We start from the raw sequence: 114327 nt of genomic DNA, 5'->3' as shown, positions 1-114327 counted from the left end.
AGCCGCCCTCAGGCTGGCGTTGCTGGTGCATATCATCACCGTGCGCTGGCTGATCCCGGCCTTGGCAAGCCGTTCAAGAGCAACTTCCCTGTAGGGGCAGGGTACCGGCAACACGGCCAATGGCAGCGGGTCCGGAAGATCCACGCCGGTATGATCCGCCCATGCCCAGACAAGAGGCTCGCGCCACAGGAGGCGCCCCATCTCCTCACCCTCACACTGGGATCCGAGCACCAGTTCGATGTTGCCCTCCTTCATCTTCGAGAGCAGCGCACCCGGAATCCCGACTTGCACCTCGACCTGCAATCCGGGGCGATCAGCGCCGAATGCCTGCAAGGCGCGAAGGATGGGGACCTGTGCGAAGTCTTCCGAGAGGCCGACGCGAACTCTGCCGTGAAAGGGTGCCTGCGCCAGGTCGGCCAAAGCATCCCGGTTAAGGGCGAGCATCGCCCTTGCATAGGCGAGCAGGCGCTCGCCATCTTGTGTTATCTCAAACGAGCGCGTCGTCCTTTTGAGTAACGGCTTTCCGACCTGCTCTTCGAGACGACGCAGGTGCCCACTGACGGCCGACTGCGTAAGGTTCAGTCGCGCCGCTGCCCGACTGAAGCCGCTTTCGTCGAACACGGCGACGAACGTCCTGAGCAGGACTAATTCCAGCATATATTCTGATCCATGATGAATACTGTCGATAATCTCAATTTTTATATCGAATTAAAATATGACGCAATACGGTTCGTCACAATGAGCAAGGATGATCCATGACCAAGGTGCTGCATATCGTTTCCTCGCCCCGTAAAGAGCGTTCCGCCTCGCGTGAGGTCGCCGAGGCCTTTGTTCAAAGCTGTCGTGCTCGGCGACCCGACCTGGCGATTTCAACGCTCGATCTATGGGATGTCGACCTCCCCGAATTCGGTGAGGACGCGATGTTGGCCAAATATGCCGGGCTCAGCGGCACGCCGCTTACCCCTTCTCAACAGCAGGCATGGGCCACATTGCAAGAATTGGCGCAACAACTGCACTGGGCGGATATTGTCCTGCTGTCGACGCCCCTGTGGAATTTCAGCATTCCCTACAAACTCAAGCACTTCATCGACCTGGTATCGCAGAAGGACATCCTTTTCTCGTTCGACCCTGAACACGGGTTCGCAGGACTGCTCCGGGATAAGACCGCCGTGGTCGTCCATGCGCGAGGTCTCGACTATGCGGCGCAATCCATCACGCCGGCGCAGCGCTTCGACTTTCAAAAACCCTATGTAGAAGCGTGGTTGCGCTTCATCGGTATCGAAGATGTCCGCAGTCTAATCATCCAGAAAACCCTCTTTGGACCCGATATTGACCATGCGGCTCGCCAAGATGCACGGGCGGCCGCGTTACAGCTGGCGGAAGACCTGCTGTCGCAGACAACAGAGGCGATTGCATGATTACGAAGCGCTTGCTGCGGACAAGAAGGGCGGCTCTGGAGACTCGCCGGGAAGGTCGCCTTATGGTGCGACGGAGCACCCTCGGTTCGAGCCCGAGGGCATGTTTTCGCGCGACATGCACTAGAACCACATATCGCGCACGCAGCGACCATCGCCAGGCAGGTCCTCGAACGTGTGGAGACCATCGAAATGGTCGATTGGCAAGTCGGCGACGGTGTCAGGCGGCGCAAGCCTCACATTGACGGCGATCCGAGTGCGACCGGCGGCACTGGCGCGCAAACCACGCCAGGCCAGCACACAGGCGCATGTCGGACAGAACAGGATCTCGAGCGACGGGGCATCCTTTCCGGAGCGCGTATAAGCACTTGTCGGTCCCGCAAGGCGGATGCGTTCGTCGACATAATCGTAAGCCCACAGCGCGCCATAGCGGCGGCAAAGCGTGCAGTTGCAGGCTGTGATCGAGCCGGGATCGCCTTCCAAAATCCAGTGGGCCGCGCCACAATGGCAGGTTCCGGTCAGCATTCGTCCTCCTCACCTTCTGGCAGCAACACGAGCATTGTTCCCAACATTGTGCCGGACCCAGTGCGATATTCAACAGTTTGTGGCGCGGCCTGATGCGCTCGCCGCTTTGGCAAGATGTTCATTGTCTTCCCCAATATCCTTGCCTTCGTGACAGGCTTTCGCCATGAAGGCCGATGAACTCCCGTTTGCCAGCCAGCACACGCCAGCGGCTCGACGAACTCCTCGTCGCGCGCGGCCTGTTTCCCAGCCGCTCTCGCGCCCGCGACGCGATCGAGCGCGGCACCGTGATGGTTGACGGCGTCATCGCCCGCAAGCCCGGCCAAACCGTCCGGGCTGATTGCCTCATAGAAGTCGATGATCCGGCGCAGGGCTATGTGTCGCGTGCTGCGCTGAAGCTGATCGCCGGGCTCGACTATTTCGGCCTCGATCCAGCCGGCAGCGAAGCGCTCGACGTCGGCGCCTCGACCGGAGGCTTCACTCAAGTGCTGCTCGGACGTGGCGCGGCGCATGTCACGGCGATCGATGTTGGGCATGGCCAGATACATCCGGATATCGCCGGCGATCCGCGTGTGACTGTTATCGAGGGATTGAACGCCCGTGATCTTTCGACCGCCGATCTTGCCGATCGAATTCCAGATTTTATCGTCTCCGACGTCAGCTTCATCTCGTTGAAACTGGCGCTGCCGCCGGCGCTAGCCATTGCCAGGAGCGGCGCCAAAGCAATATTTCTGGTCAAGCCGCAATTCGAGGCGGGCCGCGAGGCGATCGGCAAGGGCGGCTTGCTGAAAGACCCATACGATGCCGCGCGGGTTGCCGGCCTGCTGCAGGATTGGCTGGACGGCGTCCCCGGCTGGCGCTCGCTCGGACTGCATCTGTCGCCGATCGAAGGCGGCGACGGCAACCGCGAGTTCCTGCTCGCCGGGATCAAGGACGCCGAGGTCGAGAACAGGGGGATCGGAGGCCGATGAACGCGCGCTTCACGATCACACGGCTGGGCTCCCAGGGCGACGGCGTCGCCGAAACCGAAACCGGCGAGCTTTTCATTCCGTTCACGCTGCCCGGTGAAACCGTCACCGCCGCGCGCGAAAAGGACCGTGCCACGCTGATGTCGGTGCTGGAGGCTTCGCCGCTTCGCATCGACCCTGCCTGTCGGCATTTCACCGAATGCGGCGGCTGCGCCATCCAGCATCTCGAGGCCGAAGCCTATCATCGGTGGAAGCGTGACAAGGTTGCGCATGCGCTCAACAGCAAGGGCATCAGTTGCGACATTGACGCGCTGGTGCCGTGCGCGCCGCAGACGCGCCGGCGCGTCGTGTTCACCGCCCGGCGCAGCGAGACCGGCATGCTGCTCGGCTTCGTTCGGGCGCTGTCGTCCGAAATCATTTCCATTGAGGAATGCCCGATCTCGCTGCCCGAGATCGTCGCAAAGCTCGATCGTCTGAGAGCACTTGCCGAACTGGTTTGCGCCACGACGAAATCGTTCCGCATGACGGTCACGGCGACCGGTTCCGGCCTCGATGTCGCGGTTCACGAGTCCGGCAAGCTCGGCGAGAACCAGCGCCGCGTCGCCTCCAATTTCGTCATCGCCCAGGGGCTGGCCAGGCTTTCGATCGATGGCGAGATCATCATCGAGCCCAAAAAGCCGGTTGTCACGTTCGGCAGCGTCGCCGTCGCGGTGCCGCCGGGCGCCTTCCTGCAGGCGACCGAGGCCGCCGAGCAGGCGATGGCCGACATCGTCGGCCGGCACCTCGCGCGCGCCAAAAAGGTCGCCGACCTCTTCGCCGGCTGCGGCAGCTTCGCGCTGCGCCTCGCCGCCAGGTCGGAGGTCCATGCGGTGGAGGGGGATGCGGCAGCGCTTTCGGCGCTCGACCGGGCATTCCGTTTCGCCAGCGGTCTGAAGCGGGTGACCAGCGAACGCCGCGACCTGTTCCGGCGGCCGCTCACTTCGAAGGAACTGAATGCCTTCGACGGCGTCATCTTCGATCCGCCCCGCGCCGGCGCCGAAGACCAGTCGAAGCAGATTGCCCGTTCCGACGTGCCGCTGGTCGCCGCGGTTTCCTGCAATCCGGTTACGCTGGCGCGCGACTTGCGCATCCTCGTCGACGGCGGCTACGCCCTGAAAAGCGTGACGCCGATCGACCAGTTCCTGTGGTCGCCGCATGTCGAGGCCGTCGCGCTTCTGGAGAAGCCGAAGCGAAGGCGGATCCGCATTTGTTGAGCTTGAATTTCGCGTAAAATGAGCATACTTTGAGTGTGTTCTGTTCAAAACACGCTAGGATCTGTTATGAATACCGCAGCTCTCGATATCAGGGCATCGCGCTTTGGCGACGAGCGGACGCCATTTCTTTCGGCAAGACGGGTGGCTGAACTGCTGGGCGTCAATCTGACCGAACTGGCGGGCCTGATCGGCGTCGCGCGCAATACGCTTGCCGCCAAGACCGGCGCGCGCAAGGTCGACGCCGCATTGAGTCCGATTGTCCGTATCCTTGCGATGGCAGGCGAGATGGCCGGCGATGAACAGCGTGCGGCGATCTGGTTCAAGCATCAGCCGATCCCCGGCTGGGCGGGAAAGACCGCCTACGATCTCGTTCGAGAGGGCAAGACGGACAAGGTGCTTGCCTATCTGGAGGCAGTCCGCTCCGGCATCTATGCCTGAAAACAGACTGAGCCTATGGCGCGCCTTCGTGCCGCGTTGGGCGCATCTGCCGCTTTCCGGCGAAGGAGCAGCCCGCTTTGGCGGTCGCTGGAATCCAGTGGGCGCCACGACGATCTATGCCGCGGGCGAATTGTCCACTGCTTGGGCGGAGTACAATCAGGGCTTTGTCCAGCATCCGGCGCTGATTGCGCAACTCGCACTTTCAGGCGCGCGACTGGCAGACCTTACGGACGCTGATGAGTTGACCAGGCTCGGCGTGACGGCAGACATCAACCGATGTGAATGGCGCGATGTCATGGATCAAGGCCTGGTGCCTGAGACGCACACGCTGAGAGATCGCCTGATTGCCGACGGGCAACATGGCGTGATCTACCCCTCCTTCATGTCGCCCGGCGGCACATGCGTCGCGCTGTGGCGATGGAACGAGAGCAACACACCCCGTCTGAAGGTCATCGATCCCGACCATCGCTTGCCGAAAACGGCGGCTTCATGGCTGTAATGCGTGTCGCGCAAAAGTGTGCAGCGGTTTTGCGATAACGACATGCGTAAAACAACACCCCAAAGCGCGTCGCATGAGGCCGGTCAAACGCGACGCGCTTTAGGGCAGTTCGAGCCGGCCGCGCCGCCGCGCTTCGGCCAGCACACCCGCGTCCATTTCTTCCAACGTCTTCGGCCTGTCTCTATGGGGCAGGGATCCAAACACGTCTTCTGGCCGTGTCTCGGCGAAGACTGGCGCAGGCTTCAGTAGCACGCCCTCCGGAGTATCCTCGACCAGAAGACCGTGTGCCGGCGTCCCATTCCCTCCGCTTGCGGATCGCGCTGGGCAGGGTGACCTGCCCCTTGGTCGAGACAGTGGTTACGAGTCTTTCCGGGTTGGCCGTCGCGGCGCATCCTCTGAATGTAAGACAAAAACCGCAGCTTCTATCAAACCCGCGTTCCGCCAACCGTCATCTGGTTCATCCTGAGGTGCGGCTGGCCGACGCCGACAGGCACGCCCTGGCCGGCCTTGCCGCACATGCCGATGCCGGTGTCGAGCTTCATGTCGTTGCCGATCATCGAAACCCGATGCATGGCATCCGGCCCATTGCCGATCAGCATGGCGCCCTTGATCGGCTGCGTCACCTTGCCGTTCTCGATCATGTAGGCCTCGGTGCAGCCGAACACGAATTTTCCCGAGGTGATGTCGACTTGGCCGCCGCCGAAGGAGACGGCATAGATGCCGTTCTTGACCGAGGCGATGATTTCGTCCGGCTCCATGTCTCCTGAAGTCATATAGGTGTTGGTCATGCGCGGCATCGGCTGGTGCGCGTAGCCTTCGCGCCGTCCGTTGCCGGTGGCGTTCATGCCCATCAGCCGGGCGTTCTGGCGATCCTGCATATAGCCGACAAGCTTGCCGTCGTCGATCAGCACATTGCGGGCCGACGGCGTGCCTTCATCGTCGACGGTCAGCGAGCCGCGCCGCTCGGCCATGGTGCCGTCGTCGACGACGGTGACGCCCTTGGCCGCCACCTGCTGGCCCATCAGCCCAGCGAAGGCCGATGTCTTCTTGCGGTTGAAGTCGCCTTCCAGCCCGTGGCCGACGGCCTCGTGCAGCATGACGCCCGGCCAGCCGCTGGACAGCACGATGTCGAAGGTGCCGGCCGGCGCCGGGATGGCCTCGAGGTTGACCAGCGCTTGCCGCAGCGCTTCCTTGGCGGCGTGTTTCCAGCTCTCCTCGACCAGGAATTCGCCAAAGCCTTTGCGTCCACCCATGCCGAAGGAGCCGCTCTCCTGGCGGTCGCCGTTGCCGACCACCACCGACACGTTGATCCTGACCAGCGGGCGGATGTCGCGCACCATCTGGCCGTCGGCACGCACGATCTCGACATGCTGCCAGGAGGCGGCGAGCGACGCCGTCACCTGCCGCACGCGCGGATCCTCGGCTCGCAGCCACGCATCGATTTCCTGAAGGAGCTTGGCCTTGGCCTCGAAGGAGGGCGAGGGGATCGGGTTGTCGTCGCCATAGAGATGGCGGTTGGTACGGGCCGGAGCCGCAGCAAGCGTGCCGGAGTAGCCGCTCTTGACCGTCGAGACGGCGTCGGCCGCGCGCAGCAGCGACGCTTCCGAAAGATCGCTGGAATGCGCGTAGCCACTCGCTTCGCCGGCGACCGCCCGCAGGCCAAAGCCTTGGTCTGTGTTGAAATTGGCGGTCTTCAGCCGGCCATTGTCGAACATCAGCGCTTCGCTCTCGCTGTATTCGAGGAACAACTCGCCGTCGTCGGCGCCGTTGATGGTTTCGGCGACGATCTGCTTGATGCGATCGTCGGAAATGTCGAATTGGCCGATCAGGCTGTTCATGGCGCGGTCCGTCCGTGGAAAGAGATTGTCCTCACGATGTAGGCGCGAAGGTGCGCCCAGACAATCGGCAATGACCATTGTCTGTACATGGCCCCGAAAATCGGAATCGATTTTCGGAAAGGATCATGCGCAAAATCGAAGCGCTACAGCGTTCTTTGCGCGTCCTTGGATGCGCGGCGCTGTAGCCAAAGGCGGTCACAATCTCATTTTCGTCAGCAGGGTTTTGGGCCTCTTGCCCCGTCTCAAGGCAGCGCGGCGAAACCGTCGGCGAAACCCTTGAGCTCGACCGGGATGCCAATGCCTTCCTCCGGCGTCTGGAAGACGATGAAGGTGGCTGACGTTCCGGTCTTCAGCGTGTCGAGCAGTGGCTTTTCGAGAATGACCTCGGCATAGCAGCCGTCCTGGAAGCAGCGCACGAAATAGGCCCGGCCGATGTCCTTGCCGTCGACATTGAGGCCGAGCCCGTTGGGCAGCAGCACGCCGAGCGGCGCCAGCACGCGCAGGATTTCGGCCTTGTTGTCGGCGGTGCGCAGCACGACGACGGAAAGCCCCATCTCGGGACGGTCTTCGGCGACGACATTCTGCATCATCACGCATTGTTCCGAGGTGGCGCCAGCCGGCGTGTCGCAGATGATCGACCATGCGCCATGCGTCGCCCGCACCTTGCCGCTTGGCTGCGCGGCATTGGCCTGGCTGACGCCAAACGAGCCAACATAGGACAGGCCGATCCCGGACAGACCAACGCCAGATAGGCCAACGCTACACACGGCAGCGAGAAGGATGGCCTTTGCCAAGCTTCTAGAAAGCCCAAGTCCCCAAAGCCAAGAGTTCATGACGGCTCCATTGCGAATCACGGCACTTTAAGCCGCGCCAAGGGCAAGTAAAGGATGAGACCACTGCCGGCCTGCCTCGACCAAGGCGATTGTGCGCTTTTCCGTGCCAAATTCGCCCGAATTGCGACGGCCCGGCGCATTTTGCCGGGACACTCCGCCGCTCGGGCGTTCGCGGGTCCGACACCGCCCCGGCCGCCGCCACAAGGCGCAGCCGCGCTTGCGCGCAAAAATGCCGCACGGTTTCCCCCGCTCCTTTCTTGCAGAGGCAAATAGAGTATGGTTTGAACCAGCCTCGGGACTATCCGGGATTCCCGTCCCGGCGTTGTTCGATATTCTTGCGGTCCGATCGCGAGGAACTGGGAGATAATGACGGCAATGAGAAAATTCCTAGCAGGCGCCAAACTCCTGGCAAGCGCTGCCGCCACACTGTTCACCGGTGCATCCGCCCATGCGGCCCAGCCTGCGCCGTGGGAGATGACCTTCCAGCCCGCAGCCACCGACATGATGCGGCAGATCGCCTGGTTCGAGGGCTATACGCTGTGGTTCATCGTGCCGATCACCCTCTTCGTGCTCTTTCTCATCGCCTATTGCATCCTGAAGTTTCGCGCGAGCGTCAACCCGACCCCGTCGCGCACCAGCCACAACACTCTGATTGAGGTGATCTGGACGGTCGGGCCGGTCGTCGTCCTGCTCTTGCTCGCCATCCCCTCGTTCCAGCTCTTGACTGCGCAATACACGCCGCCGGAGGAAGCCAAGCTGACCGTCAAGGCGACGGGAAACCAGTGGAACTGGGATTACGAATACCAGACCGAAAACACGCTTTCCTTCAACTCGGCGATCCTGGCGGATTCTGACCGCGCCGCGGCCGGCAAGGAGGACCGCGGCGCTTATCCGCGCCTGCTCGCCGTCGACAACGAGATGGTGGTGCCGGTCAACACCATGACCCGGGTGCTGGTGACGGCGGCAGACGTGATCCACGCCTTTGCCATGCCGTCCTTCGGCATCAAGACCGACGCGGTTCCGGGTCGCATCAACGAGGTCTGGTTCAAGGCGGAAAAGGAAGGCCTCTATTACGGCCAGTGCTCGGAGCTCTGCGGCAAGGACCACGCCTTCATGCCGATCGCGATCCGCGTCGTCTCCGACGCCCAGTACAAGACCTGGCTGGCAGCAGCCGGCACCGACCTTCCCGGCGCCAACAAGGCGCTGATGGCCGAGGTCGACGGCAAAGACAAGGTAGCGGCCGCCGGCAACTGATGCCGCGACCAGAAAAGATCAGGGAACGGAGCCGAACATGGCAGACGCTGCAGTTCACGACCACGACCACAAGCCGTATCATGGCTGGGTGCGGTGGGTGTATTCGACCAACCACAAGGATATCGGCACACTCTATCTGATCTTCGCGATCATGGCGGGCTGCGTCGGCGGTGCCCTTTCGGTCGTCATGCGTATGGAACTGCAGGAGCCTGGGATCCAGATTTTCACCGGCCTGGCCCAGATGGTCTACGGCTTGAACGCCGACGCTGCGCTCGACGGCGGCAAGAACATGTACAATGCCTTCACCACCGCCCATGCGCTGATCATGATCTTCTTCATGGTCATGCCGGCGCTGATCGGCGGCTTCGCCAACTGGATGGTGCCGATCATGATCGGCGCGCCCGACATGGCTTTCCCGCGCATGAACAACGTCTCGTTCTGGTTGCTGCCACCGGCTTTCATCCTGCTGATCATCTCGGCCTTCATGCCGAGCGCGCCTGGCGCCTACGGCGTCGGCGGCGGCTGGACGATCTATCCGCCGCTATCGACCTCGGGCCAGCCCGGACCGGCGATGGATCTTGCGATCCTGTCGCTGCACATCGCCGGCGCCTCATCGATCCTCGGCGCCATCAATTTCATCACCACCATCTTCAACATGCGCGCGCCTGGCATGACGCTGCACAAGATGCCGCTGTTCGCCTGGTCGGTGCTGATCACCGCTTTCCTGCTGCTGCTGTCGCTTCCGGTTCTTGCCGGCGGCATCACCATGCTTTTGACCGATCGCAATTTTGGCACCACCTTCTTCGCGCCCGACGGCGGCGGCGACCCGATCCTGTTCCAGCACCTGTTCTGGTTCTTCGGCCACCCTGAAGTCTACATCCTGATCCTGCCGGGCTTCGGCATCGTCAGCCACATCGTCTCGACCTTCTCCAGGAAGCCTATCTTCGGCTATCTCGGCATGGCCTATGCCATGGTCGCGATCGGTGCGGTCGGCTTCATCGTCTGGGCGCACCACATGTACACGACCGGCCTGTCGCTCGACACACAGCGCTATTTCGTCTTCGCCACGATGGTTATCGCGGTGCCGACGGGCGTGAAGATATTCTCGTGGATCGCCACCATGTGGGGCGGGTCGATTTCGCTCAAGACCCCGATGCTGTGGGCGATTGGCTTCATCTTCCTGTTCACCGTCGGCGGCGTTACCGGCGTCCAGCTTGCCAATGCCGGTCTCGACCGTCCGCTGCACGACACCTATTACGTGGTCGCGCATTTCCATTATGTGCTGTCGCTGGGCGCGGTCTTTGCCATCTTCGCCGGCTGGTACTACTGGTTCCCGAAGATGACCGGCTACATGTATTCGCCTGTCATCGCCAACACCCACTTCTGGGTCACCTTCGTCGGCGTCAACCTCGTCTTCTTCCCGCAGCATTTCCTCGGTCTTTCAGGCATGCCGCGCCGCTACATCGACTATCCGGATGCGTTTGCCGGCTGGAACATGGTGTCGTCCTACGGCTCGTATATTTCGGGCGTCGGCGTGGTCATCTTCCTCTATGGCGTGTTCGAGGCCTTCCAGAAGAAGCGGGTGGCTGGCGCCAACCCATGGGGCGAGGGTGCGACGACGCTCGAATGGCAGTTGCCTTCGCCGCCGCCCTTCCACCAGTGGGAGCAGCTGCCGAAAATCAAATAGGCTCTGCCTGGGGGAAATACGGGACCGCCGGTTCGCCGGCGGTTTTGGCCAACGGAATGATGGACTTTAAGTACGCATGGCCCTTGTCGACGACACATTGACTGACGAACCGGGCTTTCGCATGTCGGAAGCGACGGCGGGCGATTTCTTCGCCCTGTTGAAGCCGCGCGTCATGTCGCTGGTGGTGTTCACCGCCTTTGTCGGCCTGGTCGCAGCACCCGTGACCATCAATCCGCTTCTGGCGGTGATCGCGATCCTGGCCATTGCCATCGGGGCTGGCGCGTCCGGCGCGCTCAACATGTGGTACGACGCCGATATCGACGCGGTGATGACCAGGACCGCCGGCCGTCCGGTGCCGGCCGGCCGCATCCGGCCCGGCGAGGCACTGAGTTTCGGCCTGGTGCTGTCGGTGCTGTCGGTGATGACGCTCGGCGTGCTGGTCAATTGGCTGTCGGCCACACTCCTGGCCTTCACCATCTTCTTCTATGCCGTCGTCTACACGATGTGGCTGAAGCGCTGGACGCCGCAGAACATTGTCATCGGCGGTGCTGCCGGCGCCATTCCGCCGGTGATCGGCTGGGCCGCGGTGACCGGAACGGTCAGCCTGGAAAGCGTCGTCCTGTTCCTGATCATCTTCCTGTGGACGCCGCCGCATTTCTGGGCGCTCGCCCTCTTCAAGTCCGAGGACTATGCCAGGGCCGGCATCCCGATGATGCCGAATGTCGCCGGCCAGGCTTCGACCCGACGCCAGATCTTTGCCTACGCGCTGATCCTTGCGCCGGTTGGCGTGCTGCCATGGGCGCTCGGCTTCACCACACCCGTCTATGGCGTCCTTGCGGTGCTGCTTGGCGCCGGCTTCGTCTGGTATGCGTGGCAGGTGCTGCGGATGACGGATGACGACCATGTCATGAAGCCGGCCAAGGCATTGTTCGGCTATTCGCTGCTCTACCTCTTCGCCATCTTCGCCATCTACCTTGCCGACTGCGTTGTCGGGCGCGCGCTGGCCACGGGCGGAGCATGACCATGGCCGACAAGAAGCTTGAACTCGTCACGCTGACGGAGCGCCAGCAGAAGGCCCGGCGCAACCGCTCGGTGGCCATCGGCCTGGCGCTGGCGGTGCTTGTCGTCATCTTCTACATCGCGACCGTCGTGAAATTCGGTCACAACCTCACCGGAACGATGTGAGGCTCAGATGAACCGTCAAACGGTGACCCATCCTCAAAACAGGAACACCAACCGCATCGTCGCCGGGGTCTGCATCGCCTTTTTCGGCGGCATGATCGGCATGGCCTATGCTGCGGTGCCGCTCTACGCGATGTTCTGCCAGGCGACCGGTTACGGCGGCACCGTGAAACGCGCAACGCAGCAATATGCCGACCGGGTGCTCGACCGCGATATCACCATCCGTTTCGACGCCAACACGGCCGGCGTGCCCTGGCAGTTCGAGCCGGTCGCCCGCTCCGTCACCATCAAGATAGGCGAGACGGCGCAGGCGCATTATAGCGCCACCAACAAGTTCGTCCGCGCCACCACGGCCCGCGCGACCTTTAATGTGCAGCCGGAATTTGCGGGATCCTACTTCAACAAGGTCGAGTGTTTCTGCTTTACCGATACGACGCTGAAGCCTGGCGAGACGCTGGACATGCCGGTCGTGTTCTATGTAGATCCCGACATCGTCAATGCGCCGGAATTGAAGGACCTGAAGACGATTACCCTGTCCTACACGATGTTCCCGGTCGAGAAGAACGAGAAGACCAAGCCGGTCGTGTCGTCAGTGCCGGCCGAAGGCACAAGCAACAAAGTTTCACATACCGAACGAAGCCTCGGGGGTTGATATGGCAGACGCGCACGCAAAACCACAACATGACTACCATCTCGTCGACCCGAGCCCGTGGCCATTCCTCGGCTCGGTCGGCGCGTTGGTCACCGCGATCGGCGGCGTCTGTTACATGCAGTATCTCAAGGGCGGCGATTTCCCGATCTTCGGCTTCAACATCGCCAATCCGTGGCTGTTCTTCATCGGCCTCTTGATCGTCATCTACACCATGTACGCCTGGTGGTCGGATACCATCAGGGAAGCGCATGAAGGCCACCACACGCGTGTTGTGTCGCTGCATCTGCGCTACGGCATGATCATGTTCATCGCTTCCGAGGTGATGTTCTTCGTCGCCTGGTTCTGGGCTTTCTTCGACGCCAGCCTGTTTCCCGGCGAGGCACAGCAATATGCCCGCGCCACCTTCACCGGCGGTGTCTGGCCGCCGAAGGGCGTTGAGGTCCTCGACCCCTTCCACCTGCCGCTCTACAACACCGTCATCCTGCTTCTGTCGGGCACTACGGTGACCTGGGCGCACCACGCGCTGCTTCATGGCGACCGCAAGGGGCTGATCAACGGCCTGGTGCTGACCGTCGGTCTCGGCATCCTGTTCACCATGGTGCAGGCTTACGAATACATGCACGCGCCGTTTGGCTTCAGGGATTCGATCTACGGCGCCACTTTCTTCATGGCGACCGGCTTCCACGGCTTCCACGTCATCATCGGCACCATCTTCCTGCTGGTCTGCCTGGTCCGCGCGATGAAGGGCGACTTCACGCCCAAGCACCATTTCGGCTTCGAGGCCGCCGCCTGGTACTGGCACTTCGTCGACGTAGTCTGGCTGTTCCTGTTCGCGTCGATCTATGTCTGGGCCTCGAGCGGCGCGGTCATCGAAGGCCACTGAAATCTTCCTGAGGAAATCGATGAGGCGGCTGCGGCGACGTGGCCGCCTTACCTTTTGGAGTGAAGGGCATTAAAGCGCGTCACGGCTGAATGGATTCATGCGACGCGCTTTAAGTTCTTGTTTTTATGCATGTCGTTATCGCAAAACCGCTGCGCACTTTTGCGCGACATGCATTAAGGTATCGGAATGAGCGACGACAAGGCGATCTGGCCAGCAATCGATCCGATTTCGGCTGGCCTGCACGGCCGCTGCCCGCGCTGCGGCGAGGGCCGGCTGTTTTCCGGCTTCCTCACCGTCGGCGAACGCTGCGCCAATTGCGGCCTCGACTATTCCTACGCCGATGCCGGCGACGGTCCGGCGGTGTTCGTCATCCTGATCATCGGCTTCATCGTCGTCGGGCTGGCGCTGTGGATGGAGGTGACGCTCAGCCCGCCGCTCTGGCTGCATTTCCTGCTGTGGATACCGCTGACGCTGGTGCTTTGCCTGGGCGCGCTCAGGCTGATCAAGGGTGTGCTCCTGACGCTGCAATACCGCAACAAGGCGGCAGAGGGCAGGTTGGACCTCGGCGAATGAGCACGACATCGGCTTCGATTGCAGGCCGTTCGCGGCCGAAGACGGCATTGCTGCTTGGGCTTGGCCTCGTGCTGTTCTTCATCCTGCTGGCGCTCGGCACCTGGCAGGTCCAGCGCCTGTACTGGAAAGAGGGTCTTCTCCAGACCATCGACCGGCGCACGCACTCAGCGCCCTTGCCGTTGGCCGAGGTCGAAAAGCGGTTTGCCGCCAGCGGCGATGTGGATTACACGCCGGTGACGGCATCAGGCACGTTCCTGCATCAAGGCGAGCGACATTTCTTCGCGACCTGGGAAGGCCAGTCCGGTTTCGATGTCTTCACGCCATTGCATCTGGAGGACGGCCGCTTCGTCCTGATCAATCGCGGCTTCGTGCCGTACGATCTCAAGGACGCTGCCAAGCGCCCGCAAAGCCATGGTGCGGGCCAGGCAACGGTGACGGGGCTCGCCCGCAATCCGCTGCCGGCAAAGCCCTCGATGATGCTTCCCGACAATGATCCGCAGAAAAACATCTTCTACTGGAAGGATCGCGACGCCATGGCGGCCAGCGCCGGTCTGCCGGCCGGCGCGGGGCTGGTGCCATTCTTTATCGACGCGGACGCCACGCCGAACCCGGGTGGGCTGCCGGTCGGCGGCGTGACAATCATCGACCTGCCGAACAGCCATTTGCAATATGCCGTAACCTGGTACGGCCTTGCCGCTGCCCTTGCCGGCGTCCTCATCTTTAGGCTTCGCCGCCCGGCGAAAGACGCATCGGCCCGAAAATCGGAATCGATTTTCGGAAAGCACGATGCGTAGATTGAAAGTGTCAGAGCAATTCCAGGAAAAGTGTGAAACGGTTTTCCGTCCGGAATTGCGTTAAAACCAAGAGGTAGAGCCGTTCCACGAACGGCTCTACAGCGTACTTTGTGCGTCCAAATGGACGCACGTCGCTCTATGATCGGCCCTTGACAGGGCAGGGGTGCGCGCCTCATTTCGCGCCTTGAGTTCAAGACTTGAGTTCACGCTACGACCAACCGGCCGGGAATCATGCTTCACACGACCACAAAGCCACCGCTGACGATAAGGCTCTGCCAGCCGCGCGGCTTCTGCGCCGGCGTCGACCGCGCCATCCAGATCGTCGTGCTGGCGCTGAAGAAATATGGCGCGCCGGTCTATGTTCGCCACGAGATCGTCCATAATCGCTACGTCGTCGAGGGGCTGCAAAGCCTCGGTGCGGTGTTCATCGAGGAGCTCTCCGAGATACCGGCTGAGCATCGTCAGAGCCCGGTCGTCTTTTCGGCGCATGGCGTGCCGAAGTCGGTGCCGGCGGACGCCCAGGCGCGCAACCTCTTCTATCTCGACGCCACCTGCCCGCTGGTGTCGAAGGTCCACAAGCAGGCAATGCGCCATCAGCGGCTCGGCCGTCATGTGCTTCTGATCGGCCATGCCGGCCACCCGGAAGTGATCGGCACGATGGGGCAGTTGCCGGACGGCGCCGTCACCTTGATCGAGACCGAAGCCGACGCCGCGAATTTGGTGCCCGCCGACCCGCAGGCGCTCGGGTTCGTCACCCAGACGACGCTGTCGGTCGAGGACACCGCCGGCATCATTCGGGTGCTTAAGGATCGTTTTCCCGATTTGCATGCGGCGGCAGCGGAATCGATCTGCTACGCCACCACCAATCGCCAGGAAGCGGTCAAGGAGACCGCCGCGGGTGCCGATCTCTTCCTGATCGTCGGCGCTCCCAACTCCTCAAATTCGCGGCGTCTCGTCGAAGTGGCCGAACGCGCCGGCGCCTCGATGTCGATTCTGGTGCAGCGCGCCTCCGAAATTCCATGGACCGAGATCGCCGGCATCTCGACGCTCGGTCTTTCGGCAGGTGCCTCGGCACCGGAAATCATCGTCGACGAGATCATCGATGCGTTCCGGCAGCGCTTCGAAGTAACCATCGAGCTGGCGGTGACGGCGACGGAAACCGAGGATTTTCCGGTGATGCGGGTGCTGCGCGACGTCGAGCTGACGGCCGCCGACATGGCTTTCGTCAACGGGGCCGCGTAAGGTTCATGGCGGTCTACACCGACGTCAACGAAGGCGAGCTCGGCGCGTTCCTCAAGGCCTATCCAGTCGGCGATCTCCTGTCCTACAAGGGCATAGCCGAAGGCACCGAGAACTCGAACTTCCTGCTGCACACGACCAGCGGCTCCTACATCCTGACGCTCTACGAAAAGCGCGTCGACAAGGCCGACCTGCCGTTCTTCCTCGGCCTCATGAGCCATCTCGCCAGGAAGGGCATTTCCTGCCCGCTTCCGGTGACCGCGCATGATGGCGACGTCATCGGAACGCTTGCCGGCCGGCCGGCGGTCATCATCACCTTCCTCGAAGGCGTTTCGCTGCGGCGGCCGACATCAGCGCACTGCGGCGAGGTCGGCAAGGCGCTGGCGGCGCTGCATCTGGCCGGCGCCGACTTTCCGATGACCCGTCCGAATGCCCTTGCCATCGATGGCTGGCGCAAGCTGTGGAGCGCCTCTCGCCCTCGCGCCGACGAGGTCGAGCCGGGACTGGCGGCCGAGGTCGATGCCGACTTCGCCGATTTCGAGAGGAACTGGCCGAACGGCCTGCCGGAAGGCATCATCCATGCCGATCTTTTCCCCGACAACGTCTTCTTCCTCGGTGAGAAACTGTCGGGGCTGATCGACTTCTATTTCGCCTGCAACGATCTCTACGCCTATGATGTCGCTACCTGCCTCAATGCCTGGTGCTTCGAGAAGGATTTTTCCTTCAACCTGACCAAGGGCACGGCGCTGCTTGCCGGCTACCAAAGCGTGCGGCCCTTGAGCGGCGAAGAGAAAGCTGCGCTGCCGATGCTGGCGCGCGGCTCGGCACTGCGCTTCATGCTGACCCGGCTTTACGACTGGCTGATCATTGCCAATGGCGGGCTGGTCGTGAAACGCGATCCGACCGAATATATCAGGCGTATGCGTTTCCACCGGGCGATCAAATCTCCTTCCGAATACGGACTGACATGACCAAGCGCGTTGAAATCTTCACCGATGGTGCCTGTTCGGGCAATCCGGGGCCTGGCGGCTGGGGGGCTGTCCTGCGCTTCAAGGGCGTCACGAAGGAACTGTCGGGCGGCGAGGCTGCTACCACCAACAACCGCATGGAACTTTTGGCCGCCATCTCGGCGCTCAATGCGCTGAAAGAACCCTGTGCGGTCGATCTTTATACCGACAGCAACTATGTCAAGGACGGCATTTTCAGCTGGATCGACGGCTGGAAGCGCAACGGCTGGAAGACCGCTGCCAGGCAACCGGTGAAGAACGCCGAACTGTGGCAGGCGCTCGACGAGGCGCGCAACCGTCATCAGGTGATCTGGCATTGGGTCAAGGGCCATGCCGGCCATCCGGAGAACGAGCGTGCCGACGAATTGGCGCGGCTCGGCATGGCGCCGTTCAAGAACAAGACGGCCAGGCCCGCGCCCGTTTCGGCTGGGGAAAACACCCAAGCCAAACAACCGGCAGCCAGGAAACTGCGCCGCTCGACCCAAAGCTACTGACCAGTCTGGGCTACTGACCAGTCTGGTCCGCCATATTCAGCGGATCAGCAGCGCTGTGCCGAAAAGTCCGAGCGCGAACACAGTATGCGACACGAGGTTGAGGGCGCGGATCTGCATCGGGTTGGGGCGCTTTGACGCGGCCCAGCCGGCGCCCATGCCGGGCGCCAGCAGGAACCAGCCGGCGCCTACGGTGACGATGCCGAGGATGAAGGCCGGCAGGAAGGTCGGCGCGGCCAGCCACGCCGCTCCCGCCAAAACGGCCAGAACGATGCCGTAGACGATGCCGACAAAATAGTGGAAGGCCCAGCCCAGCGCCGATTCATGCGCATAGGGTGCTGCCTCGCCGATATCGTCATGGAAGACCTTGCCGTCCCTCAGGTGCCAGACCCAGCGACCAACCAGTCCCCAGTTCGGCCGTGGCTGAGCAAACACCGTGTTCATGAAAATCGCCCAGAGGTCCATGAGTGCCGTGGCGCCGATGCCGATCGCCACAGCGCGCCAGAAGTGGTCATACATCATTGAGGTCCCCTAAAAGCAGGCAATTCCTGAACAGCGTTCTTTGCACGCCCAATTGGACGCGCCGCGGCCGAAACGAGCGCGATAGTCAGGCCAAAGGACCGCGGCAACCTCGGCCTATGCTGTCGCCAAAACGGAAAGCTGTCCGAGAATGTGAGCAGCACCGGATTCATCAACGCCAGGCTTTGTCTCGACATTGAGCGCGGCGACCTTGCCGTCGTCGACGATCATCGAAAACCGCTTCGAGCGCAGCCCCATGCCACCGCCGGAAAGGTCGGCGTCGAGACCGATCGACTTGACGAAATCGCCATTGCCGTCGGCAAGATAGAGGATCTTGCCTTCACCGCCGCTGAAGCGGGCCCAGGCGCCCATCACGTGGACATCGTTGACGGCGACGACGGCGATGGTGTCGACGCCGCGCGCCAGGATGGCGTCGTAATTATCCAGAAAGCCGGGCAGATGGTTGTTGGAGCAGGTCGGCGTGAAGGCGCCGGGAACAGCGAACAGCACCACCTTCTTTCCCGAGAAAATCTCGGCCGTCGTGATCGCTTTTGCGCCGTCGGCAGTCATCGTCTTGAAGGTCGCTTGGGGCAGCTTGTCGCGAACGGCAATCATCATCGTGGTCCTCGTTTGACAAATGGAAGGGAGTGTCCTTGCGATAGCGAATTCAGCCGTTTCCCGCAACTGTCGGGGTGGCCGGAGCAAGGGATGTTCGATCTGAACATCCTTTGCTGGGGATCAAGGGAACGGCAGCAGGCCTTCGACGGCGCCGGCCGCAGTTGTCAGCGTGTAGTAAAGTCCGCCATCCGTCGGCGTCGTCGTCGGTCTGTCGAGGATCGGCACGGTAAACACCAGCTTGCCGTCCTTTTCGCTGCGGGCCGGCACGCCGAACATGTAGTCCCGCTCGCCGGCGACGAAGAAATCCGCTGCTTTGGGATTGCCCGGAAAGCTCGCCTCGACAATCAGTGTCTCGCGGTCGCCCGGCAGGATCTTGACGCCGAAATCGGGTCTTGCGGGAGCAGGCAGCGTTGCAAGCGCCGACTTCACCAAAGCGGCGTCTTCGACATTGTCCGGATCGGAGCCCGGATCGATGGTCAGCTTTGTTTGCACCGGGATGCAGATCGTCTCACAAATTCCGAGAAAGATATCGGCAACGATGACGGCCGGCTCGTTCGGCGCCGACAGCGTGAACGTTACCGGCAGCGAAACCGGATGGTCGTAGCCGGCCCATTTGCCGGAGCCGTCGTCGTGGCGCTGGGGTGGTGGAAACGAAAACGTCGCGTTGGCAATGTTGGTGCTGGCCGAAATATCGATTTGCGGCGGCACGCCCGCGTCGCCCGGATCGCGCCAGTAGGTTTTCCAGCCAGGCTTGAGCGAAATATCGAGGACGCCATGAATGCGTCCGGCTGTGTCGGGCTTGCCGCTGGTCACAAGGCGTACTTTGCCGCCTTCGCTTTCGTACCAGATCGACGAGGAGGCTGCGGCGGGAAGACCGGTTCCACATCCGACAGCGGCGCTGAGCAACAGGACCTTCAAGCTTTGCATGGCGGTGATTTGAGCGTCGGTTCATGGCTGCGCAATGACTTCATGGCGCCGCTGCTATCATATTTGCGTGACCTCGGGCACAGCTTTGCGTGCCTTGGATGCACATCTGCGACCAAATCGCCCGCGGCGCATCTTTTCGGCGCTCCAGAAACGCGTTACGCTCCCCTCATGGACTTGTTGCGCCACAAGAAGATGGCTGCGGGACGCGGCTTTCTCGACGACCAGTTCCTGATTGCCATGCCCGGCATGAAGGACGACCGCTTCACGCGCTCCGTCATCTATATTTGCGCGCACAGCGACGAAGGCGCGATGGGCCTGGTCATCAACCAGACACAGCAGATGCTGTTTCCGGATCTGCTCGTGCAACTCGGCATAATGAACGAACAGGAGGCGATCCGCTTGCCCGCGCAGGCCCGCGACTTCGTCGTCCGCAACGGCGGACCGGTGGACCGCAGCCGCGGCTTCGTCCTGCATTCGGGCGACTACCGGGTTGAATCGTCGCTGGCCGTCTCCGACGACATTTGCCTCACCGCGACCGTCGACATATTGCGCGCCATTTCGTCGGGCCGCGGGCCTCGGCACGCACTGATGGCGCTCGGCTATTCGGGCTGGGGCGCCGGTCAGCTGGAAAGCGAAATCGCCGAGAACGGTTGGCTGACCTGCCCGGCAAATGCGGAGCTTCTGTTCGATACCGACATCGAACGCAAATACGACCGGATACTCGCGTCGATCGGTATCGACCTCGCGCATCTCAGCCTGGCCGCCGGTCACGCCTAATGCATGTCGCGCAAAAGCATGCCCTCGGGCTTGACCCGTGGGTGTGCAGCGGTTTTGCGATAGCGACATGCATAGAACAACAACCTAAAGCGCGTCGCGTGAGGCCGATCAAACGCGACGCGCTTTAGAGGTTAAAACCCGATACCTGGCTGGTTACCGCCGCATTGCCATCGCCAGCCGTTTGCCCAGATCGTAGACGAGATTCTCGAAACCCGACGTCCAGGACAGGTCAGCCTGTTTCACGCGCGTTTCGACATCGCTGTATTTGCCGATGCGGGCTTCCAGGAAGGAGCGCAGGCGCTGGTGAAACTGGCCGACGGTGAGCTGTTTTCCCTCGGCCTTGAAGATCGCAATATTGAAGCGTGCCGCCTTGGGGAAGATTGTGCTGGCCGTGGCATTGGGCTTCTCATCGGCATTCGACAGGAGCGCTGCTGCCCCGTTGGTGCCAAGGAAATGGGGGAGGTAGAGATCCCTTTCATCCATGGCCTTCTCAAGACGAGCTTCGATGCGTTGCTTGGCCGCGAGAAGGTTCTTGGCCGCAAGTGCCGCCGACAGATAGGGATCGCGCCTGAATTCAAGGATGCGCTGTTCTTCGGCCTTGTCCTCGACGAAATGGTATTCGCGCTTGCCCTCGGGGCGGGTCCGGATCAGTTCCGCTTCGTCGCCCAGGCCGAATTCTGCACCGTACCTCTTCACCGCCTCGAGCCATGTCTGGTCGAGGAATTGCATAAGACCAAGCGCCGACCCTTTAGACGGGCGATTGTTGATGTCGAAGGAGGATTCCTTCTCGGCGATCGCAAAAAGCGTGTCGGCAGGAAATTGGGTGTCCTTGGCTGCACGAAGGATTTCGCTGGCGATGTGCTGCGACACCTTGTACTCGCCGAACTCGTGCATCGACATGCCGAGGACGATCTGTTCCGCGCCTTGGGAAAGGATGGAGACGGTGCCCTTCAATGCCTGGGCCAGCGTGCGTTCTCCCTCGCGTCCAGAGGTCGATATGGTGTCTGGATCGATGATGTCGAACTCGGGCGCGGCCGAGGGAAAACTCAGAGCCGAGAACGGAACAGCAGTGGCAACCGCGGCTTCGGTCACGCCGTTGACCAGGACTCCCGAATAGACCGGCCATGGCATGGCTGCCACGGTCGCCGCCAGGCCAAGCCCCGCCATCCTTTTCGACAAAGGCCGTCCGCCCGAAAGGACGAAGGCTCCGCAAGCAAAGAATTCAAATGTTCTTTGGAGTGACGCCAGGTCCCCCTCCGTTCCTTGTCTAGCCGCCCAGATATTTTGGGACAGGTCTATTTCCAACGTTGAGCCGTCAACGTCGAAAAAGACAAGAAGAACGGTCAGTGCTTCATTCAACTAGTCATGGATAATGGCGGCACAATGGCCACAGTGCGGCAAAATAATTCGAAATGTAAAACAAGCTGGTTTTAATCGAGGGCTGCGTAGCCGATGCGTTGCTTGTGAAGCCTCTCGATTGGCGAGCAGAAATTTCCCTGAGGTGGTCTGCCTTCGACCGCAGCCGGGCAATCCTTTCGGTTCTCGAACGGCAGATTGTGAATGAGCAGCCATTCTCGGCACAATACTCGATCGAACGAGTCCGCAGCTGGTGAGAGATCATTTAGCCTTTGGCTGTCGCCAGATTGGTGCTGAGCTCGAAGGCCAGTCCCGACCCGATGGTGTATGGCTGCAGCACGGGCGCACTCCCGCTCACGATTGCCTCCACGACGCGCTTGCGTTCCTGATCACCCAATTCCTTGGCTGACGAACTCATCCCGACCAGCGCCATCGTATTCAATTGCAGGAAAGGTACGCCTTCCCCGAAATGGATGGTGCGCGAAACAATCCTCGATCGGACCTCGTGGAAGCCGGCGTCTCGCAGCAGCGCCTCAAGCGGAGCCGCTTCCCCGAAGCTGTACCGCTGATCGGCGATGGCGCCCAGATGGCGCTCCGCGACGCGGCGCAGGTCGCGAAAGAACGGGATTTCGTCGTCCGGGCGCCACGTGGCGATTGCCAACCTGCCACCCTTCGTCAGCGCGCGACGCATCTGCGCCGCCGCCGCGGGTTTGTCAGGAAAGAACTGCAGTCCTTGCTGGCAGACGACCACGTCGAACATCTCACCACTACGCAGAGGCAACTCGCCGGCATTGCCCTGGCGCCAGTCGACGGCTGGTTCTACAGCCCGCGCCACGGCAAGCATGTCCGCGCTGACGTCGACACCGACGATAAATCCGGCTCCACCGAGCCGCTCTCTTGCAACGCGCGCCACTATTCCTGTTCCACAAGCGATATCGAGTACGCGATCGCCCGAAGACAATTCCAACTCGTCAAGAGCCATCTCGGCCCATGGACGGAAGAGAGGGCCGACGAGCCACCGCTCGTACATCTCCGGGAAACTTACCTGGTTCATTGCGTAGCTGGGCAAGGTCATGATCGTCCTCCCTCAGGGCGCATGACTATGGCGGATCTACTCCACCGGCACCAGCAGGTGCTCGCAAGGCGCGTCGGGCCACATCTGGCGCCATTGAATGACGTTCTGCGTCGACGAGAAGCGAAAACCCTTCAGCGGGCTTTGGACCTTCAGCCAGAGCGCTCCGTCGGTAATGGCAACACTCTTCGCATCACGCGGCTTCGCCGCGTGCAAGGGCCGCCGCCTGCTCCAGACTCACGCCCTTGACCAGGGGGTCAGCGTGCCGATGCACCAGGCGCCATTCCGCCTCTTCGCGGCGATAGACCAAGGTAACCCGCAGCGGCCAATCCTGTGCTGGCAGACCGCCGACCTCGACATGCGGGCGTTCAATGATCGCGAGGACCACCATGTCGGCGGAACCATAGGCTTGAAGGAGTTCGTGCTCGAAGGTCCCGTTCTTGAAAAAGCGGCCCATCGCTTCGATCCGCTCCGCAGTCAGTTCAGAAGCCCGCGTGGGCTTTCCGCCGAATGGAGACATCAGCAGGAAGTCCCCGGTATGTGGGATCACCTCGTAGTACTTCGTTATCTCCCCGCGCATCAGCGCCGAATTTGCTTCCGCAGACCGCTCGACGAGATCGGCAACCGTCTGGTCCATGGCAGGCTCCGCAAGAGCCTGTGCCGAGGCGTTCGTTAATCTTGCAGTTTCTGACAATGCCACACCAGCGCTTGCTGCGGCGAGAAGGGAACGTCGTGATACTGGCATGCGGGTGCTCCTGCATCTGTTTCCGATGCGAAGCGCGCCTTGCGCCTGCTCCGCTTGCTCAGGAGATCGCACTTCGGTGATGCTGAATCCAATGATATGATTTCATCGACATGCTGAACAGGATTGATCTCAACCTCCTCGTTCTGTTTGCGATCGTGCACGACGAGTGCCACGTGGGCCGAGCGGCCGAGAAGTTGAATCTGACGCATCTCAAATCAGCAAAGCTCAAGCCTCAGCGCTAAACGCCTAGCCTGGCCAATCGAACGTCTGGGCAGCTCGGACCATTGCCGCCGTCGCCGGGCTATAGGGCCGGCCCGGAATGCTAGCCAGGGACACCGTGCGTGCCACCGCGGGTTCGATCAGCGGACGCTGCAAAAGTTCAGGCGATGTCACCGAATATTCAGGCATGAAGGCGAAGCCGATCCGCGCCAGCACCATTGATTGGATCCAATCCTCGCGCTCGGAACGAAAGCGGGCATAAAGGCTGACGTTTCTTTCCCGGCACACACCCATCACCAGGTCCCGCATTTCACAGGACAGACGATCGACGTAGGGTTCTTGAGAGAGATCGACCAACTTGATTGCATTGAGGCTCGCAAGCCGGTGATCCGGCGCGAATACGACGACGTAACGCTCACTGTAGAGATCATGGACACGGAACGCCGCTCCCAACCCCTCCAGCGGATTGAGAACGGCAAGATCGAGATCGCCTTGCTCAAGCCTGTTTTTCAATTCCTGAACGCTCGCCTCGCTAACTTCAAGCTCGACGCCATGATAGTCGCGCTGGAACTTTGCGAGGAACCGGGCGAGTTTCACATGTCCGATGGTCGACATGACGCCGAGGCGGATCGGCACCTGGTTGAGCAGCCTGAAATTGTCGGCAAGCGTTCTGGTTGCGTGGGCCTCCTGCATGATCTGCTGAAGATGCGGCAGAATGGAGCGCCCGAACTCACTCAGGAGGACGCGCTTTCCCTCGCGGTGGAACAAGGGCGCGCCAAGCTCATCCTCGAGCGTCTTGACCGCTTTGGTGAGCGCCGGCTGAGACACGTTGCAATCGGAGGCGGCTTTGGTGAAGTTCAGCATCTTCGCGGCGGCAAGCACGTAGCGGACCTGAAACATCTCCATGGCGAGCCCTCCCGAGGCGGTTCCACGAAACGACATTGTAATCCTTTCATCGATAACTGTCGGCTATCGATCGATAGAAAAAATGTCGTTCTCTTTCGCCCGCAGCTGCGTTCAACTCCTGTGGTCACTTTTCACAGGAGGAGATCTGGAAATGACTGTCTACATGGTGGAACGCGACCTCAAGGGCATCAGCATGGAAGTTCTGGGAGATGCGCAGAAGGCGGCGATCAGCAAAGCCGCCGAGATGACCTCCAACGGCACCGACATCAGCTATCTGCGCTCGACCTTCGCACCGGAGGACGGGCGCTGCATGTGCCTGTTTGACGCTGCCTCCGATGTCGACGTGAAGCGTCTAAACGACGATGCGGGGCTGCCCTATCACAGAATCGTGCCGGCGCTCGATCTTACCCCATAGGGCCGGCGCGACCGGGCTCGTGATGGCTATCCGGGCCCGGTGTTCTTGCGGAGTTATGCAGCGCGCCAGTTTGAATCTTTGGAACGACGGAAGGGCCAAGACGTTCGTGCTGCATCCGCCAGCCACACGCGTTGCCAGGAGAGTCGGAGCATGTTTGGCAATTCGGGCACCCTTCCTCTGCCTCGCCCGCTTGGGCGTCGTGTGGATAATCTTGCGCAGTCGTTCATGCGCCAGCGGCTCGGATCGCAGATGGACTTCTCGACCCCGCGGGGCGAGCCGGCGCTGTTGCCGCCAAACTCGGTGTCGTGGCGTATTTTCAAGAACCCGGTTGCGCTGTTCATCGGCGGGGTTACGGCGGTGCTGCTCGAATTGGCAGAGCCGCGGGTTCGCGACGCCATTTGGCAGCACAGCACATTCCGCTCCGACGCGCTCCGACGATTACGGCGCACTGGCCTCGCCGCCTTGGTCACGGTCTACGGTCCCCGGACCAAGGCCAAGGCCATGATTGAAGGTGTGGTCAGGATGCATGAGCGCGTTTCAGGCCGAACCAGCGAAGGTGAGCCATACGACGCCACCGACCCGGAGTTGCTGGACTGGGTGCAAGCGACGGCCGGGTTTGGTTTCATGGAGGCCTATCACATCTATGTGCATCGACTGCATTTTTTCGAACGGGATGCGATGTTCGCCGAGGCTCGCCCCGTCGCGCTTCTCTATGGTGCGGTTGACGCGCCCACGTCGCAGGCCGAGCTTTACGCGCTGTTCGACGTGATGAGGCAAAGACTCGTCGCATCGCCGATCGTCCTGGAATTCCTGCAGATCATGGAAGACGTTCCCGTCTTGCCGGGGGTGGCTCAACCGCTTCAGCGGCCATTTCTGAAGGCAGCTGTCGAGATCCTGCCCCGCTGGGTCCGCAAGCGGTTGGCACTCGGCGACCACTGGACGTTGAAGCCGTGGGAGCGTGCTTTTGTGAAGACGACGGCTGCAATCTGCGAGCGCATCGTGCTCCCTTCATCTCCGGCCGTCCAGTCGTGCCGTCGCCTCGGTCTTCCCGAGAACTATCTCTATCGCCGACAGAAGGCACCTAGACACGAGCAGCACGGTCGCGATCATGCGGGATCTGATGCCCGCATAAGGGAAAGCGACGGGTTAAAAGTGCGGCAATGGCCGCCCTAAGGGCGCGTATCTCGCGTTGGGGAATGTCCAGCAAAGGGCCCGAAAGCGACGATCAGCGGAGCCGGAACTTCCCTATCATTTCGACCTGGCAGGCTGTCGGACATGCTCCGCTGGTAGCCGCCCAGCAAGTTCCCTCGCGATCCTGTTCAGGGCGTCGCGAGGCCGGTCCCGCGACGGGCCGCATCGACGCTCCACGCGCCGCCTCCCGCGAAAAAGAAGTACAGGAAAATGAAGCAGTAGAGGATCGACGAGTCGCCCTCGTTGACAACGGGAAAGAAGTTTTGCGGCGCATGCGCCATGAAATAGGCGACCGCCATGTTGCCGGACAGAATGAACGCGACGGGCCGGGTGAAGAGTCCGAGGGCAAGCAGCGCGCCTCCGATCAGCTCGATCAATGCCTGGATCACAATAAGCCCCGACAGTTGCATCGGCTCGGGAGCGGGCGGAAAATTGAAGAGCTTTTGAGTTCCGTGCTCCAGAAACAGCAGCGCCGACATGATCCTCACGACGCTTAACCACACCGGAGCCCAGGCAGAAATCTTGTCGAAATTCATCAGTTGGGCCTCCATCATGACCGGTGATTCCGGCCAGCAGGCTGAATATCAGCGGGTCAGCTCTTCGCACCGATTTCGCGAAGTGGGTATGATGCACAGCGCGAGCCGTAAACCAATACTCCCAGTTCACAGTCGCGTGACCGCCGGTCGTACTTTTGATGGAGTGCCGAGCCGCGGGAGCTGAGACCTTGCCGATGCGCTCCAGCGGGTGCCAATCGCCAGGCTCATGCCGCCCAAAAAGGGCAGCGGTTTTGGGACAACGACATGAACAAGATCAAGCCCGGGTCAGCGGATACTGTTCCTTCAGCGTCCTCAGCACCTGATCGCCGGGCATCGGCGCGCCGAACATGAAGCTCTGCACATATTCGCAGCCCATCTGGCGCAGTTCGAGCGCATCGCTTTCGTCCGAAATGCCCTCGGCCACGACCGAAAGGCCGAGTTCATGCGCCATGTTGACCATCGATTTGAGCAGCACCGCGCGCTTCGGTGTGGTGTCGTCGACAAAGCTCTTGTCGATCTTGATCGTGTCGAAGGGAAAGCGCGTCAGATAGGCCAGCGATGAGTAGCCGGTGCCGAAATCGTCCAGCGACAGGCCGATGCCAAGCTTCTTCAGCTTGTTCAGCACATGGGCTGTCTGCTCGGGATTGTCCATCACCAGCGATTCGGTGAGCTCGAGTCGGAAACAGCGCGGCTTCAGATTGGCCCGCGCGATCACCGAGCGAACGTCGCTGACCAGATCGCGGCGGATGAGCTGTCGGCTGGACAGGTTGACCGAAACCGACAGCGGCGCGTCGCCGATCTGCTTTTGCCATCCCGCCAGATCTTCGGCGGCCTGCTGCATGGCAAACAAGCCAAGTTGCACGATCAGGCCGCAGCTCTCGGCGACCGGGATGAAATCGCCTGGCGGGATCATGCCGCGACGCGGATGATCCCAGCGCAAAAGCGCCTCGAAGCCGGCAACACTGCCGTCTTCCAGCCGCACGATGGGCTGGTAGGCGAGTGTGAATTCGCGCCGTTCGATGGCGCGGCGCAGGTCGGACTCGAACTGCAGCCGGTCGGTGCCGACGGTCCGAAAGGCGGGTCGGAACGGTTCGATCCTGTCGCCGCCAAAACGCTTGGCCTGGTGCATGGCAAGCTCGGCGTCCTTGACCATGTCCTCGGCCGAACTCTGCGCCGAGGTCCAGGTGACCAGACCGATCGAGGCGGTCAGCACGATCTCGCGTTTGGCAAAGGTAATCGGATTGTTGATCGCATGCTTGATGGCATCGGCAACGGCTGCGATGCGGGCCGGGTCCTGCTCGGAAAGCAGCATCAGCGCGAACTGGTCGCCGGCAAAGCGCGACAGCGAATCCTTCGGCTTGAGCAGCCGGTGCAGCCGGCGCGCAACAGTGAGCAGGATGGTATCGCCGGCCGAGATGCCGAGCCCGTCATTGACCTGCTTGAACCGGTCGATGTCGATGACGAAGACGGTGGGACGGACCTTCTCTTCCGTGCGCGCGATCGAGATGATCGCCTCCAGCCGGTTCATAAGCAATTCCCGGTTCGGCAGGCCAGTCAGATTGTCGTGCACGGCATCGTGCAACAGCCTCTCCTCGGACTTCTTCTGCTCCGTCACGTCGACCATGGTGCCGACGCAGCGGATGACCTCGCCGTCCGATCCGATCACCGGCCGGGCGCGCAGCGAAAACCAGTGATAGTGCCCGTCGGCGCCGCGCAGGCGGAAATTCTGCGACACCCGGCCGCGCCGGTGTTCAAGCACCACGTCGAGCGTCGTACGGAAGGTGTCGCGGTCGTCGGCATGGAGTACCGGCAGCCAGTTGCGGGCAGCGCCGCCTAGGCTGTCGGGCGCAAGGCCCAGCTGGATGCTGACATCCGGCCTGGTGACGACGCGGTCGCGCATCACGTCCCAGTCCCACACCGTGTCGCCCGATCCGGCCACGGCCAGCGCCTGGCGTTCGAGATCGGAGAACAGGCCCTGATGCAGCGCACCGCCGGCAAAGGCGTGCTGCATGACGGTGAAGCCAATAAGCAGTATGATGAGGATCAGACCGCCGCCCAGTGCCGGCTGGGCGATGTCGTTGTCGAGCATGCCGGTGATCGCCATCCACGACCCGCATAGCCACAACAGCACCATGACCCAACTGGGCACCAGCATGATGGCACGGTCGTAGCCGCGTATGCCGAGGAAGATGATCAGGCCGAGGCCGGTCAGCGCGGTGGCGGCGAAGGACAGCCTGGCGATGCCGGCGGCGACCGCCGGGTCGACGATTGCAACGCCGGCGATCAGCAGCAGCCCCAGAATCCAGACCAGAGCGCCGTAGCTGAAATGGCCGTGCCATCGGTTAAGGTTGAGATAGGCGAACAGGAACACCACGAAGGTCGCTGCAAGCGCCACCTCCGTTCCGGCCCGCCACATCTGCTCGTTGCCGGGCGATATTTCCAGGACCTTGTTGAGAAAGCCGAAATCGATGCAGATATAGGCGAGCACCGCCCAGGCGAGCGCTGCGGTTGCCGGGAACATCGAGGTCCCCTTGACGACGAAAAGGATGGTCAGGAACAGCGCCAGGAGGCCGGCGATGCCGATGACGATGCCGCGAAACAGCGTGTAGGAATTGACCGAATCCTTGTAGGATTCCGGCTCCCAAAGATAGACCTGCGGCAGTTTGGGCGACGCCAGTTCGGCAATGAAGGTGATCACCGTTCCGGGGTTCAGCGTCACCCGGAACACATCAGCGTCGGGGCTGCTCTGGCGGTCGAGCGCGAAGCCCTCGCTGGGCGTGATCGCGGCAATGCGGGTCGAGCCGAGATCCGGCCAGAAGATACCGGAATTCACCAGCCGGAAATGCGGTGCGACGATCAGCCTGTCGAGCTGCTGGTCGGTGGTGTTGGCAAGCGCGAACACCGCCCAGTCGCCGGTCGAGCGCGCATCATTGGCCTCGACCTCGATGCGCCGCACGATGCCGTCCGGTCCCGGAGCAGTCGACACCTGAAAATTCTCGCCCTGGTTGCGGTAGATTTCGACGGCGCCCGAAAGGTCGAGCGCCACATCGTCGCGGGCAATCTTGATCGGTTCGACGGCGAAGGCCGAAGACGCCCCGCAGAGCACGACGATTGCCGTCAGCACAAAGGCGAACAACGACCCGATTCGCAGGAAATTCGTCAAAATCAGTCCTTCGTTTCCGCGCCCGGCGGATCGTCCTCGATCCGGGCGTAGAGGTAGTGGTCCTGCCAGATGCCGTTGATCCTGAGATAGGATCGGAGAAGTCCTTCGCGCCGGAATCCGGCTTTTTCAAGCACGCGGATCGACCGGGCGTTGTCGGGAATACAGGCAGCTTCGATCCGGTGCAACCTCAGCGTATCGAAGGCGAAGCGCGTCACCACCTTGACCGCGTCGGTCATCAGGCCACGGCCGCTGTAGCGCTCGCCGATCCAGTAGCCGATATGGCCGCTTTGCGCGACGCCGTGGCGGATATTGCCGAGGGTGATTCCACCGACAAGCTTGGCGTTGCCTTTGTCGAAGATGAAGAAGGCTATGGCCGTTCCCTGCGCATAGTCTTCGCGATAGCGGCTGAGGCGATGCCGCCAGGCCGTGCGGTCGAGCTCGTCGGGGTTCCAGCGCGGCTCCCACGGCTCCAGGAATGCGCGGCTTTCCCCGCGCAGCACCGACCATTCCCGATAGTCGTTGGTCAGCGGCACGCGCAGCGTGACCCGGTCACCCTTCAGTGCCGGCAGGTCACGGCGAAAGAAAGGGAGCGCGAACATGACGCTTTGATGGACTTAGCCGGCGAGCTTTCGGGCCGTGGTCTGCGTGCCCGAAAGCGACTCGAGGACCGCCTCATAGGGAGCGAGCGTGCCCACCGGTCCGACGGCAGTCAGCGTCGGCTTGGTCGAAAACAGCCGTGACGAAAGGTCCGTCAACCGCTCGACCGTCAACGCCGACAGCCGTTCCATCAGCTCTTCCTTGGCGATCGGCCGGCCGAACAGAAGCATTTGCCGGGCGATCTGCGAGGCGCGGCTGGCTGGGCTTTCGGCCGACATGATCAGGCCTGCACGGTACTGGGCGCGTGCCCGGTCGAGTTCTTCCTGCAGGATGGTCTCGCCGACCTTCTGCAACTCGCCGATGACCACCGGCACCAATTCGGCGATGTCGCTCTGCCCGGTCGCGGCATGGACGCCGAATATGCCGGTATCGGAAAAACCCCAGTGGAAGGCATAGACCGAATAGCACAGCCCGCGCTTTTCGCGGACCTCCTGGAAAAGACGCGACGACATGCCGCCGCCAAGGATCATCGACAGAACCTGCGAGGCGTAGAAGTCGCGTACATGATAGGCGCGGCCCTCGAACCCCAGCACGATCTGCGCGTCCATCAGGTCGCGGTCCTCGCGGAAATCGCCGCCGACATATTGCGCATATTGCGGCATGGTGTTGTCGGACTTGCTGCGGAAACCGCCGAGATGCTTCTCGACCTCGCGCACGAAGTTGTCGTGCTTGATGTCGCCGGCGGCAACGATCACCATGCGCTCGGCGCCATATTGCCGTTCGATGAATTTGCGCAATTGCTTCGAGGTGAAGGATTTGACGGTTTCCGGCGTGCCGAGGATGGAGCGGCCGATCGTCTGGTGGCGGAAGGCCGTCTCGGTGAAGTGGTCGAAGACGACGTCGTCGGGCGTATCGTGTGCGGCGCCGATCTCCTGCAGGATCACATGCTGCTCGCGCTCCAGTTCCTGCGGGTCGAACTCGGATTCCTGCAGGATGTCGGACAGGATATCGACGGCCAGGGGCACGTCGTCGCTCAGCACCCTGGCATAATAGGAGGTGGTCTCGACACTGGTGGCGGCATTGATCTCGCCGCCGACATCCTCGATTTCGGAGGCGATCTCGAAGGCGCTGCGCCTTCTGGTTCCCTTGAACGCCATGTGTTCAAGCAGGTGGGCCATCCCGTGCTCTTCGCTACGCTCATTGCGGGCGCCTGATTTGATCCAGGCGCCAAGAGCGACGGATTCGAGGCTTGGAAGGGTTTCGGTGGCGACTGTCAGGCCGTTCGACAGACGGCTTACCTCAACACCCATATAGCTGATACTCCCTAATTTGCCGCCCGCGTGTGGCGGCTAACATAATCTTCCACCATTTTCAGGTCGGATGGAAGTACCGTGTATTTTTCCTCTGAAGTCATCAACCCGCCTAGCCATGCGGGCAGGGCAGGCGACACGCCGCTGGACGCTTCGACGGCGGCCGGGAACTTTGCCGGATGGGCGGTGCCCAGCACCACCATCGGCACGGCATTGGTGGCTCTTGCAACCGCAACGTGCATGGCCGCGGCCGTGTGCGGGTCGAGCAGATAGTTGCTGGCTGCGAGCGTCGAGCGGATCGTGGCGGCGACTTCGTCCATGGTCGAACGGCCGGCGTCGAATTCGGAGCGGATCCTGGCAATCTCGCCGGCTTCGATGGTGAAGGCGCCGGACTGCTTGAGGCCGCTCATGTAGCGCCGCACGGTAGAGGCGTCGCGGCCGGCCGCCTCGAACAGCAAGCGCTCGAAATTCGAAGAGACCTGGATGTCCATCGACGGCGACGTGGTCGAAAAGACGCCTTTCGTGCGGTACTCGCCGCTCGACAGCGTGCGCGCCAGAATGTCGTTGTCGTTGGTTGCGATGATCAGCCGCTCGATCGGCAGCCCCATCTTCTTGGCGGCGTAGCCGGCGAAGATGTCGCCGAAATTGCCGGTCGGCACCGTGAACGAAATCGGCCGGTCGGGCGCGCCGAGCGACAGCGCCGATGAGAAGTAATAGGCGATCTGGGCCATGATGCGGGCCCAGTTGATCGAATTGACGCCGGACAGCGATACCCGGTCGCGAAAACCGTGATCGTTGAACATGTCCTTCACCAGGCCCTGACAATCGTCGAAATTGCCTTCGACCGCCAGCGCATGGACATTTGCGGCGATGGACGTCGTCATCTGCCGCTGCTGCACCGGCGAGACCCGGCCGTGCGGGAAAAGAACGAAGATGTCGGTGCGGTTGCGCCCGGCGAAGGCATCGATGGCGGCCCCGCCGGTATCGCCGGAGGTGGCGCCGACAATGCTGGCGCGCTGGTCGCGTTCGGCAAGCACATGGTCCATCAGCCGGGCGAGAAGCTGCATGGCGACGTCCTTGAAGGCAAGCGTCGGGCCATGGAAGAGTTCCAGAACGAACATGTTCGAGCCGGTCTGCACCAGCGGGCAGACCGCCTCGTGACGGAACGTCGCATAGGCTTCGCGCACCAGGCGTTCGAACACCGGCATCGCGATCTCGCCGCCGAGAAACGGCGACAGCACGCGGACGGCGAGGTCGGGATAGGCAAGGCCGCGCATCGCGCGGATCTCAGTTGCCGAAAACTGCGGCCAGGTTTCAGGGACATAAAGTCCGCCATCGCGCGCCAAACCAGCCAGCACAGCGTCGGAAAATCCAAGCACGGGCGCTTCCCCGCGGGTACTCACATAGCGCATCGTCATGTTCCATTGCTGCCGGGCGGTATTGTCCGTGGCAAAGTGGTTAATTTCCGTACTTGCTCAGTCGCATTTTTGCCGCGCGGTTGATATACGTCACCCGCTTTGCGAGAGGGAAGTGCAGTTCATGGCGTTTAATACGTTTAACGGTCGTTTTGTCGCGGGTCTGGCGCTCGCCGGCTTTATGCTTACCGCCGCCGGCTGCCAATCAGGCGGCAGCAGCATGCTGGGCTTCGGAAAGAAGGACACGACACCGCCACCACCGCCGGACCCCAAGGTTCTCGCCAGCCAATTGCTGGCCTATTGTCCGAAAGTGACGCTGCGCGACGGCACCGCCTTCTTCAACACCTATGCCAAGGGCAGTCAAAAGCCCAAGAAAAAAGCCGCCGCCCTGGATGCAGAGGCTGCCGCGCTTGACGCGAGCAGCGGCCAGCAGGATGGTTCCGCCAAGATCGTCTATCAGGCTTCGATCACCGATGTGACCCGCGACTGCATCCGCGCCAACGGCTCGCTGACGATGAAGATCGCCGTCGCCGGCAAGGTCGTTCCGGGACCGATGTTCAGCCCTGGCACCATCACCATGCCGATCCGTATCGCTGTGATGCATGGCAAGGAGGTCCTTTACTCGCAGCTTCACCAACATCAGGTCCAGGTTACCAATCCCTCGAGTGCCACCCAGTTCGTCTTCACCGATTCGAACGTTGTCGTTCCCGAGCCCACCGCGCGGGACTATCAGGTGTTCGCCGGCTATGACGAAGGCCCGCCGAAGAAGACCGACAAGAAGGTTGCCGCGGCCGAATAGCCGCGGCTTGGATCAGCGCGTCCATTTGGACGCCTGCTTCACGCATCCGCCGACCACTCCGACAGGGCGGAGATCACGCTTTTCAGTTCCGCCCAGCGGCGGATGACCGTTTCGGCGCCGGCCTCGGTCAGCGCGTCGGCATGCCCGGGATAGCTGTGCGCTGCTCCGGTGAAGCCGATCACACGCATGCCGGCTGTCCTGGCGCCGGTCACGCCATGCACGGAATCCTCGATGACGAAGGTGTTCGCCGGATCGGCCTGGAGCGTTGCCGCGGCAAAGAGAAACACGTCGGGCGCCGGCTTGGATTTCCCGCTTGGTGTTTCCAGCGAGGAAAAAATCCGGCCGCTGAAAAACGGCAGCAAATGCACCTTCTCCAGCATGAATTCGATCCGCTCGGTGCGCGAATTCGAGCAGATGCAGCGCGGCGCCGTCACCGCGGCGACCGCCTCGTGCACCCCGTCGACGGCGCGCACGTCGCTGCGCAGGCGGCGGTCGACCAGGTCTTCGGCGCGATCGATCAGCGAGGCCTGGAATGGGACGCGGGATTTTTCCTCGACCCGCATCATGATGTCCTTGAAGGTCAGCCCGGCATAGGTTTCGGAAATCTCCTCGGCCGATATCTCGTAGCCGGCCGACGTCAACAGCTCGGCTTCGATGCGCGCGGCGATGATCTCGGAATCGACGAGCACGCCGTCGCAATCGAAGATGACAAGGTCTGGCTGGGGCATAGCGATCCGAAAAGCGGGAGGGAGGAGGCTGGGACGGTTCAGGCGGCGCGGCATACACCAACAGGCCGATCTTCGCAAATTACCCGGGGTCCGCACCCCAGGCCTTCACCGAATATTTACGCTGATCGGTAACCATAACAGGGAGTAAACAGTAACGCGTGCTTTGGGTGTAACAATGTCTGCCGTGCGTCTTCTCGACGAGCTTTCCCATGCTCCCCAGCAATCCGAATGGCTCGATACGATCCTGAAGGGCGATTGCGTCGCCGCGCTCGACCGGCTGCCCGAAAAATCCATCGACGTGATCTTTGCCGATCCGCCCTACAATCTGCAGCTCGACGGCGATCTGCACCGGCCCGACCAGTCCAAGGTCGATGCCGTCGACGACGACTGGGACCAGTTCGCAAGTTTTGAGGTCTACGACGCCTTCACCCGGGCCTGGCTGCTGGCGGCGCGCCGCGTGTTGAAGCCCAACGGCACCATCTGGGTCATTGGCTCCTACCACAACATTTTCAGGGTCGGCGCCAAGATGCAGGATCTGGGGTACTGGATCCTCAACGATGTCGTCTGGCGCAAGACCAATCCGATGCCGAATTTCCGCGGCCGCCGCTTCCAGAACGCCCATGAGACGATGATCTGGGCCTCGCGCGATCAGAAGGGGAAGGGTTACACCTTCAACTACGAAGCGCTGAAGGCGTCGAACGACGACATCCAGATGCGGTCCGACTGGCTGTTTCCGATCTGCACCGGCGCTGAGCGCCTCAAGAACGAAAATGGCGACAAGCTGCATCCGACGCAGAAGCCCGAAGCGCTGCTCGCCCGCATCATGATGGCCTCGACGAAGCCCGGCGATATCGTGCTCGATCCCTTTTTCGGCTCCGGCACCACCGGCGCGGTGGCCAAGCGCCTCGGCCGCCATTTCGTCGGCATCGAGCGCGAGCAGGCCTATATCGACGCCGCCAACGAGCGCATCGATGCAGTCCGGCCGCTGGACGGCGCTGCGCTTACCGTGCTTACCGGCAAGCGCGCCGAGCCGCGCGTCGCTTTCGTCAGCCTCATCGACACCGGGCTGATGCTGCCGGGCGCCACGCTCTACGACGCCAAGAAGCGCTGGGCGGCCAGGGTGCGCGCCGACGGCACTGTGGCGGTCGGCGGCAGCGCCGGATCGATCCACAAGATCGGCGCGGAAGTGCAGGGGCTGGATGCCTGCAACGGCTGGACCTTCTGGCACTATGAGCGCAGTGGCGGCCTGACCCCGATCGACGAGCTTCGCCGCATCGCCCGCCTCGGCATGGAGCGGGCAGGGGCCTGACGATAACCGCTACAGAGGTCTCGTTGCACATCGTTCTCATGCGGCGCGCAGGCCGAGGTAACGAACCATCGGGTCGAAGTCTCGGTCATCATGCAACAGCGCGTGTCCGCCCAGGATGCAGAATGTGCCGATAATCATATCGACTGTCTTGCGGATGGTGATGCCCCGCTGCCGGAGCATGCGGTAGTTTCGGGCAGCTTCGACTGCCGTCGCCGGATCCAGCATCGGCACGATGGCGAATTGTCGGAGGTTCCGCTCGATCAGTTGGGCATGCGGTTCGTTGAGCGCGCCTTGCAGCACTTCCAGCAGGATCAAGTCTCCGACCAGAATCTCCTGTGTGTCATCGAGATGCCTGAGCTTGCCGACCGAGACGCTGTCCGTATTGCGGAGATGGGCGATCCACACGGAACTGTCGACGACGATCATCGCTGCCGATCGGGCGAACGGCCTTCCCGCATGGCGTCGAGATCGCCCTCCCAGCCGGCGCCAGCAAGGGCGGCGATAGCCATATCCTGCCTGTGCCGGCGCACCAGACTGCGCAGCGCCGCCTCAATCGTCGCTTTCTTGGTCTTGAGGCCGGAGGCGGCCATGGCCTCCGCGATCAATTCGTCGTCGAGTTCGATGTTGGTTCGCATGGTGCTTCTCGATGTGTATAGATTGGACTAAATATACACATTCTGCTCCTGACCAACAAGCCGTCACGACGAAAGAGAGGACATCTTCGACACCTAGTGGTCAGAATCTGACACTTGGTACCCGGTTGGGAGGTCGGTTCAGGGGTTCAGGGCGGTTAGCGAATCCTGAGTGGAGCGCGGAGCAACGCGACTTCGCGACGGAGTGCGGAGCTAACCGAAGTGGACCCTGCCCGGAACGGGTCTTCGGCTTACGCGTTGCAACGTGGAGGTGACGGCAGGCGTGCATCACGACGCGCTGTTGGGTTTCCATCCAATTGTTGCCGCGACCGGACATGCGAAGCGCGCCGCAGTCATCGAAGAAAACGCCCATACATTCGTCATGTCCGCGGCGATGGAGTGCTGGCACGACGTCGATCCAAAGGAAAGTAGATGAGTGCGTTCACTCTTTCATCGGACGGGAAACTTGCGATAACGGCGAGCGAGACGTCGTCCAAAGATGATTTCGACTATTTGGTGGGCAACTGGAACATCAGGAATCGTACGTTGAAGGAACCACTGGCCGGCAGCGACGAGTGGGAGGAATTCGACGCGACCCAGGAGTTCCGCCAAATCCTAGTGGGTTTGGGCAACTTCGACATTTTTCATACGGAGTTGGGAGGACAGCCGTTCGAGGGCCTCACCGTGCGATTGTTCGATCCAAGGACGCGTCTCTGGACGATCTACTGGGCCGACAGCAACGCGGGCAAACTCGACGACGGAAAGGTGGGCTCGTTCAATGGCGACGAAGGCGAATTCTTCGGCCGTGAGGTTGTGGCCGGCAAGGACGTTATCGTGAAATTCCACTGGGATAAGCGCAACCCGAAAACCCCGATTTACAGCCGTGCGTTCTCCGCTGATGCAGGCAGAACGTGGGAATGGAATTGGTACTCGAAGTTTTCACGACGGTGACTGACTGAGTTGGCCCAAACTAAATGTCGCTCCTTCGCGTGCAGCCAAGAGGAATCCCGAGCCGGACTCTTATGTCAGGTGGGTACCACTAGCGCGGGTAGCCGGTTCGGGTTTTCGGCGCCGCCGGAGGATCACGGTGAGCGATTCCCGAGGAAGAGTTATTGACCTTTGCCCACCGTTTCTCGAATGCTCGATTCTCTTATCCATCGGAGACCAGATCCATGAAAGCTCTTGCCTCGCCGTTTGTCGCCGCCCTCGTCATGGGTTTGTTGGCCTCTCCGGCGATTGCGCAGAACACCGGCGCAGAAAACCAGCTTGATGCGGTTATCAAGAACGGCAAGCTGCGCGTCTGTACGACCGGCGACTACAAGCCCTTCACCTTTCATGACAAGCCCGCGAACAACTACCAGGGCATCGATATCGATCTCGCAAAATCTCTGGCAAGTTCACTAGGGGTCGAGGCGGACTTCGTGGCGACTACCTGGAAAAAATTGCTTGCCGATTTTACAACCGGCAGGTGTGACATCGCGATGGGCGGTATTTCGGTGACCCTGGAACGCCAGAAGCAGGTGTTCTTCAGCGAGCCCTATCTCGTCAACGGCAAGGCACCGATTGCGCGCTGCGAGGACGAGGCGAAATTCCAATCGATTGCCGACATCAACAAGCCGGATGTGACTGTGATTGTTAATCCCGGCGGGACCAATGAGAAATTCGTGCGTGAAAAACTCAGTGACGCTAAAATTGAGATCTACCCGGACAACGTCACGATCTTCCGCCAAATCCTTGACGGCAAAGCCGATATCATGATCGCCGAATCGGTCGAAACCGAGTTGCAGGAGAAACTTCACCCCGGCCTTTGCGCGATCAACCCCGAGAAGCCGCTCCAATATGGCGAAATGGGTTATATGCTTCCTGAGGGTGCCGTTGTCTTCAAGGCCTATGTCGACCAATGGTTGCATCTTGCCAAGGCGACGGGTGAGTTCGATCGCATCTACGCCTCACACGTCAAGTAGCGCGCGAGACGGATCCAATGGCAGCGCCGTGGACCGCGCGTCTCAGCGACTGCGGTCAGGCCGTCACAGTGATCACACTCTGACCCCCAGGCGATCGAGGTCCGCCTCGAGCGTCTTTGCGTCGGTGAACAGCACCGACTGCCAGCCGGCCGCCTTGGCGCCGTCGACATTCTTTTGGCTGTCGTCGATAAACAGCGTGGCCGCGGGCTCGAGGCCGAACGCGGCGACGTGATGGTCGTAAATGCCGCGATCCGGCTTGATCATGCCGATCTCGCCCGAAATGGTCACACCGCGCGGGCGGTTGAGAAAGTCGAAACGCTGCCGGGCTTCGGCAAGCGTGTCTGACGCAAAATTGGTCAGCATGGTGACGTCGTGGCCGCTCTCGATCAGCTTGTCCATGAGCTGGACGCTGTCGTCGTAAGCGTGCGGCACCATCTCGTGCCAGAGGCGGCGGAAGTTGCGGATGTTTTCGGCGTGGTCCGGGTGTTCGGCGATCAGCAACGCCTCGGCCTCTTCCCAGGTGCGGCCGCGGTCCTGCTCGATGTTCCAGTCATGCGTGCAGACATTGTCGAAAAACCACTTTCTCTCCTCGGCATCCGGAATGATACGGCTGAACGGCAGGTTCGGATCGTAGTGGATCAGCACTCTGCCGATGTCGAAAACGATGTGGCGGATTTCGGTCATTCTTGTCCTCGTTCAACGCAGTTCAAATGGGGCGACGTGGGCGATTCAATGTGCGCGCTGCTTCTTCGTCGCGCCCGGTATCGCTGCTTCGATTACCTTTTTCATGACGGTGGGCAGTGCTTCGCCGGAAATTTCGTCGGCCAGCGACCAGAAATGACCCGCTGGGGCGGCGACATCGGCCATCGCTTTGAAGATTTCGAGTTCGAGCGCAAAATGGGTGAAGACATGGCCAATCTTCCCGGCTGGCCGCCAGTTGCCGGGGAAGGGCGCCGCCGCCGCTGTGGTGCCGCCGTCGATCCGCGCGGTCCAGCCGGTCGTTGGCACTTCGGTCATGCCGCCGAGCAGGCCCTTATCCCCACGTTTGCGCAAAAGGATGGCGCCATCGCCGCGTACGGCAACGAAAGCAGCCCCGCGCCGCAATGGTTTCTCGCCCTTCGGCAGGCGGACAGGGAAGCGTTCGGCATCGCCGGAAATAATGGCGCTGCAATCCTCACGCAGCGGGCAGAGCCCGCAGCGCGGCCGCCGCGGCGTGCAGATCGTCGCGCCGAGATCCATCATCGCCTGGGCGAAATCGCCCGGTCTGGTCGCTGGAACCATGCGCTCGACATAGGTGCGTATGTCGCTCTTGGCCTCGCTCAGCGGCGTGACGATCGAAAACAGCCGGGAAACCACCCGCTCGACATTGCCGTCGACGACCGCGGCGGGCTGGTCGAAGGCGATCGCGGCGATCGCCGCCGCCGTGTAGGCGCCGATGCCGGGCAGCTCTCTCAAGCCAGCTTGCGTATCCGGAAACCTGCCGCCTTGCCGCGCGACGAGGTCGGCGCAGGCCTTGAGATTGCGCGCGCGGGAATAATAGCCGAGTCCGGCCCAGGCCTTCATGACGTCTTCTGTCGGTGAAGCGGCCAACGCCTCGATATCGGGCCATTTCTCGACAAAGGCCCGGAAATAGGATTTTACGGCTTCGACCGTGGTCTGCTGCAGCATGACTTCGGAAAGCCAGACCCGGTAGGGATCGGGTCGTATGCCGCGTGCCAACTCGCGCGGCGCAATGCGCCACGGCAAGTCGCGGTGATGCCCGTCGTACCAAGCGAGCAGGCGGGACGCGATCTCGCCGCTGTCTCCGGATGCGGCTTTGCCGCTGTCGCAGGATGCGGTCTTGCGGGTCTGGTCGTGCAGTGCCATTGATCGAGGACTGGCCTAACGGATGTATGGTGAAGGTCGTGACTGGAGAACGCACATGGCAGGGAAAAGGCCCTTCGGCAATCCCGTTCCGGTGAGTGATCTCGCAACCCAGATCCTCGATCCGGTGCTGCGCAAGCGAGCCGGCATGTCGATCGGGCTCGTCCAGTCATGGGAGGAGATTGCCGGGCCGCGGCTTGCCAGCCGTTCGCGCCCTGAAAAGATCCAGTGGCCGCGCCGCATGCATGAAGATGATCCGTTCGAGCCGGCGGTGCTGATCATCGCCTGCGAAGGCATGGCGGCGCTCCATTTGCAGCACGAGACCGGCGAGATCATCAACCGGGTCAACGCCTTCCTCGGCTTCAACGCTATCGGCCGGATCAGAATCGTGCAAAAGCCGGTCACGGTTGACAAAGGCCGGCGTAAACCAAGCATCCGGCCGCTGACCGCGGCCGAGAAGGTGAAGCTGTCGGGCACTGTCGGAATGATCGAGGATGATGGGCTGCGCGCCTCGCTGGAGCGGCTCGGCGCCACCATTCTCGGTCAAAAGAAAATATAATCTCGCGCTTTCGTGATCGCGTACCCAGGATTTGGCGATTGGAATGGGGACGGCGATGCCTTAATTCGCGCCAACTCTCGCCTTTTCTAGCCTTTGCATTGCAAAATCCAACCATTGTCAGGTGATTCGTATGCCCCGTCTTTTGTCCCGCAGAAACCTCCTGTCGTCACTGGCCGCCATTCCGGCGGTGGCTCTGCTCGCCGCCTGCAGCGACTCGGGCGAGAAAGCCGTGGCGGAGGATGTGAAGCCTGCGGCCCCCGCCGATGCGATGAAGCCGGCCGATCCGGCAAAGCCGGCCGCTCCGGCCGCGGCCAAGGCGCCTGAGGCCCAGGGCACGGTGGACATGGCTGCCTTGCTGAAGCCCGGCGCACTGCCCGACATGCAGCTCGGCAAGGACGACGCGAAGGTCGCCATCGTCGAATATGCCTCGATGACCTGCCCGCACTGCGCGCATTTCCATGAAACCACCCTCCCGGCGCTGAAGACGAAATACATCGATACCGGCAAGGCCCGCCTTATCCTGCGCGAGTTCCCCTTCGATCCCAGCGCCGAGGCCGGTTTCATGCTGGCGCGTTGCTCCAAGGACAATTATTTCCCAATGGTGGACGTTCTGTTCAAGCAGCAGGCGAACTGGGCAGGTGTCGCCAATACCAAAGACGCCCTGCTGCAAATCTCCAAGATGGCCGGTTTTACACAGGAGTCGTTCGAGGCCTGCTTGACGGACCAGAAACTTCTGGACGATGTGAGGTCGGTCCAGAAGCGCGGCGCCGATGAATTCAAGGTCGACTCGACGCCGACCTTCTTTATCAACGGGAAGACCTACAAGGGGGCGCTGTCGATTGAGGAAATCTCGGCCATTATCGACCCTCTGCTCTGACGTCTCGGCAGCGCCGAAGCGGCAGCGCTTCGGCGTGCGCAACTTTTTGTTGCGCCGCGAGTTCTTGTCGCCAAACCGCGGAACACTTTTGCAGAACCCGCTTTTGGGGCGGCGCGAATGAAATTCTCGCGCCTTCGCCTGCTCGGTTTCAAGTCGTTCGTCGAACCCGGTGAGTTCGTCATCGAACGCGGCCTGACCGGCATCGTCGGCCCCAACGGCTGCGGCAAGTCGAACCTTGTCGAGGCGCTGCGCTGGGTGATGGGCGAAAGCTCGTACAAGAACATGCGCGCGTCCGGCATGGACGACGTCATCTTTTCCGGTTCCGGAACGCGTCCGGCCCGCAACACCGCCGAAGTCACGCTTTTCCTCGACAACAGCGACCGTAGCGCGCCCTCGGCCTTCAACGACGCGGACGAGTTGCAGGTTTCGCGTCGCATCGAGCGCGAGGCGGGTTCGCTCTACCGCATCAACGGCAAGGAAGCCCGCGCCAAGGACGTGCAGCTGCTTTTCGCCGACCAGTCGACCGGTGCCCGTTCGCCCTCGATGGTCGGGCAGGGCCGCATCGGCGAGCTGATCCAGGCCAAGCCGCAGGCGCGTCGCGCGCTGCTGGAAGAGGCGGCCGGCATTTCGGGCCTGCACACACGTCGCCACGAGGCCGAACTGCGTCTGAAAGCGGCCGAACAGAATCTGGAACGGCTGGACGATGTCGTCGGCGAGCTGGAAAGCCAGATCGAAAGCCTGAAGCGCCAGGCCCGCCAGGCCTCGCGCTTCAAGAACCTGTCGGCCGATATCCGCAAGGCTGAAGCGACGCTGCTGCATCTGCGCTGGACGCTGGCCAAGACGCAGGAAGGCGAGGCGCGCTCGGCGCTGGCGATCGCCACGGCACTGGTCGGCGACCGCGCCGCCGCCCAGATGGCTGCCGCCAGGGAGCAAGGGATCGGCGCCCATCGGTTGCCGGACCTGCGCGACGCGGAAGCCGCCGCGGCCGCCGCCTTCCAGCGCCTGTCGATCGCCAAGACGCAGATCGAGGAAGAAGCGGGCCGCATCCGCGCCCGCCAACTGGAGCTCGACCGCCGGCTCCAGCAGCTCGACGGCGACATCGTCCGCGAGGAGCGGATGGTCCGCGACAATGCGGATATTCTTGAGCGTCTCGCCGCCGAAGAAACTGCGCTCAACACCGAGAACGCCGGCGCCGCCGACCGCGATGCCAGCACCCGCGCGGCGGTCGAACAGGCGGCTTCGACGCTTGCCGCCAGTGAAGCCAAACTCGCCGAGTTGACCGCCGAACGGGCGGAGGCCGCCGCCTCCCGCAACCAAATCGAACGAACGCTGCGCGACACCGCAGAGCGCCGCGACCGTTTCGCCCGCCAGCTCGCCGATGTCGACCGGGAATTGTCCGATATCGCCTTCAGGGTCGCCGGCCTGGCCGATCCCGCCGAGAAGCAACTTCTGGTTGAACAGGCGCTGGCGCTGCTCGAGGAAACCGAAGCCGCGGCGATTGCCGCCGAACAGGCTGTCGCCGAGGCGCGCGCGGCGGAGAGCGCCGCCCGCCCGCCGGTTCAGGATGCAAAGGCCGAGCTGGCGCGAATCGAAACCGAGGCCCGCACGCTGGCCAAGATCCTGAATGCCGCGAGCGGCGACCTCTTCCCGTCCGTGCTGGAGCAGATCAGCGTCGAGCGCGGCTACGAGACGGCGCTGGGCGCCGCCCTTGGCGAAGATCTCGACGTGCCGCTCGACCGCAGCGCGCCGGTGCATTGGGGCCAAAGCGAGGTCCAGCCCGGCGACGCCGCTCTGCCCGAAGGCATCAAGAGCCTTGCCAGCGTCGTCCGCGCGCCGGCGCAACTCGCCCGCCGATTGGCGCAGATCGGCATCGTCGACGCCGGCGACGGAAAGCGGTTGCAGGCGCAGCTTGCTCCCGGGCAGCGGCTGGTCAGCCGCGAAGGGGCGCTCTGGCGTTGGGACGGATTCACCGCCAGCGCCGACGCGCCGACCGCCGCCGCGCAGCGGCTGGCGCAGAAAAACCGGCTGTCCGAGCTCGACGCCGAGGCGGTCCACGCGAACCGCATCCTGCGCCAGGCCGAAGAGGCCCTTGCCGATGCCGAGCAGGCGCTTGCCCAGGCGAGCGAGGCCGAGCGCAACGCCCGTCAGGCCGGGCGTGATGCCCAGCATGGGCTGGACGCCGCCCGCAACGCACTGGCCGAGGCCGAGAAGGCCGGCGGCGAGCTGTCGAGCCGGCGCGCCGCACTTGACGAGGCGCGCGCGCGCGTCGTCGACAGCCATGAAGAGACTGCCGCGGCTTTCGTCGAGGCCGAGATGCTGCTGCAAAGCGCTCCCGATCTCGGTGATCTGCAGTTGCAGCTCGAACAGTCGGCCGCCAACGTCGCTCGCGACCGCGCCACCCTTGCCGATGCCCGCGCCGTCCATGAAGGCTTGAGGCGGGAAGCCGAAGCGCGTTCGCGCCGCCTCGACGCCATCGGCGCGGAACGCCGCAACTGGCTGGAGCGCGCCGAAAACGCCTCGACGCAGATCGCCGCACTCGGCGAACGCAAGGCCGAGGCCGAGGCCGAACGCGAAAGGCTGGCCGACGCCCCCGACGAGATCGACGCCAAGCGGCGCGCCTTGCTGTCGCAGCTTGCCGAAGCCGAAAGCCTGCGCCAGGCCGCCGGCGACCGGTTGCAGGAAGCGGAAAACAAGCAGTCCGAACTGGACAAGGCCGCGACATCAGCGATCCAGTCGCTGGCCGAGGCGCGCGAAACCCGAGTTCGCGCCGAAGAGCGGCTGACCGCTGCCGATGAAAGACGGCTGGAGGTCGAGGCGCGCATCCAGGAAACGCTGAACACCCCGCCGCATCTGGTCATCCGCCACACCGGCCTGGAGGCCGACAGCCCGATGCCGGAGATGACTGAGATCGAGCGTCAGCTCGACCGGCTGAAGATCGAGCGCGAGCGGCTCGGCGCCGTCAATCTGCGCGCCGAGGAAGAGCAGAAGGAACTGTCCGACCGGCTGGAGACCATCGTTTCCGAACGTGAGGACATCATCGAGGCCATCCGCAAGCTGCGGCAGGCGATCCAGAGCCTGAACCGCGAAGGCCGCGAACGGCTTCTGGCTGCCTTCGACGTGGTCAACGGCCATTTCCAGCGGCTGTTTTCGCATCTGTTCGGCGGCGGCACGGCGGAACTGCAACTGATCGAGTCCGACGATCCGCTCGAGGCCGGTCTCGAAATCCTTGCGCGGCCACCCGGCAAGAAGCCGCAGACGATGACGCTGCTTTCCGGCGGCGAGCAGGCGTTGACGGCGATGTCGCTGATCTTTGCCGTGTTCCTGACCAATCCCGCGCCGATCTGCGTGCTCGATGAGGTCGACGCACCGCTCGACGATCACAATGTCGAGCGTTTCTGCAATCTGATGGACGAAATGGCGGCCACCACCGAGACGCGCTTCGTCATCATCACGCACAACCCGATCACCATGGCCCGCATGAACCGGCTGTTCGGGGTGACCATGGCCGAGCAGGGCGTCAGCCAACTCGTGTCGGTCGACCTGCAGGCGGCCGAGGCCCTGCGCGAGGCGAGCTGACGCGTCGACGGCACAGCTTGTCGGTAGCGCCTATTGGGGCTTTCGGCTAAAACACGAATTGGACTGGGTCGGTTCCGTTCATTCTGATGAGCGTTTTGATGTTGCGCATGATCCTCTCCGAAATCGATCTCGATTTCGCGATCATGTGCCAGCATATGCGTGGAGAACTTCGTTGCCTGTACTTGTCACGGGAGCCGCAGGATTCATCGGCAGCCATGTTTGCCATCATCTCCTGAGCAGGGGGGAAGCGGTCGTCGGCGTCGACAACATGAACGACTACTACGACCTGGCGCTCAAAAAGGGGCGCCTCGCCCGCTTGCAGCCTTACAAGGATTTTTCATTTCACCAGATCGACATCGCCGAACAGGGCGCTCTTGCCGACGCTTTGGCCGGGCAAGGCATAGTCAGGATCGTCCATCTCGCCGCTCAGGCGGGTGTGCGCTATTCACTCGACAATCCGAGGCTCTATGTCCGTTCCAATGTTGTCGGCCATCTCGAAGTGCTCGAATTCTGTCGCGCGCAGCCCGCATTCGAGCATCTGGTCTATGCCTCGTCGAGCTCGGTCTATGGCGGCAACCGCAAGGTGCCGTTCAGCGAGACCGATCAGGTCGACAAGCCCGTCTCGCTTTACGCCGCCACCAAGAAGTCCGATGAATTGATGAGCCACACCTATGCCCATCTCTTCGGGGTGCCGCAGACCGGTTTGCGATTTTTCACCGTCTACGGTCCCTGGGGCCGGCCCGACATGGCCTATTGGATATTCACCAAGGCAATGCTCGAAGGCAAGCCGATCCGGGTGTTCAACAATGGCGAGATGTGGCGCGATTTCACTTATGTCGAGGATGTGGTGAGAGCTGTCGTTGCCGTGCTCGACAAGCCGCCATCGGCTGAAGTTCCGCCGAGCAGGCTCTACAATGTCGGCAACAACCGGCCGGTGCGGCTTGGCGATTTCATCGACGCTCTGGAAAAACTGCTCGGCGTAAAAGCGATCCGCCACAGCGAGCCGATGCAAAGCAGCGATGTCGAGCGGACCTATGCCGACATGACTGCGCTGGAGCGCGATTTCGGCTTCAAGCCGAGCGTTTCAATCGAAGACGGGCTGAAGAAATTCGTCGACTGGTACCGGTCTGAATGGGCTGCAGGATCAACGACAAGGTGACTGCGGCCCGCGGGTCGTCGCCTGCGGTCTCCGCGTTTGCGGCCCGAGGGGCGCGACTTCGCTCCAGTCGCCGCTCGATCATCGCCTCAGCCCACTCATGAAGGTCTTTACTCGGGCAGGGTCGACCTGGTTCCACCAGACGCCGTCATGCTTCAGCGCACTGGCGATGACGATCCCATCGACGATGCCAAGGATATCGTTCGCATTGTCGGGCGTCACGCCGCTGCCGACCAGCGTCGGCAGGCCGGCGGCCTCTTTGATCATGCTGATATAGCTCAGATCCGCAGTGTGCCCGGTGCGTTGACCGGTCGCAATGATGGCGTCGGCGTCGAAGAAGACCAGATCCTTGACCAGTTCCTCCACCGGGCGGTCGGCAACGATCGCGTGCGCGCCGTGCTTGACATGAGCATCGGCGAAAACGCGGATGCCATTGGCGCGCAGCCTGGCGCGGTAGCGTGCTGCGCGACCCGACTCGCCCTCGACAAAACCCTCATTGGCGACATAGGCATTCGCCCATTGATTGACGCGGATAAAGCCCGCGCCGGAGGCGCTGGCGATCGCAAGGGCAGGGATCGCGGCGTTAGCGAGCACATTGATGCCGACCGGCTTGCCGAATTCGCGGCGGATACGGTCGGAAATGACACCCATATAGGCCGCTGTCTCCGGTCCGATATCGTCAGGTTTGGCAAACGGGATGTCGCCATGATTCTCGACGATCACGCCGTCGCATCCGCCATCGAGATAAGATCTCGCATCGTCCAGACCCCGCTGATAGATCGCCTCGACCGCCTCGCCGTCATAGCGCGGCGCGCCGGGAAGCGGCGACAGGTGAACGACGCCGATCACCACCTTGGTGCGGCCGAAAAGGTCTACGAGCGCGTCGCCGCCTGATTGACCGAGTTGGGTCATGAGAGCTCCGTTTGATCGATGAGCGCCGCCATTTCAGACGCGGACGGACAGGATATCAATGTGCCCGGGCGAGTCACCGCAATTGCGGCAGCCGCGAGCGCGAACTTCAGCGCTGGGGCAACCGACATTCCCTTGGCAAACCCGCCGGCCAGACAGCCGCAAAAGACATCGCCGGCGCCGCTGGTGTCGAGCGCCTCGACGTGTGGTGCCGGCAAACGAAGCGATCCTCCCTGGTCCGGGCCAAGAACGAGACAACCTTCCGCTCCAAGTGTGATCACCACTGTGCCGGCGCCTTTAGCCGCCAGCGCGTCGGCGGCGGCTGCCATGTCATCCTTGCCGGTCAGCGCTTGCGCCTCGGATTGATTCACCACCAACACCTGCGCCAGGCCGAAGTCAGGCAGAGCCGCCGCATCGATAGGGCTGGCATTCAAGACGGTGCGCGCGCCATTTTCCTGTGCTGCCCGCAGGCAGGCATCTATCGCGGCGCCTCGCAGGTTTCCTTGGCAGACAACGATGTCGCCAGACGCGATTCGGCGCGCAAGTGCGGTTTGTGCGATCGGATCGAACGCCTCGCTGCAGGCGACGCCGCTGACGATGAAGTTCTCGCCACCGGCCCCAATGACGATGGTCGAGCGGTCGCTTGGCAGGTCGAATTCAATCGCCTCGAGGTCAGACAACTCCCTGTCGAGGCGGCTCCTGATCCATGCGCCTGCGCGGTCCTTGCCGAGCGCCGTCCAAAACGTTACCGCAGCACCCGTGCGCGCGGCCGCAACCGCCTGGTTTGCTCCCTTGCCGCCGAGGCCGTCGGCGTAGCTGCTGGCGTTCAAAGTCTCGCCGGCGGCAGGGAAGCGGCCGACGCGAAAAATCGTGTCGACGCAGGCATTGCCGACGACATGGACATGCATCGCTCAGCTCTCACCGATCGCCCAGCTCAGCATCTGCTCGAACAGGGTTTTGTAGCCGTTCCAGGCGGTGAACTCCGGTGGCAGCCAATGCGGCCCGACATCGGACGTCCACGCCACAGTGCGGCCCTTGCCATAGTGGCCGGTGACGAGCAGCGGCAGCGAGCCATAATCCGACGACACGGTTGCCAGGACTTCCGCCCCGTCTTTCGGCGTCACCTCGTTGAAGCCGAGCAGGACTGGCCAATCCGAAACGAGACCCCTGAGGATCGGATGGTCCGAGGAGCCTTTCAGGACAGGCGAAAACCCTTCCGGCACCTCGACGCGGTCGTCGAAGGCGAGGCAGCTCACCGGCAGCACCTCCTCGACCGGCGTCTTGCGGTAGCGCGCGCCGCCATTGATGCCCTGGAAACTGTAGTAGCCGCCGAACATCAAAAGCCCGCCGCCGTCGCGCACATAATCGCGCAGCAGCCGCAGGCGGTTCGGCGTCGGCTTCGAGTGCACCCAGGTGTCGGGATGCAGAAGCAGCGTGTTGGCGCCGATGTCGGAGAGCACCACCGCGTCATAGGCCGAAAGCGCCTCCATTGTTTGCGGAAAGCTGCGCTGTGCCTCATGCGCCGGCATGAAGGTCACGTCGAAGTCGGTCGCCTTCAGCGCCGTCAGCAATTCGTCGGCGCCGGTGTGATAGGTGACCGTCGGAAACTGGTCGAAGCCCTTGATATGGGTCGCGGTCGACACCCAGGATTCACCGGCAAGCAGGATTTTTTTCTTGGACATTTGAACTCCGTCGTAAGTCTCAGCCGTAAGTCTGGGCTTGATTCTGCCGCGAGAACACGGCTTTCGGATTGGCGATCAGCATGCGGTCGATGGCTGGCTGCTCGACGCCATGCCGTTTCAGGCGCGGTATGAAATGCTTGAGGATGTAGCCGTAGCCGAAACCGCCGAAGCGGGTCAGCATGATCTTGAGGAACACATCCTGCGACAAGAGCAGGCGATCGCCGAAGCCGGCCTCGACAAGTACCGCGATTGCCCGCGCATTCTCTTCGTCGGAAGGCGATTGCGCGTCCTGATCGGCATAATAATAGTCCATGCCGATCATGTCGTATTCGAGGAAAGCGCCGCGCCGGGCGAGGCTTGTCTGGTAGTCGAGATCGCTGTGGCTGGGGTTCATGTGGCAGAGCACGGTGTGGCGAAGATCGGCGCCCTCGGCCTCCACGACATCGAGCACATCGTGCGCCAGCCGCTCCCAGCCGGGCAAATGGATCGACAGCGGCACGCCGGTGATGCGCGAGGCCCGCGCCGAAGCTCGCAGCGACTTTCGTTCCTCCGAAGTAAAATCCTTGCTGACGCCGATCTCGCCGATCAGGCCGGCCAGGATCGGCGGCTGCGTCTCGCCGCCGCCGACGTCGTTGACGATGAACTCGGTCACCGCGTCGACATCCATCGCCTTCAGCCATTCGGGATGGGTGTGCTCCAGATAGAAGCCGGTGCCCATGACGATCTTCAGGCCGGACATGCGGCTGATGCGAGCGAGCTTTTCCGGCTCGCGGCCGATGCCGATATTGGTCGCGTCGACGACGGTGTGGCCGCCCAGCGCGCGATAGCGTTGCAGCTCAGACAGCGCCAGGTCACTGTCATCGAGCGAAACATTGTCGCGGTTGACGTAAGGGTTCATGCGCAATTCGCCGATGATCTCGATGTTCACCGGCTGCTCGGCGAGCGCCATGTCGTCGGGATGACAGGGACATTTCCAGCTGCGCGCACCGTCGAGCAAGATGTGCTCGTGCATCAGCGTGACGCCCATTTCTTCGACCGGAACGGGGCCGAGCACGGTCATCACATGACCGGTTTCGACTCCGATCGCCAGCCTCTGCCTAGGATCCGCGTCATCGAAAAGATCACTCATGGGCTCAACGGCTCCGCACGGCGCCGCGGAACAGGCGGAAGTTCAGCCAGATGGCGATCAGGATGATCGTTCCGGTGACGATCGGCGTCAGGAAAGGCGACAGATGTGCCAGGATCAGGCCATTGCCGATGACGGCCACGGTAAGCGCGCCGAGAACGGTGCCGACGATCGTTCCGCGGCCGCCGAACAGGCTGGTGCCGCCAAGCACGACGGCGGCGATCACTTCGAGCTCAAAGCCTTGCCCGGCATTCGAGGATCCGGATCCAAGCCGGGCGGCAATGATGATCCCCGCAAGTGCTGCCGCGGCGGCGGAAATCACGTAAACGAAAAGCGTCGTCAGCCGCGTGTTCACGCCGGCGCGCCTGACCGCTTCGGCGTTGGCGCCGATGCCGGTCACGTAGCGGCCGAACGGCGTCTCGTTGAACGCGATATAGGCGATCGCCAGGATCGCCAGCGCGATCAGCGCCGGCGCCGGCACGCCAAGCAGCCAGGCGCGGCCCAGCACCGTGAAAGGGCTGCCCGGCTCGATGGGGATGGAGTAGCCGCCGGTGATCAGCAGCGCCACGCCACGGATCACCGAAAGCCCGGCAAGCGTGACGATGAAGGCCGGGATGCCCTCATAAGCGACGAAATAGCCCTGCACTGCGCCAAGCAAGGCGCCCAGCGCAAGCATGGCGAGGATGACCAGCGGCCATGGCAGGCCCAACTGCAGCAATGTCGCCGACAACGTTGCCACCAGCGCCAGCACGGAGCCGACCGAAAGGTCGATGCCGCCGGTGGTGATGACGAAGGTCATCGCCGCGGCGACGATCAGCAGCGGTGCCGACTGCCGCAGGATGTTCAGCAGGTTGGGCGACGTCAGAAAGGCGTCCGTCGCCACCGAGAAGATGACGCTAACGATAAGAAAGAACAGCGCGATCGACACGACACTGCCGTTGGCGAGCACCGCATCTCGCCATGTGGATTCGCGGACCCTTCGAGACTGCGCGGAGCGGGTCGAAGTCGCTTCGCTCATGCTGGCGCTCCATCGCGATGGGCGTTGGTGGCCGAACGAGCGTTGAACTTGCGGCCCACGATCAGGTTGACGACATCTTCGATATTGGTTTCGCCGATCAGCCGCTCGGCGACGTTGCGTCCTTCGTACATGACCTGAATGCGGTCGCATACGAGGAACAGATCCTGAAGCCGATGGGTGATCAGGATGACACTGACGCCGCGGGCGCTGACGGCGCGGATCAGGTCCAGCACAGCCTCGACCTCGGCGACGGCGAGCGCCGCCGTCGGCTCATCCATGATCAGCACGGACGGCTCGAACGAGGCGGCGCGGCCGATCGCGATCGACTGTCGCTGTCCGCCGGACAGGTTTTCGACCTTGAGCCGCGTGTCTGATATAACGATGCCGAGACGGTCGAGCATCTGGCGCGTTTGCTCGTGCATGCGCTTCTTGTCGAGAAAGGAAATGCCGGCGATGCGGCGGCGCGGCTCGCGGCCGAGAAAAAGATTGCCGGCGACGTCGACCGTGTCGCAGAGCGACAGATCCTGATAGACCATCTCGACGCGCGCCGCACGCGCGTCCGCCGGCGAAGTGAAGGTCACCGGCGTTCCATCGATCTCGATCGAGCCGGCATCGGGAACCACGGCTCCCGACAGCACCTTGCTCAACGTCGACTTCCCGGCGCCATTGTCGCCGACAAGCCCCAGGACCTCGCCCGGCCTCAGCACCAGCGACACGTCATCGAGCGTCTGAATGGCATTGTAGCGCTTTGAGATGCCGCTCATCCGCACCCGATAGGTCTCGCCACTGCTCATCTTGGATCCCACGGGATTGCAAAGCGTCCGCGGCGCAGCCCTTCGCGGCGCCGCAGACGGGTCATCGATGCAGTCTACTGGAACATCGCGCGGTATTGTTCGACATTGTCCTTGGTCACGATCGTCACCGGAATATTGATGATCGGCTCGACCGTTTCGCCCTTCTTGAGCTTGACCAATGCTTCGACAGCGGCCTTGCCTTCGCCGGCCGGGTCCTGCTGGACGACTGCCACCACCCAACCATCGTCAATGCCCTGAATGACCTGCTTGGTCAGGTCCCAGCCGAACACCTTGACGTCGCCGGTGCGGCCTTGGCTGGTTACGGCCGAAACTGCGCCGAGCAACGCCGGCTCGCCGGTCGCATAGAGCGTCGTTATGTCCGGATTGGCGGTCATCAAATTCTCCGAGGCGCTCATTGCGGTCTCCTGGACATTCTGGCCGTCGACCGTGTCGAGGAAGGTGATCGCCAGGCCGCTGTCGGTGACCGCCTTCTTGAAGCCGTCGAGCCGCTGGTTCTGGATGAACGAATTGAGCGCGCCGACAATGCCGATCTTGGCGGTGCCGCCCATCTCCGACCTGACATAATCGGCATAGAATTTGCCGATATCCTCGCCGGCCTTGGCGTTGTCGACGCCAATGAACGCAACGTTGTCGCCGTCGGGGATCTGCGCGTCGATGGCGATCACCGGGATGCCGGCCGCCTTCGCGGCGGTGATTGCAGGCTTGACGCCGTTGACGTCGATGGCGACCAGAATGATGCCGTCGACCTTTTGTGTGATGTAGTTCTCGATCGCGTCATTTTGCGCGCTCGGCACGTTGTTGGCATTGAAGATGACCAGCTTGGCGCCGGCGGCGTCGGCCGCCTTCTGCGCGCCCTCGTTGATCTGGTTGAAGAACAGGGCCTGCTGGTTGATGTTGACCAGAGCGAACGTATCGGCGAACGCCGATCCCATCGCCGTCGAGCAAATGGCCAAGATGGCGGCGCAACGGAAGAGAAGCTTGAACGGACGCATTTTCGGTTCCCCTTGCTTGCGGGCCAATCCTGTTAGGCTGGCCCATTGGTGCTACAGGCACAAGGCAAACATTCAAGAGACTTGAATATTTGTCAACGAATTTGATCTCACAGCAGCCGTCAGAAGGTCGCTGGTGTGTTGACCCAAAAAATGCTGGCTCTCTCCTTGCCGATGTTGCGGTAATGGTGCGGCAGCTCCGACCTGAATACGAACGCATCGCCGGTGGCGAGATCATGGCTCTTGCCATCGACGATCAGCTTGATCCGGCCGGCAAGCACGTAGCCGACTTCCTCGCCGACATGCTGGATGGGACCTTCGCTCTCGCCGTCTGCCTCGATATGATGGATGTTGCACTGCAACAGGTGTCCGGGCGAATATGGAATGATGCGTTCGAGCGAGATGCCCTCGCCGCGCCTCAGCGCGTCGAGCGAGATCAATGGCCGCGCGCCTGCGCGGAACACGATCGCCTCGTCATCGTCGACCTGTTCGAACATCCAGCCGATATTGGTCTCCAGAGCTTCGACCAGGCGGTGAAGCATGGGCAGGGATGGCGAAGCCTTGCCGTTCTCGATCTTGGACAGAAGGCTTTCAGAGCAGTGCGCAGCTGTCGCCAGCGTCTTCAGCGTCATGCCCCGCGTCTGGCGGGCGAGGCGCAACCGCGTTCCAAGCCGCGCGGCATTTACGGTGGCGTCCGTTTCGGACTCCGGCCGTCGCCGATCGATTTTGTTCATCCGTTCGCCAACCATTCAACAGTCATGGGACAACTGTCGCGCGAGCAAAAGACAGCCGCGACCGATTTGCAAGTGGTGATCTGTCAATTTCGACCTGGCCGGGCCTCGACCGAACCCAGCGCCGACTGAAACAAAAAAACGGTCCTGCATTGTTCTCCAACCGTCTTTTCCTCGACGGTAAGGATGCCCGAGGCCGTCGAGGGGGACATATTGGATCCGTCCTCGATCGAAGGCGGTGTACAGGCGTTGGCCCGTCTACATCAAGCGGCAGGCTGTCACGTCGGGGAGGCGGATCGCAGTGTCACCGACTCTCGACCCAGGCCCCGCCCTGCCATTGCCACTCGTGGTACCCGTCCGCTTCCGGCGTAAGGTTCTGGATGCGGGCGCCTGGAAAGCCCTTGAATGTCGGGCGGCTAGTCCCTTCCGAAGCAGAGAGGGGTCTGGTGGTCGAATTTTCGGAGCGCACGTTGATCAGCGATCCGACAAAGCGCCTTGTGTCAAGCGTGGTGCCCTCCCTTTGGCCGGCGATCGTCAGGCCGTCGACGATCATAGCGCCGGCGCCGTAGCAGCGGAACGCGCTGTAGCCCTCCGTTCCGCCATCCGACAGCACCAGCCGCATGCCCTTGATCGTCATCTGCCCCCCGAATTGGTAAGCTTGGAACGGCGTCCCGCGTGCAGTGCAGGTCACGTTGCTGAAACTCCAGTTCGCAGCCGGCGTGGGCGATGCCGAAACTTCCACTGCGGTAATGTAGCGGGTGGCGAACTCGCAGTCGGAAATTCTGACTTCGTTGACGTAGTGGATCTCGTCATTCGGCGAATACAGTGCCCGCGCCGTCTCACCAGCATTGACCCGCGCTCCGGTGATTGTTGCACCACCGACATTGGCGGCCGATCCCTGCAGCCAGATGCCTGCCCTGGACGCGCCGTTGCATTCGACGCCCTCGACGCTGACATTGGCCGCGGCGCCGCGAATGCCGAGATAGAGATCGGTGACGTTGTTGCTGAAAGTGCCGCCGGAGACCATGGCATCCCGGACGCTGTTGATGGAAATTCCGGCCTTCGGCAAAGTCCGGTCCGAGTTGCTGGTCTGTCCGCGCACCGTTGCGTTCGTGATGGCCAGGCCTGACCCGTTGACTGCATAGATCCCGTTGTCGCGCGGTGAAATCAGAACGGGATCCGTGATGCGGATGTTGCGGTTGTTCGCGCCATAGACCATCAGCGCGTAGCAGCCTGTGTCGTCTTTGCCCCCCACAAGACCGGCATTGTGGACTACGGCGCCGCGGATCTCGCTGTCGCGGACATTGCTTTCAAAGTTGATGCCCTGCTTGATGTGTGTGGCTTCAGCATAGAAGCCGGTCACAATCACGTCGCGGACTATCGCCCGGGCGGCGTCATCGGGTTCCCACGCTGCGCTGTTGATGCCAATGACGGCAGCGTGTGCGCCGAGATCCTCCGGGTCCAGCGAATTGCCAGGCCGGGAAATGCCGCGCAGGCCGTTGATGCGTATGTGCTGGATCTCGAGGTTCGAGCGGCTCTCGTTATAGACTAATATCCACCACGGCGCCTTGAAGTTCTGGAGTTCGACGGTGTCCAGCTTGAAAGAATCGATGCCGGCGGTTGCGGTCGGGCCGAGGGCGAACTTCATGAATGCACCGCCGTTGTAGCCGGTCGATACGCTATTCCCGATGACCTTCAGATCGCCAACGGCGACCCTGGAGACGTCGGTGGCGGTGAAGACATAGTAGATCTGGTCCGACCCGGTGATGTTGATGACCGATCCGTTGCCGTCGATGGTGCAGTTGGCCGGAACCGTTATCCCGGGATGGCCCAAGGCCTTCAGGTCCGTCGACGACCAGTTGTAGACCCCGCGCCGGAACATCAGTGTCCCACCTCCCGTGGCCGCGATCCGGGCCATGGCATTGACAAAAGCGGCTACGTCCGTTCCATCGTCGCCGAAGACGACAAGGCCGCCTGGCGCGTGCGGGTATCCGGGTTGGGGGCGCTCGAGTTGACCGACGGGCGAGGTGGCGGCAGATCCGGCCGCCAAGGCCGCCACGGCTCCAAGCGCTCCTGTCAGCAGGTGGCGGCGGGTGGGGGAGAATTTGTCATCCGGTGGCATGCGGGGCTCGCGCTTTCTGCAATCGCACCGCATTCGGCGCCTGCGGTCACCGGTCGGATATCCACCGGTCGAGATGACGGCCGAACCGAGCGTTCGTTGCCAGCCTGACGGCAAATAGGTGGCAGTGCTCACGGCAAACGAAACACCGACATCAAGAAGCACAGATTGCGGCGAGGTGAAGGCCTTTTGGAGAGCCTGACCATCGATACAGAAAGCTCAGTGCTGCGAGGCCAGCGCCGCGCTGAAGATGGCGCGGAAGCGGAACAATTCCGCTTTTGCGATGTGGCTCGCGTCAGCGAACATGGATCGCCCGTCCAGGACATAGTTGCATCGGCTTGAATCGCACAGCGCGGTGTCGGGCCGCGCGAAGCCGATGTCGCCCCGGCTCTCGAAGTGCCGGATGATTGCCCCGTATTGCCGTTGGAATTCCCCGGCCGGCAGAGAGGCCGGTTTTTCCAGCGGCCGGCCGAAGGCGAGCTCGCGGCTCATTTCGGAAGGAAGATCCCAGCCTGGATAGGCGATCGGGCCGATCAGGACGACTTTCTTGCCAAACCCACGCAGGCGGTCGATCAGGTCGTCGAGCCCGCCGACGAGTGCCCGGTCATTGCTGTTGTCGACAGTCTTGCCGTCCGCATCGACCAGCGCGTCCGCGGCATGTTCCCACGTCAAGCCTAGGATGACGGTCTCGGTGTTTGCCAGTTTGCCGAGTTCGGCCAGGTTGCCGGCGGCGACAGCGATGCACTCGCGCGAGATATTGACGGACACCGTCGGCAGGCAGCCATTGGCCGGAACCAGCAGGCCGGGCAGGCCCGCCTCGATGAAGATGGAGTCCCAGACGGGCGCATACATCTGAGCATGCGAATTTCCGAGCAGGACAATTTTCGCATCGGCGGGATTGCGCGACGGCAGGTTGAGCACGCAGGCGCGCGACTGGCCCAGGCGCAGGAAATTCGAGACCGGGCAGCGATAATTGGTGCCGACGGCAGCATTGATGGCGGCTGCCTCGCCGCTCATGCGGCCGGGCAGCCCGTTCGACCAGATCAGCACCGACGCCGCCACCGCGAGCGCCGCGGCCCCGCCGGCGGCGGCGAGGAACACGGTTCGTGCCGCGATGGTTTTGCTGCGGAAGGGACGCTCAACAAATCGCCAGGAGAGGATGGCGCAGATCGTCATGCCGGCGACGGCAACCGCCATCTCGCCGAGATTGAGATCACGGACCAGGTAGTATTGCGAGAAGACGATGAACGGCCAGTGCCAGAGATAGAGCGAGTAGGAGATCAAACCGACAAAGGTGAGCGGACCGAACGCCAGCAATCGGCTGATGGGCGATTGCTTGCCTTGGCCGGCGGCAATCACCAATGCCGTGCCGATCACCACCGGCAGGGCGACGGGAATGGCACCGTATTTCTGCAGGGGGCTGACAACGCCGATGACAATTGCGGCCGCTCCGATGGATCCGAGCAGGCCGGCAACGGCTCCTAGCGGCATCAGGCGGAGCGGCAGAAGTGCGGCCATGGCGCCGGCCCCAAGCTCCCAGGCCCGGGTCGGCAGCAGGAAAAACGCCGGCGATGCGCCGCCGACTTTGAGGGCCAGGATATTGGCCGCCAGGGACAGAAGCGTGAGCATGGCGATTGCGGGAAAGGTGGCGCGCGGCCAGAACCGGGCTAATGCTGCAATCAACAGGGGAAAGATGATATAAAACTGTTCCTCGACGCCCAATGACCAGACGTGCAGCAGCGGCTTCGCCTCGGCGGCCCTCGAAAAATAATCCGTATCGCGCCAGAAATGGATGTTGGCCACAAAGCCGAGCGTGGCGAGCATGCTCTTGCCGTAGCCGATCAGGTCGGCAGGCAGCAATAGGGCAATGGCGGCCAAGGTGGTGAAGAACAGCAGCAGCACGAGGGCCGGCATGATCCTGCGGACGCGACGTTCATAAAAGCGAATAATCGAGAACTGCCCTTTGAGCGCCTCGCGCCACAAGATCAGCGTGATCAGATACCCCGAGAGCACGAAAAAGATATCGACGCCCAGATATCCTCCCGGCAGCCATGACCTCGACAGGTGAAATGCAATCACTGATATGACGGCGACGGCGCGCAGCCCGTCGACGTCCGCCCGATAGCCAATGAGGTGCGAATCCGCGCTTCCGACTCTGGTGTGCATGTTGAAGGTTCAGGGTCCCCGGGGCTGGTCCCCGTCTATAAAAGAACCAGAGCCGGGGCGCTACTCCAAGCTGCTGCGATAATTGTCATCTGCGGACGGGACCGCTGGGAGCGAGAGAAACTCAATGCAGGTAAGGGGTGCAAGGGCGTTTTGCGCGGACGAAATTCGCGCGATTCGAATTCTCGTGATCTGAACTTGACGAGGCAACAGACGGTAGCGTAGCTGTTCGCCAGAACAACGTCCTGGCCAAAGTGTGATCGACGATGTGCCGCTTTGAGGCGATGGGCAGCGTATTACCTCTCACGAGCGCCGGAAACAACCTGCCTTGAATGACGGACGGGAAAGCATGCAAGCCTGTGACGCGAAAGCGTTGTCGCGCTCGTCGAGCTGAGCATTGATGGCGGCTGTTGTGGGCGTTTTCGAGAAATCGACGGGAGAGCGAGATCGTCGTGACCAAGAACGTGCCGCCTCACGCAGTTGTTGCCGGAAAACCACGGGGATTGATCCAGCATATGGTTTCTCTCGATGCCTGAAGCGGCCATGACTTGGGAAGACGCCGTCCGCTGGTGCATGAGCGAGCCTTCGATGAAAGAGCTCGCCCGCGCCGCCTATTTCGACGATCCGGTCGTGGCCGCGCAGCGCTATCATGAAAGCGCAGAGTTCGATGCGGTTCGCAGCATGATCCCGCGCAAGGTCGGCCGTGCTCTCGACCTTGGCGCCGGCAATGGCATCCTCTCCTATGCCCTGGCGCGCGAGGGCTGGTCGGTAACCGCCGTCGAGCCCGATCCCAGCGCCCTTGTCGGTGCCGCCGCAATCCGGACGCTTGCCGACAAAACAGGCACGCGCATCGATGTGATCGAAGCGTTCGGCGAGGCTATCCCGTTGACCGCCGCCGGCTATGACCTGGTCGTCGCCAGGCAAGTGCTGCATCACGCGCATGATCTTCCGGCGTTCTGCGGTGAGGTTGCGCGCCTCTCTCGCGAGGGCGCGACGTTCCTGTCATTGCGCGACCATGTGATATCCGGGCCGCAGCAGCTGGAACCGTTTCTGCGCTCTCATCCGCTGCATCACCTCTACGGCGGGGAGAACGCTTTCACGCTGGCGGCCTACCGCGCTGCGTTGCAGGGGGCGGGGCTTACGATCGATCGCGAAATAAACTCTTTCCAATCGGTTGTGAACTATGACCCGATGACGGCCTCCGAAATTCGCGAAAGGCTCGCGGCAGTCTTCGGCCCAGTGTCGGGGCTGGTCCGCGCGGCCCTGTTCCCACTGCCTTTCGGTGCCGTTGCCCGAGCAGCGGCATTGCTGGACCGCCGGCCTGGGCGCCTGGTCTCTTTCCTTTGCTACAAGCAAGGGAAGGGCTGATCTGGTGGCGCAGCTGAAAGAGGCGAGGCCTGTTTGGGTGACTGGAGCCGGCGGCTTCATTGGCCTGCATTTATCGCGATTTCTTGCCGGAGAAGGCCATCATGTCCTCGGCTTCGGCCGAAGCGAAGCCCCTGGGTTCGCGGCGACGACCGGCGGCGGCGCATTCTTTTCCGGCGGAGTGACCGCGCAAACGATGGACGCGGCTCTCGCCGTACACGGCCGCCCGGCAGCCGTTTACCATCTGGCAGGCGGCGCTACCGTCGGGCAGTCGATTGCCGATCCGCTGAAGGATTTTGAACAAAGCGTCGTTTCCGCGGCTTGTGTCCTCGATTTCCTGCGTCGCCACGCACCCGATGCCTCAGTCGTTCTGGCGTCCTCCGCCGCCGTCTATGGCGGCGGCCACTTCGGCCCCATCAGCGTCGATGCCGCACTCGAGCCGTACTCACCTTATGGTCATCACAAGCGAATGGTTGAGGAGCTTGGCCGGTCGTATTGTGCCGCATACGGCCAGCCGGTCTCGGTGGCTCGCCTCTTTTCGGTCTATGGAGAAGGATTGCGCAAGCAACTGCTCTGGGATCTCTGCGGCAGGCTCGCGGCAGGCGAAACCGACATTGTGCTTGGCGGCACGGGTACGGAAATGAGGGATTGGCACCATATCTCGGACGTTGTGCGGTTGATCCATCACATTTTGCCTGCCGGCGAACCGCGCTTCGCCATCTATAACGGCGGTGCGGGCGCTGCTGCACCCGTCAGCACGATTTCCAGCATGGTTCTGGAGGCCTGGGGAGGGAACCATCGCCTCTCGTTTTCTGGAAAGTCCCGTCGGGGCGACCCTGTCAATCTGATCTCGGATCCATCCGGCGTCCCGGAGGGGCTTCAGTTGCGGGTGCCGCTCAGCAGGGGCATTGCTGGCTACGTCGATTGGTATCGCGCTGAAATTCTCGCCGAGCCGGTCGGCCATTTGCGACGCTCCGCGCCTTGATTACCGTCGGCTTCACTCTCATCGGCCGCGGAGCGTGGTCAGGCGGCGAGTCCTATCTACGCAACATGCTGAGCGTCATCGCCTCCGAGCTGCGTGGCAAGGTGCAGGCGAAACTGTTTCTCACACCCGAGCAGCATTCAAGCATTGGCGCGTCCTTCGATCATATGTTGGCCGCACCCGCTCTCGTTGATAACCGGGTCACGGGCGCCGGCCTCGGCAGGCGAGGGCTGATCGCACTCGCTGGCGGAAGTGACCGTGCCTTCGCGGACCTTGTCGCTGTGCAAGGTATCGATGTTGTCTTTGAAGTCGCCCAGTGGTTCGGCAACCGGTTTCCAATACCGGTCGTTTCCTGGATTCCGGATTTCCAGCACCGTCGCCTGCCGCACCTCTTTCCGCGTAGCGCCTGGTGGCGCAGGGATCTCGGCTACCGCCTGCAGACGTCGGGAAATCGCACCATAATGCTCTCGAGTGGGGATGCGCTGGCGGACTGCGAAACATTCTATCCAGCCTCGCGCAACAAGACCGCCGTCGTACGCTTCGCTATCGATCTCGATCCAGGCGCCATTTTGGCGCGTGCCGATGAGGCGCGCCAGGCGCATGGGCTGCCCGAGCGTTTCTTCTTTCTCCCCAATCAGTTCTGGGTCCACAAGAACCACAGGCTGGTCATAGAGGCATTGAAGCATATAAACCAGATCGGAGCGCTGGCCTCCTTGCCGCCGGTAATCCTCTCCGGCCGCACCACGGATCCCCGCGATCCGACGTTTTTCAAGCGTCTGATGGGCCTTGCTGAAACAGATGGACTCGGAAGCCATTTTCGACATCTTGGCTTGATTCCCTATGACGATGTCGTCGCCCTGATCGGTGTCGCGGACTATCTCCTGAACCCTTCGCACTTCGAGGGGTGGTCGACCACGGTCGAGGAGGCGAAGTCGCTGGGCACGCCGATGCTGCTGTCCGACATTCCACTGCATCGCGAGCAGGCGCCGGAATCGCTCTTCTTCGCACCCGATAGCGCGAAAGCGCTGGCACAGCGTCTCCTCGAAGCTGGGCGGCGCCCCCGCTTGGCCCGCGACAGTGTCGCCGTGCTGCAAAGTCGGCAACAAATGCGCCGCCGAGACTATGCCGCAGCGCTCCTTGCTTTGTTCGAAAATGCCGGAGGTGTTACCCCATGACCGAGCGGATCGTCAGTTTTGTCATGAGCGGCGGTATTGGCTCACGGCTGTGGCCGCTGTCGCGCGAGGACAATCCCAAGCAGTTCCATGATTTTTCCGGCGATGGCTCGATGCTGGTCAAGACGTTGCGGCGGCTTACGGCGCGGCCGGACGGCGAAACGCCGGTCTTCCTGATTGCCTCGGAGCGGCATGCCGATCGCGTCCACGCCGATCTCGCCGGCATCGACCTTTCCGGCGGCGGCCCCTTGTTCGAGCCGACCGGACGCAACACCGCCGCCGCCGTCGCCTTGGCGACCCTGCGAACCCTCTCCGAATTTGGCGACAGCCTGGTGCTGGTGGTGCCGTCCGATCATGAGATCACGACCGCGCGACAATTCTGGCAGAGCGTGGAAAACGGCACCGCGGCGGCGCGTGCCGGCCGGCTGGTGGTATTCGGCATCAAGCCCGGCCACCCCGAAACCGGTTACGGCTATATCGAGATCGCCGGCGAGAAGGATGGCATCTGCGATGTCTCGCGTTTCGTCGAGAAACCGGACCTCGCGACCGCGCGGAGCTATCTGGCGGCCGGCAACTTCTACTGGAACACCGGCATCTTCCTGTTTCGCGCCAGCGCCATGCGCGACGCCTTCACGGCTTTCGAGCCCGAAATCTGGAAGGCCACCGAAAATGCCTATCAGGCAGCGACGTCAGATCTTTCCGGTCTCTATATGCCTCTGGAACTCTACGCCGCCATTCCGTCGACGTCGATCGACTATGCGATCATGGAGCGCGCCAGCCATATCGCCATGGTGCCGGCCGGCTTCCGCTGGAACGATCTCGGTTCCTGGCAATCGCTGCTCGATGTCGGCCCCTCCGACAATGACGGCAATGTCATCGTCGGCGATGTCGTCGCCATCGACTGCGAGAACTCCTACATCCGCAGCGACAGTCGCCTGCTCTCGGCCATTGGCTTGAAGGACGTTGCCATCGTTTCGACCGCCGATGCCACCTTCGTCGCCCCGGTCAGCCGCAGCCAGAACGTCAAGAAGATCGTCGAGCAGCTCGAAAAGAGCGGCCGGCTGGAAACCAGGTTCACGCCCGCTGACGACCGCGTCATCGAAAGCGGCGCCTGGCGCCGTCGTGTGCACCACTGGCTGTTTGAAGAGACGGTGCCGCTATGGTCGACGGTCGGGGTCGATGAGCGCCATGGCGGTTTTCACGAGGCGCTCGGCTTTGACGCCACACCGCTGAAGAAGCCCAAGCGCATGCGCACCATGGCCAGGCAAGTCTACGCCTTCGCTGTCGCCAGGGCGCGCGGCTGGGACGGGCCCGCCGATCGGTTGATCGGCCACGGCCTCGAATTCATGGCCAGGAACGGCCGCACCGACAATGGCGGCTGGGTGCGCACGCTCAATGTCGACGGCACGGTGGCCGACGCAGCCGAGGATGCCTATGATCATTCCTGCGTGCTGCTGGCGCTGGCGCATGCCCATATGGTCGGCAATCCTGATGCATTGCGGCTTGCCGAAGAAACGTTTTCGTTCCTCGACGCGCATCTCGAGGATCACCGCATGACCGGCTTTCTCGAAACGTCGAGCGGCGTGGGCGAACGCCGTTCCAACCCGCACATGCATCTGCTCGAGGCTTTCCTGGCCTGGCATCAGGCGACCGGCGAACTCGCCTATCTTCGTCGCGCCGCGCGCATCGTCGATCTGTTTCGCAGCCATTTCTTCGATCCGGAAAGCTGGACGCTGGGCGAGTATTTCGATGCCGAGTGGAGGCCGGCGGAGGGCGAGAAAGGTGCCTGGACGGAACCCGGCCACCATTTCGAATGGGCCTCGCTGCTGGTCGACTTCACCGGGCGCAGCGGCCAGAGTGACCTGGCCGGCTTTGCCAGAAAGCTCTATGCGTCGGCCATCGCCAACGGCCTCAATCGCGCCACCGGCCTCGCCTATGGCGCCGTCTCGCGGCAAGGCTTGCCGCTCGACCTTGTCTCGCGCAGTTGGCCGCAGGCGGAAGCAATCAAGGCGGCGATTGCATTGGACGGTTCGGGCGGCCCCGACCTCAAGCCCGAGATCGAAGCGCGTGTCGGCCGCCTGTTCCGCTGGCACATCAATCCGGCGCCGCTCGGCCTGTGGATAGACCGGATCGACGAGCGAGGCCGCTCGCTGGCGACCGATGTGCCGGCAAGCATCTTTTATCATCTGGTTTGCGCGCTGACCCAATATCTTGACAGCACCGCCAGCGAAGCACGATAGGGCAGTTGACGGAATTTCTTCGATTGAAATGGATGCCAGGCGACGATAAGTCGTCCGGACGTCTCCGCCAGAAGTGATAGAGACATGCTTGGCAGCGGCGGGAGTGAGGATTTTTGTCGTTCAAGAAATTAAGCTTTTTGGCACTCCTTGCCCTGGCGTTTGCGGTTGGCTTCTTTGCCATCATCGTGGAAAAAGGGGCGCCTCGTCGTCCCCCACCCCCAAAGCCACAAGCCGCGATAGAGCCGTTTGATGGCAAGCTTTTCATCCAGGCGGTCGATGATCTTCGCGTCGGCAACCGCAAAATTGTGCTATGCGGCGTGGCGTTTACCAAGCCTCAATCTCTGCGTGCCATCGTAACGGACGCGGCGCGGCGGGACTACCAGGGGCTCGCCCTGACTTGCAAGCCGGTCGGCATGGGGACGCCTTGCGACGGCAATGTCGCCTCAAAGTTTGGTGATGCCGTCGTTGTGCAATGCCTCACGTCCGATGGCGCGGATTTGGCCGCCAAACTTGCCGAGAATGGCATCTTGTGCGGACAGCCGGCGCAGGCAGGTTCGACCTACAAATCGTGCTTGTCGGGTTCGTAGTTCTCGCCATCTGCGTGTCATAAAACGAAAGACAGAATGTGCGATAACACCCCACGTCAAACAGAGTCGACCATAATCCCTGTACCAAAGCATCGGCGCGATGACGGTCAAACGCCACGAAATAAACTTGCCTTGCCAACAATTTTCGCAGGGGGCCGGCACGAAAAATGGTAGATTCAAATCCGGCAAGCGAGTGTGTCCAATGAAACACATGAGAAACCAAAAAATCATCTCGCATAAGCGAAGCGGGTTGGAATCAAAGCGAAAAGCTGTTACGCGCTTGTTCAATACCTTCGCCCTGGGGAGGGGCCGAGGTGCGGCGGGACAAAAAGGATCGAAACGAATGAACCTCACTGTAAAAGTTGCGTTGGCCGGATTTGTCGCCTCGATCGGTTTCGGCCCGGTTTCGTCTTTCGCTCAGGATGCGTCCGCTCAGGATGCATCTTGCACCTGTACGACACCCTATCAGGGAGCGGCGAGTTCGATTGGTTCCATAGGGCACGCCAATGGCGACGTAATGGTTTCGCAAGCCGCCGGCTATGGCCCGGCAAAAGCGGGAAATGCGCTGGATTTCGGCAGCCGCATAGTGGTCGGTGCCAAGGGGGCTGCCTCCGTTAATGTCGGTGGCTGCAACCTGGAGGTGCCTGCGAATTCAAGTCTCGACATTTCCCGTGTCGAGAACAATATCTGCCTGAAAGTTGTGGGCTCCGAGCAGACGGCTGCCGCCGTGAGTTCCGAGCATACGGGTCAGATTGGCGCGGGCGGAAACCAGTCCTGGGTGCCGCTCGGTATCTTTGTGGGCATGGCTGGTACGGCTGGTATCCTTGCTGCAACGCAGGGTGACGGCGACGACGCCGGCCCGGTCAGCCCTTAAGGCGCCCAGTAGGCAATATAGCAGAACCCATGTGACTACCTCTGCTATATTGTATGGCCGGTGCCTCTGTGTAGCTTTTGCGCGGCGGCTCGAGTCGGGATATTGATGGAATCCGTCAACCATACCGCTCTATCACCTGAGTCGAACCTGAATGCGCTCCGTCGTGGGCGGATTCGTCTCGCCGGGAGGCACTGTGACGGGTGGTGCGGCAGTGCTGATAATTGGTTTGCACGCTGTCAGCGAATAGCTTGAATCCTTCCGTATTGCACGACCTTGACAAATGCGTCATTCGCTCAGGTGCGGGTGGCGCTTTTGCCTTTCGGTTGGGAGAAGTCGTCAGTTTGCTTCAGCGCGGCCACCCATGATCGACCTGCATTCCCATATCTTGCCCGGTCTTGACGACGGCTCGCCCAGTCTTGCTGAATCGCTGGAAATGGCGCGGCTGGCGGTGGCCGATGGAACGACGCATATGGCATGTACGCCGCATATCGTGCCAGGCATGTACGAAAACGGATCGGCAAATATCGCCCGCGCAGTTCAAGAATTGGAACAGGCGCTGCGCAGTGCCGCAATACCGCTTGCGCTTTACGTTGGCGCCGACGTGCATATAGCTCCGGATCTGCCGGAGCAATTGGCGCTGGGCAGCGTGCCGACCTTGAACAGATCTCGCTATTTTTTATTCGAGCCGCCGCACCACGTTCTGCCGCCAAGGCTGGAAGATTTCGCTCTGCGCCTCATAAACGCCGGGTTCGTTCCGATTCTTACCCATCCTGAGCGGCTGACATGGATCAAGGCAAATTACGAAACTGTTGAGAACTTGAATGCAGTGGGTTGCCTAATTCAACTTACCGCAGACTCGATTGTTGGTGCTTTTGGACGCACGGCGCTTTACTATTCGGAAAAGCTGATTGACGAGGGTAGGGTAGATATTATCGCTTCGGACGCCCACGGCGCCACCCGCCGTCGCCCTGGGCTTTCGCAGGCGGTTGCCGTTGCCGCGAAGCGATGTGGGGAAGATGAGGCCCGCAATATGGTGTTGAAACGCCCAGGCGAAATATTGGCGAACCGGCCCCTCGAGCCGGTCGGAAAGGCACGCTCGAAAAAGCCAAGCCCCGGCAACGTCGGTCGCTTTGCAGGATTGGGTCGCCTGTTGAAGGGTGGGGCAGCGTAATGGGTGTGTTTCATTTCGCAAAAAATTATACAGGCGCGATATGTGCCTTGCTCGCTTCGCTCTCGATGTCTGCCTGCACGAGCACCTCGTCAACGACATCATCGTCTTCGCCGACATCGGTCGATGCGCTGCAACTGACGTCATCGTCGGCGCCGCTTTCCAGCGGCGGCGCCCTGCAGGTCGTAAAGGAGCTGCCTGCGCAAAACAGCCAGAACGGCAACGAGCAGCCTTTGTCGCCTAACGATGTGCTGGATGTGAATGTGTTCCAGGTCGACAATCTGAACAGAACCGTTCAAGTCGACGCTGGCGGACAAATTTCGCTTCCACTTATCGGAACCGTCACCGCGGCTGGGAAGACCGTCCGTCAGCTGGAGCAGGAAATCGAAACGGCCTACGGCGCCAACTATCTGCAGTCGCCCGATGTGTCGGTCTTCGTCAAGGAATCGATCGGACAGCGCATTACCGTCGACGGCGAAGTCACCAAGGCTGGTATTTTTCCGGTGTCGAGCAATTCGTCTCTCATCGATGCGATCGCCCTTGCCGGAGGGTTCAATGCTGTTGGCGATGCGAAAAAGGTCTTTGTCTATCGCAATGTCGGCCAAAATACTCTGGTCGCAAATTACAATGTGGAGCAGATTCGCGCCGGCAAGAGCCGCAACCCACGCATCTATGGTGGCGACAAGATTGTCGTCTTCGCCTCGAAATCGAAAATTGCCATGAACAACCTCAAGGACGCCCTCGGCGTCGCCTCGAGTGCAGCCAGAATTGCGGTCGTCCCGGGATTGTAAATCACGGCCGGTTAAAATTAAGCCCAGAGACAAACCCAAGGTTGTCACGCAATGCTCGATCGCAATCGACAGCATCAAATTGCAGGCCCCGGACATGGCCAAGCCTTGTCTGCCGACCTGTATTATGACGGTGCGCAAAACTATAACCCCTATGGTCGCGATCACTCCGAGCAGGACGAGCGCTTCAATCCACTCAAACTGTTGTTTTACGCTGTCCAGTATCGGTGGCTGATACTGATGATGGTAGCGGGCGGACTTGTTGCTGGCGTCGTCGTAACCATGATGCAGACGCCAAAATATCGGGCGACAACGCAATTGGAAGTGCTGGTTCCGTCCGCCAAGGTGTTTCAGGACATTGAGGTGGTTTCTGAAACCAGCGACATGCGCGCCTTTCAAACCGCTCGGGAAAAGCTGAAGAGCCGGGCTTTGGCGCAGCGCGTGGTGTTCCAACTGGGGCTTAGCGAAAAGCCGGACTTCCTGTTCCCGACCCCGAATTTCTCGCCTAGCAACATTTTCTATCGTGCGTTCGGAATTTCCAAATCGCCTTCCATAGAGGAGAAAACGCCGGAGGAACGTGAGGAAATTGCGATAGGTCGGGTTATGAATGACCTCACGGTCACTCTTGTCACGAACACAAGCCTGCTGTCGATTGCGTTTGTCGACCAGAACCCGAAATATGCAAGTGATATAGCCAATCAAGTTGCGCAAAGTTTTATCGACCAGCGCCTCGATCAAACCAGCGAAACGTCCGACCTGGCGCGGCAATTCATCCAAGAACAGGTCTTGCAGGTAAAGCAAAAGCTTCAGAAGTCCGAAGAGGAACTCGTCGCCTATGCAAAGGATGCGGGCATCACGATAACCGGCGAAGAAAAATCGCTGATAGGGTCGAACATTGAGACTCTCAACACCGCGCTCGCGACAGCAATCCAGGAACGTCTCGATGCCGGACGGATGGTGGACCAGATAGACAAGGGCCGCGGATCGAGTCTCGGCCCAGTTCTGGAGAGCGAAGGTCTGCAGAAAATCACCGAGAAGCTGTCGGATTTGACCAGCCAATACCAGCAGAAGTTGGGTATATTGAAGCCCGGTTTTCCAGAGATGCAGCAGCTTCAGGCGCAGATCAAGGAACTGCAGCGGCTTTATAACAACGGCGTTTTGACGATAACCGATTCACTGCGGCAGAAATACCAGGAGGCTCAGAACAAGGAAGCCGACCTTAAGGCAAAACTTGCCGAGATGGAGATGCAGCAAGTCATCTTCAACGATAAAAACATTAAATACACAATCTTGAAGCGAGAAGTCGATTCGAACCGCTCGCAATATGACAATTTGATTGCCAAGTTGAACGAGGTCGGCGTGAGCTCGGAGCTCAAGACACAAAGTGCCGCAATCGTCGATTTCGCGACGCTGCCCAATCGCCCTTATTCTCCACGATTGACTATCAATCTTGCGGTCGCTCTGGCTCTTTTCCTGGCGCTCAGCGCGTCAATTATTTACATCATCGAGTTGTTGAACAACACCTTCACCAATCCTGAGCAGATCGAAAAGGAACTGGGATTGGCGATGCTCGGCATCCTGCCGCTTGTCGATGACCGGGAACTCATGGCCAGCATCGCCGACCCAAAATCAGGACTGTCCGAGGCCTACCGTTCGCTTCGAACATCGCTTCAGTTTTCCGGGGCCGAAGGCGCGCCGCGATCGTTGCTGGTCACGAGTTCGGAACCCTCCGAGGGCAAGTCGACCACCTCGTTCAAGCTTGGACAGGATTTTGCCGCGCTCGGTGCCAGGGTTCTCATTGTCGACGGCGATCTTCGAAAACCCAACCTTCACCGGCTGTTTGGACTCGACAACACGATTGGCCTGAGCAATCTCTTGACGAACACCGTCCGCAAGGAGGATCTGGCAAGCATTTTCAGGGCGACGAAATATCCCAATGTGACCGTCCTGACTTCCGGAACGATCCCGCCGAACCCCGCGGACCTTCTCTCTTCACCAAAGATGGCGCTGATCATCACCAATCTCGGCAAGCGCTTCGACCTTGTCATAATCGATGCCCCGCCGGTCGTCGGCCTTTCAGATGCGCCCATCCTCAGCCGGCTTGCCGAGGGCACATTGATGGTCATTTCTACCAACCAGGTCACGCGCAAGTCGGCGAAGACAGCGTTGAAGCGCTTGCGGGCCGCCGGCGCGAATGTGGTCGGAGCCGCGATGTCGAAGTTTGCAGTGAACAAGTTCGATTACAACTACGCCTACAAATACATGAACTACCAGTATTACGACTATGGCACCCCGAAGCTTGAGGGCAAAGTCGATGACGGAGCAGACCAGCCCGCTTATGCAAAATCTCCGGCGTTCAGGCGTTTGGTTCGCCGCATCCGTTCTAGTATTGGCGGCTTCGTCGATCGGGCTAAGTCGGTTTCTTGAAACCGAAACGCCAACCGTTTCCCTCGCGCTGGACCCGTTGAACGTCAATGCCTTGATAGGCGAGATTACTCACGACCTGAACGATACAAGCAATGCTCCCGATCTCGACGCCATGCTTGCCAAGCTCGAAAGCGCGCTTCGCTTTGACCTTGCGGACGCACGTCTCTACAGCCTGATCGGCGAGATCAAGTACCGGAAGGGTGAAAAAGATCAGGCCTATGAGTTTTTCGATCAAGCTCGAAATTTATCCAAGACCGAAATCCTCGCGCTCCAGAGGTCAATAGGCCGCTCCATCGAAATAGGCGATCTGTCCGGGGCCGTCCGCGAGATCGATATTTTGCTGCGGCGATGGCCAGATCAATTTGCGGCGATCGCCGAGGGGCTGCCGACAATCCTCTCGAATCCCGATGGATATCAGGCTGTGCTGGCAGCCATCAGGGCCGCGGCGCCCTGGAGGTCCAATCTGTTGGTCACGCTGGGGAAAACCCCCGACGGGCTCGATTTCGCAAATCGGTTGCTGCTCGATTTGACTGGGTCAAGTGCGCCACCAAACTCGAGCGAGGTGTCCTATCTGATCCACAGCTATTTTGGTCAGAAAAAATATGAACAAGCGTATCGGTTGTTTCTTTTCAGTCTGTCCGATCAAGAACGGAAATTGGGCGGATACATTTTCAACAGCGCATTTGAGCCTCTATCCAGCGGCAAACCTTTTGATTGGCAGGTCGGCGATCAGTCGGGTCTCGAAGTTACGCTTGCAACGGCTCAAAATGCGGTTGAAGGTGAGGGGGGGGCGACGGTCCGCTTCCTGAATACGCCGGTCAAGAACGCAGCGCTTCAGCAGTATATCCAACTGCCTCCTGGCTCCTACAAGGTTTCTCTGGTTGCGTCTGCAAGAAACCTGAAGCTTCCAAAGGAGTTGTTCTGGTCGATCAGGTGTGTGGGGCCTGCTGGCGAAATAGCGCGGTTCCATATACCGGACGGTACATACAATCGTCAGGCGCTCAGTCAGGAGTTTTCGGTTGGGCCGACTGGGTGCCCCATGCAATTATTGAAGCTGGAAACTGCCGCCATTGCCGAGAGCTGGCGCTTTCGCTATGTCGGCACATTGGTAATGCACAAATTGAGCATCGAGAGACTTTCATCTTGAGCGACCGGCCATCGGAATGGGATAAATATCTCCTCGGATCGGTTCTGTTTATAGCGCTGCTGATCGGCGGCGGCACTGCAAGCGGGCTTTACACGGACACGCTGATCGAGGTTGCGGCAATTGTCTCGGCAGCGGCGGTCTTTTCACAGGCCTCTGGCCAAAGGACGCCCCATTCCGTTCTGTGGCTGCTTATCTTCGTTGTGGCGCTGGCCGTTCTGCAGATCATTCCGTTGCCTGCGGCGATATTCAGCGGATTGCGACCGGAACTGCTGCTCGCAGACTCCGAGCTTGTAGGGGAATCCGAATTTCGTTTCGTCAGTGTCGGCGTTGGACGGACGATCGAATGTCTGTTGTATCTGGTGGCGTTGGCGGCGTTTTTTTTGAGCGTTTTGCGTTTGCGTGCCGAGCAAGTCCCTGCGCTTCTGCCGTTCTTTTTTATGGGTGTTATCTGTAACGGCTTGGCAGGCGCGATTCAATATTCGCTCTCGGACGACATTGCCATAAAGGGATTGTTGCCGTTCACGATAAACGCCGGGCTTTTTGCCAACGAGAATCATTTTGCAGCATTGCTTTTCGTGTCTATCCCCTTCGTCGTTTATTATGGTCTGTTCCGAGGACATCTTTTGTCGGGATCGCTCGGGCTGGCCACGCTTTTGCTGCTCCTTTTGGCTGTCGGTTCGCGTGCCGGCGTTCTGATCGGATTAGCGATCACCGTGCTGTCCATAGTCTTTCTTTCAACGCGTTCCAGGGTGAGTGGACTCAGCATTGTTGCCGTTTTCATAGCACTTTCAGTGTTTACGATAGGCGCATGGACGAAGATCGAGGCCGAAGCGATTGACCCGGATTTCGGGCGAGGAGAGATTGCTCGCACCACCATTGAGGGGATCAAAGAGAATTGGGCAGCCGGCGTTGGGTTTGGAAATTTTCAAAAGGCCTACCAGATATATGAAAAGGAAGGGATGATTTTCAGGCAATATGTAAATCATGCTCACAACGAGTATCTTGAAATCGCTTTCGAAGGCGGAGTTCTTGCTGTTCTATTGATGGCGCTTTATTTCGTGATTCTTTTCATGGCGCTTGCTAGAGTTCGTCGCGATCCCCTTCAAAAGGCGGCGTTTCTCTCCGTGTTTTTTCTTCTCATTCATTCACTCGTCGATTATCCGTTGCGGACCGAGGCGCTTGCAATGACGTTTGCCTTCATGAACGCCATTATCTTCCACAAAGGATTTGCAGCCCGCCAGAAGAGTGAATTGATCGAGATCGACCACAACGGTGAAAAGTTACTTGTTCCCATTGGAACGCCGTCCTAGCGCCATCCTGGCGATGGCCCTGCGATCTGGGCAGGAATTTCCGGGTTCTGGTCCCTGCGTGGAAAATTCATTCTCGAACCACTCCAGCGCAGGTCTGTCTTGCATTGTTATAGATAATGGCGATCTGCTAGAACGCCTGCACGAAAACCAGAAGTGAAGCTTGATCCGGGCCGCTGAAAAATTGCGCCTGATGCATCGATGCAAGATCCGGCCGGCACGAGAGAACGCTTAAAGTCCATGAACATCGCGCTTACGCATCTGCAGCGGCTTGAAGCCGAATCCATCCATATCTTTCGCGAGGTTGCGGCGACCTTCGCCAAGCCGGTCATGCTCTATTCGGTCGGCAAGGATTCCTCGGTGCTGATGCATCTTGCGATGAAGGCGTTTTATCCGGCCAAGCCGCCCTTTCCCTTTCTCCACGTCGACACGACCTGGAAATTCCGCGAGATGATCGCCTTTCGCGATCAGATGGCGCAAAAGCTCGGCTTCGATCTCCTGGTCCATGTCAACGGCGATGGTGTGCGCAATAATATCAATCCCTTCGACCATGGCTCCAACACCCATACGCATGTGATGAAGACCGTGGCGCTGCGCCAGGCGCTCGACAAATACGGCTTCGATGCAGCCTTCGGCGGGGCGCGACGCGACGAGGAGAAATCGCGCGCCAAGGAGCGGATCTTCTCTTTCCGCAATGCCCAGCACGTCTGGGATCCGAAGAACCAGCGGCCGGAGATGTGGAAGATATTCAACACCCGCATCGCGACCGGTGAATCGATCCGGGTCTTTCCGTTGTCGAACTGGACCGAACTCGACATCTGGCAGTACATTCTCCAGGAAGACATCCCGATCGTGCCGCTCTATTTCGCCAAGCAGCGGCCGGTCGTCGAACGTGACGGCATGCTCATTCTGAGGGATGACGAACGCATGCAGTTGCGTCCCGGCGAGACGGTGGAGAACCGGCTGGTGCGATTCCGCACGCTCGGCTGCTATCCGCTGACCGGTGCGATCGAATCGGCCGCCGACACGCTGGAGGCCATTGTCGGCGAAATGCTTACGGCGCGCACCTCCGAACGGCAGGGCCGCCTGATCGACCGTGATGAAGCCGGCTCGATGGAAAAGAAAAAGCGCGAGGGGTATTTCTGAGCATGCGCCACATCACGGCCGAGAGCCTCGCCCCCACCGACGGCATTCGCGACTATCTGGCGGTGCAAGAACAAAAATCGCTGCTGCGCTTCCTGACCTGCGGTTCCGTGGACGACGGCAAGTCGACGTTGATCGGGCGCCTGCTTTCGGACACCAAGCAGATTTTCGAGGACCAGCTTGCCGCGCTCGAGCGTGATTCGCGCAAGCACGGGACGACGGGCGACGACGTCGATTTCGCGCTGCTGGTCGATGGCCTCGAGGCCGAGCGCGAGCAGGGCATCACCATCGATGTCGCCTATCGCTTTTTCGCCACGCCAAAGCGCAAGTTCATCGTTGCCGACACACCCGGCCACGAACAATACACCCGCAACATGGCGACGGGCGCGTCGACCGCCGATCTGGCCATCGTCCTGATCGACGCCCGGCAGGGCGTGCTGCGCCAGACAAGGCGCCACTCGATCATCGCCTCGCTGCTTGGCATCCGGCACATCGTGCTCGCCGTCAACAAGATCGATCTCGTCGGCTTCGACAAGGTGGTGTTCGAACGGATTGTCGCAGACTACGCGCAGTTCTCACGTGAACTCGGTTTCCAGTCGATCGTGTCCATTCCGATGTCGGCCCGCTATGGCGACAACGTTACGGGCCGTTCCGATAAAACAGAATGGTATTCCGGCCCGACGCTGATCGAACATCTGGAAACCGTGTCAGTCGATGAAGCCGTTGTCGAACTGCCGTTCCGTTTTCCGGTGCAGTATGTGAACCGCCCCAATCTCGATTTCCGCGGTTTTGCCGGCACGATCGCCTCCGGCTCGGTCGCACCGGGCGACGAGGTCGTTGTCGCCAAATCCGGCAAGTCCGCTCATGTCAGGCGGATCGTCTCGCATGGCGGCGATCTGAGCCAGGCGGTGGCGGGCCAGGCCATCACCCTTGTTCTCGACGACGAGGTCGAGGTCTCGCGCGGTAACATGCTGGTGTCGCCGGCGGCGCGGCCGCAGGTCGCCGACCAGTTCGCCGCCAACATCGTCTGGTTCGACGAGCACGCGCTGCTGCCGGGCCGCTCCTATATCCTGCGGACCGAGACCGATCAGACCAGCGCCACCGTCACCGACCTGAAATACCGCGTCAACGTCAACGATTTTGCCCATGAGGCGGCCAAGTCGCTGGAAATGAACGAGGTCGGCATTTGCAACATCTCGACGCGGGCACCGATCGCCTTCGATATTTTCGCCGAGAACCGCACGACCGGCGCCTTCATCCTGATCGACCGCATCACCAACGCCACGGTCGGCGCCGGCATGATCCTGCATTCGCTGCGCCGCGCCGAGAACATCCACTGGCAATCGCTCGATGTCGGCAAGCACGGCCGCGCCGATCTGAAGAACCAGCGGCCCGCAGTGTTCTGGTTCACCGGGCTCTCTGGCTCGGGCAAGTCGACCATCGCCAACCTTTTCGAGAAGAAGCTGTTCGCCACCGGCCGCCACACCTACATTTTGGATGGCGACAATGTCCGCCACGGGCTCAATCGCGATCTTGGCTTCACTGACGCCGATCGCGTCGAAAACATTCGCCGGGTGGCCGAAGTGGCGCGCCTGATGGCCGATGCCGGGCTGATCGTCATTGTTTCCTTCATTTCGCCATTCAGCGCCGAGCGGCGCATGGCCAGGGAATTGATGGCCAGCGGTGAATTCGTAGAGGTGTTTGTCGACACACCCTTTGAGGAATGCGCCAGACGCGATCCGAAGGGCCTCTATGCGCGGGCGTTGAATGGCGAAATCAAGAATTTCACCGGCGTCGATTCACCGTATGAAGCCCCGGAAAATCCCGAAATCCATCTCAAGACACTCGGCAAGTCGGCCGAGGAGATGGTAGAGGCCCTGGAACTCTGGCTGAACGAGCGCGACATTGCCGAAAACCAATACGATAGCGGCGGCGGCATCTGACGACGAAGCGATGCTCGGGGTGTTCGAGCGCCTTGCCCTGGCGGCGGGGCGAGAGGTGATGCGTGTTTTTGATGCCGGCTGCGCGGTCGATCAGAAATCAGACGCCTCGCCGGTGACCGAAGCCGATCGCGAGAGCGAAAAGATCATTCTCGCCGGGCTGCGCGCCGCCTTCCCCGATATCCCTTGCGTGGCTGAGGAAGAGGCATCGGCCGGCATCGTGCCGCCCGACCTCGATGATGCCTTCTTCCTGGTGGACCCACTCGACGGCACCAAGGAATTCGTCAACCGCAGGACCGACTTCACCGTCAACATCGCGCTCGTTCGCCACGGCGTGCCGGAGATCGGTGTGGTCTTTGCGCCATGCACCGGACGCTTCTTTTCCGGCCGGCCGGGCAGGGCGGAAGCAATCGATGTCAATGGCGATTACCAGATCATCGGCCGTCGGCCGATTTCGGCCAGAACGGGCGTGGCGCCACTGACCGTCGTCGCCAGCCGGTCCCACAATACGCCCGAGACCGAGGCCTATATCCGCACGGTGGGCGCTGCCGAGATCGTCTCGGTCGGCTCGTCGCTGAAATTCTGTCTTGTCGCCAGCGCCGAGGCCGACGTCTATCCGCGCTTCGGCCGCACCATGGAATGGGACACCGCGGCGGGTGACGCGGTGCTGCGCGCCGCAGGCGGGATGACGCGCTCGCTCGATGGTCAGCCGCTGGCCTACGGCAAGCGCAACCAGAGCGATGACGTGGATTTTGCCAATCCGCATTTCATCGCCAGCGGGAAGAGCGCGGGCCAACCTGACGCCGTGCGAGCGCGTCCTCGAAATTGACGGAAGCGCTCCCACAAAACCTTATGCTCTCCTGATGGACGGTTGCCATCGCGTGTTGGCGTTTTTATATTTACGTCTACACGGGGAAATTGGCTAATGCCGCTCAACATTCGCAGTGAAGAGGTAAACGTGCTTGCCGAAAAACTGGCAGCACGCACGCGCTTGAACAAGACGGCTGCCGTGAAGCTGGCCCTGGAGAACGAATTGCGCCGCGCCGAAGAGGCGATCCCACTGTGGGAGCGGCTGAAGCCTTTGCGCGCGAAGATTGCGGCCTATCCGGACACCGGCCTTGCGGCGGACAGGGCGTTTTTCGATGACCTCAGCGGCGACTACTGATGTTCGTCGAGGCGTCTGCAATCATCGCCATTATGACGGAAGAGCCTGAGGCCGAGAACCTAGCGGCCGCGCTGGATGCCGCACGCTCTCCACGGCCGATCACATCAGTCGTGGCTGCATGGGAGGCGACAGTTGGGCTGTTTCGCAAAAAGCGCATTCCCATGGCAGAAGCTGAAGCGCGCGTGCAGGAGTTCCTTGAAGCGGCCGGGGTCCAGCTTATGGCGATATCGAGCCGTGAGTTGACCGTCGCGCTGCAAGCCTTCGATCGCTATGGACGGCACCGCTATCCGGACGCTGAACGGAATAGTGCGCTCAATCTTGCCGACTGCTTCCATTATGCCACGGCGAAATCCTACCAGGCGCCGATCCTGACCATCGATGCGGGATTTGCGCTTACCGATGTCACGACTGTGGGTATCAAAACCTGATATTTACGCGGGAGCGCTACCGGCTAGATCGTAGTCGTGCGCGTGAGACTCTACGCGGCGGCGATTTGCGCCGAATTCGAGCCGATATAATTGCGGATCGTCTCGATGATCCGGTCCTGGTCGGCTTCGCTCAGATAGGGATGCATGGGCAGGCACAGGATACGCTTCGGCAGCTCCTCAGAAACGGCAAGACCTGTCGGCGTGCGCGGATAGTCGCGGTAGGCGATCTGGCTGTGCAGCGGCTTCACATAATAGATCACCGACGGGATATTTTTTTCCCCGAGATGCGCCTTCAGCCCGTCGCGCTTCGGCGTCTCGATGGCATATTGCGCCCAGGCCGAACGGCCGCCGTCCAGGTTGCGCGCTGCCTTGACGATGTCGCCGAGGCCTTCGGCATACCGTTTGGCGACCGCTTGCCGGGCAACCATTTCGTCTTCAAGAATGGCCAGCTTCTCGACCAGGATCGCCGCCTGCAGAGTGTCGAGCCGCGAATTGATGCCGACGCGGACATTGTCATATTGGGTTTCGCCTTTGCCGTGGAAGGCGAACGAGCGAAGTTGCTCGGCCAGCGCATCGTCATTGGTGAACATCGCGCCGCCGTCGCCATAGCAGCCGAGCGGTTTTGCCGGGTAGAAGCTGGTCGAGCCGACCGCGCCGAACGAACCCAGCATCTTGCCGTCGCTCGAGCCGCCGATCGCCTGGGCGGCATCTTCGATCACCATCAGCCCTTCGCGGTTGGCGATGGCTATGATCGCCTCGTAATCGGCGGCGAGCCCGAACAGGTCGACGGGGATGATCGCCCTTGGCCTCAGCCGGCCTTCCGCCTTGATCATGGCGATGGCCGCTTCGAGGCTGGCGATGTCGATATTGTAGGTCTGCGGATCGACATCGATGAAAACCGGCTCGGCCTTGGCCAGCGCCACCACTTCCGCCGTGGCGGCAAAGGTGAAGCTCGGCACGAACACCGCGTCACCTGGACCGATGCCGGCCGCAAACAGCGGCAGCAGCAGCGCGTCGGTCCCGTTGGCGCAGGCTACGACATGCTTGGTGCCGACATAGGCAGCGAGCTTGTTTTCGAATTCGGTGACCTCAGGTCCGAGAATGTAGCGACCCTCGTCGACGACGCGGTCGATGGCGGCTTTCAGCCTGTCGCGGATTCGTTCGCGCTGCGCGCCTAGATCGATGAACTGCATGTCGGCCTCAAAACGGGGACTAGCCAGATAACCGGCCGCTGGTATCAGACTTGGCGCGGCCGAGAAAGCTGCACGGACCAAACCACAATTGCTCAAATGTCGCAGCCTGTTACCTCTCAGTCCGACAGGTCCGCATCAGACGCCGGAAATCCGGGGCTTTGTAGCGCGCGACACGGCCTTCGTGTCGCACGCGCTCGGCTGGGCGAAACATAAAGTGATCGACGTCCTGCGCATCCTCAGCGCATCGCCGTCCAATCAGGCGATTTCATGCCGCCAGGGCGGATTGGCGCCGGCCCGCGACACGGTTACCGCCGCAGCCTTGGCGCCGAGCGCCAGCGCCTTGTGGATGGCGTCGTCCGACAGGTTGGCGATCGCCTCCTTTGACAGCAGGCCTTGCTCGTGCAGCGAGGCCAGGATGCCGGCGTTGAACGTGTCGCCGGCGCCGACCGTATCGACCACCTCGACCTTGTCCGGCACGACCGTGACCTTGTGATCCCTGGTGTAGCCGATGGCGCCTTCGCTGCCATGGGTGACGACGATCAGCATCGGGCCGCGCTCCAGCCAGTTGCGGACGACGTCCTCGTGCGAGCCGGCTTCGCCGAACCAGTTGAGGTCCTCGTCCGACAGTTTCACGATGTCGGCCATGGCCATCATCGAGCGGATGCGCCTGAGATGCTTGGCCTTGTCCGCTATGAAATTCGGCCGGATGTTGGGGTCGAGCATGATGACGCGGCGGCTGTGCTCGCGCCGCATGAATTCCTCGTAGGCGGATCCGGCCGGCTCCGAGATCAGGCTGATGGCGCCGAACAGCATGGCTTCGATCTCGCTGCCGAGTTTCGGCAGATCGTCGATGGTCAGCATCCGTCCGGCTGTGTTTTCATCGTAGAATGTGTAGGTCGCCTGGCCGTTGTCCAGCCGCACGAAGGCGAGCGTGGTCGGCCGGGGCGATGTGTGCGCATAGGTGGAACTGACTTGGCTTGCGTCAAGCGCGTCCTTGAACTGGCTGCCGAACAGATCCGTCGACAGGCCGGAAAAGAAACCGGCGGGCGCTCCCAGCCGGCCGAGCGCTATTGCCGTGTTGAACACCGCGCCGCCGACATAAGGGGCAAAGGCCGGCTCGCCCTCAGTCGTGGTGCGTGGCAGCATGTCGATCAGGGCTTCGCCGCAACAGAGGATCATGATTTCCTGGTCCCCGGCGGATAGATCACACCCTTGCGGATGATGATGTTGGCGTAGAGCCGCGGCTCGCTTGTCGCGACGATCGCGTGTGCGGACCTGACCCGTTGATAGAAGTCGGCGCCGGCGAGCGCAACCACCTTGCGGCCCGGAGCACGCTCGGCGCAGATCGCCTCCATCTCGTGATGAACGGGATCGGCAAGCAGGGGATCACCTTTGACCGAGGCGCGAAACAGCGCCTCCGGCACCGCGTCATCGACAGGCAATACGCTGAGGATGGCGTCGAGCATCGGAGCAAGATGATGACCGTCGGCGCGGATGAGCCGGTGTGCCTGCTCCTTCGCCGGGTAGTTTCCGTCGACAAGGGCGATCTCGTCGCCATGACCCATGGCACGCAGCGTCGCCAGCAGCTGTGGACCGAGCAGCACCGGGATTCCGATCAGCATCGCTCAGGCACTCCTGGAAATCGTGGTCGAGCCGATGAGGAAGCGCTCGGAAAGCGGCAGGCTGGCACCGCCCAGGGCACGTGCATGAATGCCGACAGTCCCCTCGCGCACGGCCGGAAGCTTCAGGCCTTCACCGTCGATCTTGCCGATAGCATCGATAACGGCATCGACGAGCCGGCGCCGCACGGCCTTCGGCATCCATCCGTCGACCACCGCCGCCTCGAAATCGATAACCGATGACGCCGCCACAATGGCATAGGCGAGCGCCTGCGAGGCGCAAACGATCCAATCGTCGAGCTCGACGCCGATTTCGCCCCAATCCTCCGGTGACGTCCACAGATGTGAGGCTTCGACGCCGCGCGCGTTGAGTGCCTTTTCCAGCATGGCGATCGACGCCACGCCGATCAATTGGGTCGGCTTGCCGTCCGGTCCAGGCACAGGCATCGAACCCAGCGCGCCGGCATTGCCGGTCGGTCCGCCGAAAAGGTGACCGTTCAGCACGATGCCGCCGCCGGCGAAGGCACCGATATAGAAATAGACGAAGTCGCGTGCCGTGCCCGCTTTGCCGAACACCAGTTCGGCGCCGCAGGCAGAGGTGGCGTCATTTTGCAGGTAGACGGGGAATTCGCACTGTGCCTGGATGTCGGCGCGGATGTCTCGGTGGCGCCATTCGTCCATGACGTCGCGCGGCGCACCTGCCGTATCGGCCCAGCTCCACAATTCGAACGGCATGGCAATGCCAAGTCCGGCAATGCGCTTGTCCTGCGCCGGGGTGAGTTCGCCGCGCATCGTCTTCATGCCGGAGGTGACGAACTCGACCGTCTCGCGCGGTGCCGGATAGCGGTAGGAATGCTGCAGCATCGAACGCACATTGCCGAGAAAATCGATCAGCACGAGTTCGGCGCTACGACGGCCGATCTTCAGGCCGATGAAATAGGCGCCATCGGGATTGAGCGCCATCGGAATGGAAGGTTGGCCGATCTTGCCGCGCAGCGGCGCCTGGCGGACAAGAAGGTTGTCCTCCTCGAGCTCGCGCATGATGACCGAAACGGTCTGGGCCGAAAGTCCGGTCATGCGCGCAATGTCGGACTTCGCCAGGCTGCCGTGCTGACGCACCAGCGACAGCACCAGCCGCTCATTGTGGTCCCGCATGCCGCTCTGGTTGGTGCCGCGGTGAATGCGGCTTTTGGCTGCCTCGGGCGAACCGTGCCTTGGTATGCCGGTCTCCACCCCTTCTCCTCCCGTCGTTTCCCTTAATGCTTTTGGCCAGAATGAGTGACCGACGCCACGCTGTCAATAATAAATAAGAGTGATTTAATTATTGACAGGACCCTCAGTCTGGTATTCTCTTGGGGCAAGCGTCCACGCTGGGAGAAGTCGCTGGATGCTCATGCGATGCCGGTTGGCCGGCATCCGAACTGGTCCCACTGGGAGGAAAATCGTGACCAAGACAGCACTGCTAAGATCCACCGTTTTTGCCGCGGCCGGACTGGGTCTGATGGCATTCACCTCGGCTGCGTCCGCCGCCGATGTCGGCGCCTGCCTGATCACCAAGACCGACACCAACCCGTTCTTCGTCAAGATGAAGGAAGGCGCGAGCGCCAAGGCCAAGGAACTCGGCGTCGAACTCAAAGCCTACGCCGGCAAGATCGATGGCGACAGCGAGAGCCAGGTGGCGGCGATCGAAAGCTGCATCGCCGACGGCGCCAAGGGCATCCTGATCACCGCGTCGGATACCAAGGGCATCGTCCCGGCGGTGAAGAAGGCACGTGACGCCGGCCTGCTGGTGATCGCGCTGGACACGCCGCTTGATCCGCTCGACGCCGCCGACGCGACCTTTGCGACCGACAATCTGGAGGCCGGCAAGCTGATTGGTGCCTGGGCCGCAGCGACGCTCGGCGACAAGGCGAAGGATGCCAGGATCGGCTTCCTCGACCTGACGCCCTCGCAGCCGACGGTCGACGTCCTGCGCGACCAGGGCTTCATGATGGGCTACGGTATCGACGTGAAGGACTCCAACAAGATCGGCGATGAGGATGATCCGCGTATCGTCGGCCACGACGTCACCAACGGCAACGAGGAAGGCGGCCGCAAGGCGATGGAGAACCTCCTCCAGAAGGATCCTGGCATCAACGTCATCCACACCATCAACGAGCCGGCAGCCGTCGGCGCCTACCAGGCGCTCAAGGCCGTGGGTCTCGAAGGCAATGTGCTGATCGTGTCGGTCGATGGCGGCTGCCCCGGCGTGAAGTCGGTCGCCGAGGGCGTGATCGGTGCGACCTCACAGCAATATCCGCTGCAGATGGCGGCACTCGGCATCGAAGCGATCGCCGCTTACGCCAAGGACGGGACGAAGCCCAAGCCGACCGAAGGCAAGGATTTCTTCGACACCGGCGTCAACCTCGTGACCGACAAGCCCGCGGAGGGCGTGAAGTCCATCGACACCAAGGAGGGCCTCGCCAAGTGCTGGGGCTGATGCCGGTCTGACAGGCAACAGACCGAAGCGGCCAGGGGCTTGATCCCCGGCCGCTTCGGGTGGACGATGCGGAAATCGCAAGCGCGAACAATTCCGGCGGCAGATCGGGAACGGTTGGACGGGCGTCGGCGCGTAGCTGGAGCCTCATGGGAGGAAACATGTCTCAGGTTCAGGAATTCGAAAAGGCTCTCGCGAACAGCGAGACAAGCGTTGCTGCTTTTGACGAGCATGGCACGTCGCTCGTCAAGCGCATCCAGCATTTCCTGCATTCCACTCCGGCTGCGGTGCCGCTGATCGTGCTGGTCCTGTCGATCGCTGTCTTTGGCGTCACGATCGGAGGACGGTTCTTTTCGTCCTACACGCTGACGCTGATCCTGCAGCAGATCGCCATCGTCGGTATTCTCGGCGCCGCGCAGACGCTGGTCATCCTGACAGCCGGCATCGACCTGTCAATCGGCGTGATCATGGTGATTTCGGCCGTGATCATGGGCAATTGCGCGGTCACCTATGGCCTGCCGACCTTGCTTGCCGTGGTGATCGGGCTTGCCGCCGGCGCGGCCTGCGGGCTGCTCAACGGGCTGCTGGTCGCCTACATGAAGCTGCCGCCCTTCATCGTCACGCTCGGCACCTGGAACATCGTCATGGCCACGAACTTCATCTATTCGGCCAATGAGACGATCCGTGACGCCGACGTCGACGTCCAAGCCCCGCTGCTGCATCTGTTTGGCCTGAACTTCAAGGTCGGCACGGCGGTGCTGACGTTCGGCGTCATTGCCATGGTCGTGCTGGTGCTGTTCTTGTGGTACGTGCTCAATCACACGGCATGGGGCCGTCATGTCTACGCTGTCGGCGACGATCCGGAGGCAGCGAAGCTGTCGGGCATCCAGACCAAGAAGGTGCTGATCTCGGTCTACACGCTTGCCGGGCTGATCGCCGCTTTCGCTGCCTGGGTCTCCATCGGCCGCAACGGCTCGATCTCGCCGTCCGCTGCCGTCACCGACTACAATTTGCAGGCGATCACCGCGACGGTGATCGGCGGCATTTCCCTCTTCGGCGGGCGCGGCTCTATTCTGGGCACGCTGTTCGGCGCGATGATCGTCGGCGTCGTTTCGATGGGCCTCAACATGCTGGGCGCCGATCCGCAATGGAAAGTGCTGCTCACCGGTGTGCTGATCATCGGCGCCGTGGCGATCGACCAGTGGATCAGAAAGGTTTCGGTGTAACCATGACCCAGGAGCCCATCCTCACCGCGCGCGGCCTCGTCAAGCGCTACGGCCGCGTCACCGCACTGAACAGCTGCGACTTCGATCTCTATCCGGGAGAGATCCTGGCCGTGATCGGCGACAATGGAGCCGGCAAGTCGACGCTGATCAAGGCGATCTCGGGCGCCGTTGTCCCGGACGAGGGGATCATCGAGTTGGACGGCAAGCAGGTGCTCTTCAAGTCGCCCATCGAAGCCCGCGAAGCCGGCATCGAAACCGTCTACCAGAACCTGGCGCTGTCGCCGGCGCTGTCGATCGCCGACAACATGTTCCTCGGTCGCGAGATCCGCAAACCGGGTTTTCTGGGCGACTGGCTGCGCATGCTCGACCGCCCGGCAATGGAAAAGCGCGCCCGCGACAAGCTCACCGAACTTGGCCTGATGACCATCCAGAACATCAGCCAGGCCGTGGAGACGCTCTCGGGCGGCCAACGCCAGGGCGTGGCGGTGGCGCGCGCCGCCGCCTTCGGCTCGAAGATGGTCATCATGGATGAGCCGACGGCGGCGTTAGGCGTCAAGGAGAGCCGCCGCGTGCTCGAACTGATCCTCGACGTGAAGAAGCGCGGCCTGCCGATCGTGCTGATCTCCCACAACATGCCGCATGTCTTCGAGGTGGCCGACCGCATTCACATCCATCGGCTGGGCCGTCGCCTCTGTGTCATCGATCCCAAGCAATATACGATGTCGGACGCCGTCGCCTTCATGACCGGAGCGAAGCTTCCGCCGGAGGCGGCACTGGCGGCCTGATCCATGTCGCCCAAAAGCATGCCCTCGGGCGCGAACCGAGGGTGCGCTGCGGTTTTGGGATGACGACTTGCATCGAACAAGAAATGCATGTCGCCCAAAAGCATGCCCTCGGGCGCGAACCGAGGGTGCACAGCGGTTTTGGGACGATATGCACATAACTAAGACTCTAAGATGCGTCGCAGACGCCGCCCAAACGCGACGCACTTCAAGTTGCTAAAACTGCCGCTGGGTAAGCTTCCCCGCGGCAATCTAACTCGATTGAACGCATAACAATATGCGCTAGCATGGGCTGGGAGGAATGGTGAAAGCCGGTATGATCATGGCAACCGCACGAGAGGCAGCATGACGCGCGCGATGACATCCAAAACTCCCATTCTCGAAAACTCCGATCCCAAGGCGCTTGCCGACGAAGTCTTGAAGGCCCTCAAATACAGGCTCGGCAAGGGGACCAGTGTCGCGACGCAATACGACTGGCTCACCGCCTCGATAAAGGTCGTGCGCGACCATATCGTCGATCATTGGATGCAGGCAACGCAAGAGGCCTACGCCCATCAGGAAAAGCGCGTCTATTACCTGTCACTGGAATTCCTCATCGGTCGCCTGATGCGCGACGCCTTCTCCAATCTCGGCCTGATGGACAATATGCGCGAAGCGCTGCGGTCTCTCGGCGTCGACCTCGACCTCATCGCGGCCCTCGAACCAGATGCAGCGCTTGGCAATGGCGGTCTCGGCCGGCTCGCCGCCTGCTTCATGGAAAGCATGGCAACCGTCGACATTCCCGCGCATGGCTATGGCATTCGCTACGCCAATGGCATGTTCCGGCAGGAAATCCATGGCGGCTGGCAGGTTGAGCTGCCCGAGACCTGGCTCGATCACGGCAACCCCTGGGAGTTCGAGCGGCGCGAACGCTCATTCGAGGTCGGTTTCGGCGGCTCGGTGGAATCGATCACCTCGAAGGACGGCAGGCTTGAGCGCCACGTCTGGAAGCCGATCGAACATGTTCTGGCGGTTGCCTACGATACGCCGGTGGTTGGCTGGCGGGCCAACCGCGTCAACACGCTGCGGCTCTGGTCCGGCATGCCGATCGATCCGATCCTGCTCGACAAGTTCAACGCCGGCGACCACATCGGTGCGCTCGCCGAAAGCAACAAGGCCGATGCCTTGTCGCGCGTCCTTTACCCTGCCGATTCCCACAAGGCCGGTCAGGAGCTGCGCCTCAGGCAAGAGTATTTCTTTTCCACCGCATCGTTGCAGGATATCATTCAGCGTCATCTCAGCCAGTATGGCGACCTGCAGTCGCTGCCCGACAAGGCGGCGATCCATCTGAACGACACCCATCCGGCCATCGCCGTGCCCGAGCTGATGCGCCTGTTGATGGATGTCCACGGCATGGATTTCGATCAGGCCTGGAGCATCACCAAGCGCACTTTCGGCTACACCAACCACACACTGCTTCCAGAGGCGCTCGAAAGCTGGCCGGTGCCGCTGTTCGAGCGGCTGTTGCCGCGCCATATGCAGATCGTCTACGCCATCAACGCCGAAGTGCTGTTGGAGGCGCGCGCCTCCGATCAGTTTTCTGACGAGCAGATCAGCCAGATCTCGCTGATACAGGAAAACGGCGAGCGCCGGGTGCGCATGGGCAATCTGGCGTTTGTCGGCTCGCACTCGATCAACGGCGTCTCTGCCCTTCACACCGAGCTGATGAAGGAAACGGTGTTTGCCGAGCTCCACCGACTCTACCCCGACCGCATCAACAACAAGACCAACGGCATCACGCCGCGGCGCTGGCTGATCCAGTGCAATCCCGGTCTCACCGCGCTCACCCGCGAGGCGATCGGCGACCGCTTCCTCGACAATATAGACGCGATCAAGGAGCTCGATGCCTTTGCCGACGACGCCGCCTTCCGCGACAAGTTCGCGGCAGTCAAGCGGGCGAACAAGGCCAAGCTCGCCAATCTCGTCGCCGACCGCCTCGGCATCAGGATCGATCCCTCGGCGCTGTTCGACATCCAGATCAAGCGCATCCACGAATACAAACGCCAGCTCCTGAACATCCTCGAAACAGTCGCGCTCTACGACCAGATCCGCTCCCATCCCGAGCGCAACTGGATCCCACGCGTCAAGTTCTTCGGCGGCAAGGCGGCGCCCAGCTATCACAATGCCAAGCTGATCATCAAACTCGCCAACGACGTCGCCAAAGTCATCAACCGCGACCCCGCCGTTCGCGGCTTGCTCAAAGTGGTGTTCGTGCCGAACTACAATGTCAGCCTGGCCGAGATCATGATGCCGGCCGCCGATCTTTCGGAGCAGATATCGACCGCCGGGATGGAAGCCTCCGGCACCGGCAACATGAAATTTGCGCTGAACGGTGCGCTGACCATCGGCACGCTCGACGGCGCCAATGTCGAGATCAAGGAATGCGTCGGCGACGACAACATCTTCATTTTCGGCCTGACCACCGAAGAGGTCGCCGAGCGGCGCAGCAACGGCTACGATCCGCGATCGGTGATCGAAGCCTCTCCCGAACTGGCGCAGGCCGTGGCTGCCGTTTCGACGGGCGTCTTTTCGCCTGACGATCCGGAACGCTATCGCGACCTGATGAACGGCCTCTATCAGAGCGACTGGTTCATGGTCGCCGCGGATTTCGATGCCTACGCCTCAACCCAGCGCGATGTCGACGCCGTCTGGCGCGACAGCCCGGATTGGTACGCCAGGGCAATTCGCAATGTCGCCCGCGTCGGCTGGTTCTCGTCCGATCGCACGATCCGCCAATATGCGAAAGAAATCTGGAACGTGCCCGTTTGATATGATTGCATGAGGCCACGAACAACGTGGTCCGGGTGCCGGGGAGGGTCACTGCCTGATGAGGAAGCCGCGCGCGACCGCTGCGACAAGCGGGCCGGATGGACTGGCGTCAGCCGGTGATGTCGCGGCAATTGTCGCCGGCACGCATGGTGATCCTTTCGCTGTCCTCGGTGTGCACGAGGTCGACAAGGGCTTTGTCGCCCGCTGCTTCGTCCCTCATGCCGAGTTCGTCACTGCCTATACGCTGACCGGCAAGAATGCCGGCGAACTCTCCAGGCGCGACGAAGGCGGCTTCTTCGAGGGCAGCCTGTCGCTCAGAAAGCGTCAGCCGCTGCGCTATCACGCGCGCAATGCCGGCGGTGACTGGTGGCTGACCGATCCCTATTCGTTCGGTCCGGTACTGGGTCCGCTGGACGACTATTACATCGCCGAAGGTTCGCACCTCAGGCTGTTCGACAAGCTCGGGGCGCATCTCATCGATCACGAGGGTGCATCCGGCGTGCATTTCGCCGTCTGGGCGCCCAATGCAAGGCGCGTTTCGGTGGTCGGCGACTTCAACGAATGGGACGGCCGCAGGCATACGATGCGCGTCCGCCGCGACACCGGCATCTGGGAGTTGTTCATCCCCGACATCGGCGCCGGACGGCCATACAAATACGAGATCATCGGGCCCGATGGCGTGAGGCTGCCGCTGAAGGCCGATCCGTTCGCTTTCAAGTCCGAACTGCGACCGGCCACCGCTTCGGTGACGGCGCTTCCGCCGGCGCATCAATGGGGTGACGAGGCGCACCGCGATTTCTGGCGCAACGCCGACGCCCGCCGCGAGGCGGTGTCGATCTATGAGGTCCATGCCGGCTCCTGGCAGCTTCACGACGACGGCAGCTTCCTGTCATGGGACGAGCTTGCCGATCGGCTGATCCCGTATGTCGTCGACACGGGTTTCACCCATATCGAATTCATGCCGATCTCCGAACATCCCTATGATCCGTCCTGGGGCTATCAGACGACGGGCCTCTACGCGCCGTCGGCCCGCTTCGGCGATCCGGACGGTTTTGCCCGGTTCGTCGACGGCGCCCACCGCGCCGGCATCGGCGTCATCCTGGACTGGGTGCCGGCGCATTTTCCGGTGGACGCGCATGGCCTGGCCAATTTCGACGGCACCGCGCTCTATGAGCATGCCGACCCGCGCAAGGGCTTCCATCCCGACTGGAACACCGCGATCTACAATTTCGGCCGGCGCGAGGTGGTCTCGTTCCTGGTCAACAATGCGCTGTTCTGGGCCGAAAAATACCATGTCGACGGTTTGCGCGTCGATGCCGTCGCCTCGATGCTCTACCTCGACTATTCGCGCAAGGCCGGCGAATGGATTCCCAACGAAAAAGGCGGGCGCGAAAACCTCGAGGCGGTCAGCTTCCTCCAGAGGATGAACAAGGAAGTCTATGGTCATCATCCGGGTGTGATGACGATCGCCGAGGAATCGACCTCATGGCCAAAAGTTTCGCAGCCGGTACATGAGGGCGGGCTGGGTTTCGGCTTCAAGTGGAACATGGGCTTCATGCACGACACGCTGGAGTATTTCTCCAAAGAGCCGATTTTCCGCAAGCATCACCACGGCGACATCACCTTCGGTCTGGTCTACGCCTTCTCAGAGAATTTCGTGCTGCCGCTCTCCCATGACGAGGTCGTGCACGGCAAGGGGACGCTGCTTGGCAAGATGGCCGGCGACGACTGGCAGAAATTCGCGACGCTGCGCGCCTACTACGCCTTTATGTGGGGCTACCCCGGCAAGAAGCTGTTGTTCATGGGGCAGGAATTCGCCCAGCGCCGCGAGTGGAGCGAGGCGCGCGCACTCGACTGGAACCTGCTCGATTTCCAGGCCCACCGCGGCGTCTGGCAGACGGTGCGCGATCTCAACTATCTCTACCGCTCACGGCCGGCGTTGCATGCGCGCGATTGCGAACCGGAGGGCTTTTCCTGGCTGATCGTCGACGACAGCGCCAACTCGGTCTTTGCCTGGCTGCGCAGCGCGCCGGGCGGAAACCCGGTCGCCGTCATCTCCAATTTTACGCCGGTGCCGCGCGACAATTACCGCGTGCCGTTGCCAATGGCTGGAAGATGGCGCGAGATCATCAACACGGACGCCTCCGACTATGGCGGTTCCGGCAAGGGCAATGACGGTGCCGTCGAGGCTCGGAAGGAAGCAGGAGGCATCTCGGCGACGATGCTGTTGCCGCCGCTGTCGACGATCATGCTCGAATTTGCTCCGGACTAGGCGATGTCTCGCAGCGCGTAACTTGGGAGGATAAGAATGGCAGAGATAAAACGGACCCAGCCGCTGGCGCGCGATGCCATGGCCTATGTTCTGGCCGGCGGCCGTGGCAGCCGCCTCAAGGAATTGACCGACCGGCGCGCCAAACCGGCGGTCTATTTCGGCGGCAAGACGCGCATCATCGATTTTGCGCTCTCCAATGCGCTCAATTCCGGTATTCGCCGCCTCGGCGTGGCCACCCAGTATAAGGCGCACTCGCTGATCCGCCACCTGCAGCGCGGCTGGAACTTCCTGCGGCCCGAGCGCAACGAGAGCTTCGACATCCTGCCGGCCAGTCAGCGCGTATCGGAAACGCAATGGTATGAGGGCACGGCCGATGCCGTCTACCAGAACATCGACATCATCGAGGCCTACGGGCCCGAATACATGGTCATCCTGGCCGGCGATCACGTCTACAAGATGGACTATGAGCTGATGCTTCGCCAGCATGTCGACGCCGGCGCCGACGTCACCGTCGGCTGCCTCGAAGTGCCGCGCATGGAGGCGACCGGCTTCGGCGTCATGCATGTCGACAAGAAGGACACCATCATCTCCTTCATCGAGAAGCCCGCCGATCCGCCCGGCATTCCCGACAAGCCGGATTTTGCCCTGGCCTCGATGGGCATCTACGTGTTCAAGACCAAGTTCCTGATGGAGCAACTGCGCCGCGACGCGGCCGAACCGGGCTCAAGCCGTGACTTCGGCAAGGACATCATCCCCTATGTCGTCGAGCACGGCAAGGCAATCGCCCATCGCTTCGCCAAATCCTGCGTGCGCTCGACCGCCGAGAACGAAGCCTACTGGCGCGATGTCGGGACCGTCGACGCCTATTGGGAAGCCAATATCGACCTCACCGACATCACGCCGGAGCTCGACCTCTACGACCGCGACTGGCCGATCTGGACCTATGCCGAGCTGAAGCCGCCGGCAAAGTTCGTGCATGACGAGGATGGTCGCCGTGGCTCAGCGGTATCCTCGCTGGTCTCGGGCGATTGCATCGTCTCAGGCGCGTCGCTGAAGCGAAGCCTGATCTTCACCGGCGCGCGCATCAACTCCTATTCGACGCTCGAGGACGTCGTCATGCTGCCCGACTGCCAGGTCGGCCGCAGCGCGAGATTGAAGCGCGTGGTGATCGATCATGGCGTCAGGATTCCCGAAGGGCTCGTGGTCGGCGAGGATCCCGTCCTCGACGCCAAGCGCTTCCGCGTTTCCGAAAAGGGCATCTGCCTCGTCACGCAGGCCATGATCGACAAACTGGGACTGTCGTGAATGCAGGTCCTGTCGGTCACGCCCGAAATATTCCCTCTGATCAAGACTGGCGGGCTTGCCGACGTGACCGGCGCGTTGCCCATCGCGCTCGCCGGCAAGGGCGTGGCGATGCGCACGCTTGTTCCCGGCTATCCCCAGATCATCGATGCCTTCAAGAAGAAAAAACCCGTTCACCACTATCCGCTGCTGCAAGGCGGCAAGGCTTCGGTCCATGCCGTCCAGATCGCCGGGCTCGACCTGTTCGTGCTCGACGCGCCGCATCTGTTCGATCGCCCCGGCGGCCCCTATGGCAATGCCACCGGCGCCGACTGGCCGGACAATTGGCGGCGTTTCGCGGCCCTGAGTCAGGTTGGCGGCGACATCGCCGGCGGCGCCGTCTCGGGTTACCAGCCTGACATCGTCCATGCCCATGACTGGCAATCGGCGATGACGCTGGCCTATATGCGCTACGGCAAGGCGGTCGGCACGCCGTCAATGATCACCGTCCACAATCTCGCTTTCCAGGGCCAGTTCGGCGCCGGCATCTTTGGCGAACTCGGCTTGCCGGCGGCGGCCATGGCGCTCGACGGCGTCGAATATTATGGCGGCGTCGGTTTCCTCAAGGCTGGCCTGCAGGCCGCCTGGGCCATCACCACAGTCAGCCCGACCTATGCGCAGGAGATCCGCTCGCCGGAATTCGGCATGGGGCTCGATGGCCTCATCAACATGCGGTCCGTCGATCTGTATGGCATCGTCAACGGCATCGACACCGAGATATGGAACCCTGAAACCGACAAGCATCTGGTCTCCAGCTACACGGCCAGGACGTTGAAGGCGCGGCACCCCAACCGGACCGCCGTCGAGGATCGTTTCAACCTTGACCGCGACGACAGTCCGATCGTCTGCGTGATCAGCCGGCTCACCTGGCAGAAGGGAATGGACATACTGGCAACGGTCGTCGACGGGATTGTTGCGAGGGGTGCCCGCCTGGCGATCCTGGGGTCCGGCGACGCCGGCCTCGAAGGCGCACTGCTGGCCGCCGCCGCCCGCCATCGCGGTCGCATCGGCGTCGTCGTCGGTTATGACGAGGCGCTTTCCCACACCATGCAGGGCGGCTGTGACGCAATCATCATCCCGTCGCGCTTCGAGCCTTGCGGACTGACGCAGCTTTACGGCCTGCGCTATGGCTGCGTGCCGGTCGTCGCCCGCACCGGCGGTCTTGCCGACACCGTCATCGACGCCAATGAAGCGGCGATTTCGGCAGGTGTGGCGACCGGCTTCCAGTTCGCACCCGCCGATGCCGGCGCCTTGCTGCACGCCATCCGCCGGCTGGTCGCGGCGCACGCCAACCCTGCGATCTGGACGTCGATGCAGCGGCAAGGCATGAAGGCGGATGTGTCGTGGGATAAAAGCGCAGAAAAATACCTCGAACTCTATCGCTTGCTGCTTTCGAAAAGGGCTTGACGCATGATACGCACCGTCGCCACCAAACCTTATCTCGACCAGAAGCCCGGCACATCCGGGCTGCGCAAGAAAGTGCCGGTGTTCCAGCAGGAGCACTATGCCGAGAACTTCATCCAGTCGATTTTCGATGCGCTGGACGGGTTCAAGGGCAAGACGCTGGTGATCGGCGGCGACGGCCGCTTTTACAACCGCGAGGTCATCCAAAAGGCCATCGCCATGGCGGCGGCAAACGGTTTCGGCAAGGTGATGGTCGGGCAGGGCGGCATCCTGTCGACGCCGGCCGCTTCCAACATCATTCGCAAATACAATACCTTCGGCGGCATCATCCTGTCGGCCAGCCACAATCCGGGCGGCCCGCACGAGGATTTCGGCATCAAATACAATGCCGGCAATGGCGGCCCGGCAGCGGAAAGGCTGACCGACGCGATCTTCGCCAAGACCAAGACGATTTCGAGCTTCAAGACCGCCGATATCGGCACGGTCGACCTCGACACGATCGGTACCGTCGAGGCGGGCGGCATGACCGTCGAGGTGATCGACCCGGTCGCCGACTATGCCGAGCTGATGGAAAATCTGTTCGATTTCGATGCGTTGCGTGAGCTGTTCAAGTCAGGCTTCCGCATGCGCTTCGACGCCATGCATGCCGTGACCGGTCCCTATGCCAAGGAGATCCTGGAAAACCGGCTCGGCGCGCCGAAAGGCACCGCCCGCAACTTCGTTCCCCTGCCGGATTTCGGCGGCCACCACCCAGACCCGAACCTGGTCCACGCAAAGCACCTCTATGACGAGATGATGGGACCGGATGCGCCGGATTTCGGCGCCGCTTCCGACGGCGACGGCGACCGCAACCTGATCATCGGGAAGGGCATTTTCGTCACCCCGTCGGATTCGGTGGCTATGCTCGCCGCCAATGCTCATCTGGCGCCGGGCTACAAGGCCGGCCTGAAAGGCATCGCCCGCTCGATGCCGACCAGCGGTGCAGCCGACCGCGTCGCCGAAAAGCTCGGCATCGGCATCTATGAAACGCCGACCGGCTGGAAATTCTTTGGCAATCTGCTCGATGCCGACATGGCGACGATCTGCGGCGAGGAAAGTGCCGGAACCGGCTCCAACCATGTGCGCGAAAAGGACGGGCTGTGGGCCGTGCTTTTGTGGCTCAATATCCTCGCTGCCCGCGGCGAAAGCGCCAAGCAGATCGTCACCGAGCACTGGGCCGCCTATGGCCGCAATTACTACTCACGCCATGACTACGAGGAGGTCGAGACCGACCGCGCCAATGCTCTGGTCGACGAATTGCGGGCCAGGCTCGCTTCGTTGCCCGGCACCAGCGTGCGCGGCATGAAGATCGCCAGCGCCGACGATTTCGCCTATCACGACCCGGTCGACGGCTCGATAGCCAGGAACCAGGGCATCAGGGTGCTGTTCGAAGGCGGATCGCGCGTCGTCTTCCGTCTCTCCGGCACCGGTACCTCGGGGGCGACGCTGCGCGTCTATATCGAGCGCTACGAGCCGGACAAGTCCAGGCACGATCTCGACACGCAGGAGGCGCTTGCCGACCTGATTGCGGCAGCCGATGATATTGCCGGGATACGCAGCCATACCGGCCGCGCCGAGCCGAGCGTGATTACGTGAGTTTGGTTGACAGCCGGCCGTCTGAGTTCGGCCTGCGTTGCGAGGCTCCCCCTTCTCCCCTTGTGGGAGAAGGTGGCCGAGCGAAGCTCGGTCGGATGAGGGGTGTTCCAGCTTGGCGCACACCTTTGCTCAAATCGCCCATGCCTCGTTTCTTCCAGCACCCCTCATCCGTCTCGGCGCTGCGCGCCAATCCACCTTCTCCCACAAGGGGAGAAGGGGTCGCCGTATGAACTCACTCGGTGCCACCGTCACCCGCGGCGGCATCCGCTTTGCCGCATGGTCGTCCGCGGCCAGCCGGCTCTGGGTCTCGATCTTCGATGAGCAGGGAGAGGGGGAGATCGACCGGCTCGAACTCCAGCCGGAAGGCGAGGGCGTTCACGCGCTTTTCGTCGCCGGCCTCGCCGCCGGCACCCGATACGGATTTCGCGCCAATGGCGATTATACGCCCGAGAACGGGCTTTGGTTCGATCCCGACAAGCTGCTGGTCGACCCCTATGCCGTCGAAATCGACAGGTCTTATGTCTATGACGTCAGGCTCGCCGCGCGCCGGGGCGAGGGCACGGACACTGCGCCGCTGCTGCCGAAGGCGATTACCGCCACCCTGCCGCGGCCGGTGCCCGTCTTGCCGCCGCTGTTCCAGCCCGGTGGCCTGATCTATGAAGTGCCGGTGCGCGCCTTCACCATGCTGCATCCGGACATCCCGAAGCACCAGCGCGGGACGGTTGCAGCCCTTGCCCACCCGGCTATCGTCGAGCACCTGAAAAAGCTCGGGGTCGGGGCGGTCGAACTGATGCCGGTGACGGCATCGATCGACGAGCGGCATTTGCCGCCGCTCGGGCTGCGCAATGCCTGGGGCTACAATCCCGTGACCTTCATGGCGCTCGATCCGCGTCTGGCGCCCGGCGGTCTCGCGGAATTGCGGCAGACGGTTGCCACGCTGCGTGGGGCCGGCATCGGCGTCATCCTCGATCTTGTCTTCAACCACACCGGCGAAAGCGACAGGCTTGGGCCGACGCTGTCGCTGCGCGGCCTCGACAGCCGCGCCTACTACCGGCATCGGCCGGACGGCAGCTTGATCAACGACACCGGCACCGGCAACACCGTCGCTTGCGGTCATCCGGTCGTCAGGGAAATGGTGCTCGACACGCTTCGTCACTTTGTCCGCCATGCCGGCGTCGATGGTTTCCGCTTCGATCTGGCGCCCATTCTGGGGCGGGTCGATGGCGCGTTCGACGCCGCTGCGCCACTGCTCATGGCTATTCGGGATGATCCGCTCCTTGGCGACCGGGTGCTTATCGCCGAGCCATGGGATATCGGCCCGGACGGCTATCAGCTTGGCAATTTTCCGCCGCCCTTCCTCGAATGGAACGACAGATATCGCGACGACATCCGCCGGTTCTGGCGCGGCCATAGCGGCATGGTCGGCGCGCTGGCGACCCGGGTTGCCGGCTCATCCGACCTGTTTGCCAAGCCAAGCCAGCAGACGAGCCGCAGCGTCAATTTCATTGCCGCGCATGACGGCATGACGCTGGCCGACATCGTTGCCTACGAGCACAAGCACAATGAGGCCAATGGCGAGCAGAACCGCGATGGCCACGACGACAACCTATCCTGGAACAATGGCGTCGAGGGCGAGACCGGCGACCGGGCGATCGTTACGGCCCGTTTCGATGACCGGTGTGCGCTGCTGGCCACGCTGTTTGCCTCACGCGGCACGATCATGCTGACCGCCGGCGACGAATTCGGCCGCACCCAGAAGGGCAACAACAACGCCTATGCGCAGGACAACGAGATCACCTGGCTCGACTGGGCCGGGCGCGACCAGGCGCTGGAACAATACGCCGTTTTGCTCGCCGCGATGCGTCGTTCCGTGCCGGCGCTTTCCGACACGCGCTTCCTGACCGGAGAGCCGCCGCCCGGATCAGAAAACCCGGACGCGGTCTGGCTCACTGAAACCGGCACGCCGCTCGACGAGGCAGGCTGGCGGGATCCGGGGCGGTACCGCCTGGTTATGATGCTCGGCAGCGATGATTGCCGATTTGCCGTTGTCATCAATGGCGATCGCCGGGCGTGTATGTTCACGCTGCCAGGGCGCGACGGATTTCGCTGGCAGCCAGCCATCGAAACACCGGACGGCGCAGCCGGCATTTCACGGCCGGTGCCGGGGCGAACGGTGATCTTCATGATCGAACACGAAGCCGCCCAGGCTCAGATAAAGGAGAACCCGAGTGGCAAGTGACCACGCCGAGTGGTGGCGCGGCTGCGTCATCTACCAGATCTACCCGCGCTCCTTCCAGGACACGAGGGGGGACGGCGGTGGCGATCTGCGTGGTATCACATCGAGGCTGGCGCATGTCGCATCGCTTGGCGCCGACGCCGTCTGGCTGTCGCCCTTCTTCAAGTCGCCGATGGCCGATATGGGCTATGACGTCTCCGACTATACAGCCGTCGATCCTATGTTCGGCACATCAGAGGATTTCGACGCGGTGGTCGCCGAGGCCCACCGTCTCGGCCTGAAAGTCATTATTGACCAGGTCCTGTCGCATTCGTCCGACCGGCACGAATGGTTCATCGAAAGCCGTACGAGCCGCGATAACCCCAGGGCGGATTGGTATGTCTGGGCCGATCCGAGGCCCGACGGCACCGCGCCCAACAATTGGCTGTCGGTCTTCGGCGGCCCAGCCTGGGAGTGGGACGCGACCCGCAGGCAGTATTACATGCACAATTTCCTCGCCTCGCAGCCGGACCTCAATTTCCACAATCCGGAGGTTCAGGACGCCTTGCTGGAAACGGTGCGGTTTTGGCTGGAGCGCGGCGTCGACGGGTTTCGCCTCGATACCGTCAACTACTATGTCCATGACCGCTGGCTGCGCAGCAACCCGCCGCTGGCGTCAAGCGTCGCAGGCACCAACACCGAAACCAATCCGTACCTCTATCAGGAGCATTTGTTTGACAAGACGCAGCCCGAAAACCTGGCTTTCCTCAAGCGGTTTCGGGCGCTGCTCGACGAATATGAGGGCCGCGCCGCTGTCGGCGAGGTCGGCGACGAAGCCCGTTCGTTGCAGACACTCGCCGCCTACACCAGCGGCGGCGACAAGCTCGACATGTGCTACACATTCGACCTGCTCGGTCCGCAATTCTCGGCGGCGCATGTGCGTGGCTGCGTCGAAGCGTTCGAGAGTGCTGTCTCCGACGGCTGGGTCTGCTGGGCGTTTTCCAACCACGATGTCGTTCGCCATGTGACGCGATGGACAAGGCCCGGCGGCGACCCGGAAAGGACGGCGAAGTTCTCCATCGCGCTGCTGTCATGCCTGCGAGGATCGATCTGCCTCTATCAGGGTGAGGAACTCGGGCTGGAGGAGGCGGAATTGGCGTTCGAGGATCTGCGCGATCCTTACGGCATCCGCTTCTGGCCGGGGTTCAAGGGCAGGGATGGCTGCCGCACGCCGATGGTGTGGGAGAAGGGCGCCAACAATGCCGGCTTTTCAATCGGCAGGCCGTGGCTTCCAATCCCGGAAAGCCATCGCGCCCGCGCGGTCGACATCCAGAACGGCGAGGAAAAGTCAGTTCTGGCCAGCTATCGGGCGATGCTGGCGTTGCGCAAACGGCATGCGGCGCTGGTACAAGGTTCGATCCGCTTTCTCGATGCCGAGGGCGATGTGCTTGCCTTCATGCGCGAAGGCGGCGGCGAGAAGCTGCTGTGCGCTTTCAACTTCGCCGAGGAGCCGGCCAACTGGCCGTTGCCGCAGGGTATCGATGTCGCAGAGATGATCGACCTTGGCGCTGGTGCCGCCTTGCAGGAAAAGATTCTGTCGCTGCCGCCGTTGGGCTGCTTTCTCGGACGAGCCGGCTGATCTCTCCAACTCACTGAACAAGCACAGAGCGCCCGCAAGTCGCGCCCATGACCCGGACATCGGCCTCGCCGACGCGCACGCCCAGCGCCCCAAGCACGTTGTAAACCAATTCGTCGACCGGCGCCGTCACGCCGTTCAGCAGCGCCACCACTGCCGGCTTCACGGTTCCGAGCAAGGCGGTTACATCAAGCCCGAGGCCCAGCGCACTGACCGAAAGCGACAAATTGTTGACCAGCGACGTGGTGAGAGATTGCGTCAGGTTCTTCGTCGAGGCGTTCTTTATCGTCTTGCTTGCGATGTCGGTGCTGTTGAAGGTCAAGATCGTCGGATCGTTGTTGGCGATCTCAACGGCTGCAGAACCATTCACGCCGATCAGATTGAGGGTGAGAAACAGAAGCTTCACGCTGACCTGCGCGATTTCGGCATTTTGAAACGATTGTGGGTTGCTGAAATCGGCGAAGGCGGAGGGGCTGTTATCGGCATCGCTGGCGCCAAGGTGCAGCGAGGCAAGGCCCGGACGTGCGGCAATAGTAACTTTCAAACTGTCGGGGTGCCCCGTCGGGCAGCTGATGTCGGTCAGCTTGGCTTCGGCAGAGGCCACCTCGACATGCAACGGCAGTTTGACGGCCAGCAGGCTGATGCCGCCACCGAGGTTCGCATTGCTGCCGCCGACGGACGCCACCAGCTTGATCCGCGTCTGCGCCGTACGCACCACAGCACCCTTCTCGCCGATTGTCAGCCATGGCGAGAATTGTGCAGGTTCGCCGATTGCAATCGCAAGCGTGGTGGAGGCAAGCCCCGGAATGGCGGCTCCGAGATTGAGCTCGACCTGCTTCGAGCCGTTGGCCAGTGCAGCAGCGGTGGTCAGCATGCCCATGGCGCTGGCGTCGACCGAAAAGCCGGGCGACTTTTGCCCGAGGCCCAACTGGCCCATTGATCCAAGATCGACAAGATGATTGAGCGGTATCTTGACCGTGTTGGTGGTCCTTGACGCGATTGTCTGCAAAGCCAGCTTGCTGGTGCTGCCAACGGGTGAAACATTAGCCATGGCGGTCGCTATCTCGCCCACCGTCGCTTTGGAAGCCAGCACCTCCGAATAGCTGACACCCGTCAGCTGCATCTCAACGGCAAGGGCATCGATGAACGAAAGCAGGTTCACGTCGGCAGCGATCAGAGCGTTGTAGTCCATGACGCTGAGCGCGATGTTGCCGCCCAGGAACTTGCTGAGAAGAGCGTTGAGGATGCCGCCATTGACGCTGAGAAGCCTGGACCCGACCGAGAACATCGCCTGCGGCGCTATGCTGGCCACGGCTTGGGTGCCGATCACCGGCGTAGGGATAAGCGAACTCGCGAAATAGCGGGCAGGAACCTTTTTCAGCGTGACATGGACGGCGTTGTAGGGCGTTTTGCCGGCCTCGAAGCGCTTGTCGACGCCGAGCGACGACTCTGCTGAATATCGGCCGGGGGTGACCGACACGACAGTCTTTCCGAGGGCAGGGGTGATCGTCTGCCCTGCCTTCTGAACAACGATACCCGGCATTCCGTTGTCGCCGAGCGTGGTCACCACCGCGGCTTCAATGTTGTTGATGTTGGAGGCGGCGGTGATTGCCGCCAGATCGACCAGCGACTGAGCCTCCCGGCGCTCCACATAGATCGAGCCTTCATCGATGGCGAAGGCGGCCAGCGCCAGCGCGAACGGTGCGCACAGCGCCGTCATGACGGCGAAGTTCGCCGTCATGTCGCCAAGCATCGAGCGGGCGACCCGGCCGATCCTGCGCGCCAAAGTTTGCGACATTCAGATGCCTCCAACCCGGATTGTCGACTGGCGTGAGATCGTGGTGCCAGGCATTGGCAGTGCCGGGAACAGATTCCAGACCGGCAGGTTGCGGGCATCATATTGGATGGACACGACGAACTGGTTTCCGTCGGCCGTGCTGTCCTTGGCCTGGTAGGTCAGCTTGTCGGAATCGACGAATGGATATCCCGCGGCATTGGTGGTGACGAAACTGGTCACCAGCGCCTGGCGCTCATCTTCGTTCAGCCCGGCAATCGCCGTGCGTGCGGCGTCCGCTGCGATCTGCTGCACGGAGTGACTGGCGCCAAAATAGATGCCATATGCAACCATGCCGAGCAGAAGCAAGATGAAAATGGGCGCAAGCAGTGCAAATTCGATCGCGGACGTTCCGGACGGTTCTCGAAACTGGTGTAATTTGCGTTTTAGCTGACGCGTATTGCGCTGCTTTTTAGCTATTGTCCCAGTTTCCGCGCTGTTCATGTCCGTCGCCTATCAAGACATACCGAAGCCCGCAAAAGATGTAATCCGTGGTTGCTTAAAGGCGGCTTAAGACATTCTGGCAAAGTGGAATCGACGACAGATTTCCTGCCGGAAGCGAATGCTTGAAGCGGTTCTTCCGCCAAGTCGTGGAATTCACCAGCCGACGCAGCGCCCCGATTCGACGCCCGACTTCTTCAACAAAAGCGGCGCAACCTGCTCGTTGCAGAGAAAGCGCCGTCGATCCCATCGACCACAACGTAGGGTTTAGTTAGTAAGGGACCCCATTCACTTGCATCAATATCATGCGATCCGCTGCAGGCTATTGCCCGTCCCAACTTCCCACGAGGCGCAAGGGTTTTCGCGCAATGTGTAGGATCTGACGTGCGGGTTGTGTCAAAATTGCTGCCGCTAGTTGTAACTTGTGTTTACCACTCACGGGTTAGGGTTACCCAAAGGCAGTTGGCGGAATGACGGCATCACATTATTTCCTGACACGCTTCGGGAAGCTCTCGCTGTTCAGGCAGACCTGCGTCGTGGTTCTGGCAGCCATCGTCGGTGCGGATACTCTCACCCTCGTTTTCTATGGCATCTTCTTTGCCGACCGCCTCCTCTTGGACTTGTTTTTGACAACGGTCATCACCATCGCGGTTGGATTTCCGCTCGGCTATTTCTTCCTGAGACAGCAGTTGAATCTCGCCTTGATGGCCGCCAGGCTCGACCAGGCAGCACGCATCGACCACCTCACAAGCCTCGCCAACAGGAAAACCTTCTTTGAGGGGGCCGAGGCAATCGTGGGATCCGAGGCCTTCAAGGAAGGCGCCGTACTGTTCATCGACGCCGATCATTTCAAATCCGTCAACGACACCTTTGGTCATGCCATCGGTGATGCGGTCCTCCAGGAGATGGGCAGCGTTATTCGCAACTCGATTCGGGAAAGCGACTTGGCGGCGCGCATCGGCGGCGAGGAGTTCGCTGTGTTCCTGGTCGAAGCCGGCCGCGACAAGACATTGGAAGTAGCCGAGCGCATCAGACAGAATATGCGCGGTGTCAGACGGGCAGTCGGCATCGAGGACCGAGAAATCACCGTCAGCATCGGGATTTGCGTGCACGGACCAGGCCAAACCTTGAACGACATCCTGCTGCGCGCTGATCAGAATCTCTATGTCGCAAAGAACAGGGGGCGCGACTGCATCGTCGCAACCACCGGGTTCGGACCGGTATTCGCATGATCGTGACTGGCACGATTGCTCCACCTATCCAAACCCGGATCGGAATTAGAGAGAGGATGCCATGACCCTGCACCGATGACGTCGTTGATGGCGCAGGAGGTGGGTAGGTTTTGGATTTCGAATTGTTCGTTTGCGTTGCCGCGAACGGGTGGCAGCAAAGATCGTTGGCGGATCGGTCTGCACTGATGCGGGGCTTGCATGACGCGTCATGTGAGGCTAACTATTGCCTCACATGGAATGGAGAGTGATATGCTAGCGCTCGGAAATGTCGCCGACGTGTTGGGGCTGCCCGTTAAAGAGGTGGCGGCGCGGTCGCCTTTCGGGCTGATCTCCCGGATCGAGGATGGACTTCCCATTGGCGCACTTGAGCGCGTTGCGCATCTTCTGGCGCCTGGCGATGCTCAGTTCAAATACCGGCTGATCCCCAAGGCGACCTACGAGCGGCGCAAGGCGGTACAACGCCTCTCGTCGGACGAGGGCACACGATTGGCCCGCGTCGCGCGCGTCTGGGGCCTTGCTGTCGATGTCTGGCAGAACGAGGAGGAAGCGCGCGATTTCCTGTTTCGGCCGCACCCGATGATTGAGGACAAGCGACCGATCGATGTCGTTATCATGAGCGAGTTCGGTGCCGAAATGGTGGTCGATATTCTCGCAGGTCTGAAGTACGGCAGTGCTGCGTGACGGCGCAGACTCTCGATCGCATTCTATCGTCCTTTCGTATCGGCGATCCGGCCGGCACCTACCCGATCTTCGATGCGACCGGCTCGACAATCGCGCCAGGGCGGTGGAACACGCCCGGAAGTCCAATCATCTACACCAGCGAGCACTATTCGACGACCCTGTTGGAAAAGCTGGTGCATGGCAGCGGCCGACTGCCGCCCAACCAGCACTACATCGAAGTCACAATCCCGCGCGGACTGAGTTACGAGGTCTTTTCCCAGCCGTCACTGCCCGGCTGGGACACGATGCCGGCGATGGTGAGCCACGGATTCGGCGAAACCTGGTGTTTAGAACGGCGCAGCGCCATCCTGCTGGTGCCGAGTGTCGTGGCGCGTCTCGATTGCAATGTGCTGATCAATCCGGCGCATCCGGAGTTTTCAAAGATCCACACGAGCCTGCACCAGCCGGTCTACTGGGACCGGCGGCTGTTTGGCGCGTAACGGGGAGGGGCTTTCTCAAGAGGCCTTGGTGAGATTGACGCGGAACCGGTCACGTCGGCGCTGAGGCTCGGTCCACGGGCTCGACTGCTATTTTGCCGATCGCGCAGTGGCTGTCGCTGCGCCTTACTTAGGGTGACCTCACGAGTCTGTTGAAATAAAAAATCACCACGTTACTGTTTGCCCACCAGCCGCCGGAAAGGGAACCGGCGGCGCGCTCAAAGAGGCCAGCTAATCGGCTTCGGGGCGTCAACACTCAAGAGGCGCAGCTGAACGGCCGCCTCGACAGGGAGAACTTCATGCTGAAAAACATGCTGAAGGCGACGGTGTTCGCCACAACCATGGCTTTGGCCGCCGGCACGTTCTACACGCCAGCCTTCGCCGAGGTCGTCTACAACCGCGGCACCGCCGCCGAATCGGAGTCGCTCGACCCGCACAAGACCTCGACAATATACGAAGCCGCAGTATTGCGTGACCTGTTCCAGGGGCTGGTCATGCAAGACCAGAAGGCGAACGTCATTCCGGGCGCCGCCGAAAGCTGGACTGTATCGGACGACGGCACCGTCTACACCTTCAAGCTGCGCAAGGACGGTGTCTGGTCGGATGGTAGCCCGGTCACGGCAGATGACTTCGTCTACGCGTTTCATCGGCTGGAAGATCCGGCCACCGGCGCCGAATATGCTTCGATGCTCTATCCCGTGAAGAACGCCGAGGAGGTGAACACCAAGAAGGCGAAGCCGGAGGAGATGGGCGTCAAGGCAATCGACGCAAATACCCTGGAAGTGACGCTGAAGGCGCCCACGCCCTATTTCCTTGAAATGCTGACCCACCAGGCGACTTATCCGGTCAGCAAGGCGTCCATTGACAAGCTCGGCGCCGATTGGATCAAGCCGGGCAATCTGGTCTCCAACGGCCCCTTTACCCTGACGGAGTGGGTTCCCAACGACCACATCAAACTGGTCAAGAATCCGAAATTCTGGGATGCTGCGAGCGTCAAGCTCGACGTCGTCAACTATATCCCGACCGAAGATCGTTCGTCGGCGATAAAGCGCTTCGAGGCCGGCGAACTCGACAGCTACGACGATCTCCCGACCGAGCAGCTCGCCGATCTCAAGGCCAAGTTTGGCGATCAGATTCGCGTTGGACCTTACCTCGGCACCTACTATTTTTCGATCAAGACCGACAAGGCTCCGTGGGACAACGTCGAACTGCGCAATGCCATCTCCATGGCAGTCGACCGCGATTTCCTTGCCGAAAAGGTCTGGCAGAACTCAATGCTGCCCGGCTATTCGATGGTGCCTCCGGGCGTTGAGGGCTATACGCCGGCAATGGCCAAATACGCGGACATGTCGCAGATCGACCGCGAGGATGAGGCCAAGAAGGTACTCGAGAAGCTTGGCTATACGCCCGAGAAACCGCTGAAGATGGAAATCCGCTACAACACGTCGGAAAACCACAAGAACACTGCAGTCGCCATCCAGGAGCAGTTGAAGCCGCTCGGCGTCGAAATCACGCTGCTCAACACCGACACCAAGACCCACTACTCCTTCCTTGAGCAGAAGGGCGACTACGACGTGGCGCGTGCCGGCTGGATTGCGGATTACAAGGATCCGGAAACCTTCCTCGGCATCTCCCGCAAGGCAAGCGGCAACAACTATTCGAGCTACAACAGCCCGGAATTCGAGAAGGCCATGGACGAGGCGGCCGCCGCCGGCGGCAAGCCTGAAGAGCGGATGAAAGAACTCGCCGAGGCCGAGCGCATCCTCGTCGATGACGTCGGCAACATCCCGCTTCTCTACTATAGTTACAAGGATATCGTTTCTCCGAAGCTTCATGGCTTCGAGGACAACGTCATGGATGTGCATCCGTCCCGCTTCATCTCCAAGGACTGATCTCCTTGGCCGGACTGCCGCTCCTTTACAGCGCCGCGCGTCCTTTGGGGCGCGCACAGGGCGCTGTAACGCCTTGATTTTGCAGGTGATCCTCTCCGGACCTTCGGCTCGGGTCATGCGTTAGGGGCGGCGGTCCCGGTTTGCTAGCAAAGCGGGGAACCGATGCTGCGTTACGTATTCCGGCGGCTTCTGACCGCCATTCCGACGCTGTTGGTCATCGTGACCATGGCGTTCTTCCTGATACGCGTCGCGCCTGGCGGCCCGTTCAATCAGGAGCGGGGCCTGAGCCCCGAGATCAAGGCCAATCTCGAAGCGCAGTTCGGTCTCAACGACCCGCTCTGGCTGCAATATGTCCACTATCTCGGCAATCTGCTGCGCGGCAATTTCGGTCCGAGCTACAACATGCCGGATTTCACTGTCGGCGAATTGTTTGCCAGGGGCCTGCCCGTTTCGATCCAGATCGGCGCCTCGGCCCTGATCCTGGCGCTGCTGCTCGGCGGCCTCCTCGGCACCATTGCCGCGCTCAACCAGAACAAGCTTGCCGACTATTCGGTGATCGCTCTGGCGACCGCCGGCAGCACCATTCCGACCTTCGTCATCGCGCCGGTTATCCAGCTTCTGTTCGGTCTGACCTGGAAACTGCTGCCGATCGGCGGCTGGGGCGATGGCGCCCTGCTCAACAAGATCGGCCCTGTGCTGACCCTCGCCTTGCCGCAGATCGCCATCGTCGCCCGCCTGATGCGCGGCTCGATGATCGAATCGTTGCGCTCGCACCACATTCGCACCGCACGTGCGCTCGGCCTGTCGGACTGGTCGGTGGTCGTCAAGCATGCGCTGCGCGGCGCCATATTGCCGATTGTCTCCTTCACCGGCCCGGCGGCGGCGGCACTGCTCACCGGCTCGATCATCGTCGAGACGATCTTTTCCATTCCCGGCATCGGCCGCTATTTCGTCGAGGCCGCGCTCAACCGTGACTACACGCTGGTCATGGGCACCGTGGTGGTCATCGCGCTGTTCACCATCGTCTTCAACCTGATCGTCGACGTCATGTATGCCTTCGTCGATCCGAGGGTGCGCTATGACTGACATCGCAGCCACCGCTCCGGCCATCGTCGGCCGTTCCCTGTGGGGCGATGCCTGGGCGCGCCTCAAGGCCAACCGCGCCGCCATGTTCAGCCTGTATTATCTTGCCTTCATCGCGATCCTCAGCGTGTTCGGACCCTCTTTGGTGCCGCATCGATACACCACCATCTACGCCGACTATGTGCGCATGCCGCCGAGCTTGTCGGCCTATCCGAAGCCTGACAAGATAGAAACCGCGCTCAACGAGGCGATCAAGCGCATGCGTGTCGACATCAAGCAGTGGCGGCAGGAAGACAATCGCATCTTCGTTACCGTCACATCGCGCAAGCCGATCGACGACCGCAATGTCCGCTACCTCGACCGTTCCGATGCCTTCGACAACACCAAGATAGAGAGCAAATCGGCTGACGGCCTTGAAGCGGTGATGAGCGCTTCAATCAGGCAGCAGTATTTCCTGTTCGGCACCGACAATACCGGCCGCGATCTCCTGTCGCGGACGCTGATGGCCGGGCGCATCTCGCTGGCCATCGGCCTGCTCGCCGGGGTCGTTGCGGGCGTCATCGGCGTGCTCTACGGCGCTGCGTCCGGCCTTGCCGGCGGCAGGATAGACGAGGTGATGATGCGCATTGTCGATGTGCTCTATTCGCTGCCGTTCATTTTCTTCGTCATTATGCTGGTGGTGTTCTTCGGCCGGAACTTCGTGCTGATGTTCCTGGCGGTCGGCGCCGTGCTGTGGCTCGACATGGCGCGCATCGTGCGTGGACAGGCGCTGTCGATCCGGCGGCAGGAATATGTCCAGGCGGCGGAGGCGATGGGCATAGGCCAGCGCGGCATTCTGATCCGCCACGTCATTCCCAACCTGCTTGGCCCAGTGGTCATCTATATGACGCTGCTGGTGCCGCAGGTCATCATCCTGGAGAGTTTTCTGTCATTCCTCGGGCTCGGCGTGCAGGAACCGATGACCAGCTGGGGCGTGCTGATCTCGACCGGCGCCAAGAACATCGGCACCGCCAACTGGCTGCTTTTGTTCCCAGCATTTTTCCTTGTCTCGACGCTGTTCGCGCTGAATTTCGTCGGCGACGGCCTGCGCGACGCGCTCGACCCGAGGGACCGTTGAGATGATCGCTTCCGAAACCATCCTCAGCGTCAAGGACCTTCGCGTCCGCTTCCGCACGCTTGACGGCGTGGTCGAGGCGGTCAAGGGCATCAACATCCACGTCAATGCAGGCGAAACCGTTGCCGTGGTCGGCGAATCCGGTTCCGGCAAAAGCCAGACGATGATGGCGGCGATGAGCCTGCTGGCCTCGAACGGCGAGGCGACGGGCGTCGTCGACTATCGCGGCCGCAACCTTTTGGCCCTGCACAAGTCCGAGCTCAACCAAGTCCGCGGCCGCAAGATCAGCATGATCTTCCAGGAGCCGATGACCTCGCTCGATCCGCTCTATTCGATCGGCAACCAGCTGATCGAACCGATCCGCCGGCATCGTGGGCTTGGCGCGGCGCAAGCACGCGAAGAGGCGCTCAAGCACTTGCGGCTGGTCCATATTCCCGATCCCGAGCGGCGGATGAAATCCTATCCGCACGAATTGTCGGGTGGCCAGCGACAGCGGGTCATGATCGCCATGGCGCTGGCCAACGATCCCGACATACTGATCGCAGACGAACCGACGACCGCGCTCGACGTGACCATCCAGGCGCAGATCCTCATGCTGCTCGCCGAACTGCAGCGCAAGCTTGGCATGGCGATCGTCTTCATCACCCACGATCTCGGCATTGTCCGGCGCTTTGCCGACCGGGTCTATGTCATGCGCTACGGCGAAGTCGTCGAGGAGGGCGAGGCGGAAGCGATCTTCGTCAATCCGCAGCATGCCTATACCAAGATGCTGTTGGCCGCCGAGCCGACCGGAACCAAGGCGCCGCCACCGCCAAATGCGCCCGTCCTGCTCGAAGGCAGGAATGTCGAGGTGACCTTCAAGATCGGCGGCGGGTTTCTCGCCGGAGAGCCGCTGATCCTGCGCGCGGTCGATCACATTTCGATCCGGCTCAAACGCAACCAGACCATCGGCATCGTCGGCGAATCCGGTTCAGGAAAATCGACGCTCGGCCGAGCCCTGCTGCGGCTCCTGCCAAGCGATGGGCTCATCCGCTTTGGCGATCGCGATATTTCTGCCGCCGACCGCCAGGCCATGCGGCCGCTGCGGCGCGAATTGCAGCTGGTCTTTCAGGACCCGTTCGGTTCACTGTCGCCGCGCATGACCGTTGGCCAGGTCATCACCGAAGGGCTTCTGGTGCATGAGCCGACCCTGTCGGGCAGGCAACGCGACCTCCGCGCCGTCGAGGCCTTGCGTGAGGTCGGGCTCGACCCGAATGCGCGCAATCGCTACCCGCACGAATTCTCCGGCGGCCAGCGCCAACGCATCGCCATCGCGCGGGCGATGATCCTCAAGCCCAAGGTGGTTGTCCTCGACGAGCCGACGTCGGCGCTCGATCGCTCCGTCCAGAAGCAGATCGTCGAATTGCTGCGCAAGCTGCAGTTCGACCATGAACTGTCCTACCTGTTCATCAGCCACGATCTCGCCGTCGTGCGTGCCATGGCCGACTACATCATCGTCATGAAGCAGGGCAAGATCGTCGAGGAAGGGCCGACCGAGGCGATCTTCAGCAATCCGCAGGCATCCTACACGCAGACACTGATGGCCGCGGCCATCGACGTCACACGGTTTCGCTTGAGCGCCTGACGCGATCGGTTGGAGACTGCGCGGACGGTGGTGGACCATCAAATGGCTTGGCCGCCGGACACCTCGATCCGCTGGGCATTCACCCAGCGGTTGTTGTCGGATACCAAGCTGGCGATCATCGGCCCGATATCGTCCGGCATGCCGACGCGGCCGAGCGCGGTCATATCCGCGAACACCTTGTTGAGGTTAGGCATGTCGCGGACAGCGCCGCCAAGGAAATCAGTTTCGATCGCGCCCGGCGCCACCGTGTTGACCGCGATGCGGCGGGCGCCCAACTCCTTCGCCATGAAAACGCTGAGCACCTCGACCGCGCCCTTTACCGCGGAATAGGCGGCGAAGCCCGGGTAGGACATCCTGGTCAGGCCCGAGGAGAGGTTCACGATACGGCCGCCGTCCGCGATCAGCGGCAGCAGCTTTTGGGTGAGGAAGAACACGCCCTTGAAGTGGACATCGACCAGTCGATCGAACTGCGCTTCCGTTGTTTCTACTATCATTGCCATGTCGCCGTGGCCTGCATTGTTCACCAGATGATCGAACGTCTCGCGCTGCCAGATCTCGCGCAATGCCGCCTGCAGGCGCTCAGTGAAAGAAGCGAAAGTGGCAACGTCGCTGGTGTCAAGTTGCAGCGCGACCGCTCTGCGGCCCATCGCCTGAATCTCCGCGACGACGGCCCAGGCGTCCTCGCTCCGGCTGTGATAGGTGAGAACAACGTCACCGCCGCTTCGTGCGACGCTGAGTGCGGTGTTGCGCCCGAGCCCGCGGCTGGCGCCAGTAACGAGGGTGATCTTGGTCATGGCCTGCTCCTTTGGTGGACCACTGCTGTGGCCATGCCGATATCGGCCCGATGGGCCAGGCTTTGTTGCCGGAAGCTCGGCCGTTTTTGCCTAATCCTCCAAAATTCTTTGCGTGTCGAGCAGCAATGGAATAGGTTCGGTCCATGACCACGCTGCTCAATACTGTCAGCCGCTATGCAGACGCCAATGCCGGCCCAGACGGCATTGCGCGCACCCTGATACCGGGTCTCAACACCGTGCGGGCGACGGCGTCTAGCGATCTGGTCTACGACATCTCCCGACCGCTTGCCTGTTTGGTGGTTCAGGGGAGCAAGCACGTCACGATGGGGACTCAGGGCTTCGCCTTCTCCGCCGGAGATTCGCTGCTGATCACGGCGGACGTGCCGACGGTGAGCCAGATCACACGCGCCAGTATCGCTTCCCCCTACTACTCGCTTGTTCTGGAGCTCGATCCGGCGGTCATCGCGGAGCTGAGTGCGCAAATAGGCGCCCAGCATGTGGCCGACCACGCGCCCGTGCGCGTTGACGCGACCGATGCTGAGGTCGCCGACGCGGCCCTGCGACTAATGCGGCTGCTCGATCGCCCGGCATCGGTCCCGGTGCTGCAGGCCCAACTTGTGCGCGAGATGCACTATTGGCTGCTGGCCGGACGGCACGGGTCGGCGATCCGACGTCTGGGCTGGCCAGACGGTCACGTGCAGCGAGTGGCGCGCGCGGTCGCAGTGCTTCGGGCAAAGTTCGCGCGGCCTTTGCCGGTCGAGCATCTGGCGGCTGTGGCCGGGATGAGTACGTCGTCATTCCACCAGCACTTTCGCGCAGTGACCTCGCTCTCTCCCTTGCAGTTCCAGAAGCAGTTGCGCCTGATTGAGGCGAGGCGGCTAATGCTTTCGGAGGGAAAGACCGCGAGCAGCGCGGCGTTCGCGGTCGGCTACGAAAGCGTGTCGCAGTTCACCCGGGAATATGGTCGTCTGTTCGGCCGGACGCCTGTACGGGATGCCAAAGAGGCAAGAGGCAGAACCTTGGCCGCCGCTTGAGGCGCCTCTTCGTACACCGCCTCGAAATCGAAGCCGAAGCTGCCGTCCTTGGCTTCCATGCGCGCCTTGTAGCCGCCGCCCACCTTTAGGTCGGCTTCCGCGCTTGGGCAGCACCAGTCGTCGGAAGCGAAGTTCCACTGTGTGATATCGCCGGGCGTCGTGTAGGCCTCCCAGATGCGTTCGATTGGCGCGGCGATCGTGGTGGCAATGGTGATCTGCTGGTTGGTCATTTTGGTTTCCTTGTTGTCGCAGCCGGATGAGATCACGCAGACGGTTTATTGCGTGATTTCGGGCTCGACGAGGTGAGCAAGCTTGCGCAGCGACTCTTGCCAACCGAGATAACATGCCTCGACCGGGATCAGATCGGGCACGTTCTCCTGAACCACCGTCATCTCCGTCCCGACTGAAACGGCCGTCAGCGTGACGGTCACTTTCATCTCGCCCGGAAGGTTCGGATCATCGAACACGTCGCTGTAGACGAGCGTCTCGCCGGGGACGAGTTTCAGATAGGTGCCGCCGAAGGAATGGCTTTGCCCGGTCGTGAAGTTTCGAAACGACATTCTGTGCTTGCCGCCTTCCTTCGCCTCAAGCTCATGCACAGTACAGGTAAAACCGAAGGGCGGGAGCCAACTCGCGACCGCGTCAGGTTCCAGAAATGCGCGGTAGACCTTTTCGGGCTTGGTGGCGAGAACCCGGTGCAGTTTAACGGTGTTGGGCATGATCATCTCCATTCGTTGAGTTCAGCAGGGCGTCGTTGCTGGGATCGGGTTAGCCTGCTGCTGCGGCTTCCAGCGCCGCGATATCGATTTTCTTCATCGTCATCATCGCCTCCATCGCGCGCTTGGCCTTGGCGCGGTCGGGACTGGTCGTCAGTTCCATCAGCCGCTTCGGCGTGATCTGCCAGGAGAAGCCCCATCGGTCCTTGCACCATCCGCAGGCGCTCTCGCTGCCGCCGTTTCCAACAATCGCCTTCCAGTAGCGGTCGGTCTCTTCCTGATCTGCGGTCAGCACCATGAGGCTGACGGATTCGTTGGCCTTGAAAGTCGGGCCGCCGTTCAGGCCCAGGAAAGACTGGCCGAGCACAGTGAACTCGACCGTCAGTTCATTGCCTTCCTTGCCGCCGGGATAGTCCGATGCGGCCGCATTCAGCCGATCCACATGACTGTCGGGAAAAGTGGCGGCATAGAACTCTGCCGCCTTGCGTGCTTCGCCGTGGTCGAACCACAGGCAGGTCACGAGTTTCGTCATATCTAATCTCCTCGGTTCTTGGGGGTATTTGTTCGCGCCGCGACTGCCAGATCTCAGTCGAACCGGCCCTTGGGCGCCTCGCCAGCCAGAACGGGACCGATGAACACCATTATAAGGTCGGCCTTGATCACATCGTCCGCAGATGTGTCCGATGATCTAAGCTCTCTCACGGTTTTTTCACCTGGTCTCGTTGCTTCCTGTCCAAAGGACGAACAAGTGGTGCGCCTCCCGACAGCCAACCTGTTATTTTTTTGCCACGCGGCAAGGCCCACCTAACCCGAGTCGATCCATCCAACTGCCGGCTGGTAAGAGCGGGTCGGCGTAGGGCCGGGCCGTTTGCTTCAGCACCGGTTGTCCATATCACGAGGCGTTCGTGGAGAAGGCGCTTGAGATCCTCGGCGCGTTGATGCCCGCCGTTTTCGCGGAAACAAACAACAACCTAAAGCGCGCCGCATGAGGCCGGTCAAACGCGACGCGCTTTAGTCGCCCGCCGTCGTCGAAGGTGCTGGTGCACGCTGATCGGATGCATCGCCTTCCCGAACAGGCCGGTTCACGGCAAGCACCGACAATTCATGCCGGCGCCCATCTCGCGCGGTCCACATGATCGACTGTCCGGCCGAGAGGCCGATCAGGGCCGTGCCGATCGGTGTAAGGATTGAAACCTTGCCTTCGGAGATGTCCGCATCGCCAGGAAAGACCAGCGTAACCGTTTTCGCGTCACCGGTATCGGGCTTGAACGTCACCGTCGAACCCATCTGGACGGCGCCCGCGGAGATCAAACCATCGGAAACGATGCGCGCTCGCTCGAGTTCGGCGAGCAGTTCATCGGAAGCCTGCGGATTTCGTGCGGCCACGGCGCTGGCAAGCGCCGATAAACGCGCGTGGTCGGATTTCGAGATGCGGATGGTCGGTTTGCGCCGAGCCTTCATGTTATCTTGCATTTTCGAATACTCGTATTCTCTGTTAAAGCGGGCTGCCTCATGGTGAACCGGCCAGTTCGAGACAGATATTGCTCAAAGCCAATGCCCCAGAGCCGGTGCTGGCCTGCATACGGTCGATGTCGATTTTTAGTATTCTTGCCCCGCGGCCCGGGGCGCACTGGCAGCCGAGCCGGGGGTTACGATCCCGCGATGGGGCAAACCCGGAAAAGAAAATCGCGACGGATCTTTTTTGTGGCGTTCATGTAATCGTAGTTGGTGCCGAGATCGGGGAAGTCAAGACGACCCTGCAGCAAGGCGCGGCCTTCAGCCCTCTTCGGCAGATGCCCTAAGTTCGGGTAGACTAAGTTTCGTGGACTAAGGCACGGAGTTCGTAATGCGCATCGTCAACATCCACGAGGCCAAGACGCATCTGTCCCGCCTTGTCGACAGGGCAGCCAAGGGCGAGTCCTTCATCATCGCCAAATCCGGAAAGCCGATGGTGAAGGTCATCGCCATTGACGCTCCTGCGGCCGGCGAAACGCGTCGCGTCGGGTTTATGGCCGGGCAGTTTTCCGTTCCGGACGATTTTGATCGCATGGCCGGTGAGGAAATCGAGAAGCTGTTTGGCGGCGACGCGTGAAAGTTCTGCTCTATAGCCATCTTCTGCTCTGGGCGGCGGGCGAGCCCGACAACAGCGCTGCAAGTCTTGCGATTCGCCACTGACGCCACGTTCGCTGCCGATCGCCGGGCTGGGCCGGGGCAGGCTTTACAGTCGATGTCGATTTTTGCGTCGGGACCCCGCTGCGCACGGCGGTCGTGATCTGGTTCGCCGACCTCATGAAGCAACTCTGATGTTGTTCCCGGTACCATCGTGGTGGTGCCAAGCCGGAACAATTCGACAGCCGGCGAGTTTTCAGGATGAAGGGCGATCTGTTTCGGAGGAAACTGCGATGAAACGCGTCCTTGCCCAAAACGCTGTACGGCTGATGCTGGGCGGCGTAACCGCCGGCTTGTTCACGATCGTCGAGATACCCAACCCGATGGCGCCCCCGGTGGCGCAATCGTCGCTTGTGTCCGAGGCCAGGGCTGCCACCGACGTTTCCATTTCGATCAGCACATTCTACGATGAACTGTCTGCCCACGGTGATTGGGTTTCGTACCGGGGAGCGACCGTTTTCGTCCCGGTTGATGTAGCTGACGACTGGCGTCCGTATACAATTGGGCATTGGGTCTATACCGAGCAGCATGGCTGGCTCTGGGTGTCCGACGAGCCGTTCGGCTGGGCGACCTATCATTACGGCCGCTGGGGCTATGCCGACGACATCGGCTGGTACTGGGTTCCCGGCACTCGTTGGGCGCCGGCATGGGTGAGTTGGCGGCGCGAAAGGGAGCACGTCATCTGGGCTCCGCTGCCGCCGCGCCGCGATCCCGATCTGATTTCAATCGAGGTGACCGTCGACACCACGCCGGATTTTTACTGGGTCGTGGTTCCCACCCGCGAATTCCTTGCTGACGACATTTCCGTCGTCGTTATCCGTGATGAGCCAGAGTTTGTGCGCATTGTCGAGGCGGCCGAGCCGGCCGGTGAGGTGACGATCCAGAACGAGGTTGTGATCAACAAAGTCATTGATGTTGATGTGATCGAGAAGGAGACGAACCAGCAGGTGACCGTCGTCGAGGTCAGCGAGACCGAGACGCCCGAGCAGGCCGGCAAAGTGGAAAACAATACGGTCACGGTCTTTGAAGCTGAAGTGAAAGCCGATCCCGAGGCCAAACCAGCTGAGCTCAAAGACATTGAGGAGGTGAAGCAGGTTCAGGCAGGCCGGAAATCGAAGCCGACCGAAGGCGCAGCAACGACCGAACAGGCGCCGGATGACGAGGTCAAGCCGGAAGAGACCGCCAAGCCTGAGAAGCCGACCGAGGAACAACCGGCCGCCGAGCAGGAGCAGGCCGAGCCGGAAGAGACGGGCAAGCCTGAGAAGCCGACGACCGAGGAGCAACCGGCCGCCGAGCAGGAGCAGGCCGAACCGGAAAAGGCGGCCAAGCCTGAGAAGCCGAAGGCCAAGGAGCAGCCCGCCGCCGAGCAGGAGCAGGCCGAGCCCGAACAGGCGGCCAAGCCTGAGAAGCCGAAGGCCAAGGAGCAGCCCGCCGCCGAGCAGGAGCAGGCCGAGCCGGAAAAGGCGGCCAAGCCTGAGAAGCCGAAGGCCGAGGAGCGGCCCGCCGCCGAACAGGAGCAGGCCGAGCCCGAACAGGCGGCCAAGCCTGAGAAGCCGAAGGCCAAGGAGCAGCCCGCCGCCGAGCAGGA

107 protein-coding genes and 2 pseudogenes (1 of these 109 only partly in view) are annotated in these 114327 nt (G+C 61.6%); 65 read left to right on the top strand and 44 right to left on the bottom strand.

Annotated features, from left to right (window positions below; genetic code table 11):
- Positions 1-657, bottom strand: the 5' portion of a protein-coding gene (locus AC0L2R_RS10340) for a LysR family transcriptional regulator (protein ID WP_473508709.1). 207 nt of this gene lie to the left of the window's left edge; only the first 657 of its 864 coding nucleotides appear in the window; its start codon is at positions 655-657; the stop codon falls past the left edge of the window.
- A gap of 98 nt (positions 658-755) precedes the next feature.
- Here AC0L2R_RS10340 and AC0L2R_RS10335 point away from each other — a divergent pair, with 98 nt between their 5' ends.
- Positions 756-1418, top strand: coding sequence for an FMN-dependent NADH-azoreductase (locus AC0L2R_RS10335; RefSeq protein WP_473508708.1), 663 nt, complete (start codon positions 756-758; stop codon positions 1416-1418).
- A 120-nt stretch (positions 1419-1538) separates the two neighbouring features.
- Here the strand turns inward: AC0L2R_RS10335 and AC0L2R_RS10330 are convergent, their stop codons facing one another.
- On the bottom strand, positions 1539-1940 hold the full coding sequence (locus AC0L2R_RS10330; protein ID WP_287178261.1) for a GFA family protein: 402 nt from the start codon (positions 1938-1940) through the stop codon (positions 1539-1541).
- 173 nt (positions 1941-2113) lie between these two features.
- On the opposite strand from AC0L2R_RS10330, the gene AC0L2R_RS10325 reads away from it, so the two are divergent.
- The 4 genes from AC0L2R_RS10325 (at position 2114) to AC0L2R_RS10310 (ending at position 5095) form a co-directional block, all read left to right on the top strand.
- Positions 2114-2908: a TlyA family RNA methyltransferase gene (locus AC0L2R_RS10325; RefSeq protein WP_473508707.1), complete on the top strand. Its 795-nt coding sequence runs from the start codon at positions 2114-2116 to the stop codon at positions 2906-2908.
- Positions 2905-4158, top strand: a complete 1254-nt coding sequence (locus tag AC0L2R_RS10320; protein ID WP_473508706.1) for a class I SAM-dependent RNA methyltransferase — start codon at positions 2905-2907, stop codon at positions 4156-4158. Before AC0L2R_RS10325 ends, AC0L2R_RS10320 begins: the two co-directional genes overlap by 4 nt.
- Positions 4159-4224: 66 nt before the next feature.
- Positions 4225-4596: an antitoxin Xre/MbcA/ParS toxin-binding domain-containing protein gene (locus tag AC0L2R_RS10315; RefSeq protein WP_027152353.1), complete on the top strand. Its 372-nt coding sequence runs from the start codon at positions 4225-4227 to the stop codon at positions 4594-4596.
- The gene (locus AC0L2R_RS10310) at positions 4562-5095 is read left to right on the top strand and encodes an RES family NAD+ phosphorylase (RefSeq protein WP_473508948.1); all 534 of its coding nucleotides are present in this window, start codon (positions 4562-4564) and stop codon (positions 5093-5095) included. Before AC0L2R_RS10315 ends, AC0L2R_RS10310 begins: the two co-directional genes overlap by 35 nt.
- A gap of 99 nt (positions 5096-5194) precedes the next feature.
- Here the strand turns inward: AC0L2R_RS10310 and AC0L2R_RS10305 are convergent.
- The 3 genes and pseudogenes from AC0L2R_RS10305 to AC0L2R_RS10295 all read right to left on the bottom strand — a co-directional run bounded on the left by AC0L2R_RS10305 (position 5195) and on the right by AC0L2R_RS10295 (position 7766).
- A pseudogene (locus tag AC0L2R_RS10305) lies at positions 5195-5423 on the bottom strand (AbrB/MazE/SpoVT family DNA-binding domain-containing protein).
- A gap of 97 nt (positions 5424-5520) precedes the next feature.
- Entirely contained in the window at positions 5521-6933 is a 1413-nt protein-coding gene (tldD, locus tag AC0L2R_RS10300) for a metalloprotease TldD (RefSeq protein WP_473508705.1), read from the bottom strand.
- 242 nt (positions 6934-7175) lie between these two features.
- Positions 7176-7766, bottom strand: a complete 591-nt coding sequence (locus tag AC0L2R_RS10295) for an invasion associated locus B family protein (RefSeq protein ID WP_473491753.1) — start codon at positions 7764-7766, stop codon at positions 7176-7178.
- Between the two features lie 375 nt (positions 7767-8141).
- On the opposite strand from AC0L2R_RS10295, the gene coxB reads away from it, so the two are divergent.
- From coxB to rnhA, 11 genes are all read left to right on the top strand, one after another.
- The gene (coxB, locus tag AC0L2R_RS10290) at positions 8142-9020 is read left to right on the top strand and encodes a cytochrome c oxidase subunit II (RefSeq protein ID WP_287236988.1); all 879 of its coding nucleotides are present in this window, start codon (positions 8142-8144) and stop codon (positions 9018-9020) included.
- A gap of 37 nt (positions 9021-9057) precedes the next feature.
- A complete protein-coding gene (ctaD, locus tag AC0L2R_RS10285; RefSeq protein ID WP_473508704.1) occupies positions 9058-10707 on the top strand; it encodes a cytochrome c oxidase subunit I in 1650 nt (549 codons plus the stop codon).
- Between the two features lie 76 nt (positions 10708-10783).
- On the top strand, positions 10784-11728 hold the full coding sequence (locus AC0L2R_RS10280; protein WP_473508703.1) for a heme o synthase: 945 nt from the start codon (positions 10784-10786) through the stop codon (positions 11726-11728).
- 2 nt (positions 11729-11730) lie between these two features.
- The gene (locus tag AC0L2R_RS10275) at positions 11731-11892 is read left to right on the top strand and encodes a hypothetical protein (protein WP_077381685.1); all 162 of its coding nucleotides are present in this window, start codon (positions 11731-11733) and stop codon (positions 11890-11892) included.
- A 7-nt stretch (positions 11893-11899) separates the two neighbouring features.
- Entirely contained in the window at positions 11900-12541 is a 642-nt protein-coding gene (locus AC0L2R_RS10270; RefSeq protein WP_473508702.1) for a cytochrome c oxidase assembly protein, read from the top strand.
- Position 12542: 1 nt separating this feature from the next.
- Complete coding sequence (locus AC0L2R_RS10265) at positions 12543-13424, top strand: cytochrome c oxidase subunit 3 (protein ID WP_027152361.1); 882 nt, start codon at positions 12543-12545, stop codon at positions 13422-13424.
- A 186-nt stretch (positions 13425-13610) separates the two neighbouring features.
- Positions 13611-13997, top strand: coding sequence for a DUF983 domain-containing protein (locus AC0L2R_RS10260; RefSeq protein ID WP_023799320.1), 387 nt, complete (start codon positions 13611-13613; stop codon positions 13995-13997).
- Complete coding sequence (locus AC0L2R_RS10255) at positions 13994-14791, top strand: SURF1 family protein (protein WP_473508701.1); 798 nt, start codon at positions 13994-13996, stop codon at positions 14789-14791. The genes AC0L2R_RS10260 and AC0L2R_RS10255 overlap by 4 nt, the downstream gene beginning before the upstream one ends.
- A gap of 231 nt (positions 14792-15022) precedes the next feature.
- Entirely contained in the window at positions 15023-16033 is a 1011-nt protein-coding gene (gene ispH / locus AC0L2R_RS10250; RefSeq protein WP_473508700.1) for a 4-hydroxy-3-methylbut-2-enyl diphosphate reductase, read from the top strand.
- A gap of 5 nt (positions 16034-16038) precedes the next feature.
- Positions 16039-17001, top strand: coding sequence for a homoserine kinase (locus AC0L2R_RS10245; RefSeq protein ID WP_023799317.1), 963 nt, complete (start codon positions 16039-16041; stop codon positions 16999-17001).
- Positions 16998-17531 (top strand): ribonuclease HI, encoded by a 534-nt coding sequence (gene rnhA, locus AC0L2R_RS10240; RefSeq protein WP_023799316.1) that lies wholly within the window; start codon positions 16998-17000, stop codon positions 17529-17531. Before AC0L2R_RS10245 ends, rnhA begins: the two co-directional genes overlap by 4 nt.
- A gap of 36 nt (positions 17532-17567) precedes the next feature.
- Here the strand turns inward: rnhA and AC0L2R_RS10235 are convergent, their stop codons facing one another.
- From AC0L2R_RS10235 to AC0L2R_RS10225, 3 genes are all read right to left on the bottom strand, one after another.
- Entirely contained in the window at positions 17568-18047 is a 480-nt protein-coding gene (locus tag AC0L2R_RS10235) for a DUF2938 domain-containing protein (RefSeq protein ID WP_473508947.1), read from the bottom strand.
- 117 nt (positions 18048-18164) lie between these two features.
- On the bottom strand, positions 18165-18665 hold the full coding sequence (locus tag AC0L2R_RS10230; protein WP_473508699.1) for a redoxin family protein: 501 nt from the start codon (positions 18663-18665) through the stop codon (positions 18165-18167).
- A gap of 120 nt (positions 18666-18785) precedes the next feature.
- Complete coding sequence (locus tag AC0L2R_RS10225) at positions 18786-19592, bottom strand: protein-disulfide reductase DsbD domain-containing protein (protein ID WP_473508698.1); 807 nt, start codon at positions 19590-19592, stop codon at positions 18786-18788.
- A 168-nt stretch (positions 19593-19760) separates the two neighbouring features.
- Here AC0L2R_RS10225 and AC0L2R_RS10220 point away from each other — a divergent pair, with 168 nt between their 5' ends.
- Entirely contained in the window at positions 19761-20369 is a 609-nt protein-coding gene (locus AC0L2R_RS10220; RefSeq protein WP_023799312.1) for a YqgE/AlgH family protein, read from the top strand.
- Between the two features lie 153 nt (positions 20370-20522).
- Here AC0L2R_RS10220 and AC0L2R_RS10215 read toward each other — a convergent pair whose 3' ends face one another.
- The 4 genes from AC0L2R_RS10215 to AC0L2R_RS10200 all read right to left on the bottom strand — a co-directional run bounded on the left by AC0L2R_RS10215 (position 20523) and on the right by AC0L2R_RS10200 (position 23434).
- Entirely contained in the window at positions 20523-21548 is a 1026-nt protein-coding gene (locus AC0L2R_RS10215) for a transglycosylase SLT domain-containing protein (protein WP_473508697.1), read from the bottom strand.
- A 442-nt stretch (positions 21549-21990) separates the two neighbouring features.
- Positions 21991-22800 (bottom strand): class I SAM-dependent methyltransferase, encoded by an 810-nt coding sequence (locus tag AC0L2R_RS10210; protein WP_473508696.1) that lies wholly within the window; start codon positions 22798-22800, stop codon positions 21991-21993.
- Positions 22801-22836: 36 nt separating this feature from the next.
- Positions 22837-23013, bottom strand: a complete 177-nt coding sequence (locus tag AC0L2R_RS10205) for a hypothetical protein (protein ID WP_473508695.1) — start codon at positions 23011-23013, stop codon at positions 22837-22839.
- Positions 22991-23434 (bottom strand): nuclear transport factor 2 family protein, encoded by a 444-nt coding sequence (locus tag AC0L2R_RS10200; RefSeq protein WP_027152370.1) that lies wholly within the window; start codon positions 23432-23434, stop codon positions 22991-22993. The genes AC0L2R_RS10205 and AC0L2R_RS10200 overlap by 23 nt, the downstream gene beginning before the upstream one ends.
- 218 nt (positions 23435-23652) lie before the next feature.
- Here AC0L2R_RS10200 and AC0L2R_RS10195 point away from each other — a divergent pair.
- Positions 23653-23748: pseudogene (locus AC0L2R_RS10195) on the top strand (LysR family transcriptional regulator); the annotation flags it as partial.
- Between the two features lie 40 nt (positions 23749-23788).
- On the opposite strand, the gene AC0L2R_RS10190 reads toward AC0L2R_RS10195, so the two are convergent.
- Positions 23789-24667, bottom strand: coding sequence for a LysR family transcriptional regulator (locus tag AC0L2R_RS10190; RefSeq protein WP_473508694.1), 879 nt, complete (start codon positions 24665-24667; stop codon positions 23789-23791).
- 151 nt (positions 24668-24818) lie between these two features.
- Here AC0L2R_RS10190 and AC0L2R_RS10185 point away from each other — a divergent pair, with 151 nt between their 5' ends.
- Both AC0L2R_RS10185 and AC0L2R_RS10180 read left to right on the top strand, forming a co-directional pair.
- The gene (locus AC0L2R_RS10185) at positions 24819-25082 is read left to right on the top strand and encodes a DUF4242 domain-containing protein (protein WP_473508693.1); all 264 of its coding nucleotides are present in this window, start codon (positions 24819-24821) and stop codon (positions 25080-25082) included.
- Between the two features lie 150 nt (positions 25083-25232).
- On the top strand, positions 25233-26255 hold the full coding sequence (locus AC0L2R_RS10180; protein WP_473508692.1) for an oxygenase MpaB family protein: 1023 nt from the start codon (positions 25233-25235) through the stop codon (positions 26253-26255).
- A 146-nt stretch (positions 26256-26401) separates the two neighbouring features.
- Here AC0L2R_RS10180 and AC0L2R_RS10175 read toward each other — a convergent pair whose 3' ends face one another.
- The 5 genes from AC0L2R_RS10175 to thrC all read right to left on the bottom strand — a co-directional run bounded on the left by AC0L2R_RS10175 (position 26402) and on the right by thrC (position 33291).
- On the bottom strand, positions 26402-26809 hold the full coding sequence (locus AC0L2R_RS10175; RefSeq protein ID WP_031254957.1) for a DoxX family protein: 408 nt from the start codon (positions 26807-26809) through the stop codon (positions 26402-26404).
- Between the two features lie 274 nt (positions 26810-27083).
- Positions 27084-29972 (bottom strand): EAL domain-containing protein, encoded by a 2889-nt coding sequence (locus AC0L2R_RS10170; RefSeq protein ID WP_473508691.1) that lies wholly within the window; start codon positions 29970-29972, stop codon positions 27084-27086.
- A gap of 2 nt (positions 29973-29974) precedes the next feature.
- On the bottom strand, positions 29975-30571 hold the full coding sequence (locus AC0L2R_RS10165; RefSeq protein WP_473508690.1) for a GNAT family N-acetyltransferase: 597 nt from the start codon (positions 30569-30571) through the stop codon (positions 29975-29977).
- A gap of 15 nt (positions 30572-30586) precedes the next feature.
- Positions 30587-31879, bottom strand: a complete 1293-nt coding sequence (locus AC0L2R_RS10160) for a M16 family metallopeptidase (RefSeq protein WP_473508689.1) — start codon at positions 31877-31879, stop codon at positions 30587-30589.
- A gap of 14 nt (positions 31880-31893) precedes the next feature.
- A complete protein-coding gene (gene thrC, locus AC0L2R_RS10155) occupies positions 31894-33291 on the bottom strand; it encodes a threonine synthase (RefSeq protein ID WP_473508688.1) in 1398 nt (465 codons plus the stop codon).
- Positions 33292-33418: 127 nt separating this feature from the next.
- Between thrC and AC0L2R_RS10150 the strand changes: the two genes are divergently transcribed.
- On the top strand, positions 33419-34093 hold the full coding sequence (locus AC0L2R_RS10150; RefSeq protein WP_473508945.1) for a hypothetical protein: 675 nt from the start codon (positions 33419-33421) through the stop codon (positions 34091-34093).
- Positions 34094-34131: 38 nt separating this feature from the next.
- Here the strand turns inward: AC0L2R_RS10150 and AC0L2R_RS10145 are convergent, their stop codons facing one another.
- Positions 34132-34821, bottom strand: coding sequence for an HAD family hydrolase (locus tag AC0L2R_RS10145; protein ID WP_287225922.1), 690 nt, complete (start codon positions 34819-34821; stop codon positions 34132-34134).
- Positions 34822-34996: 175 nt separating this feature from the next.
- Here AC0L2R_RS10145 and AC0L2R_RS10140 point away from each other — a divergent pair, with 175 nt between their 5' ends.
- Positions 34997-36130, top strand: a complete 1134-nt coding sequence (locus tag AC0L2R_RS10140; RefSeq protein ID WP_023799298.1) for a site-specific DNA-methyltransferase — start codon at positions 34997-34999, stop codon at positions 36128-36130.
- Between the two features lie 36 nt (positions 36131-36166).
- Here AC0L2R_RS10140 and vapC read toward each other — a convergent pair whose 3' ends face one another.
- Together vapC and AC0L2R_RS10130 are read right to left on the bottom strand one after the other, a co-directional pair.
- Complete coding sequence (vapC, locus tag AC0L2R_RS10135; RefSeq protein WP_023799297.1) at positions 36167-36556, bottom strand: type II toxin-antitoxin system VapC family toxin; 390 nt, start codon at positions 36554-36556, stop codon at positions 36167-36169.
- Positions 36553-36765 carry a type II toxin-antitoxin system VapB family antitoxin gene (locus AC0L2R_RS10130; RefSeq protein WP_023799296.1) on the bottom strand — a complete coding sequence of 71 codons (213 nt, stop codon included), beginning with the start codon at positions 36763-36765 and terminating at the stop codon, positions 36553-36555. The genes vapC and AC0L2R_RS10130 overlap by 4 nt, the downstream gene beginning before the upstream one ends.
- Before the next feature lie 280 nt (positions 36766-37045).
- Here AC0L2R_RS10130 and AC0L2R_RS10125 point away from each other — a divergent pair, with 280 nt between their 5' ends.
- The 3 genes from AC0L2R_RS10125 to AC0L2R_RS10115 all read left to right on the top strand — a co-directional run bounded on the left by AC0L2R_RS10125 (position 37046) and on the right by AC0L2R_RS10115 (position 38726).
- Positions 37046-37198, top strand: a complete 153-nt coding sequence (locus AC0L2R_RS10125) for a hypothetical protein (RefSeq protein WP_473508687.1) — start codon at positions 37046-37048, stop codon at positions 37196-37198.
- Positions 37195-37713, top strand: coding sequence for a hypothetical protein (locus AC0L2R_RS10120; RefSeq protein ID WP_473508686.1), 519 nt, complete (start codon positions 37195-37197; stop codon positions 37711-37713). The genes AC0L2R_RS10125 and AC0L2R_RS10120 overlap by 4 nt, the downstream gene beginning before the upstream one ends.
- A gap of 221 nt (positions 37714-37934) precedes the next feature.
- The gene (locus AC0L2R_RS10115; RefSeq protein WP_473508685.1) at positions 37935-38726 is read left to right on the top strand and encodes a transporter substrate-binding domain-containing protein; all 792 of its coding nucleotides are present in this window, start codon (positions 37935-37937) and stop codon (positions 38724-38726) included.
- 72 nt (positions 38727-38798) lie between these two features.
- On the opposite strand, the gene AC0L2R_RS10110 is transcribed toward AC0L2R_RS10115, so the two are convergent.
- The gene (locus tag AC0L2R_RS10110; protein WP_128167653.1) at positions 38799-39410 is read right to left on the bottom strand and encodes an HAD family hydrolase; all 612 of its coding nucleotides are present in this window, start codon (positions 39408-39410) and stop codon (positions 38799-38801) included.
- A 45-nt stretch (positions 39411-39455) separates the two neighbouring features.
- Positions 39456-40592, bottom strand: coding sequence for an A/G-specific adenine glycosylase (gene mutY / locus AC0L2R_RS10105; RefSeq protein WP_473508684.1), 1137 nt, complete (start codon positions 40590-40592; stop codon positions 39456-39458).
- Positions 40593-40647: 55 nt separating this feature from the next.
- Here mutY and AC0L2R_RS10100 point away from each other — a divergent pair, with 55 nt between their 5' ends.
- The 4 genes from AC0L2R_RS10100 (at position 40648) to AC0L2R_RS10085 (ending at position 46760) form a co-directional block, all read left to right on the top strand.
- Complete coding sequence (locus tag AC0L2R_RS10100) at positions 40648-41148, top strand: DUF721 domain-containing protein (RefSeq protein ID WP_473508683.1); 501 nt, start codon at positions 40648-40650, stop codon at positions 41146-41148.
- A gap of 130 nt (positions 41149-41278) precedes the next feature.
- Positions 41279-42025, top strand: a complete 747-nt coding sequence (locus AC0L2R_RS10095) for a DsbA family protein (RefSeq protein ID WP_091595939.1) — start codon at positions 41279-41281, stop codon at positions 42023-42025.
- Positions 42026-42142: 117 nt separating this feature from the next.
- Positions 42143-45601 carry a chromosome segregation protein SMC gene (gene smc / locus AC0L2R_RS10090; RefSeq protein ID WP_473508682.1) on the top strand — a complete coding sequence of 1153 codons (3459 nt, stop codon included), beginning with the start codon at positions 42143-42145 and terminating at the stop codon, positions 45599-45601.
- Between the two features lie 172 nt (positions 45602-45773).
- Positions 45774-46760 carry an NAD-dependent epimerase/dehydratase family protein gene (locus tag AC0L2R_RS10085; RefSeq protein ID WP_473508681.1) on the top strand — a complete coding sequence of 329 codons (987 nt, stop codon included), beginning with the start codon at positions 45774-45776 and terminating at the stop codon, positions 46758-46760.
- Between the two features lie 78 nt (positions 46761-46838).
- Here the strand turns inward: AC0L2R_RS10085 and AC0L2R_RS10080 are convergent, their stop codons facing one another.
- From AC0L2R_RS10080 to AC0L2R_RS10035, 10 genes are all read right to left on the bottom strand, one after another.
- Positions 46839-47669, bottom strand: coding sequence for a BtpA/SgcQ family protein (locus tag AC0L2R_RS10080; RefSeq protein ID WP_473508680.1), 831 nt, complete (start codon positions 47667-47669; stop codon positions 46839-46841).
- Positions 47666-48574 (bottom strand): PfkB family carbohydrate kinase, encoded by a 909-nt coding sequence (locus tag AC0L2R_RS10075; protein WP_473508679.1) that lies wholly within the window; start codon positions 48572-48574, stop codon positions 47666-47668. Before AC0L2R_RS10075 ends, AC0L2R_RS10080 begins: the two co-directional genes overlap by 4 nt.
- A gap of 3 nt (positions 48575-48577) precedes the next feature.
- A complete protein-coding gene (locus tag AC0L2R_RS10070; RefSeq protein ID WP_473508678.1) occupies positions 48578-49348 on the bottom strand; it encodes a glutamine amidotransferase in 771 nt (256 codons plus the stop codon).
- A 19-nt stretch (positions 49349-49367) separates the two neighbouring features.
- Entirely contained in the window at positions 49368-50477 is a 1110-nt protein-coding gene (locus AC0L2R_RS10065) for a phosphotriesterase family protein (RefSeq protein ID WP_473508677.1), read from the bottom strand.
- 4 nt (positions 50478-50481) lie between these two features.
- The gene (locus tag AC0L2R_RS10060) at positions 50482-51492 is read right to left on the bottom strand and encodes an ABC transporter permease (RefSeq protein ID WP_128172070.1); all 1011 of its coding nucleotides are present in this window, start codon (positions 51490-51492) and stop codon (positions 50482-50484) included.
- Positions 51489-52286, bottom strand: coding sequence for an ATP-binding cassette domain-containing protein (locus tag AC0L2R_RS10055; RefSeq protein ID WP_473508676.1), 798 nt, complete (start codon positions 52284-52286; stop codon positions 51489-51491). The genes AC0L2R_RS10060 and AC0L2R_RS10055 overlap by 4 nt, the downstream gene beginning before the upstream one ends.
- 74 nt (positions 52287-52360) lie before the next feature.
- A complete protein-coding gene (locus AC0L2R_RS10050; RefSeq protein ID WP_473508675.1) occupies positions 52361-53299 on the bottom strand; it encodes an ABC transporter substrate-binding protein in 939 nt (312 codons plus the stop codon).
- Between the two features lie 119 nt (positions 53300-53418).
- On the bottom strand, positions 53419-54030 hold the full coding sequence (locus AC0L2R_RS10045) for a cupin domain-containing protein (protein WP_128188114.1): 612 nt from the start codon (positions 54028-54030) through the stop codon (positions 53419-53421).
- A 301-nt stretch (positions 54031-54331) separates the two neighbouring features.
- The gene (locus AC0L2R_RS10040; RefSeq protein ID WP_473508674.1) at positions 54332-56149 is read right to left on the bottom strand and encodes a right-handed parallel beta-helix repeat-containing protein; all 1818 of its coding nucleotides are present in this window, start codon (positions 56147-56149) and stop codon (positions 54332-54334) included.
- A gap of 216 nt (positions 56150-56365) precedes the next feature.
- Positions 56366-58312, bottom strand: a complete 1947-nt coding sequence (locus AC0L2R_RS10035; RefSeq protein ID WP_473508673.1) for an acyltransferase family protein — start codon at positions 58310-58312, stop codon at positions 56366-56368.
- Between the two features lie 540 nt (positions 58313-58852).
- Here AC0L2R_RS10035 and AC0L2R_RS10030 point away from each other — a divergent pair.
- The 16 genes from AC0L2R_RS10030 to AC0L2R_RS09955 all read left to right on the top strand — a co-directional run bounded on the left by AC0L2R_RS10030 (position 58853) and on the right by AC0L2R_RS09955 (position 77042).
- Positions 58853-59677 (top strand): class I SAM-dependent methyltransferase, encoded by an 825-nt coding sequence (locus AC0L2R_RS10030; protein ID WP_473508672.1) that lies wholly within the window; start codon positions 58853-58855, stop codon positions 59675-59677.
- Positions 59598-60659: an NAD-dependent epimerase/dehydratase family protein gene (locus tag AC0L2R_RS10025; RefSeq protein ID WP_473508671.1), complete on the top strand. Its 1062-nt coding sequence runs from the start codon at positions 59598-59600 to the stop codon at positions 60657-60659. Before AC0L2R_RS10030 ends, AC0L2R_RS10025 begins: the two co-directional genes overlap by 80 nt.
- A complete protein-coding gene (locus AC0L2R_RS10020) occupies positions 60656-61831 on the top strand; it encodes a glycosyltransferase family 4 protein (protein WP_473508670.1) in 1176 nt (391 codons plus the stop codon). The genes AC0L2R_RS10025 and AC0L2R_RS10020 overlap by 4 nt, the downstream gene beginning before the upstream one ends.
- Positions 61828-64068, top strand: a complete 2241-nt coding sequence (locus AC0L2R_RS10015; RefSeq protein WP_473508669.1) for an AGE family epimerase/isomerase — start codon at positions 61828-61830, stop codon at positions 64066-64068. The genes AC0L2R_RS10020 and AC0L2R_RS10015 overlap by 4 nt, the downstream gene beginning before the upstream one ends.
- A gap of 113 nt (positions 64069-64181) precedes the next feature.
- On the top strand, positions 64182-64655 hold the full coding sequence (locus tag AC0L2R_RS10010; protein ID WP_287232607.1) for a hypothetical protein: 474 nt from the start codon (positions 64182-64184) through the stop codon (positions 64653-64655).
- A 100-nt stretch (positions 64656-64755) separates the two neighbouring features.
- Positions 64756-65529, top strand: a complete 774-nt coding sequence (locus AC0L2R_RS10005) for a hypothetical protein (protein ID WP_473508668.1) — start codon at positions 64756-64758, stop codon at positions 65527-65529.
- Positions 65530-65890: 361 nt separating this feature from the next.
- Positions 65891-66700 carry a tyrosine-protein phosphatase gene (locus AC0L2R_RS10000; RefSeq protein WP_473508667.1) on the top strand — a complete coding sequence of 270 codons (810 nt, stop codon included), beginning with the start codon at positions 65891-65893 and terminating at the stop codon, positions 66698-66700.
- Between the two features lie 47 nt (positions 66701-66747).
- Positions 66748-67488, top strand: a complete 741-nt coding sequence (locus AC0L2R_RS09995) for a polysaccharide biosynthesis/export family protein (protein WP_473508666.1) — start codon at positions 66748-66750, stop codon at positions 67486-67488.
- A gap of 51 nt (positions 67489-67539) precedes the next feature.
- Entirely contained in the window at positions 67540-69912 is a 2373-nt protein-coding gene (locus AC0L2R_RS09990; protein ID WP_473508665.1) for a GumC family protein, read from the top strand.
- Positions 69800-71059 carry a tetratricopeptide repeat protein gene (locus AC0L2R_RS09985; protein ID WP_473508664.1) on the top strand — a complete coding sequence of 420 codons (1260 nt, stop codon included), beginning with the start codon at positions 69800-69802 and terminating at the stop codon, positions 71057-71059. The genes AC0L2R_RS09990 and AC0L2R_RS09985 overlap by 113 nt, the downstream gene beginning before the upstream one ends.
- Complete coding sequence (locus AC0L2R_RS09980) at positions 71056-72369, top strand: O-antigen ligase family protein (RefSeq protein ID WP_473508663.1); 1314 nt, start codon at positions 71056-71058, stop codon at positions 72367-72369. Before AC0L2R_RS09985 ends, AC0L2R_RS09980 begins: the two co-directional genes overlap by 4 nt.
- Positions 72370-72606: 237 nt before the next feature.
- On the top strand, positions 72607-73512 hold the full coding sequence (cysD, locus tag AC0L2R_RS09975) for a sulfate adenylyltransferase subunit CysD (protein ID WP_473508662.1): 906 nt from the start codon (positions 72607-72609) through the stop codon (positions 73510-73512).
- 2 nt (positions 73513-73514) lie between these two features.
- The gene (cysN, locus tag AC0L2R_RS09970; RefSeq protein WP_473508661.1) at positions 73515-75452 is read left to right on the top strand and encodes a sulfate adenylyltransferase subunit CysN; all 1938 of its coding nucleotides are present in this window, start codon (positions 73515-73517) and stop codon (positions 75450-75452) included.
- A gap of 10 nt (positions 75453-75462) precedes the next feature.
- A complete protein-coding gene (gene cysQ, locus AC0L2R_RS09965; RefSeq protein WP_473491839.1) occupies positions 75463-76278 on the top strand; it encodes a 3'(2'),5'-bisphosphate nucleotidase CysQ in 816 nt (271 codons plus the stop codon).
- 96 nt (positions 76279-76374) lie between these two features.
- On the top strand, positions 76375-76614 hold the full coding sequence (locus AC0L2R_RS09960) for a type II toxin-antitoxin system VapB family antitoxin (protein WP_473491668.1): 240 nt from the start codon (positions 76375-76377) through the stop codon (positions 76612-76614).
- A complete protein-coding gene (locus tag AC0L2R_RS09955) occupies positions 76614-77042 on the top strand; it encodes a type II toxin-antitoxin system VapC family toxin (protein WP_473508660.1) in 429 nt (142 codons plus the stop codon). Before AC0L2R_RS09960 ends, AC0L2R_RS09955 begins: the two co-directional genes overlap by 1 nt.
- A 50-nt stretch (positions 77043-77092) precedes the next feature.
- On the opposite strand, the gene AC0L2R_RS09950 is transcribed toward AC0L2R_RS09955, so the two are convergent.
- From AC0L2R_RS09950 to AC0L2R_RS09935, 4 genes are all read right to left on the bottom strand, one after another.
- Entirely contained in the window at positions 77093-78235 is a 1143-nt protein-coding gene (locus AC0L2R_RS09950) for a DegT/DnrJ/EryC1/StrS family aminotransferase (RefSeq protein WP_473508659.1), read from the bottom strand.
- Between the two features lie 255 nt (positions 78236-78490).
- Positions 78491-79414, bottom strand: coding sequence for a carbohydrate kinase family protein (locus AC0L2R_RS09945; RefSeq protein WP_473508658.1), 924 nt, complete (start codon positions 79412-79414; stop codon positions 78491-78493).
- Positions 79411-79857 (bottom strand): RbsD/FucU family protein, encoded by a 447-nt coding sequence (locus AC0L2R_RS09940; RefSeq protein ID WP_473508657.1) that lies wholly within the window; start codon positions 79855-79857, stop codon positions 79411-79413. Before AC0L2R_RS09940 ends, AC0L2R_RS09945 begins: the two co-directional genes overlap by 4 nt.
- 3 nt (positions 79858-79860) lie before the next feature.
- Positions 79861-81087, bottom strand: a complete 1227-nt coding sequence (locus AC0L2R_RS09935) for an ROK family transcriptional regulator (RefSeq protein ID WP_473508656.1) — start codon at positions 81085-81087, stop codon at positions 79861-79863.
- A 268-nt stretch (positions 81088-81355) separates the two neighbouring features.
- Here AC0L2R_RS09935 and AC0L2R_RS09930 point away from each other — a divergent pair, with 268 nt between their 5' ends.
- The 10 genes from AC0L2R_RS09930 (at position 81356) to bglA (ending at position 97652) form a co-directional block, all read left to right on the top strand.
- Positions 81356-82333, top strand: coding sequence for a substrate-binding domain-containing protein (locus tag AC0L2R_RS09930; RefSeq protein WP_473508943.1), 978 nt, complete (start codon positions 81356-81358; stop codon positions 82331-82333).
- A gap of 158 nt (positions 82334-82491) precedes the next feature.
- Positions 82492-83556: an ABC transporter permease gene (locus AC0L2R_RS09925; RefSeq protein ID WP_023802795.1), complete on the top strand. Its 1065-nt coding sequence runs from the start codon at positions 82492-82494 to the stop codon at positions 83554-83556.
- Positions 83557-83558: 2 nt separating this feature from the next.
- A complete protein-coding gene (locus AC0L2R_RS09920) occupies positions 83559-84341 on the top strand; it encodes an ATP-binding cassette domain-containing protein (protein WP_023802796.1) in 783 nt (260 codons plus the stop codon).
- Between the two features lie 342 nt (positions 84342-84683).
- Positions 84684-87146 carry a glycogen/starch/alpha-glucan phosphorylase gene (locus tag AC0L2R_RS09915; RefSeq protein WP_473508655.1) on the top strand — a complete coding sequence of 821 codons (2463 nt, stop codon included), beginning with the start codon at positions 84684-84686 and terminating at the stop codon, positions 87144-87146.
- A gap of 58 nt (positions 87147-87204) precedes the next feature.
- Positions 87205-89418, top strand: coding sequence for a 1,4-alpha-glucan branching protein GlgB (gene glgB, locus AC0L2R_RS09910; RefSeq protein WP_473508654.1), 2214 nt, complete (start codon positions 87205-87207; stop codon positions 89416-89418).
- Positions 89419-89454: 36 nt separating this feature from the next.
- A complete protein-coding gene (gene glgC, locus AC0L2R_RS09905; RefSeq protein WP_077381220.1) occupies positions 89455-90723 on the top strand; it encodes a glucose-1-phosphate adenylyltransferase in 1269 nt (422 codons plus the stop codon).
- Entirely contained in the window at positions 90724-92166 is a 1443-nt protein-coding gene (gene glgA / locus AC0L2R_RS09900; protein WP_473508653.1) for a glycogen synthase GlgA, read from the top strand.
- Positions 92167-92169: 3 nt separating this feature from the next.
- Positions 92170-93798: an alpha-D-glucose phosphate-specific phosphoglucomutase gene (locus tag AC0L2R_RS09895; RefSeq protein ID WP_473508652.1), complete on the top strand. Its 1629-nt coding sequence runs from the start codon at positions 92170-92172 to the stop codon at positions 93796-93798.
- A 226-nt stretch (positions 93799-94024) separates the two neighbouring features.
- Positions 94025-96037, top strand: coding sequence for a glycogen debranching protein GlgX (gene glgX / locus AC0L2R_RS09890; protein WP_473508651.1), 2013 nt, complete (start codon positions 94025-94027; stop codon positions 96035-96037).
- Positions 96027-97652 (top strand): beta-galactosidase BglA, encoded by a 1626-nt coding sequence (gene bglA / locus AC0L2R_RS09885; protein WP_473508650.1) that lies wholly within the window; start codon positions 96027-96029, stop codon positions 97650-97652. The genes glgX and bglA overlap by 11 nt, the downstream gene beginning before the upstream one ends.
- A 10-nt stretch (positions 97653-97662) precedes the next feature.
- Here bglA and AC0L2R_RS09880 read toward each other — a convergent pair whose 3' ends face one another.
- Positions 97663-99447 (bottom strand): pilus assembly protein TadG-related protein, encoded by a 1785-nt coding sequence (locus AC0L2R_RS09880; protein ID WP_473508649.1) that lies wholly within the window; start codon positions 99445-99447, stop codon positions 97663-97665.
- Positions 99448-99927, bottom strand: coding sequence for a TadE family protein (locus AC0L2R_RS09875; protein WP_473508648.1), 480 nt, complete (start codon positions 99925-99927; stop codon positions 99448-99450).
- Positions 99928-100460: 533 nt separating this feature from the next.
- On the opposite strand from AC0L2R_RS09875, the gene AC0L2R_RS09870 reads away from it, so the two are divergent.
- The 7 genes from AC0L2R_RS09870 (at position 100461) to AC0L2R_RS09840 (ending at position 108026) form a co-directional block, all read left to right on the top strand.
- Positions 100461-101156 carry a GGDEF domain-containing protein gene (locus tag AC0L2R_RS09870; protein WP_473508647.1) on the top strand — a complete coding sequence of 232 codons (696 nt, stop codon included), beginning with the start codon at positions 100461-100463 and terminating at the stop codon, positions 101154-101156.
- Positions 101157-101405: 249 nt separating this feature from the next.
- Positions 101406-101837 (top strand): antitoxin Xre-like helix-turn-helix domain-containing protein, encoded by a 432-nt coding sequence (locus AC0L2R_RS09865; protein WP_473508646.1) that lies wholly within the window; start codon positions 101406-101408, stop codon positions 101835-101837.
- On the top strand, positions 101834-102316 hold the full coding sequence (locus tag AC0L2R_RS09860; protein WP_473508645.1) for an RES family NAD+ phosphorylase: 483 nt from the start codon (positions 101834-101836) through the stop codon (positions 102314-102316). The genes AC0L2R_RS09865 and AC0L2R_RS09860 overlap by 4 nt, the downstream gene beginning before the upstream one ends.
- Positions 102317-102612: 296 nt before the next feature.
- Positions 102613-104205 (top strand): peptide ABC transporter substrate-binding protein, encoded by a 1593-nt coding sequence (locus AC0L2R_RS09855; RefSeq protein ID WP_473508644.1) that lies wholly within the window; start codon positions 102613-102615, stop codon positions 104203-104205.
- A 162-nt stretch (positions 104206-104367) separates the two neighbouring features.
- Entirely contained in the window at positions 104368-105291 is a 924-nt protein-coding gene (locus AC0L2R_RS09850; protein ID WP_023799733.1) for an ABC transporter permease subunit, read from the top strand.
- The gene (locus AC0L2R_RS09845) at positions 105284-106405 is read left to right on the top strand and encodes an ABC transporter permease (RefSeq protein ID WP_023799732.1); all 1122 of its coding nucleotides are present in this window, start codon (positions 105284-105286) and stop codon (positions 106403-106405) included. Before AC0L2R_RS09850 ends, AC0L2R_RS09845 begins: the two co-directional genes overlap by 8 nt.
- Position 106406: 1 nt before the next feature.
- On the top strand, positions 106407-108026 hold the full coding sequence (locus AC0L2R_RS09840) for an ABC transporter ATP-binding protein (RefSeq protein WP_473508643.1): 1620 nt from the start codon (positions 106407-106409) through the stop codon (positions 108024-108026).
- Positions 108027-108064: 38 nt separating this feature from the next.
- Here AC0L2R_RS09840 and AC0L2R_RS09835 read toward each other — a convergent pair whose 3' ends face one another.
- Positions 108065-108820 carry an SDR family oxidoreductase gene (locus tag AC0L2R_RS09835; protein ID WP_473508642.1) on the bottom strand — a complete coding sequence of 252 codons (756 nt, stop codon included), beginning with the start codon at positions 108818-108820 and terminating at the stop codon, positions 108065-108067.
- 143 nt (positions 108821-108963) lie between these two features.
- Here AC0L2R_RS09835 and AC0L2R_RS09830 point away from each other — a divergent pair, with 143 nt between their 5' ends.
- Positions 108964-109854, top strand: a complete 891-nt coding sequence (locus AC0L2R_RS09830; protein ID WP_473508641.1) for an AraC family transcriptional regulator — start codon at positions 108964-108966, stop codon at positions 109852-109854.
- Here the strand turns inward: AC0L2R_RS09830 and AC0L2R_RS09825 are convergent.
- From AC0L2R_RS09825 to rnk, 4 genes are all read right to left on the bottom strand, one after another.
- The gene (locus tag AC0L2R_RS09825; RefSeq protein WP_473508640.1) at positions 109749-110084 is read right to left on the bottom strand and encodes an SRPBCC domain-containing protein; all 336 of its coding nucleotides are present in this window, start codon (positions 110082-110084) and stop codon (positions 109749-109751) included. The genes AC0L2R_RS09830 and AC0L2R_RS09825 overlap by 106 nt on opposite strands.
- A 45-nt stretch (positions 110085-110129) precedes the next feature.
- The gene (locus tag AC0L2R_RS09820; RefSeq protein ID WP_287191723.1) at positions 110130-110573 is read right to left on the bottom strand and encodes an SRPBCC family protein; all 444 of its coding nucleotides are present in this window, start codon (positions 110571-110573) and stop codon (positions 110130-110132) included.
- A 49-nt stretch (positions 110574-110622) separates the two neighbouring features.
- A complete protein-coding gene (locus AC0L2R_RS09815; protein WP_473508639.1) occupies positions 110623-111102 on the bottom strand; it encodes a VOC family protein in 480 nt (159 codons plus the stop codon).
- Positions 111103-111581: 479 nt separating this feature from the next.
- Entirely contained in the window at positions 111582-112043 is a 462-nt protein-coding gene (gene rnk / locus AC0L2R_RS09810; protein WP_473508638.1) for a nucleoside diphosphate kinase regulator, read from the bottom strand.
- Positions 112044-112416: 373 nt separating this feature from the next.
- On the opposite strand from rnk, the gene AC0L2R_RS09805 reads away from it, so the two are divergent.
- Together AC0L2R_RS09805 and AC0L2R_RS09800 are read left to right on the top strand one after the other, a co-directional pair.
- On the top strand, positions 112417-112662 hold the full coding sequence (locus AC0L2R_RS09805; RefSeq protein WP_473491643.1) for a type II toxin-antitoxin system Phd/YefM family antitoxin: 246 nt from the start codon (positions 112417-112419) through the stop codon (positions 112660-112662).
- A gap of 310 nt (positions 112663-112972) precedes the next feature.
- Positions 112973-114327: DUF6600 domain-containing protein (locus AC0L2R_RS09800; protein ID WP_473508637.1), on the top strand; the 1355-nt coding region annotated here is incomplete at its 3' end.

This window comes from Mesorhizobium sp. WSM4820, assembly GCF_055811075.1.
The sequence above is the reverse complement of the archived record's forward strand: the minus strand, read 5'-3'. Positions and strand labels throughout refer to the sequence as shown.

Excerpts from the sequence above, each read along its gene's own strand:
- AC0L2R_RS10030 (WP_473508672.1), top strand. The coding sequence starts at position 58,853 with ATGACTTGGGAAGACGCCGTCCGCTGGTGCATGAGCGAGCCTTCGATG.
- AC0L2R_RS10190 (WP_473508694.1), bottom strand. The coding sequence starts at position 24,667 with ATGGAGATGTTTCAGGTCCGCTACGTGCTTGCCGCCGCGAAGATGCTG.
- AC0L2R_RS09955 (WP_473508660.1), top strand. The coding sequence starts at position 76,614 with ATGTTCGTCGAGGCGTCTGCAATCATCGCCATTATGACGGAAGAGCCT.
- ctaD (WP_473508704.1), top strand. The coding sequence starts at position 9,058 with ATGGCAGACGCTGCAGTTCACGACCACGACCACAAGCCGTATCATGGC.
- AC0L2R_RS09945 (WP_473508658.1), bottom strand. The coding sequence starts at position 79,414 with ATGATCCTCTGTTGCGGCGAAGCCCTGATCGACATGCTGCCACGCACC.
- AC0L2R_RS09920 (WP_023802796.1), top strand. The coding sequence starts at position 83,559 with ATGACCCAGGAGCCCATCCTCACCGCGCGCGGCCTCGTCAAGCGCTAC.
- AC0L2R_RS10255 (WP_473508701.1), top strand. The coding sequence starts at position 13,994 with ATGAGCACGACATCGGCTTCGATTGCAGGCCGTTCGCGGCCGAAGACG.
- AC0L2R_RS10260 (WP_023799320.1), top strand. The coding sequence starts at position 13,611 with ATGAGCGACGACAAGGCGATCTGGCCAGCAATCGATCCGATTTCGGCT.
- AC0L2R_RS10175 (WP_031254957.1), bottom strand. The coding sequence starts at position 26,809 with ATGAATTTCGACAAGATTTCTGCCTGGGCTCCGGTGTGGTTAAGCGTC.
- AC0L2R_RS10065 (WP_473508677.1), bottom strand. The coding sequence starts at position 50,477 with ATGAGTGATCTTTTCGATGACGCGGATCCTAGGCAGAGGCTGGCGATC.
- AC0L2R_RS09915 (WP_473508655.1), top strand. The coding sequence starts at position 84,684 with ATGACGCGCGCGATGACATCCAAAACTCCCATTCTCGAAAACTCCGAT.
- AC0L2R_RS10075 (WP_473508679.1), bottom strand. The coding sequence starts at position 48,574 with ATGCATGTCCATGTCGTCGGCAATGCCTGCGTCGACACGATTTTTCGC.
- AC0L2R_RS10225 (WP_473508698.1), bottom strand. The coding sequence starts at position 19,592 with ATGCAAAGCTTGAAGGTCCTGTTGCTCAGCGCCGCTGTCGGATGTGGA.
- AC0L2R_RS10200 (WP_027152370.1), bottom strand. The coding sequence starts at position 23,434 with ATGGACCAGACGGTTGCCGATCTCGTCGAGCGGTCTGCGGAAGCAAAT.
- AC0L2R_RS09875 (WP_473508648.1), bottom strand. The coding sequence starts at position 99,927 with ATGAACAGCGCGGAAACTGGGACAATAGCTAAAAAGCAGCGCAATACG.
- AC0L2R_RS10040 (WP_473508674.1), bottom strand. The coding sequence starts at position 56,149 with ATGCCACCGGATGACAAATTCTCCCCCACCCGCCGCCACCTGCTGACA.
- cysD (WP_473508662.1), top strand. The coding sequence starts at position 72,607 with ATGAACATCGCGCTTACGCATCTGCAGCGGCTTGAAGCCGAATCCATC.
- AC0L2R_RS10235 (WP_473508947.1), bottom strand. The coding sequence starts at position 18,047 with ATGTATGACCACTTCTGGCGCGCTGTGGCGATCGGCATCGGCGCCACG.
- cysQ (WP_473491839.1), top strand. The coding sequence starts at position 75,463 with ATGCTCGGGGTGTTCGAGCGCCTTGCCCTGGCGGCGGGGCGAGAGGTG.
- AC0L2R_RS10220 (WP_023799312.1), top strand. The coding sequence starts at position 19,761 with ATGGACTTGTTGCGCCACAAGAAGATGGCTGCGGGACGCGGCTTTCTC.
- AC0L2R_RS09880 (WP_473508649.1), bottom strand. The coding sequence starts at position 99,447 with ATGTCGCAAACTTTGGCGCGCAGGATCGGCCGGGTCGCCCGCTCGATG.
- AC0L2R_RS10070 (WP_473508678.1), bottom strand. The coding sequence starts at position 49,348 with ATGTCCAAGAAAAAAATCCTGCTTGCCGGTGAATCCTGGGTGTCGACC.
- AC0L2R_RS10110 (WP_128167653.1), bottom strand. The coding sequence starts at position 39,410 with ATGACCGAAATCCGCCACATCGTTTTCGACATCGGCAGAGTGCTGATC.
- cysN (WP_473508661.1), top strand. The coding sequence starts at position 73,515 with ATGCGCCACATCACGGCCGAGAGCCTCGCCCCCACCGACGGCATTCGC.
- AC0L2R_RS09820 (WP_287191723.1), bottom strand. The coding sequence starts at position 110,573 with ATGCCCAACACCGTTAAACTGCACCGGGTTCTCGCCACCAAGCCCGAA.
- AC0L2R_RS10120 (WP_473508686.1), top strand. The coding sequence starts at position 37,195 with ATGAGTGCGTTCACTCTTTCATCGGACGGGAAACTTGCGATAACGGCG.
- AC0L2R_RS09850 (WP_023799733.1), top strand. The coding sequence starts at position 104,368 with ATGCTGCGTTACGTATTCCGGCGGCTTCTGACCGCCATTCCGACGCTG.
- AC0L2R_RS09985 (WP_473508664.1), top strand. The coding sequence starts at position 69,800 with ATGACGGAGCAGACCAGCCCGCTTATGCAAAATCTCCGGCGTTCAGGC.
- AC0L2R_RS10050 (WP_473508675.1), bottom strand. The coding sequence starts at position 53,299 with ATGCGTCCGTTCAAGCTTCTCTTCCGTTGCGCCGCCATCTTGGCCATT.
- AC0L2R_RS10005 (WP_473508668.1), top strand. The coding sequence starts at position 64,756 with ATGACGGTCAAACGCCACGAAATAAACTTGCCTTGCCAACAATTTTCG.
- AC0L2R_RS10280 (WP_473508703.1), top strand. The coding sequence starts at position 10,784 with ATGGCCCTTGTCGACGACACATTGACTGACGAACCGGGCTTTCGCATG.
- AC0L2R_RS10185 (WP_473508693.1), top strand. The coding sequence starts at position 24,819 with ATGACTGTCTACATGGTGGAACGCGACCTCAAGGGCATCAGCATGGAA.
- AC0L2R_RS10180 (WP_473508692.1), top strand. The coding sequence starts at position 25,233 with ATGTTTGGCAATTCGGGCACCCTTCCTCTGCCTCGCCCGCTTGGGCGT.
- AC0L2R_RS09990 (WP_473508665.1), top strand. The coding sequence starts at position 67,540 with ATGCTCGATCGCAATCGACAGCATCAAATTGCAGGCCCCGGACATGGC.
- AC0L2R_RS10315 (WP_027152353.1), top strand. The coding sequence starts at position 4,225 with ATGAATACCGCAGCTCTCGATATCAGGGCATCGCGCTTTGGCGACGAG.
- AC0L2R_RS09895 (WP_473508652.1), top strand. The coding sequence starts at position 92,170 with ATGATACGCACCGTCGCCACCAAACCTTATCTCGACCAGAAGCCCGGC.
- AC0L2R_RS09865 (WP_473508646.1), top strand. The coding sequence starts at position 101,406 with ATGCTAGCGCTCGGAAATGTCGCCGACGTGTTGGGGCTGCCCGTTAAA.
- glgX (WP_473508651.1), top strand. The coding sequence starts at position 94,025 with ATGAACTCACTCGGTGCCACCGTCACCCGCGGCGGCATCCGCTTTGCC.
- AC0L2R_RS10095 (WP_091595939.1), top strand. The coding sequence starts at position 41,279 with ATGCCCCGTCTTTTGTCCCGCAGAAACCTCCTGTCGTCACTGGCCGCC.
- AC0L2R_RS10320 (WP_473508706.1), top strand. The coding sequence starts at position 2,905 with ATGAACGCGCGCTTCACGATCACACGGCTGGGCTCCCAGGGCGACGGC.
- AC0L2R_RS09925 (WP_023802795.1), top strand. The coding sequence starts at position 82,492 with ATGTCTCAGGTTCAGGAATTCGAAAAGGCTCTCGCGAACAGCGAGACA.
- AC0L2R_RS10270 (WP_473508702.1), top strand. The coding sequence starts at position 11,900 with ATGAACCGTCAAACGGTGACCCATCCTCAAAACAGGAACACCAACCGC.
- ispH (WP_473508700.1), top strand. The coding sequence starts at position 15,023 with ATGCTTCACACGACCACAAAGCCACCGCTGACGATAAGGCTCTGCCAG.
- AC0L2R_RS10160 (WP_473508689.1), bottom strand. The coding sequence starts at position 31,879 with ATGGGTGTTGAGGTAAGCCGTCTGTCGAACGGCCTGACAGTCGCCACC.
- AC0L2R_RS10265 (WP_027152361.1), top strand. The coding sequence starts at position 12,543 with ATGGCAGACGCGCACGCAAAACCACAACATGACTACCATCTCGTCGAC.
- AC0L2R_RS09940 (WP_473508657.1), bottom strand. The coding sequence starts at position 79,857 with ATGCTGATCGGAATCCCGGTGCTGCTCGGTCCACAGCTGCTGGCGACG.
- AC0L2R_RS09825 (WP_473508640.1), bottom strand. The coding sequence starts at position 110,084 with ATGACCAACCAGCAGATCACCATTGCCACCACGATCGCCGCGCCAATC.
- glgB (WP_473508654.1), top strand. The coding sequence starts at position 87,205 with ATGAGGAAGCCGCGCGCGACCGCTGCGACAAGCGGGCCGGATGGACTG.
- rnk (WP_473508638.1), bottom strand. The coding sequence starts at position 112,043 with ATGCAAGATAACATGAAGGCTCGGCGCAAACCGACCATCCGCATCTCG.
- AC0L2R_RS10245 (WP_023799317.1), top strand. The coding sequence starts at position 16,039 with ATGGCGGTCTACACCGACGTCAACGAAGGCGAGCTCGGCGCGTTCCTC.
- AC0L2R_RS10115 (WP_473508685.1), top strand. The coding sequence starts at position 37,935 with ATGAAAGCTCTTGCCTCGCCGTTTGTCGCCGCCCTCGTCATGGGTTTG.
- thrC (WP_473508688.1), bottom strand. The coding sequence starts at position 33,291 with ATGCGCTATGTGAGTACCCGCGGGGAAGCGCCCGTGCTTGGATTTTCC.
- AC0L2R_RS10060 (WP_128172070.1), bottom strand. The coding sequence starts at position 51,492 with ATGAGCGAAGCGACTTCGACCCGCTCCGCGCAGTCTCGAAGGGTCCGC.
- AC0L2R_RS10130 (WP_023799296.1), bottom strand. The coding sequence starts at position 36,765 with ATGCGAACCAACATCGAACTCGACGACGAATTGATCGCGGAGGCCATG.
- AC0L2R_RS09835 (WP_473508642.1), bottom strand. The coding sequence starts at position 108,820 with ATGACCAAGATCACCCTCGTTACTGGCGCCAGCCGCGGGCTCGGGCGC.
- glgA (WP_473508653.1), top strand. The coding sequence starts at position 90,724 with ATGCAGGTCCTGTCGGTCACGCCCGAAATATTCCCTCTGATCAAGACT.
- mutY (WP_473508684.1), bottom strand. The coding sequence starts at position 40,592 with ATGGCACTGCACGACCAGACCCGCAAGACCGCATCCTGCGACAGCGGC.
- coxB (WP_287236988.1), top strand. The coding sequence starts at position 8,142 with ATGAGAAAATTCCTAGCAGGCGCCAAACTCCTGGCAAGCGCTGCCGCC.
- AC0L2R_RS10150 (WP_473508945.1), top strand. The coding sequence starts at position 33,419 with ATGGCGTTTAATACGTTTAACGGTCGTTTTGTCGCGGGTCTGGCGCTC.
- AC0L2R_RS10275 (WP_077381685.1), top strand. The coding sequence starts at position 11,731 with ATGGCCGACAAGAAGCTTGAACTCGTCACGCTGACGGAGCGCCAGCAG.
- AC0L2R_RS09805 (WP_473491643.1), top strand. The coding sequence starts at position 112,417 with ATGCGCATCGTCAACATCCACGAGGCCAAGACGCATCTGTCCCGCCTT.
- AC0L2R_RS10295 (WP_473491753.1), bottom strand. The coding sequence starts at position 7,766 with ATGAACTCTTGGCTTTGGGGACTTGGGCTTTCTAGAAGCTTGGCAAAG.
- glgC (WP_077381220.1), top strand. The coding sequence starts at position 89,455 with ATGGCAGAGATAAAACGGACCCAGCCGCTGGCGCGCGATGCCATGGCC.
- AC0L2R_RS09930 (WP_473508943.1), top strand. The coding sequence starts at position 81,356 with ATGGCATTCACCTCGGCTGCGTCCGCCGCCGATGTCGGCGCCTGCCTG.
- AC0L2R_RS10045 (WP_128188114.1), bottom strand. The coding sequence starts at position 54,030 with ATGAACAAAATCGATCGGCGACGGCCGGAGTCCGAAACGGACGCCACC.
- AC0L2R_RS10165 (WP_473508690.1), bottom strand. The coding sequence starts at position 30,571 with ATGTTCGCGCTCCCTTTCTTTCGCCGTGACCTGCCGGCACTGAAGGGT.
- AC0L2R_RS10335 (WP_473508708.1), top strand. The coding sequence starts at position 756 with ATGACCAAGGTGCTGCATATCGTTTCCTCGCCCCGTAAAGAGCGTTCC.
- AC0L2R_RS09840 (WP_473508643.1), top strand. The coding sequence starts at position 106,407 with ATGATCGCTTCCGAAACCATCCTCAGCGTCAAGGACCTTCGCGTCCGC.
- AC0L2R_RS09960 (WP_473491668.1), top strand. The coding sequence starts at position 76,375 with ATGCCGCTCAACATTCGCAGTGAAGAGGTAAACGTGCTTGCCGAAAAA.
- AC0L2R_RS09950 (WP_473508659.1), bottom strand. The coding sequence starts at position 78,235 with ATGCAGTTCATCGATCTAGGCGCGCAGCGCGAACGAATCCGCGACAGG.
- AC0L2R_RS10145 (WP_287225922.1), bottom strand. The coding sequence starts at position 34,821 with ATGCCCCAGCCAGACCTTGTCATCTTCGATTGCGACGGCGTGCTCGTC.
- AC0L2R_RS09815 (WP_473508639.1), bottom strand. The coding sequence starts at position 111,102 with ATGACGAAACTCGTGACCTGCCTGTGGTTCGACCACGGCGAAGCACGC.
- tldD (WP_473508705.1), bottom strand. The coding sequence starts at position 6,933 with ATGAACAGCCTGATCGGCCAATTCGACATTTCCGACGATCGCATCAAG.
- vapC (WP_023799297.1), bottom strand. The coding sequence starts at position 36,556 with ATGATCGTCGTCGACAGTTCCGTGTGGATCGCCCATCTCCGCAATACG.
- AC0L2R_RS10015 (WP_473508669.1), top strand. The coding sequence starts at position 61,828 with ATGACCGAGCGGATCGTCAGTTTTGTCATGAGCGGCGGTATTGGCTCA.
- smc (WP_473508682.1), top strand. The coding sequence starts at position 42,143 with ATGAAATTCTCGCGCCTTCGCCTGCTCGGTTTCAAGTCGTTCGTCGAA.
- AC0L2R_RS10100 (WP_473508683.1), top strand. The coding sequence starts at position 40,648 with ATGGCAGGGAAAAGGCCCTTCGGCAATCCCGTTCCGGTGAGTGATCTC.
- AC0L2R_RS10055 (WP_473508676.1), bottom strand. The coding sequence starts at position 52,286 with ATGAGCAGTGGCGAGACCTATCGGGTGCGGATGAGCGGCATCTCAAAG.
- AC0L2R_RS10035 (WP_473508673.1), bottom strand. The coding sequence starts at position 58,312 with ATGCACACCAGAGTCGGAAGCGCGGATTCGCACCTCATTGGCTATCGG.
- rnhA (WP_023799316.1), top strand. The coding sequence starts at position 16,998 with ATGACCAAGCGCGTTGAAATCTTCACCGATGGTGCCTGTTCGGGCAAT.
- AC0L2R_RS10325 (WP_473508707.1), top strand. The coding sequence starts at position 2,114 with ATGAACTCCCGTTTGCCAGCCAGCACACGCCAGCGGCTCGACGAACTC.
- AC0L2R_RS10210 (WP_473508696.1), bottom strand. The coding sequence starts at position 22,800 with ATGACCTTGCCCAGCTACGCAATGAACCAGGTAAGTTTCCCGGAGATG.
- AC0L2R_RS09855 (WP_473508644.1), top strand. The coding sequence starts at position 102,613 with ATGCTGAAAAACATGCTGAAGGCGACGGTGTTCGCCACAACCATGGCT.
- AC0L2R_RS10330 (WP_287178261.1), bottom strand. The coding sequence starts at position 1,940 with ATGCTGACCGGAACCTGCCATTGTGGCGCGGCCCACTGGATTTTGGAA.
- AC0L2R_RS10140 (WP_023799298.1), top strand. The coding sequence starts at position 34,997 with ATGTCTGCCGTGCGTCTTCTCGACGAGCTTTCCCATGCTCCCCAGCAA.
- AC0L2R_RS10080 (WP_473508680.1), bottom strand. The coding sequence starts at position 47,669 with ATGACCCAACTCGGTCAATCAGGCGGCGACGCGCTCGTAGACCTTTTC.
- AC0L2R_RS09830 (WP_473508641.1), top strand. The coding sequence starts at position 108,964 with ATGACCACGCTGCTCAATACTGTCAGCCGCTATGCAGACGCCAATGCC.
- AC0L2R_RS10230 (WP_473508699.1), bottom strand. The coding sequence starts at position 18,665 with ATGATGATTGCCGTTCGCGACAAGCTGCCCCAAGCGACCTTCAAGACG.
- AC0L2R_RS10000 (WP_473508667.1), top strand. The coding sequence starts at position 65,891 with ATGATCGACCTGCATTCCCATATCTTGCCCGGTCTTGACGACGGCTCG.
- AC0L2R_RS09845 (WP_023799732.1), top strand. The coding sequence starts at position 105,284 with ATGACTGACATCGCAGCCACCGCTCCGGCCATCGTCGGCCGTTCCCTG.